Source organism: Variovorax gossypii, from assembly GCF_003965815.1.
GTDB classification, from domain to species: Bacteria; Pseudomonadota; Gammaproteobacteria; order Burkholderiales; family Burkholderiaceae_C; genus Variovorax; species Variovorax gossypii.
On the sequence record NZ_RXOE01000002.1, the window covers coordinates 279,696 to 393,108 of the forward strand.

Here is a 113,413-nt window from a genome sequence, read left to right on the forward strand (position 1 = left end):
GCCTTCTGCTCCGCCTGCACGTGCTTGCGCAGCGCGGCCACCTGTTCGCGCGAGAGGTTGCCGAACAGCGTGGTCACCAGTCCGGCCTCGACGATGCGGCGCGCGCGGTAGATGCCGCGCATGTCTTCGATGGAGGGGTTGGGCACGAAGGCGCCGCGGTTGTGCTCCAGCACCAGCCGCTTTTCCGACCCCAGCCGCGCCAGCACCTTGCGCACCGCGCCGCGCGTGCAGCCCAGCGCCTCGGCCAGCGCGCGTTCGCGCAGCGGGGTTCCGGGCCGCAGCTTGCCGCTGAGCAGTGCCTTCGACACGGCGGCGTAGACGCGTTCGTCCACGTTCGCGTCGTCGGCTTCCGTGAGTTCGGGGGAGGGGGCGGTCGCTGGGGTCTTGCGGGCGGCGGAGGGCATAGGCAGCCGGATTATTGCTTGCGCGATGTCTCCCCCGGGTAAGCCCTTGGATTGACTCGCCCGGTCGTGCTCCGTACCATTCGCGCCGTTTGGTTAACCAAAATAAATTGTATGGTTAACCAAAATTCGAGAAAATCCCAACCAGAGACATGAATCGAGGCTCTCCATGAAATCCGCCAAATGGCTTGCCGCACTGCCGGTCGCCGCCTTCTTCAGCGGGGGATGGCTGTCCTCCATCGCGCCCACCTTCGTGCTCGGCATGCCCTTCCTGATGGTGTGGAACGTCAGCTGGCTGGTGCTGACCTCGCTGATCATGGTGGTCATCGATCGCGCAGAGGGCGACATCGACGCGCCTTCGGCCAACGGAGACGCGCGATGAACGCCGCGCTCGGAGTCATTGCCCTGTTCGTCGTCGGCGCGCTGGGCCTCGCGGTGCTCGCGCGGCGCGGCCGCACCATGAACCTCGAGCAATGGGCGCTCGGCGGGCGCGGGCTGGGCGCCATCATGGTGTTCCTGCTGATGGCGGGCGAGTCGTTCTCCACCTTCACCTTCCTGGGCGCGAGCGGCTGGTCTTACAGCAAGGGCACGCCGGCCTTCTACATCCTGGCCTACGGCGGGCTGGCCTACCTCATGGCCTTCTGGATGCTGCCGGCCGTCTGGCGCTACGCCACCACGCACAAGCTGGTGTCGTTCTCGGACTTCTTCGCGCACAAGTACGACAGCCGCCCGCTCGGCGTGCTGGTGTCGGTGGTGGCGCTCATGGGCATGGTCGCGCTGCTGACCATCCAGTTGCGCGGGCTCGGCATCATCGTGTCGGAGGCCTCGTACGGCTCCATCGCGCCGCAGGTGGCGATCTGGATCGGCACGCTGGTGATGGTGAGCTACATCCTGTTCTCGGGCATCCACGGCTCGGCCAGCATCGCGATCGTGAAGGACATCCTGATCCTCGCGCTCGCCGTGTTCCTCGGCATCTACCTGCCGTGGCACTACTACGGCGGCGTCGCGCCCATGTTCACCGCCATCCACGCCGCCAACCCCGGCTTCTTCGAGTTTCCGAAGGAAGGCCTGAACCTCACCTGGTACAACTCGACCATCCTGCTGACGGCGCTGGGCTACTACCTCTACCCGTTCAACCTCACCTCGGTGTACGCGGCAAAGAGCGCGAGCGCAGTGCGGCGCAACACCATCCTGATGCCGCTGTACCAGGTGGTCATCGCCTTCCTGTTCCTGGTCGGCTTCGCGGCCATCCTGCAGGTGCCGGGGCTCAAGGGCTCCGACGTGGACCTGGCCCTCTTCGGCCTCGTCAAGCACACCTTCGACCCGTGGTTCGTCGGCGTGATCGGCGGCACGGGCGTGCTCACCGCGCTGGTGCCTGGCTCGATGTCCTGCTCACGGCCTCCACCGTGATCGGCAAGAACGTCTACAAGGAAGGCTTCGCGCCCCACGCCACCGACAAACAGGTCTCGCGCGTGGCGCGCGGCGTGCTGCCGGTGTTCGCGCTGGTGGCGGTGTACTTCGTGCTGCGCGGCGGCACCACCATCGTGGCCGTTGCCATCTTCGCATCGAGCCTGCTCACGCAGCTGCTGCCCTCGCTGCTCTTCAGCCTCAAGAAGAAGCCCTTCGGCAACAAGCACGCAGCCTTCGCGGGCATCCTGGCCGGCGGCGCCGTGCTGGCCTACATGATGACCACGAGCTCGAACCTCGGTACGCTGTTCCCGGCCGCGCCGGTGGTCTTCAAGTCGCTCAACACCGGGCTCGTGGCTCTGGCGACCAACGCGCTGGTGTTCGTGATCGTCGCGCTCGTCACCCCGCGCACGACGCCGCGCGCCGCCATCGCGCAGCCGGCCTGATGAAGATTTTTTCGAGAAACGGATTCCCACCATGTCATCGCTCCTGATCCGCAACGTGCGCCCCATGGGTGCTTCCCCGGTCGACGTGCGGGTGCAGGACGGACGCATCGCCGAGATCGGCACCGCGCTGGCAGCGCCCGCTGGCGCCGCCGTCGAGGAAGGCCACGGCGCCTTGCTGCTGCCCGGCCTCGTCGAAGGTCACACCCACCTCGACAAGACGATGTGGGGCATGGACTGGTACCGCAACGAAGTCGGCACGAACCTCACCGACAAGATCGAGAACGAGCGCGCCTTCCGCCATGCCAGCGGGCACGACGCGGCTGCGCAGTCGCTGGTGCTCGCCAAGGCATTCCTCGCGCTCGGCACCACGCGGCTACGCACGCACGTCGACGTCGACACGCAGGCCGGCCTGCGCCATCTCGAAGGCACCCTGCGCACGCGCGAGGTGCTGCGCGAAGTGCAGCAGATCCAGGTCGTCGCCTTTCCGCAATCGGGCCTGCTGGGCCGGCCCGGCACCGCCGAGCTGCTCGACCAGTCGCTGGCGATGGGCGCCGACGTGCTCGGCGGCCTCGACCCCTGCGCCATCGATGGCGACCCGGTGAAGTCGCTCGACGTGCTTTTCAACATCGCCCACAAGCATCAGCGCCCCGTCGACATCCACCTGCACGAGCCCGGCGCCATGGGTGCCTTCTCGCTCGACCTGATCCTGCAGCGCACCGAGGCGCTGGGCATGCAGGGCAAGGTCGCCATCAGCCACGGCTTCTGCCTCGGTGATGTAGGCGCTGGGGTGAGCGAACGCGAGCGCGATGCATTGCTCGCCCGCATGGCGAAGCTGGGCGTGGTGCTCATCACCAGCGCGCCGCCTTCGCGCACCGTGCCGCCGCTCATGGCGTGCCGGCAGGCCGGCGTGACCGTGCTCGGCGGCAACGACGGCATCCGCGACACCTGGTCGCCCTACGGCAACCCCGACATGCTCGAGCGCGCCATGATCATCGGCCTGCGCTACAACCTGCGCCGCGACGACGAGATCGAAGTGGCGCTCGACACCGTCACCCACTCCGGCGCGCGCGGCTGCGGCTTCGAGAACTACGGCCTCGTGCCCGGCAACCGCGCCGATCTCGTGCTGGTCGACGCGCAGACCGTCGCGCACGCCGTCGTCTCGCGGCCGGTGCGCAAGCTGGTGGTGGCGGGTGGGCGCGTCGTCGCGCGCAACGGCATGCTGAGCGCCGATCTGGCGGCCTTGTGAAGGCGGGGGGCAAGCACGACGGGGGCATCGCCTTCGCGATCGTCATCGTGCTGGTGGCGCTGAATCTGCGCGCCTTTCTCACGTCGAGCAGCCCGCTGCTCGAACCCATCCGCACGGCGACCGGCATCGGCTTCCACGCGGTGGCGTTGCTGACGGTGCTGCCGATGTTCGCGATGGGCGCCACCTCGCTCTTCGGCGCCGCCGTCGGCCAGCGCATCGGCGCACGCGGCGGCGTCGCGCTCGGGCTCGTGGCCATCGCCGTGGCCTGTGCCAGCCGCTACGTGGCCGGCGGCGCTGCGGCGCTGCTGTGGAGCGCCGCGCTCGCGGGCGCGGGCGTGGGCCTTGTGCAGGCGCTGATGCCCGGCGTGGTGAAGCAGGCCTACCCGGCGCGCATCGGCGTGATGACGGGGCTGTACTCCGCCGCCATCATGGGCGGCGGCGGACTTGGCGCCATGGCCAGCCCGTGGGTCGCGCATGCACTGGGCGGCGACAAGGGGTCCGACTGGCACGCAGGCCTCGCGATCTGGGCCCTGCTCGCGACCTTCGCGCTGCTTTACTGGCTCAACATGCGGCGCATCGAATCCACTTCCGCCGCCGAGGCGCCGGGCCTTCGCGGCCTCTCGTGGCTGCGCTGCTTCGCGAGCCGCCGCGCATGGCTGCTGGCCGCGTGCTTCGGCCTCATCAACGGCGGCTACACCAGCCTCGTCGCGTGGCTGCCGCACTTCTACGCGCAGCAGGGCTGGACCGCGCAGCAGGGCGGCTCCGTGCTCGCGCTAATGACCGCCGCGCAGGTGGTCGCCGCGCTCGCGATGCCCGCCATCGCGCGCAGCCGAGGGCGCGACCTGCGGCCCTGGCTGGTGCTCACGCTCGTCGCGCAACTCGCAGGCTTCTGTGCGCTGACCTTCGACGCGCCCGTGCCGGCAGTCGCCATCGCCGTCGTCCTGGGCTTCGGCCTCGGCGGTGCGTTCTCGCTGTGCATGGTGCTCGCGCTCGACCATCTGCCCGACCCCGCGCAGGCCGGTGCCCTCGCGGGCTTCATGCAGGGCGTCGGCTTCATGATCGCCGCGCTCGCGCCCTTCGTCACCGGCTGGGTGCGCGAGCAGACCGGCGGCTTCACGCTCGCGTGGGCCTATCTCGCGGCGGTCGTAGTGGTGCTGCTGCCGCTCATGCTGCGATTCGATCCGCGTCGCTATGCAGCCGCCACGGCGGGCCTCTTCGTTGCGCGCGGCACCCAAGCCGGCGCACCATCTATCACCGCGCTCGACAGCGCGGCCACCAGAAAGGTCTGAACACGATGTACCAGGAACAGTTCATGCAGCGGGCGATCGCTCTCTCCGCACAAGCGCTGAGCGAGCCCGGCACCGAGCCCTTCGGTGCCGTCGTCGTGAAAGACGGCGTGATCGTCGGCGAAGGCTTCAACCATTCCGTCGCGCACCACGACCCGACATCGCATGGCGAAGTCGAAGCGATCCGCGATGCATGCCGCAAGCTCGGCACTGTCAACCTGCAGGGCTGCGAGCTCTACACCTCGTGCGAGCCCTGCGCCATGTGCGTGGCGGCGATGCACATCGCGGGCATCGCGAAGCTGTACTACGCGGCCTCGCTCGCGCAGTCTGGCAAGGCCTTCGATGGCGTGACGGTGGCGGCTCGGCATCCGATCGATGTGGATGCGCTGCGCGCCGAGGCTGGTGCGACGCTTGTGCAGCGCAGTTTGCCTGCGGAGCAGAAGATGGATCGCGAGGCAGTGGAGATTCTTTCGGACTGGGCTGCGACGCGCAAGGCTTCCTGAGCACCTGCGACAGCCGCTGGAGCGGCTGAAATACCCGCCTCGTATGCTCTCGAAAAGAACAGGTTTCGAGAACAGAAAGGGGAGGGTTCATGACTATCGAAGGTAGGGGCGCGAGCTCGGTCGCGTATGACCGAGTGGGAGCGCAAGACGAGGCAATCCGATGAGAGTTGCATTGCGCCTTGTGCTGAACGTGCTGGCCTGGGCCGTGTCGATCCCGGTCCTCAACGTCTGCATGACGGCATTGGAGCGGCATCGGATCCTTCCTGTGTCCGGGTTCGTTGCCGCAGTCGTGGCGCTCGTGCTGCTTCTCTGGGCAGTCGCGATCTACTGGCGCTGCGTTCCAAGCGCGCCGAGCATCGTGGCGCGCGTGGCCTATCTCCTGATCTTCGTGGCGGCGATGGTGCTGGTGGGCCTGGGCGCGCTCTGGGCCGCGTTCTGGACTTCGGTCTCGACCTTCGGGCTCTAGCGTCCTGCAAGAGCCCGCGCGCCGCAGTTACTTGAGCGCCGAAACGACCGCATCGAAGAACGGAACCGTTGGAATGCCGGTCGCCGTCGGGTTGGTCTGCGCTCCCCAGATGACGATCACGACCTTTTCCTTGCGGTTGATGTAGATCTGCTGGCCCATGATCCCGACCGCGAAGAATGCGCCGTCCACCGCGGACTGGCTGCTCTTGTTGGTGGGGATCCACCACATGTAGCCGTAGTCCGATGCGGTGCCGGTGCTCAGTACCTTGGGAGAGCCCGCGTCCGTGACCCATCCCGTGGGCAGCAGTTGCTGCCCGCCGGCAAAGCCGTCGTTCATGACGAACATGCCGAAGCGACCATAGTCGCGCAAGGTCGCGCTGATGCCGCCAGCCGCGAACTCGATGCCGTCCGGTGAGTCCAGCCACCAGTTGGCCTGTGCTTCCATGCCGAGCTTGGACCAGACCTTCTCGGACAGGTACTGCGCCAGCGGCTTCTTGACCGCGTTGTAGACGATCTCGCCGGCCACCCGCGCCTCACCGGTGCTGTAGTTGTACACGGAGCCCGGCGCGGCCACGCGAGGCAGCTTGCTCATGAGGTCCATGGTCGAACCCGGCTTCTGGCTGAGCTGTGCTTCCAGCAACTGACGGCGATCGGATGTGGGGTCGGTGTAGGTCTCGTTCCATTTCACGCCAGAGGCCATCATCAGCACATTGCGCACCGTGACGCCGTCGTAGGCGGTCCCCGCCAACCGAGGCACGTACTTGACCACCTGGTCGTCGAGGCTGGCGATGTAGCCGTCCTTCACCGCCAGGCCGACCAGTGTCGACGTGATCGACTTGGCCACCGACATGGACATCCAGCGGGTCTTCTGCGTGTTGCCGTACTGGTAGGTTTCGTTGGCGATCTTGCCGTCCTTCAGGATCAGCAAACCGGCCACGCGGTTGGCGGCCATGAAGTCGGCCATGCTGTAGGTCGCGCCGCCAGTCGAGAAGCTCAGCTGGGTCAACTGGGAGGCGGCCGCGGGCAGCGCGTAGGGCGTGCCGCCGGGCTCGATCGTCCGTGTCGGGAACAGCCGGTCGGTGTTGCGGTACGTGTTGACGGCGAGATCCGGAGACAGGGCGCCGTCGTAGATCTGGCGGACCGTGCCGATGGGCTCCGAGGCATGCGGATAGCCGCTGCCGCTGCCCGGATTGCCGCCGCCACTGGCAGGGGGAGGTGCCGCGACGATGGGCAGGACCGCACCGCCTCCACCACCACCTCCGCCGCCTCCACCACCGCAGGCCGCCAGCAGCACTGCGGCTGCAATCAGCGAAACCGACAACGCGGCACGCACCGGGCGCACAACGACAAACACCCTCCGGACACCTTGATCCACGCGAATCTCCTCGTCTGTTTGTTGGTGATGGCACCTGCGCGCCATGGGCAAGGCATTGCACCTTGCCGCCGCGGATGATCGCACTCATGCGCTCCGGCACCAAACCTGCCGTCGGGATTCACGACGATGTTGTTACTCACCACTCCGCCAGCCTCTGAATAGAGTGACCTCACGGCGCCACTTGAAGTGCGCCAAGAGGAGCTGGCAATGTTCATCACCAGAAGCAGCGATAGCGGCAGCGGCAGCGCGACCAAGCCGTCTTCAGCTCGCGTCGCGCGTGCGCTCGAAATCCATCGAAGCGTGGCGGCGTGCAACGCGCACATCGCGCGCGGCGGCGACAGCACACACGCACTCACCGCAGCGCTGATGCTGCCTTGCTACAAGGCCGAATTCCGCAACCTCGCGCTCGCATTGACCTCGGACGAGGAGCGCGAACTTAGGTACGCGCTCGATGCGCTTTGCGATTGCGCCACATGAAGAAGAGAACCTTCGCGCCAATTTTCGGCGCTCGAGGTTTCATTCCGAATGCTTGCGCGGCTTGCGGAATTACAGAGTTGGATTGAACGGGATTCCACTCGTAGCGGCAAACATGCCGAGCGCCCAGACTCCGCTTCCCCGGCCGGGAAGTCATTTCATGGAAGTCATTTCTCTTGAAAGGAGTTGGCAATGGCGGAAAAGCAGAAATTCACCATCCTCTCGTTCGTTGGCGGTGGCATACGGGGCCTGATGTCGGTCACCATCCTGAACAAGCTGTACACGAAGTACCCGCAGATCATCGACAACACCGACCTCATCGCCGGATGCTCGACGGGCTCGATCATCACCAGCGAACTGCTCGCGGGAACGAAGCCGCAGGACCTCATCACCTTCTTCACCACGAAGGAGATCGACTTCTACAACAAGATGAACACGGATCCGAACGTGCCCGCGTACTCGATCGACGAGGTCTTCGCCTCGCAGCTCAAGTTGCACCCCACGGCGAAGGTGTCCGACCTCGGGCGCTGCGCGCTGTTCGTGTCGTTCAACGTCGGCGGTGCCGGGCTGAAGGACGGCGTGAAAACGCCGACGCCGTGGGAGCCGGTCATGTACACGAACATGATCGCGGACCACGGCGACGTGCTGGTCGCAAAGGCGGCCACGTCCAGCGGCGCGATGCCGGGGCAATTGGGCTCGTACGAAGGCAACATCGATGGCGCCTTCTTCAACCACGATCCGACGGTTGCCGCCATCGCGCTGGCCGTGAAGGCCGGGTACGCGCTGGAGGACATCACGGCCATCACCATCGGCACCGGCCTCATGTACGACTGGATCGTGAGCGACACCCACAACTGGGGCGCCAACCAGTGGATGACCGGTACGCCCAATCCGTTCAACGTCACGCCGCCCTTTCTCATGAACCAGTCCACGCCCGGGCCGGTGCTCGACGCGAGCCTCAGCGGCACGTCGGCCCAGATCATGCCCATGCTCGCCGGATTCCTGCTGGGCGACCGCTACGCGAACGTGAACCCGACGCTGCCCTTCTTCATTCCGGAGAACACCACCTACCCGCAGGCCATCGACCTGTTGCAGTCCAAGGGCAAGTCGGCCGACACCGCGAAGGCCGAGGCGCTGCTCCAGGCCTACTGGGTGAACCACTCGCTCGGTCCCGTCACGCCCCCCGCACACGCCTCCGCCAATCGCGCGTGAGCGGCACCCCCGAACGCATTCCCGAAACAGGAGGAACGATGTCGATCACTGAAGAGAACACTGCCGAAGCAGCCGCCGGCGTCCTGGACTCGCAGGACCTCGGCCCGCATGTCATCCAGCAATTGCTGCCCACCCGCTACGTGCTCGATGTGGACGGCGGCAGCACGAAAGAAGGCACCGCGGTCATCTCATGGACGCGCAAGTCGGACAAGGGCAGCACCAACCAGCAATGGATGTTCGTTCCCGCCGGAGGGAACAACCCGGGATGGTGGTATCTGCAGACGAACATGGGCACGGGCCTCGTGATGACCGTGGTACCCAAAGGCATTGTCCCGGTGCCTCCACCCACACCCATCGTGATGATGAGGAAGGGCGCTGTTGCCGACAGCAGCCTGCAGCTCTGGTGCCTGCTGCCCACCGAGAAACTCGGCTACTGGTACATCCAGAACAAGAGCGGTGCGAGCAACTCGGCGACGCCGATGATCCTCACGCTCGACGGCGACAAGACCGCTGCGCGTGCAGTGCTTGGCGCCATCAGCTTCACCGGGTTTGAGACTCAGGCCTGGGGGTTTGCACCGGCGTAGTCGCAGCAGCACGCAGAGCAGTCAGTCCCAGGCCGGCGATAGACCGGCCGGGTCTGTCAGGCGCTCATTGCGGTCGAGCGCCGCGATCTGCGCCATATCGGCGTCCGTCAGCTTCAGCTGCAGCGCCTTCAGGTTGCCCTCGAGGTTCGCGCGCTTGGTGGACGACGGAATCACCGCGTAGTCCAGCTGCATCGCCCATGCCAGCACCACCTGCGCGGTGGTTGCGCCGTGCGCCTTGGCAATCGCCTCGATCACCGGGTCGTTGATGACCTTGCCGTAGGCCAGCGTCATGTAAGAAGTGATGTGGATGCCGGCGCTCTTCGCGAAGTCAGCCACCTTGCGGTTCTGCAGGTAGGGGTGCAGCTCGATCTGGTTGGTGGCGATGTTCTGCGCGCCCACGGCCGCGATGGCTTCCTTCATCAGCGCGATGTTGAAGTTCGACACGCCGATGTGCTTGGTGAGCCCCTGCGCCCTGGCTTCGGCCAGCGCGCCCATGAACTCGGCCACCGGCACCGCGTTGCCGGGCGAGGGCCAGTGGATCAGCGTCAGGTCGACGTGGTCGGTGCGCAGCTTCGCGAGGCTGTCCTTCAGGCTGGGCACCAGCTTGCCCTTGGCGTAGTTGTCGGTCCAGATCTTCGTGGTGATGAAGAGGCTCTCGCGGGCCACGCCGCTTTCGGCAATCGCCTGGCCCACCTCGGCCTCGTTGCCGTAGATCTGCGCCGTGTCGATGGTGCGGTAGCCCACGTCGAGGCCGTTCTTCACCGAGTCGATGACCACCTGACCCTTCAGGCGGAAGGTGCCGAGGCCGAAGGCGGGAATGGGGTTCTTCGTGACGTTCGTGTTCATGGTGTTGTCCTTGTGCGTTGAAAAGAGAAGAAGAAAGAGAGAAGAGGAAAGGGACGCTCAGTGCCCGACCGGCACCGGCCCCGAAGCCCGCACCGGAATGCCGGCACGGCGGTCGAGCGTTCCGCTCCATTGCGTGAGGGCCAGCGACACCAGCACAACGAGTGCGCCAATCCACGGCGTGTGCATCAGCCCCAGGTGGGTCACGATCAGGCCCCCGGCCCAGGCCGCGCCGGCAATGCCCAGGTTGAAGGCCGCGATGTTCAGGCCCGAGGCCACGTCCACCGCCTGCGGCGTGAAGCGCTCGGCCTGCTTCACCACGTACACCTGCAGCCCCGGCACGTTGCCGAAAGCCACCGCGCCCCACATCAGCACGGCCAGCAGCGCCAGCCACTTGTGCGGCGCCGCGAAGTTGAAGAGCAGCAGCACCGCGGCCAGCAGCGCGAAGATGATCTTCAGCGCCGGAATCGGGCCCTTGCGGTCGGCCAGCTTGCCGCCCCAGATGTTGCCCACCGCCACCGACACGCCGTAAACCAGCATCACCCAGCCCACGGCGCCGGCGCTGAAGCCCGACACCTCCGTGAGGATCGGCGCGAGGAACGTGAACGGAATGAACGAGCCGCCATAGCCGATGGCCGTCTTCGCATACACCAGCAGCAGGCGCGGCTCGGCCAGCACCTTGGCCTGCTGCGCCAGCGAGGCCGGCGGCGTGTGGCGGATGTTGCCGGGCACGAAGACCCAGCTGCCGACGAACGCGACCACGCCCAGGGCAGACACGGCCAGGAAAGTCTCGCGCCAGCCGAAGTGCTGCCCGATGAACGTGCCCAGCGGCACGCCCGTGACCAGCGCCACCGTGAGGCCCGTGAACATGATCGCGATGGCGCTCGCCGCCTTTTCCTTCGGCACCAGGCCGGTGGCAATCGTCGAGCCGATGGAGAAGAACACCCCGTGCGCCAGCCCCGTGAGCACGCGGGCGGCAATCAGCGATTCATAGCTCGGCGCCTTCCACGCCAGCAGATTGCCGAGCGTGAACAGCGCCATCAGCCCGAGCAGCAGCGCCTTGCGCGGCAGCTTGCCCGTGAGCGCGGTGAGCACCGGCGCGCCGATGGCGACGCCCAGTGCATAGAGGCTGACCAGCAGGCCGGCGGAGGGGAGGCCGATGTTGAGGTCGGCAGCGACTGTGGGGATGAGGCCAACGATGACGAACTCTGTCGTTCCGATGGCGAAGGCGCTGAGGGTTAGCGCCAGTAGGGCGATGGGCATGAGGGCACTCCTTCTTGGATGGGAGGAGTGTCTTGCGACTATCCTTGCAGATAAATGGGAGATCTGGCAGAAGATAGTTGCGGTTAACTCAAGAGTAGATCGCTCGGGACGGGTGGCAAAGAGTCGGTCGACAAAGGTCGCGTGCGACTGGCAGGGTTACCCGGGAAACGAATGCGAAGCATCTGTTGCGTATCGTTTTACTGTGTTAATCTGCAGTGGTTCTGCCTCCACGGCATCACCGTGGTGGTTGCTGAACGGCGAACCTCGGCCAGAATGTGCCACGTGCCCTACGGTGGCGAGCACATCGAACAGCGCCTCGCCGTGGGATGTGCTTTACGAAGCCGCCCACGCCCGGTGCCTCTGCCAGGTACAACCCTCCGTCCCCGAATTCACTTGGGGGGTTGGTCGAAGCTGTGACGGCGATCGCCAAGACGGAGATGCGGAGTTCGGGATCGAGGTGCGCGTCGAAGCTAGTTTTCGGCGTGAGCCGCCAGCTAGTAAGCCGAAATCTTCGCCAATGACGTTGTTTATCAAGATCAAGGGCTATGGAGTGAAACTTATGTTGATGGCGGTATTGGTTGCCTCCACGGCATCACCGTGGTGGTTGCTGAACGGCGAACCTCGGCCACAATGTGCCACGTGCCCTACGGTGGCGAGCACATCGAACAGCGCCTCGCCGTGGGATGTGCTTTACTAAGCCGCCCACGCCCGGTGCCTCTGTCATGCAGCTGGAAGGGGACTTCGTAGTAGCCAGCATGCCGCGACTTCATGGCTAAACCTGCCATTGAAGTCATTGCTTCATCTACAGCGCTCAACGCTGCGTGGAAGCGTGTCTCTCGTGGAAAGCTTGCTGGGCCTTCGGCGTTCCGATTGGGCATAGACGGCGAGTCTCTGGAGTCATTCGCTCAAACTCTTGAGACGCACCTTATGCAACTATCTTCCCGGTTGCGTAGTGGGCAATTTAAGTTTGGTTCCCTCCAGCCCTTCCTCATACCGAAGAGCGATGGAAAGAACCGTCTGATCTGCGTCCCCAACGTTGGTGATCGCGTCGTACAGAGAGCCATTCTTGACTACCTTACTCCCAAGAATGGGGGATGGCTGGCCAATGGCGTTAGTTTTGGTTTTGTCCCTGATTTGGGTGTGCCAGACGCCGTCAAGCTGGCAGTCAAATATCGAGGGACGCGGCCGTGGGTATTTAAGACGGACATCACTGCATTCTTTGATCGCATCGACAGAAAGCAACTTCTAGATCGTGTGCGATCACAGTTGCGGCAGAGGAGCCTCCATCCACTGATCGAGTCGGCAATTGGCTGCGAAATCCTGGCTCAGAGCGAGAGGATGCGAAAGAGCCTAAAAGCAATGGATATCCGAGAGGGGCGAGGTGTTCGACAAGGAATGCCTTTGTCGCCATTCTTTGCTAACCTTGTGCTTGCACCATTCGATCGAGCGTGTACGGAAAGAGGGCTGGCCGCCATACGATATGCGGACGACTTAATCTTCTTCGCAGCATCCCAAGTGGAAGCTGTGGAGCTTCAAGAATTCTGTCTGAAGCAACTGGATGCTCTAAATCTCCAGATTCCTGCGCTTGGCACTGGCTCAAAAACTCAGATATATGGGCCTGATGAGCCCGCAGAGTTTCTCGGCGTTGAACTGCGCCTTGCCATTGCAGGGGGCTACGAGGTTGCAATCTCTCCGTCGCACATGCAGAAGATCAAGCAGCGCATCTATTCCTATGGAAATCTGCAGGAGCTTCGGATGAGAGGTCTCGATGTGACTAGGTTTGGAAATTCGTTGCGATCCTCCGTCGCAGCCTACGGCGCGACGTACTCCTATTGCAGCAACTCCCAAGACCTGCTCAATCACTTGGATTCTTGGCGAAAAGTAACGATGACCAGCATCGTCAAAGCCCTTGGATTGGACCCCGGAAAGCTAACTGCAGATCAACGCTGGTTTCTTGGAGTCGACTGAAAGCGAAGCGGCTTGACTAACCAGGGAGAGAGGTCGATGTGAGTGCTACACCTTTGCCAGAATGGAAGCAGTATCAAGAGGAGGTCGCATCTTTTTTTCGTAGCTTAGGTCTTGAAGCGGAGACTGACGTAACTGTTGAGGGAACACGCACGAAACACGCCATAGACGTACTTGTCAAAGCCCGTCGGGTTGGCTTTGACGTGGTATGGGTAGTTGAATGCAAATACTGGAAAGATCCAGTATCGAAGTTGCATGTTTTGGGTCTTCGGCAAATCGTCAATGACATTGGTGCCGATCGAGGGATTCTGTTGTGTGAGGTCGGTTTTCAGCGTGGCGCGGTGGAAGCTTCAGTTCTATCCAATGTTCATCTTTCATCGCTTGCTGACGTTAGAAATAGAACCCGCCAAGAGTTATGCGCTGCGCGAATCGGTGAGCTATACGAACGTTTCGCGACTGCACGCTACCAGTACTGGGAGATACCTAAGGGTGTTCGTATCGCAATGGGCCTGCGACAAGAAATTGCCTACTGGTACTCTGGATCCGCGGTGCTTCAGTTTGCAGATGACCTCCTCGCAAAATCGCTCCGAGGTATTTATCCAATATCGGACGTAATGATGCCGGGGCCTGATGGTCCAAGCGTGCCTACGTTCTCTTCAGCGGAAGAGGTGATTGAGATCCTAGATCCGATGATGTGTGACCTTGAGAAGAGGTTGCAAGCGTGCTTCGACATTCGAGACCGATGGAGAGAGATCGAACACCAACGGTCATAGTGGGTTTGTTGCAGTGTTTGTTGACGCGTAAGAGTCCGGTCGTTCCGCTTGGGAAACTAGATCCGGTGACAGCCTACTTGGATCTTGATTTCTGCACTTTAGGAGTTGACCGTCGTCGATATACTGCGCCGTCGCGCAAAAAAAAGCGCGATCGGGTTTGGAAGCCCGCCAAAACCCCTGCGACGAGAGCCGCAGGAACCGCACATGGTCTGCGGCTTTTTCGTTCGCGCTGCTTTTTTAGGCGGCTCGAACGGGAGGGCGCGAGCCCTGCCGGTTTCTCTTCAAGGGGTTTTCCGGTCTTCCAACCTGTTCGAGCTGCCGCCATCGTTTGGAAGCGGGGGCGGTGGCTGTAGCAAACCAAAATCCCTTGGGAGGCCTTTCATGGCTGCATCTGCTCACGCGTCAGCACAATCTCGTGCTCCAGACCCCGCATCCCCCAACCTCGACGACCTCGCCCTACAAGCCTGCGACGACGCCGAAAACCTCAACGACGTGATGCGCGCCTACGCCGCGCTCAGGAAGCTCGTCGACACCAGCGCCCTGAGCGACAGCGAGGAACTCACCCCCAGCCGCACCGAACTGAGCGCCTTGCTCGGTGTGCTCAACGACGCGCTGACGGCGCGCATCGATGCCATCAACCTCGCGGCCGGCGCGGTGCGCGAAGCGCTGCAAGTGCGCGAGCCAGGCCTCGCGTGAGGTAGCGGCGAAGAGGCGATCAATCGACGAGTCAGCCCCACCACGCTGCCTTCGAGACAGATTGACCTCAGCCGCAAGACCATGACGCATGATGGCGGGCCACCCCGGTAACCCCCAGTCATGCAACGAACCTTGATGCGCGCATTGGCGCTCTGCTGCGCTTGCGCCGCCTTGATGGTGGCGGGCGCATGCACCTCGACGCTCGAGAGGCCGCCCGCTGCCGCGGATGCGGCCACCTATCCGGCCGCTTCGTGGCAAGCTATTCCTGCATCGTCCCTGAGCGATGCGTGTCGGCGCGACCTCGATGCGGCGCGCGACTACCTGCATACGCTGGACTCCACCGCCCTCATGGCTGTGCAGGACGGCCGCGTGCTGTTCAGCTACGGCCCCGTGCAGACGGTCAGCATCGTGTTCTCCGCGCGCAAGAGCGTGTTGTCGATGATGTACGGCAAGTACGTGGCGAACGGCACGATCGATCTCGACCGCTCTCTTGCCGACCTGGGCATCGACGACATCGGCGGCCTGCTGCCGGTCGAGCGCCAGGCGCGCGTGCGCGACCTGCTTTCGGCGCGCTCCGGTGTCTATCACGCGGCAGCCAACGGTGGCGACGATGCGTCCGCCGCACCGGCACGCGGGTCACAGAAGCCCGGAAGCTACTTCCTCTACAACAACTGGGACTTCAACGCGGCCGGCACGGTGTTCGAGCAGCTGACCGGACGCAGCATCTACCGGACGTTCGCGGACGACCTCGCGACGCCCCTTGCGCTCGAAGACTTCGACCTGGCCCGCCACAAGCGAAGCGGCAATGCCAGGCTGTCGCAGCACCTGGCCTACCCCTTCTTCCTGTCCACCCGCGACATGGCGCGGCTGGGCTACCTGATGCTGAAAGAGGGCAACTGGCGTGGGCAGCAACTGATTCCGGCCGACTGGGTCAGGCAGATGACGCAGCAGCGAACGCCCTCCACGGACATGCATCCGCCGCACACGGCTCGCCGGGGCTTCGGGTATGGCTACCTTTGGTGGCTGCTGGAAGAGCCTCCAGGCTCGCCGCTGAGCGGCGCCTACATGGCCTGGGGCGTCCATGGCCAGTACATCCTCGTGATTCCGAAACGGCAGATGGTGGTTGCGCACAAGCGCGAGGTGCCGGTGGCGGGCAACTGGAATGTGAGCTGGGTCGCGCCGAAGGACTTTCTGCGCGCGGTCCGCATGATTGCGGCTGCTCCCTGTCACTGAGTGAAGGCTGAGTGAGGGCTGAGCGAGGGCTGAGCTGCGAGGGTGACGCTGAGGGGCCTTCAATTCCCTTGCAGCATGAAAGCGTCTTGGCGCACGTCTACCGCTTGAAACCGGGAATCGGGACTGGGTTGCAGTCCGGCAGTTTCAGGCCCTCGACGTCCGGGTAGAGCTGGAGCGAGGCGAAATCGTTACTGTCATCCAGGCCATTCACGGGTGACCTGTACCCACGAGCGACGGTGGTAATCGGAAGCTCGGTTTTCAACAGCATGCGCAGCGCTCTCGCTGCATTGGCTGCACGCTGCTCAGCCAACGCCTTTGCCTCGTGTGGCGCCGCACCGGATGCCCCGACCTCGATCGAGGCACGCGTGTACGTGGAGAAATTTGCATAGGAGCGATCCAGCCATTGGGAAAGCTTGATGACCTGCGATCGATCCAGTGCCGCTGAGTTTCCCTCGAAACTCAGTTGTGTCTGCACGATATAGCTGCATGCTGATGCTTGGCAGACAGTCAGCGCTACGGACAGCAAGGCGATGCATTTAGCCTTCATAAGGCTCACCCCATACACCAATCAGCGCGGGCCAATGGCCGAAGAAATCGACCATCGGGCCGTCGTAAGGCAGCACCCTTCCACCAGCGGCCGGTGGATCACCGACCAAGACAACTCTGCGCATATCCTGAAACCTCCCTTGCTGAGTCGGGGAGTTGTAGAAGGATGCGCGTGTTGACACTGTGGACCAATGTCAACCGGCTACAGATTTTTCACGCTGGCTGGAGTTTTTGAATTCGAAGATGCGCCGCGTGCTGACGCGGTTCAAATCTTCCCTTCGAGCAGGTCGTGTTCGAGCTGGTCAGGATCGTCAGGCGGCCGCCCCGTCTGGCGGGCCCTCGCCACGATCTTTCATCTCCCCCAGCATCCACTCCCGAAACGCCACGACCCGCGCATCCTCGCTGCTCCCCTGCGGACACACCAGGTAGTACGCATACGGCTGCGCCATGCGCACGCCGACGTCGAACAGCCGCACCAGCCGCCCCTGCGCCAGGTCGCCCGCGATCATGTCCAGGTCGGCCAGCCCCACGGCGCCGCTTTCGAGCACGGCCTGCACCACGAAGCTCGAATCGGTAAAGCCCACGAGCCGGCTGTCGTCGATGTCGTTGCTGTCCACGCCGGCCGCGGCCATCCACATGCGCCAGTCGGGCCAGGTCATGGTGTCGGTCTTCCAGTCGACAAAACAGAGCGTGAGGTTGTGGCGCAGCAGGTCGCGCGGCTCGTTCAGCGGCGGCCCGGTCTCGATGAGCCTGGGGCTGCACACGGGCACGATGAGGGTGTCGAACAGCCGGTCGGCGCGCGCGCCTTCGTAGCTACCGGTGCCGAAGCGGATGGCAATGTCGATGTCGTCGGCCTCGAAGTCGCGCAGCTCGTCGGCGATGTCGAAGCTCAGCTCCAGCCCTGGGTTGGCGGCCCTGAATTTCGGCAGCCTCGGCAGCAGCCAGTTGGTGGCAAAGCGCGCGCTCAGCGACACGCGCAGGTGCGCCGCGCTGCGCGTGAGCTTGCGCGCGCGGCCGGCGGCGCGGTGCAGGCTGTCGAGTGCGTCGGCGGTGGCCTCGAACATCACGGCGCCGGCGGGCGTGAGCTGGATGCTGCGGCTGGTGCGCGTGAAGAGCACCACGCCGAGCTGGTCTTCGATTTCCTTGATCTGGTAGCTCACGGCCGCGGGCGTGAGCCCCACTTCGTCGGCCGCGCGCGTGAAGTTCAGGTGCCGCGCGGCCGCCTCGAAGGTGCGCAGGGCGCGGGTGCCGGGGAGCATGCGGCTGTTGCCGTTGCTGCTATTGCTGCTGCTGTTGTTCGTCATCGGCGTGGATGCCATCGATCTTCAAGCTCCGTTTGACGGTTCGTTGAGAACTACTCGTTTCTCATCGCGGGGCGGGCGCGGGACGATCGGGCCAATCAAGAAACCATGGATTGATTGGAGCAATCGGATGTCTGCCAGCCTGAACCCGCGCGACGCGCGCCCTGACGATGAGGGCGCTGCTGTTGTTGTTGTTGATGTTGTCGGTGTCGCCGCGACGGAGAGAAACAAGGACCCCCTGCATTGGCCCGCGCGCATGTGGATCGCGCTGCTCATCTTCAGCGGCGTGATTCTGCTCGATGGGCTCGACATCTCGATGATCGCGGTGGCAATCCCCGAGATCCAGCATGCCTTCGGCATCGGCGCGGCCACGGCGCAGTGGCTGGTCAGCGCGTACATCCTGGCCTTCGGCGGTTTTCTGCTGCTGGGCGGGCGTTGTGCCGATTTGTTCGGCCGCAGGCGAGTGCTGGTGACGGGGCTGGCGGTGTTCGCGCTGGTGTCGGTGGGCGGCGCCTTCGCCACCGACGCGGGGTTGCTGATCGTCTCGCGTTTCGTCAAAGGCATGGCGGCGGGCTTCACCGGGCCGGCCGCGATGTCGCTGCTGACCACCACCTTTGCCGAAGGGCCGGCGCGCAACAAGGCCTTCGGCATCTTCAACCTGTTCGAGGCCTCGGGGTACTCGTCGGGCCTGCTCATCGGCGGGCTGCTGGCGGCGCTGAACTGGCGCTACATCTTCGTGCTGCCGATTCCGGTCGCGGTGCTGCTGTTGCTCGCCGCGCTGCGCTACCTGCCGCCCGATGCGCCGCGTGTGAAAGGAGCGCAGCGGCCGCGACTCGACATCGGCGGCGCCGTCACGCTGGTGGCGGGCATGCTGCTGATGGTGTTCACCGTGGTGTCGGTGGAAGAGGCGGGCTGGTCGTCGCCGCGCACCCTCATCGGCTTCGCGGTGGCCGCGGCGCTGCTGGCGGCTTTCGTCGTCATCGAACGCACGGTGAAAGAGCCGCTGGTGCGGCTGGGCATCTTCCGCAACCGCGCACTGGTGGCCGCCAACATCAGCGCCGCGCTGCTGTACGGCGGCGCGATGGGCTTCCAGTTTCTGATCGCGCTGTACCTGCAGAACATCCAGGGCTGGAAGCCGTGGCAGATGGCGCTGGTGCTGCTGCCGGCCGGGCTGATGGTGGTGGTGATCGGCCCGAAGATCGGCGCGCTCATCAGCCGCTTCGGCGTGACGCGCGTGCTGATGGTCGGCCTGCTGGCCTTCGTGCCGTGCTATCTGCTGATGCTGCGCATCGGGCCCGAGCCTGATCTGTGGGGCGTGCTGCTGCCGGCTTCGGTGCTGTGGGGGCTGGGGTTCGCGCTGAGCATCTCGGCGCTGATGGTGGCGGGGACGAACGGCGTGGCCGACGATGAGCAGGGGCTGGCGGCCGGGTTGCTGAACAGCTCGCTGCAGGTGGGTGGGGCTTGCGGGTTGGCGGTGCTGACTGCGGCGATTGGGCCTGGGACGGAGTTGGGGATGCTTTATGCGGGGGTGTGGGTGATTCTTGGGTTTGCCGTGTTGACGTTGGTGGCACAGGGGGTGGGCCTCAAGCGGAGTTAGTCGACCTGCAGGGCAGGTCGACCCGTCTTGCATCAGCGCTCCAAACCATCCGGTCGGCCGGGATTGCACCCTGGCAGCTTCGAGGTCTTGAGGTTCGGATAAAGCTGTATCGCCGCGAAGTCGTTGACCTCAGGGTCTGTACTCTTTCTCTCTCGGTAGCTATGCGAAAACTGCTCGACCTCGATGGGCACGGGAAAGAGGCCCGTCAACGCACGCGTCGTGTTGTCGGCTCGCATTCTTGCGAGCCGCATCGCGTCTTCCGATGTTCTGCTCGGCAACTTGACAGTCGCTCCAGCTTCTACGCCGGCACTTTCATAAATTGCGAACATCGCGTCGGCACGACTGACCCAACCCGTCAGCCGTTCGATCTGGGCCTGATCGAGTTCAGCAGAACCATCTGCAAACGTCAAAGTGATCTGAATGATTCGCTGACATGCCGCGACGTGGCTGCAAGCTGCGACCAGAGTCAGTATCAGAAGCCACTTAGCTCGCATAGAAGACCTCACCCCACACAACATAGCCGGCAATACTGTCCGCGTTTCTTTTCATTCCCGCTGGGTCGCGTCTTGCTGCCGCACGAGATTGGCTCAAGTGATAAATCGTATCGAGGCTGCTAAAAGTGTCGTCGAAGTGCGTTACTTCGTGGATGAGCGTCGAGAGCTGTGAATCATGAGTTGCGGAAAGGTCTCGCAGATCGCAAAACGGGATATTGATTGCGATGGTTCGCGTTGCAAGATCCGGCTTGCAAACCATTGCAATCGTCTCATCGTCATACTTGGGCACGATGCAGCTGAGCCCTTTCCCTTCAGGCGTAAGCCGAATGAAGTTCTTGCAGGTCATCCCTTTCAGCACGCTTTCGCACGATGCCAAGCCTTTCCGTAGGTATTCCCGCATTGAGTGGTCTGCGACACCAAACCACTCTTCTACCCTCGAAATGTCATCGGCATCCCAGCGTTCCAACTCGGGGAGGCGCTTCTGCGCAATGAGATAGATTGCCTTGTCTCGCAATTCCAGCATCTTGTCGCAGAACTGCTTGTTGGTCATGTTGGGGCAGATTTTTTCCGTCTGCTCGGCTTCGCGAGGATGCTTGACGACGGCATCAACCAGCTTCTTGCTTGCAGCAACCGTCTCGGGATCTCCAGAAAACCATCCTGGCGATGCGATCAGATTGCTGTTCAAACCCGCGTGCGCGGTGTGAGCGCCGTCGTCGTACTCTGCTGAATGCGGCTGCGCGGAGATGATCGGTTGGGGGGCCGGGCATTGGCACACGACTACGTCGCCCTCCAGTGCTATCTCCGCTATGAACTGCGGACGCCGTGGCCCTCCGGCCTTGGCGATGATGCCAATGCCGTTGCAGCCTTCGCAGTAGGCCCTGCCTCCGATCAAGGCGACTCGATGGCCGTGCATATCGATCATCGGGCCGTCGTAAGGCAACACTCGGCCGCCGGTAGTCGGCGGATCGCCGACTACGAGAAATTTGCGCATCATCCTGAAACCTCCCTGTTGTGTCCGGGAGTTGTAGAAGGATGTCAGTGTTGACACTGTGGACTAGTGTCAGCCGGCTAGAAATTTTTCACGGGCATCGGCGTTTTGATTGGAAGAACGCGTCTCTTTATGTGGCGCTTTTTCCTCATCGCGGCGAAGGCGGCTTGTAAAGCGGGTCGTCCCTTTGACAAGGGCATTCGTGGGGGCATGCCGGCAGGAATTCGACGTCCACGCCAAGCACACTTTGCTGCTTCTCTCCTCTTAGGTTCTTTGACGAAGAAGGCGCGACCACGTGGGACCGCTCAGGGAGCCGGACCTTCGCCTCTTCGAGTCCAAGGTTGTCCCTGAGAACACGGGCGACGTTGTGTGCACGTTCCATTCCCAGGCTATTGGATGGATGCTCCCCGGGCTCGGTCATCGCGTGGAGGGTGATGGACCCATGGTTCGGATACATCACCCGAAGATCCGCCATCCAGTGCGCCAGTTTCGACACCCGTGCGGCGGACACAGAGGCGGAGTTCTTTTCGAAGTACACGTAGGCGGCCTTGATCGGGCTGCATGCGTGAGCGAAGGAAGCGGCCGACATCGCTAGGGCGACAGGCAAAAGCCAGAAGCCGGATTTGCACGCTGCAGGACGGTGCCTGCGACTCATGCCGTGAAGTTCTCGATCCATTCAGTACCCCTGTTGAGTTGATGACCCGAGAGGTGTACGCGCCAACGCCGGAAATCACTGTTGTCTATCGTCAATCCTCCGCTCGTATTTCACGGCCCGACTCGCATTCGATTTGTGCGGGCCTTACCCCCACAACAAAAAGGTGAAATCCCCCCGCTGCATCCGAACCCCTCTCCAGTGCGTAAACGCCCCAGCAGCGAGGAGCTGCTGCCGTCCGTCTACCCATCTACAACCAGGAGAACCCTCATGCACACCACCCGTCTCATCGCCGCGCTCGGCGTCGTCCCGGCCGCTGCCGTGCTCGTCACCGCATGCGGCTCGATGTCTTCAGGCTCCATGGCCCCAGCATTCAACCAGTCGAGCCTGCCGCCGACGATCCAGGTGCCGGCCGGCAACAAGGTCGCCATGGAAACCGTGGGCAAGGGCGACATCACCTACGAGTGCCGCGACAAGGCCAATGCGCCCGGCCAGACCGAATGGGTGTTCGTCGGCCCCGACGCCAAGCTGTGGGACCGCGGCGGCAAGCAGGTCGGCAAGTACTACGGCCCGCCGGCCACCTGGGAGTCGAACGATGGCTCGAAGCTCACGGCCACGCAGTTGGCGGTGGCGCCTTCGGGGCCAACGAGCCTGCCGTTCCAGCTCGTCAAGGCGAATCCGGCCGTGGGCACCGGTGCGATGACGGGCGTGACCTATATCCAGCGCGTGGCATTGCAAGGCGGTGTGGCGCCGGCGAATGTGCCGTGCACGCCGGCCACCAAGGGCCAGAAACAGGTCGTGCAGTACCAGGCCGACTACATCTTCTGGAAGGCGTCCTGAGCGCAGGGGGCGGTCAGGCCTGCGTGGCGCCGGTCTTCCTGCGGGCGGCCACGGCCGAAGCAACACCGATCGCCCCCACCAGCAGGCACACCGCAAAGATCACCCCGCGCGTCTGCGTCGCATCCGCGAACGCGCCCACGATCAGCCCGGCCAGCGGTTGCGTCAGGTTGTTCAGCAGCACGATCACGCCGGTGGTCTTGCCGTAGTCCTGCGCCGGAATGATCCGCTGGCGGTGGATGCGGATGTAGATGCTGAACATCTTGTCGAAGCCGATCACCAGCAGGAAGCCGGCCGCATAGCCCCAGTGGCTGGTGCTCGCGGCGGTGAGCAGGCCGCCGGCCAGTATCAGTGCGTAGGCGGTGACGCCCATGCGCCTGAGCGGGATCGACCCGCGAATGATCGCCAGCAGGATCGCGATGGTGGCGACGGCCCCGAGCGTCTGCAGCCCGGCGTAGTAGGTGGCCGAGCGCTGGTGCAGGCCGGTGACCATCGCGGCGGCGGATGCCAGGGTGGTGCCGAGCATCAGGTTGACGCCGGATGTGAGCATGGTCAGGCGCAGCAGTCCCGGCAGGCGCAGCACGTGGCCGAGGGCCGTGATGATGGGCTGCAGGAAGTGGCCCGGCGCGCCCTGCGGCTCGTGCAGCCGCACGGAGTTGCCGCGGCGCCAGTACGAGGTGGCGACGTCGGCCAGCAGGAAGAAGCCTGCGGCCGCGCCGACCACCGCCTGCCACGGCCACAGCGCGAACAGCGCAGCGGCCACCAGCGGGCCGAGCACGGTGCCGGTCTGTTCGGCGGTCTGCGCATAGGCCAGCACCTTGTCGAAGCCGTGCTGCGTGGCGATCTGCGGCAGCATCACTTCGCGGGCCATCACGCCCTGGGTGGTGAGCACGCCGCACACCGCCGAGAGGCCGACCAGCCAGCCGATGCCGCCCATGGCCTCGTTGGCCAGCACGCCGAGCACGCAGACCAGCGCGCGAAGAATCTGGCTGCCGCGCAGCAGCTTGAGCGGCGACACGCGGTCGCACAGCGCGCCGCAGACGGGAAACGACAGAAAGCGCGGCAGCGTCTCGGCAGCGAAGGCGTAGCCGGACCACGCCACGTCCTGCGTCACCTGGAACACCACCAGCGGCACCAGGAACAGCAGGATCTGGTCGGCGAGCCTGGAAAGGAACAGCGAGAAAAGAAAGGCCGGGAACTTCATCGCGCCGTCATGTCCCGCGCAGACCCCGAGGGGAGAAGGGTGAGAGGCGCGGTGAGGGCGGGCATGCGCTGAAGATAATCGAAACATGATCGCGCTCGACTGCTACTACAGCCTCTCCTCTCCCTGGGCCTACCTCGGCGGCCCCCAGCTTCAAGACATCGTGCGCCGCCACCACGTGCGGCTCACGCTCAAGCCCTACGACTTCCAGGCCGTGGTGCCGCAGACCGGCGGCATTCCGCTGAAGACGCGCCCCGAGCCGCGCCGCACGTACCACGCGCTCGAGCTCGCGCGCTGGAGCGACTACCTCGGCATGCCGATGAACCTGGAGCCCGCGCACTACCCGAAGGGCGCGCCCACCGATCCGAACTGGAACAAGTACCCGGGCTGGATGGTGATCGCCGCCCAGCTGCGGGGCCTCGACGCGCAACCGCTGTCGCACGCGCTGCTTCGCGCGCTGTGGGCCGAGGAGCGCGACACCTCGAAGGCCGAGGTGCGCATCGCCGTGGCCGACGAGAACGGCTACGACGGCGCCTCGCTGCAGGCGATGGAGCAGTCGGCCGAGGTGCTGGCGGTGTACCGCGCGAACAGCGCGGAGGCGGTGGAAGCGGGCGTGTTCGGCGCGCCGACCTTCATCCTGAATGGTGAGCGCTTCTGGGGACAGGACCGGCTCGCGTTTCTCGACCGGGCGCTGGACAAGTTGCGCGCGGCGGGCTGAGCGCCCTGCAAAGGCCGAGTCGATGATCGACCGTATCGTGTCGAAGCACGGAGAGGTCTTTGCCGTCATCGACTACAGGGCCGATGAAGACGTCCCGTACTGTTTCTCCGCCCGAGTTCTCGAGAACCGGTTTCCGCAAGAGCTGGTCGCGCTCATCGATGAGTACAACAGCCTCGTCGACGACGGCGTGCTTTCGCTGCTCGACGACGTCGAAGAGCAGATCTACGCCTACGGGCTGAGGTTGATCGATCTCGACGAGAAGCTGTTCTGCATCCGTCTGGATGACGAGACTTCCATGTGGTTCTTTACGAGATATCCGACGGCTGGCGGTTTCGTGTCCGACTATCCGAGAGCATCCGGATAGGTCCAGAAGGCGTCGCCGCATCGACTCAGAAGGCCGAGCGCGGCAGCAGCGCCGGTATCAGCGTGCGGTTCATCCGCTCGCGCCACCAGCGCAGCGCCTGTCCCTGCGCCCCGGTCTTCCAGGCCAGCCAGAAGGCTTCGGGAGCGCGCGGTTCCTCGGTGGGCAGCTCGACCAGCGTGCCGCGCCTGAGCTCGTCGACGATGCAGGCGCGCGGCAGGAAGCCGTGGCCCAGTCCGGCCACCTGGCAGGCGATCTTCGCGGGCATCGAGGGCACGGTGATGCGCGGCTGGCCGGCCAGCAGGCCGACGGTGCGTTCCGAGAGCGTGCGTGCGCTGTCGCCCACCACGATGGCGTTGCACTCCAGCAGGTCGCCGCGCTGCAGCGGCCGGCCCAGGCGCGTGAGCGGGTGCGTGGGCGCCACGCAGAAGGCGAAGTCGAGGCTGCCCACGGTCACGGCCTGGTAGCCGCCGCCGGCCGGGCCGTCGCCGGCGGCGATGACGATGTCGGCGCGGCCCTCGCGCAAAGCCTCCCAGCTGCCGGTGAGCGCCTCGCAGCCGATGCGCAGCCGCGTGCCGCAGCGCAGGTCTTCGAAGGCGCGGATGTCGCCGATGAGGGCCTGCGTGGGAATGAGCGAGTCGTGCACCAGGCGGATTTCCGACTCGTAGCCGGTGGCGATCTGGCGCATGCGCGATTCGAGGTCGCTCGCGGCGCCGAGCAGCCAGCGGCCTTCCTTGAGCATTTCTTCCCCGGCGGCGGTGAGGCTCACGCGCGGACCGTTGCGCTCGAAGATCAGCATGCCGAGCTGCTCCTCCAGCTTGCCCACGGCATAGGAGATGGTGGAGGGCACCTTGTTCAGATGCGAGGCGGCTGCGGCGAAGGAGCCGTGGCGCGCGATGGCATCGACGATCTCGATGGCTTCCAGGCTGAGCTTGAGCATGCGATGGCCCGTGGAGGGTGGAAAATCTATGTTCGAAAAATTCGAACGTTGAATATGAAAAGTTTCGTCGATGACGGCCTCTTGGCCCACGATGATTCGTTCCATGCCAAGGAGATTTCTCTCCGGAAGCGATTGTGAATCAGATCGAACATTCAACCAACCCATAGGAGTTTTTCACATGTCCATCAAAGCCACCCCCACCGCCGGCGCCAAGCTGCTCACCCCCACCGACCACACGCTGGTGATGATCGACTTCCAGTCGCAGATGGCCTTCGCCACGCACTCCATCGACGCCGTGAACCTGCGCAACAACGCCGCGCTGGTGGCGCAGGCGGCGGCCGGTTTCGGCGTGTCGACCATCCTCACGACGGTGGCCGAGAAGAGCTTCTCGGGCCCGATGTTCAGCGAGATCACCGACGCCTTCCCGGGCCAGAAGATGCTGGACCGCACCTCGATGAACACCTGGGAAGACGCCGCCGTGATCGAGCGCGTGAACCAGATCGGCAAGCCGCGCATCGTGCTGGCTGGCCTGTGGACCAGCGTGTGCATCGTGGGCCCGGCGCTGTCGGCACTCGACCAGGGCTTCGAGGTGTACGTGATCGCCGATGCCTGCGGCGACGTGTCGACCGAGGCGCACAACCGCGCGATGGAGCGCATGGTGCAGGCCGGCGCGCAGCCGATGACCTCGCTGCAATACCTGCTCGAGCTGCAGCGCGACTGGGCCCGCGGCGAAACCTACGAGCTGACCACCGGCATCGCGAAGAAGGTGGGCGGCGCCTACGGCCTGGGCGTGACCTACGCCAAGACCATGTTCGGCGCGCACGAAGGCTGATCGACAACACCGAGGCCGACGAGATCATGAAGCCCTATGTCCTGTCGCTCGCGCTCGGCCTCCTGGTCGGCGTGATCTACGCACTCTTCCAGGTGCGCTCGCCGGCGCCGCCGGTCATCGCCCTGGTGGGGCTTCTCGGGATCCTGCTCGGCGAGCAGATCCCGCCGCTCATCAAGAGCGTGATCAAGCCCGACGCGGTGGCCACCTCGTGGCTGCACCACCAGGTCAAGCCGCACGTGTTCGGCGAACTGCCGAAGTGCGCGCAGCCGGCGGGCGCGAACACCGCCGAGGCCCCGTCCTCCGGAAGGCGTGACGCATGAACCCGTCCGCAGACCCCAGCCGCCGGCGCCTCCTCGGAGCGCTCGGCGCCACCCTCGCAGCCCCCGGCCTCGCGGTCGCCTCTTTCTCCGACACCATGACCACCAACACCGCAACCCCAGACCTGATCCTGCACAACGGCCGCTTCACCACGCTGGACCGCGCCAACCCGGTGGCCGACGCCGTGGCCATCAAGGACGGCCGCTTCACCCGCGTGGGCCGGGCCGAAGACGTGCTGCCGCTGGCCGGCGGCGCCACTCGCGTGATCGACCTGCAGGGCAAGCGCGTGCTGCCGGGGCTGATCGACAACCACCTGCACATCATCCGCGGCGGCCTGAACTTCAACATGGAGCTGCGCTGGGACGGTGTGCGCAGCCTGGCTGATGCGATGTCGATGCTCAAGCGTCAGGTGGCCATCACCCCCGCACCGCAATGGGTGCGCGTGGTGGGCGGCTTCACCGAGCACCAGTTCGTGGAAAAGCGCCTGCCGACCATCGAGGAGCTGAACGCGGTGGCGCCAGACACGCCGGTCTTCATCCTGCACCTGTACGACCGCGCGCTGCTCAACGGCGCCGCGATGCGCGCCGTGGGCTACACCAAGGACACGCCCGCGCCTCCCGGCGGCGAGATCGTGCGCGACAGCGCCGGCAACCCCACGGGCCTGCTGCTGGCCAAGCCCAACGCGGCCATCCTCTACGCCACGCTGGCCAAGGGCCCGAAACTACCCTTCGACTACCAGCTCAATTCCACGCGCCACTTCATGCGCGAACTCAACCGCCTGGGCGTGACCGGCGCCATCGACGCGGGCGGCGGCAACCAGAACTATCCCGACGACTACGAAGTGATCCAGAAGCTCGCCGACGACGGCCAGCTCACGATCCGCCTGGCCTACAACCTGTTCACGCAGAAGCCCAAGCAGGAGAAGGAAGACTTCCTCAACTGGACCGCCAACTCCAAGTACAAGCAGGGCGACGACTACTTCCGCCACAACGGCGCCGGCGAGATGCTGGTGTTCTCGGCCGCCGACTTCGAGGACTTCCGCCAGCCGCGCCCCGAGATGGCGCCCGAGATGGAAGGCGACCTCGAAGGCGTGGTGCGCATCCTGGCGCAGAACCGCTGGCCCTGGCGCATGCACGCCACCTACGACGAGACCATCAGCCGCTCGCTCGACGTGTTCGAGAAGGTCAACAAGGACACCCCGCTGGCCGGCCTGAATTGGTTCTTCGACCATGCCGAGACCATTTCCGAGAAGTCGATGGACCGCATCGCCGCGCTGGGCGGCGGCGTGGCCGTGCAGCACCGCATGGCCTACCAGGGTGAATACTTCGTGGAGCGCTACGGCGCCGCCGCGGCCGAGGCCACGCCGCCGGTCAAGCGCATGCTGGAGCGCGGCCTGAAGGTCTCGGCCGGCACCGACGCGACGCGGGTGGCCTCGTACAACCCGTGGGTGTCGCTGTCGTGGCTGGTCACGGGCAAGACGGTGGGCGGCCTGCAGATCACGCCGCAGCGCAACCTGCTCGACCGCGAACAGGCGCTGCGCATGTGGACCGAGAACGTCACCTGGTTCTCGAACGAGGAGGGCAAGAAGGGCCGCATCCAGGCCGGCCAGCTCGCCGACCTCGTGGTGCCCGACCGCGACTTCTTCGCCTGCCCCGAATCGGACATCGCCGACACGACCGCACTGCTGACGATGGTGGGCGGCAAGGTGGTCTACGGCGCCGGTGCTTTCGCCTCGCATGACGAAGGCTCGGTGCCGCCGGCCATGCCCGACTGGTCGCCCGCGCGCACCTTCGGCGGCTATGCCGGCTGGGCCGACAAGAAGGAAGGAGCGCCGCTGCAGAAGGTGATGCGCAATGCGGCCATGTCCTGCGGCTGCGCCAACAACTGCAACGTGCACGGCCACAGCCACGCCACGGCCTGGAGCAGCAAGCTGCCCGTTGGCGACCTGAAGAGCTTCTGGGGCGCACTCGGCTGCGCATGCTGGGCGGTGTGAGGAAGATGACGATGCGCTGGACAACCACACCCCTGCTGCGCTGGATCGCCCTGTTGCTGCTGTGCGCGGCCTACCTGCAGGGCGGCCTGCAGAAGGCCTTCGACTTCCCGGCGGCCATTGCCGAGATGAACCACTTCGGCCTCTCGCCCGCCGTCCCGATGGCGATCGCCGTGATCGTGCTGGAGCTCGGCGCCGCCGCGATGATCCTCACCGGTCGCTTGCGCTGGCTCGGCGCGCTGGCCCTGGCCGGCTTCACGCTGATGGCGACCTTCGTGGCACTGCGCTTCTGGCAGATGCCCGTCGGGCAGGAGCGCTTCATGGCGGCAAACTCCTTCTTCGAACACCTGGGGCTGGTCGGCGGCTTCCTGCTCGTCGCCTGGCTCGACCTGAAGGAGCGTGCACATGTCTGATACCTCGCACGGCGCAACAGCGCCGGCTCCGCAACCCGGAGCCTTCGCGCCTCTTCGCCAGCCGGTCTTCGCGGTGCTCTGGGCCGCCACGGTGCTCGGCAACATCGGCAGCTTCATGCGCGACGTGGCCAGCTCGTGGCTGGTGACCGACCTGTCGGCCAGCCCGACGGCGGTGGCGCTGATCCAGACGGCGGCCACGCTGCCGATCTTCCTGCTGGCCATTCCGGCGGGTGTGCTGTCGGACATCCTCGACCGGCGGCGCTTCCTGATCTTCGTTCAGCTGGTGCTGGCGGCGGTGAGCGGCACGCTGCTGGTTCTCTCGCACACCGGCGCGCTCACGGTGGAATACCTGATCGCGCTGACATTCGTGGGCGGCATCGGCGCGGCGCTGATGGGGCCCACTTGGCAGTCGATCGTGCCGGAGCTGGTGCCGCGCTCCGACCTGAAGGGCGCGGTGGCGCTCAATTCGCTGGGCATCAACATCGCGCGCTCCATCGGGCCGGCGGCGGGCGGGCTCATCCTCGCGAGCTTCGGCGCGGCGGCCACCTACGGCATCGACGTGCTGAGCTATGTGTTCGTGATCGCGGCGCTGCTGTGGTGGAAGCGTCCGCCGGCTGGAGACACCGCGCTTTCGGAGAACTTCCTGGGCGCCTTCCGTGCCGGCATGCGCTACACCCGCGCCAGCAAGGAGCTGCATGTGGTGCTGCTGCGCGCGGCGGTGTTCTTCCTGTTCGCCAGCTCGGTGTGGGCGCTGCTGCCGCTGGTGGCGCGCCAGATGCTCGGCGGCAGCGCCGGCTTCTACGGCGTACTGCTCGGCGCGGTGGGCGCCGGCGCCATCGGCGGTGCGCTGGTGATGCCGCGCCTTCGCGCCCGGCTCGATGCCGACGGAATGATGCTGCTGGCCTCGCTCCTCACCGCTGCGGTGATGGGTGCGCTGGTCTTCGCGCCGCCCAAGTGGCTGGCCGTGGCGCTGCTGCTGGTGCTGGGCCTGGGCTGGATCGTGGCGCTGACCACGCTCAACAGCGTGGCCCAGTCGATCCTGCCGAACTGGGTGCGCGGACGCGGCCTGGCCGTGTACCTGACGGTGTTCAACGGCGCGATGGCGGCCGGCAGCCTGGGCTGGGGCCTGGTGGCGCAGCAGGTCGGCGTGCCGATGACGCTGGTGGCCGGCGCCGTGGGGCTGGTGGTGGCGGGCCTGGTCTTCCACCGCGTGCGGCTGCCGGCCGGCGAGGCCGACCTGCAGGCATCGAACCACTGGCCGGAGCCGCTGCTGGCCGAGCCGGTGGCGCACGACCGCGGGCCGGTGATGATCCAGGTCGAGTACCGCGTCCGCAAGGAGGACCGCCCTGCGTTCCTGGATGCGATGAAGCGCCTGTCCCTGGAGCGCCGCCGCGATGGCGCCTACGCCTGGGGCGTGCACGAGCACACGGCCGACCCGGAGCGGGTGATGGAGTGGTTCCTGGTCGAGTCGTGGGCGGAGCATCTGCGCCAGCACCACCGGGTGTCGCATGCCGACGCCGACCTGCAGAGCGACGTGCTGCGCTTCCACATCGGGCCGGACAAGCCCGAGGTGCATCACTTTCTTGCGCTCTGACTTTCTCCGGCGGCTGCCGCCGGACTTCGAGGAAAGACTTTCTTTCCTCCCTTCTTTCCCTTCACCTGACTTCACTGAAAACCATGACAACTCTCACACTGCGCGACGGCACCGAGCTCTACTACAAGGACTGGGGCTCGGGCCAGCCCATTCTCTTCAGCCACGGTTGGCCGCTCAGCGCCGACATGTGGGATGCCCAGATGCTGTTCTTCGCGGAACGCGGCTACCGCGTGATCGCGTTCGACCGGCGCGGCTTCGGCCGCTCGAGCCAGCCGTGGACAGGCTATGACTACGACACCTTCGCCGACGACATCGCCGAGCTGATCGAGAAGCTCGACCTGAAGGACGTGATCCTCGCGGGCTTCTCGATGGGCGGCGGCGACGTGACGCGCTACATCGCGCGCAAGGGCAGCGCCCGCGTGGCCAGGCTCGCGCTCATCAGCGCCGTGACGCCGTTGTTCATGAAGACGGCCGACCACCCGGTGGGCCCCGACGCCTCGCTGTTCGCGGGCATTCGCGCCGGTCTGGCCGCCGATCGCCCGCAGTTCCTGGACGACTTCAGCACGCTCTTCTACGGCACCAATCGCCCCGGCGCCAAGGTGTCGCAGGGCGTCTTCAAGCAGACCCTGCAGATCGCGCTGCAGGCCTCGATCAAGGCCACCATCGACTGCGTGACCGCGTTCTCGGAAACCGACTTCCGCCCCGACATGGCTAGGATCGACGTGCCCACGCTCGTGATCCACGGCGACGACGACCAGGTCGTGCCCTTCGAGGCCACCGGCAAGCTCGCGGCCGAGATGATCAAGGGCAGCCAGCTCAAGGTCTATGCAGGCGCGCCGCACGCCACTTGCACCACCCACAAGGACCAGGTGAACGCCGACCTGCTGGCGTTCATCCAGGGCTGATCGTCCGTGGCGTCCGCGGCGCATGCGCGGACGCCTTCTTCCCCACTCGAGACCATCTTCATGACCACGCCTCCTTCCCCTGTCGTTCAGGACAATCCGTCGAAGCACCGTTTCGAGTTCGCATCGCAAGGCGAGCGCGCGGTCGCGATCTACACCCTTGCGGGCGACGTCATCACCTTCGTCCACACCCTGGTGCCCGAGGCGCTGCAAGGGCAGGGCGTCGCCAGGCAACTGGTACTCGCGGGCCTGGCCTCCGCGCGCGAGCGTGGCCTGCGCGTGGTTCCGCAGTGCCCCGTGTTCGCCGCCTACATGCGCGCGCACCCCGAAACGCACGACCTGCTGTCCGACGAAGGCCGCGCGCTGCTCGGTCTCTGAGACGCCCGGCTTCCCGGCGCTGCAGGGGAGGGCTTGGGCCCATGGTCGCCAGGGGCGATGGCCGTGGCGATAATCCCGGGATGCGAATCCGCTTTACCAAGATGCAGGGAGCCGGCAACGATTTCGTCGTGCTGGACGAAACGCGCGGCACGCTGGGCCTCAGCGCCGCGCAATACCGCTTTCTGGCCGACCGCCACTTCGGCGTCGGCGCAGACCAGATCCTCACGGTGCGCCCTTCGCCTGCCGAAGGCGTCGACTTCCAGTACGTGATCCACAACTCCGACGGCGGCGAGGTGGAGCAGTGCGGCAACGGCGCGCGCTGCTTCATGCGCTTCGTCAGCGAACACCACCTGACCGAGAAGAAGCAGGTGCGCGTGCAGACGCTTTCCGGCGTGATCGAACCCCGCATGGGCGGCGACGGCCGCGTGACGGTCGACATGGGCGCCCCCGTCTTCGAACCCGCGCGCGTGCCCTTCGACCCCGCCGGGCTCGACCCGCAGCCCGAAGGCGCCTGGCACAAGTGGCACCTGGCCCTTGGCACCCGCGCCGGCAGCGCTATCGTTTCAGTAGCTGTGCTCTCCATGGGCAACCCGCACGCCGTGCAGGTGGTCGACAACGTCGACACCGCCCCGGTGGCCGAGCAGGGCCCGCAGATCGAGCACCACCCGCGCTTTCCGCAGCGGGTGAATGCGGGGTTCATGCAGGTGGTCGACCGTTCCAACATCAGGCTGCGGGTGTTCGAGCGCGGCGCCGGCGAAACGCTGGCCTGCGGCACCGGCGCCTGTGCGGCGGTGGTGGCGGGCATCCGCCTCGGGCTGCTGGAGCGCCGCGTGGACGTGCAGACGCACGGCGGCGTGCTGACGATCGAGTGGCAGGGGGAGGGCCAGCCGGTGCTGATGACCGGGCCGGCCGTCACGGTCTTCGAGGGAGACATCGAGGTGCCGGAGCTGCCATGACCAACTTCACGAGCAACAACAACGACGCCAACGCCATGAACCCGATCACCGAAGACGACATCGCCAACTACCTGGCGAACACGCCCGACTTCTTCGAGCGCCATGCCCAGTTGCTGGCGCAGGTGCAGCTCACCAGCCCGCACGGCAACCGTGCCGTGAGCCTGCAGGAGCGTCAGGCCGAGATGCTGCGCGAGAAGATCAAGGCGCTGGAGCATCGCCTGATGGACATGATGCGCCACGGCACCGAGAACGTCGTGATCGCCGACCGCCTGCAGCGCTGGACCAGCGGCCTTCTCACCACCCGCGAGCCGCGCAGCCTGCCGTACCGCATCGCGGTCGACCTGCAGTCGCTCTTCCTGGTGCCGCAGACGGCCATCAAGGTGTGGGACTGCGGCAGCGAATACCTCAACGAGGCCTACGCCCAGTGGGTGAGCGACGACGTGAAGGCGCTGGCCACCTCGCTGACCTCGCCCTACTGCGGGCTCAATTCGGGCTTCGAGGCCGCCAACTGGCTGCCCGAGCCGCAGGCCGCGATGTCGATCGCGCTGATTCCGCTGCGCCCCGACGCCGAGTCGCCGGCCTTCGGCCTGCTGGTGCTGGCCTCGCCCGACGCGCAGCGCTTCAACGCCGAAATGGGCACCGATTTTCTCGAGCGCATCGCCGAGCTGGCCTCGGGCGCGCTTTCGCGGCTGCGTCCTTGAAACGTCCGCGCTGGTTGCGGCGGCCCTGGCAGGTCGCGCTGGCCTGTGGGTTGGCGGTCGTGGCGCTGGTGTACGCGGCCGTCGGCGCTTTCATCTGGCGTCATTCCGAAGAACTGCTGGCGCACCCGCCGCAGCGGCAGGCCGACGCCGCGCTGGTGCTCGGCAGCCGCGCCTACCTCGACGGCAAGCCCCATCCGTGCCTCACAGGGCGGGTTGATACCGCCCTGGCGCTGGCGCGCGCCGGGCTGGTCAGGCAGCTGGCTTTCTCGGGTGGCGTGGATCTGGAGGACAGCCGCATCGAGGCCATCACGATGCAGGAGCACGCCATCGCCTCGGGATTCACCGGGCCGATGGTGCTGGAGCCTGCGTCGACCTCCACCCGGCTGAACCTGTCGTTGTCGCGCCCGCTGCTGCTGGCGGCCGGCGTGCGCAGCGTGGTCATCGTGTCGGAGCCGTTCCACCTGTGGCGCGTCGAGCGGCTGGTGAAGATGAGCGGCTTCGACAAGAGCTTCGACGTGCAGTACGCGGCGGCGCCCACCTCCTGCTGGCAGGCGCTCGGGCCGTTCTCGAAGGGCGCATTGCGCGAGCCGGCGGCCATCATCAACAATGCCGGGCATGGGTATCTCTTCTGACCCGGCTGCATCCGCTCCGACGACTTCCCCGGACTGGATCGAAAAATACCTGGAGTACGTGCGCGTCGAGCGCCGGCTCGCGGCGCGCACGGTCGAGCTCTACGCCTTCCACCTGCAATCCCTGCGCGAGCACGCCGACGAGGCGAAGCTGCCGCTGGACCGTGTGCAGACCGCCCACGTCCGCCGCTGGATGGCGCAGCTGCACAGCGCCGGGCGCGAGCCGCGCGGCATTGCGCTGGTGCTGTCGTGCTGGCGCAGCTTCTACCGCTGGCTGGGGCATGAGGGGTTGGTCGGCTTCAACCCGGTGCAGGACGTGCACGCGCCCAAGGCCGGCCGGCCGCTGCCCAAGGCGCTGGGGGTGGATGACGCCGTGCGGCTCGCCGAGCTCTACGACCCCGAGGCCGACCCGTGGACCGAGGCGCGCGACGGCGCGATCGTCGAGGTGCTCTACGGCTGCGGCCTGCGCGTGAGCGAGCTCACGGGGCTCGACGTGCGGGCGAGCAACACGGCGCGCGGCTGGGTCGATCTCGATGCGATGGAGGCCAGCGTGCTCGGCAAGGGCAGCAAGCGCCGCATCGTGCCGATGGGCGGCAAGGCGGCCGAGGCGCTGCGCGACTGGCTCGCGGTGCGCGACGATTGCCCTGGCCTGACCACGGCCCGGCTGCGCGACCCGCAGGCCGCCGGCGCGCTCTTCATCAGTGCCAAGGGCATGCGGATGTCGTCGCAGGCGGTGTGGAAGCTGCTGCGCGAGCGCAGCCTCAAGGCCGGCCTTGCGGCACCGGTGCATCCGCACATGCTGCGCCATTCGTTCGCCAGCCACGTGCTGCAGTCGAGCAGCGACCTGCGCGCGGTGCAGGAGCTGCTGGGCCACGCCAACATCGCGACCACGCAGGTCTATACGCGGCTGGATTTCCAGCACCTGGCCAAGGTTTACGACGCGGCGCATCCGCGCGCCAAGGCCCGGGAAGACAAAGACAAGTAAGCAAACACAAAAAATGAAAACCCTTCGCCTCAAACCCGGCAAGGAGCGCTCGCTGCAGCGCCGCCATCCCTGGGTGTTCGAATCCGCCATCGCGCGCGGCGGCGCCGATTCCGGCGAGACGGTGCGCGTCGAGTCGCACGACGGCACCTTTCTCGCATGGGCCGCCTTCAGCCTGCTTTCCAAGATCCGTGCGCGGGCCTGGAGCTTCGTCGAGACGCAGCGCATCGACGCGGCCTTCCTCGCCTCGCTGTGTGCCCGCGCCGTGGGCGCGCGAGGCCTCTTCGACCTGCAGAGCGACGGCGTGCGGCTGGTGCATGGCGAGGCCGACGGGCTGCCGGGACTGATCGTCGACCGCTACGGCGACACGCTGGTCGCGCAGTTCCTCTCGGCCGGCGTGGAGCGCTGGAAGGGCGTGCTGGCCGATGCGCTGCTCAAGGCCACGGGCCTTTCGAAGCTCTACGAGCGCTCCGACGCCAGCGGCCGCGAGCGCGAGGGGCTGAAGCCTGTCACGGGCTGGCTGCGCGGGGAAGGGCCGACCGAGATCGTCATCCGCGAGCACGGTTGGAAGCTCTCGCTCGACATCGCCACCGGCCACAAGACCGGCTTCTACCTCGACCAGCGCGACAGCCGCCAGCGCTTCGCCGAGCTGGCGCAGCACCGGCGCTTCAGGCGCGTGCTCAACTGCTTCTGCTACACGGGCGGGTTCACCGTCGCGGCGCTGGCGGGGCTGAAGGCGGCGGGTGCGCTGCAGGGCGCGCAGCTGGTGTCGGTCGATTCCTCGCTGCCGGCGCTGGAGCGGGCGCGCGGGCATCTGGCGCTCAACGGCTTCGAGGGGCAGGGCATCGAGACCGAGTTCCTCGATGCCAACGTCAACACCGTGCTGCGCGAGTTCATCGACCAGGGGCGCACCTTCGATGCCATCGTGCTCGATCCGCCCAAGTTCGCGCCTACGGTGGCGCATGCCGAGCGCGCATCGCGGGCCTACAAGGACATCAACCGGCTGGCGCTCAAGATCCTGGAGCCGGGCGGCGTGCTGCTGACCTTCTCGTGCTCGGGCGGCATCAGCGCCGACCTGTTCCACAAGATCGTGGCCTCGGCGGGGCTCGACGCGGGCGTGGACGGCTACATCGCCGAACGGCTGGGCGCCGCGCCCGACCATCCGATGACCATCGAATTCCCGGAAGGCGAGTACCTGAAGGGCCTGGTGGTAGTCCGGAAGCCCGCCTGAAGCGGGGCTTGACCCTGCCGCCAACGCAACTCAGTGGCATTGGCTAAACTGCCGGGCCGCGCCTTCCACGGCCCCCATTTCCTGTTTTCCGCTTCCGGAGCACTTTCCCCATGGCCCTCATTCCCGCGACCATCCTCACCGGCTTTCTCGGCTCGGGCAAGACCACGCTGCTCAAACGCATCCTGACCGAGGCCCACGGCCAGAAGATCGCGGTCATCGAGAACGAGTTCGGCGAGGAGAACATCGACAGCGACATCCTCGTGACCGAATCGAAGGAGCAGATCGTGCAGATGAGCAACGGCTGCGTCTGCTGCACCATCCGCGAAGACCTGCGCGAGGCGCTGCAAGTGCTGGCCGCCAAGAAGCGCCAGGGCCTGCTCGATTTCGACCGCGTGGTGATCGAGACCACCGGCCTGGCCGACCCCGGTCCCGTGGCCCAGACTTTCTTCATGGACGACGAGATCGCCGAGAGCTACCTGCTCGACTCGATCCTCACGCTGGTCGACGCCAAGCATGCGCCGCAGCAGCTCAACGACCGCCAGGAAGCGCGCCGCCAGGTGGGCTTTGCCGACCAGATCTTCATCAGCAAGAGCGACCTGGTGTCGGCCGACGAGACCGACGCGCTGATCCACCGTCTGAAGCACATGAACCCGCGCGCGCCGCAGCAGAAGGTGCATTTCGGCGAGGTGCCGCTGAAGGACGTGTTCGACCTGCGCGGCTTCAACCTGAACGCCAAGCTCGACATCGACCCCGACTTCCTGACGGAAGACGACCACGATCATCACGACCATGACCACGTGCATGGCGAGCACTGCGACCACCCCTCGCACAAGCACGAGGGCCATGGCCACCATCACCACGTGGACGACGACGTCAAGAGCTTCGTCTACAAGGCCGACCGCGCCTTCGATCCGGCGAAGCTGGAAGACTTCCTGGGCGCGATCGTCAACATCTACGGCCCGCGCATGCTGCGCTACAAGGGCGTGCTGAACATGAAGGGCACCGAGCGCAAGGTGATCTTCCAGGGCGTGCACCAGCTCATGGGCAGCGACCTGGGCCCGGAATGGGGCAAGGACGAGGCGCGCCAGAGCCGCATGGTGTTCATCGGCATCGAGCTGCCGCGCGAGATCCTGGAGCAGGGGCTGGAGCAGTGCCTGGTCTGAGCCTGAACTGAAGGCTTCCTGAAAAAAACGGCGCTGGCCTCCTGGGGCCAGCGCCGTTTTTCATTGGGGCAGGGCGGCTTTACTTGCCCGCGCCACCCATTCCGCCCAGCGGCTTGCCGTTGACCTTCAGGGCGCCGTCGCTGAACTCGACCTGGGCGGTGACGTCGTCGCCGTCGCGCTTCACGAAGCCGCTTTCCTCGCCCTGTTCGACCAGGCCGGCCACCATTTCAGGCGGAGGCGTCTGGCCGCTCTCGGCGCCGGTCTCGGCCAGTTTCTCGAGCCACTTCATGGGCAGCCGCGCGTGGGCCTTGAGCACGCCGCGCTTCATCATCAGCGCCGTACCCGGCAGCTGCAGGTCTTCGTCGGTCACGCCGGCCATGCCGGCCGAGTAGCCGAGTTCGGCGCGCTTGCCGTCGATCTCGACCAGCAGCTTGTCGATGCCGGCTTCGGGGGAGTACTTGGCCATGGCCTTCAGGTCGGGCGTGAGCTGCTCGACCAGCGCCTGCATGGCCGCCTGGGAGGCCTTGCTGCCGCCCTTGCCGCAGCTGTTTGCGGCGCTGGACTGCATCCAGGCGTCGGCCAGCTTCTTGTAGCCGGCGCCGTGGATGCGGCGCGCGCCGCTGGTCAGCTCGAACTTGTCGATTTTGGTCTCGCCGATCTTGCCGGTGCCCTTGAGGGTGCCGGTGGACATGTAGAGGCCGTCCTTGATGCTCGCATCGCCCACCAGGTCGATGTTCTGCAGCACGACGGCCGGCAGCGCCTTCGGCGGTTCCGAGCCGTCCTCGGCCGCTTTCTTCTTGACCGTGAACTCCAGGGAATCGAGCCGGCCCTCGCTCTTGCCGGTGGCCAGGAACCAGCCGGAACTGCTGTCCATGTCGGCCTTGGCGACGAGCTTGCCCATCTTCATGGTCACGCCGCTCTTCACGTCGTTGAAGTCGAGGCCGGGCATGCTCAGGTCGTAGCGGGCCTGGGTGCGCGCGGCGTTCACGTTCACGCGGGCCTGCAGGCCCTGCCAGTCGAGGCGGCCCTTGCCGTCCTCGGCCAGCTTGGCGGGAGCGACCGTGAAGTCGGTCGTGAAGGCGCCGTCGAAGCCGACCTTGGTGCGGGCCGACAGGGGCTTGGCCTCGCCGAAGAGCTTCTTGACCTCGGCCTGCGCCTTGGCGTCGAGCACCAGTTCGCTGTCGATGGTGGCGGCCGCCAGCGTGCCGCCGGCCAGCGGGCCGTGGTGGATGGTGTCGCGGATGGTCAGGCGCAGCTGCTTCGGCGGCTTGATGGCGGGGGTGTCGTCTTCCTCGCCGTCTTCCTTTTCCTCTTCGTCCTGGCCGGCGGTGGGCTGGCTGGCAGCCGGGCTGGCGGCGGCATCGGCCGCGCAGCCGATTTCCAGCGTGACGGTGCTGACGGCGCCCAGGAAGCCGCGTTCGTACTTGCGCTCGGTCACGCGCACCAGCGCGGTCTGCTTCGGCAGCTCGTCAAGCGCGGTGTCGTAACGGGACTTGATCTGCGAACCGGCCCACCAGGTGCTGCCGCCGTAGGCGACCGCGATGGCCGCGGCCAGGACTCCCAAAACTGCTTTCTTGTTCAAGGCTTGTGCTTTCTTCTGTCTGTCTTGCGATTGATCGGAATGATCGGATAAGCCCCCTGCGCCATATGGACAAGGGCCGGGGCCCGCGCGCCGCCCCCTCCGGCGGCGCCGGGCGATGCTAACGGAGTCGGACGGCACGCCGGAACATGTCCCGCGCCGTCGAGTTCTCTATACAATCGCGCGCCTGTTTCGCAAGCCACGTCCTGCTCCCAAGGACAAGATGTGACTTCCGGCACGGGGCGCCATACGTTTCTGGCGGGCTTTCGGGGGTATAACCCCGGGGTTCGCCACTTGGCGGGCACCCCGACAACGGGGCCCGTGCGGTCTGAAAGCCGCAAGGGGCCTCATGGGAGGAGACACCCAGTGAAAGCGCGTTCCAGTTCGTCCAAGGAGCCAGTCACCGTGAAGAAACCCGCCGCCAAGGCTACGCCAGCAACCAAGCCCGCCGTCAAGAAGGCGACGGCTGCGAAGCAGGCTGTACCTGCGGCCAGGAAGGTTTCCGGTTCCGCGACCAAGGAGAAAAGCGCGCCATCCAAAAAGCCCGCAGCACCACCGGCCAAGGCCGCGACCGCTGCGACAAAGAAGTCCGCCAAGCCTGCAACTGCCGCCACCAAGACCGCGGGCGCGGGCTCATCGTCATCCAAACCCGTCGGCCGCCCTGCTGCCGTTCCTTCTGTCCCCCCGATCCCCATGAAAAAAACGGCTGCCGCCTCCACTTCCGCCCCGGCGACACCCTCGATGCCCGCTCAAACCGCCACGCCCGCACCCGCCGCGCGTGGTGGCCGCGTGTCCCGGCTGTCGCAACTGACCGTCCCCTCGATGCCGCAGTCGGTGGCATCGACGGCCGCCAAGTCCACTTTCTCGCAAAGCCACTCCAACGCGCTGGTGCCTCCGCCGCCCCTCGCCATCAAGAAAGATCCGAAACTGGCCAACAACTGGAAAACCAAGTCGCCCGCAGAACTGAGCGATGCCGAAGTCATCGCCATGCCGGACGACGAGTACATGAACGAAAAGCAGATGGCGTTCTTCCGCCTGAAGCTCGAGGAGCTCAAGCGCGGCATCCTGGAGAACGCCGGCGAGACCACCGAGCACCTGCGTGAAGACACGGTGGTCGTGCCCGATCCGGCCGACCGCGCCACCATCGAGGAAGAGCACGCCCTCGAGCTGCGTACCCGCGACCGCGAGCGCAAGCTGCTCAAGAAGATCGAGCAGTCGATCCAGCGCATCGACGCGGGCGACTACGGCTACTGCGACGAAACCGGCGAACCCATCGGCGTCGGCCGCCTGCTGGCCCGCCCGACCGCGACGCTGTCGCTCGAGGCGCAGCAGCGCCGCGAGCTCAAGCAGAAGATGTTCGGGGATTGAAACAAAGCAAGGTAGATAAAAGCCAGCCTCTTCGATAGCCTCCGCCGAATGCCAAAGGAAGAATCGGGCCGCCTTCTGTCCAAGGTGGCCAAGTTTGTCCGCAATCCCCTGAAGGATTGGTCGGAGCTGGATGCCCCTGCGTCCGCTTCGCCCTCGGATTCGTCGCTGCCCGCGCAGACCTACAGCCGGGAGATGCTCAAGGAGATGATCGAGCGGCGCCAGCGCAACGATTTCGTGCGCCGGCGCGAGTTCGACATGCTGCGCAAGCTGCGCCAGCGCGAAGCCGCGGCGCATGCCTTCGAGGCGACGGTCACGCCGTCCTCGTTCAATATCAACAGCTCCTCCGAAAGGTCGGAGGGCCGCGCGCTCACGCTCAAGAAGATCGACGAGATCGAGCAGCAGATGTCGCAGCAGTGGTGGAAGGGGCGGGGGCCGAACGGCGAAACGCTCGTCAATCCGCCGCCCGACGCCGGCGCGGAAACCCTGCCGCCGGTGCACACCGACGAATTGCTCTCCGAGCCCGCGGAGGCCCTGCCCGCCGCGGCGGTGACCCCGAGCGGCGGCGCCGCTCCGGCCGTGGCCGAAGGCGTGCCGCTGCTGTCGTCGCGCCTTGCGCACGACGGCGCGCTCGAGGAGGCGGTGATCCGCTTCGCGCACGGCGACGACACGGGCGCCGAGGCGATCCTGCTGCAGGCCCTGGCTTCCTCCGAAGGCGCGTCGATTCCCGATGGCGGGCACGATGCAGCCGCCGAGCGCGACGACAGCCGCTGGCGAGCCCTGTTCGACCTCTACCGCGCGACCGGCGATGCCGCCAAGTTCGCCGCCGCGCGCATGCGCTATGCGCAGCGCATGCGGCGCATGGGGCCCGACTGGGTTTCGCTCGAAGAGCTGGCCCGCAGCGTCAAGGCCGTCACTGCCAGCGAGGAGGCTGCCGGAGCCGCCGCCGATGGTGCCAGCGCTCATGCAGACTGGACCTGCCCCACGCGCCTGGGGCGCGAGGGCCTGATGGACCTGACGCGTGCGCTGTCGAAGGCCGGCTCGGTCTGGACGCTCGACTGGCGCGGCCTGCATGCCGTCGAGCCCGAGGCCGCCGCGCCGCTGCGCGTGCTGTTCACCCACTGGGCCGATTCGCCGGTGCAGCTTCGCTTCATGGGCTCGGCGCAGCTGCTGGCCGTGCTGTCCGAGGCCGCGCCCAACAACGAGCGCGGCACCGACGAGGTCTGGTGGCAGCTGCACCTGGCTGCGCTGCGCATGATGCACCTGCCGGACGACTTCGAGCTGGTGGCGCTCAACTACTGCATCACCTACGAGGTGTCGCCGCCCGCCTGGCAGGACCCGAAAGGCGAATGCACCTCGCTGGCCGCGCCGCCCGCGAGCCGGCCCAGCTCGGTGTGGTCGCTGCTGTCGGTCGGCGGCGATTCGGAGAGTTTTCCCTCCACCGACAGCGGCTTTGCCGCGCTGGCGGGCGACCTGCGGGGCGAGTCGCTTTCGAACTGGCAGCGGCTGGACCACGATCTGCGCCACACCACGGCGCCCGTCATCTCGTGCGCCGCGCTGCTGCGCATGGACCTCGCGGCGGCGGGCACGCTGCTGAGCTGGGTGCGCACGCGCGATGCCAACGGCGAGCGCGTGCAGTTCGTCGATGCGCACCGGCTCATCGCGGCGCTGTTCAACCTGGTAGGCATTGCCGATCACGCGACCGTGGCAGTTAGAAAAAACTAAGGGCCCGGCCGGCCCTTGCGCGGGTTGCATTGCTTTTGGCCACCCCCAGATGGCTGCGATGGAACAGTTTCACGGCACCACCATCGTGAGCGTGCGCCGCAAGACCCCCCAAGGCGACCAGGTCGCCATCGGCGGGGACGGGCAGGTCACTCTCGGCAACATCGTCATCAAAGGCACGGCGCGCAAGGTGCGCCGCCTCTATCACGGCAAGGTGCTTGCCGGCTTCGCGGGCGCCACGGCGGACGCCTTCACGCTCTTCGAGCGCTTCGAGGCCAAGCTCGAGAAGCACCAGGGGCACCTGACCCGCGCAGCGGTCGAGCTCACCAAGGACTGGCGCACCGACCGCGTGCTGCGCAAGCTCGAGGCCATGCTCGCCGTGGCCGACGCCACCACTTCCCTCATCATCACCGGCAACGGCGACGTTCTGGAGCCCGAGGACGGCGTGATCGCCATCGGCTCGGGCGGCGCCTATGCCCAGTCGGCGGCCAAGGCGCTGATCGAGAACACCGAGCTCTCGGCCGAGCAGATCGTGCGCAAATCGCTGGCGATCGCCGGAGAAATCTGCATTTACACGAACATGAACCACACGGTGGAAGCGCTCTGACCATGTCCATGACCCCCCAGGAGATCGTCTCCGAGCTCGACAACCACATCGTCGGCCAGCCGGCCGCCAAGCGCGCCGTGGCCATCGCCCTGCGCAACCGCTGGCGCCGCCAGCAGGTCGACGACAAGCTGCGCCACGAGATCACGCCGAAGAACATCCTCATGATCGGCCCCACGGGCGTGGGCAAGACCGAGATCGCCCGCCGCCTCGCGCGGCTGGCCGACGCGCCCTTCATCAAGGTCGAGGCCACCAAGTTCACCGAGGTGGGCTACGTGGGCAAGGACGTCGATTCGATCATCCGCGACCTGGCTGAAATCGCCGTCAAGCAGACCCGCGAGGCCGAGAGCGTGAAGGTGCGCGCGCGTGCCGAAGATGCCGCCGAGGAGCGCATCCTCGACGTGCTGCTGCCCGCGGCGCGCGGCGCCGACGGCACCGCTGCCGCGACCGACTCCAGCAACGCCACCCGCCAGGCCTTCCGCAAGAAGCTGCGCGAGCACCAGCTCGACGACAAGGAGATCGAGCTCGACCTCGCCGAGGCCCGTGCTCCGCTCGAGATCATGGGCCCCGCCGGCATGGAGGAAATGACCGAGCAGCTGCGCGGCATGTTCGGCCAGCTCGGCGGCGGCAAGCGCAAGACGCGCAAGCTCAAGATCGCCGAGGCGCTGCGCCTTCTGACAGACGAGGAGGCCGCCAAGCTGGTCAACGAGGACGAGATCCGTACGCAGGCGATCGCCAATGCCGAGCAGAACGGCATCGTCTTCATCGACGAGATCGACAAGGTCGCCACCCGCAGCGAAGCCCAGGGCTCCGACGTGTCGCGCCAGGGCGTGCAGCGCGACCTGCTGCCGCTGGTGGAGGGCACGGCCGTCAGCACCAAGTACGGCGTGGTGCGCACCGACCACATGCTGTTCATCGCGAGCGGCGCCTTCCACCTGAGCAAGCCGAGCGACCTGATTCCCGAGCTGCAGGGGCGCTTTCCGATCCGCGTGGAACTGCAGTCGCTTTCGGTGGCGGACTTCGAGAGCATCCTCACGCAGACCCGTGCTTCGCTCGTGAAGCAGTACCAGGCGCTGCTCGCCACCGAGGGCGTGACGCTCGAATTCACTCCAGAAGGCGTGAACCGGCTGGCCACCATCGCCTTCGAGGTGAACGAGCGCACCGAGAACATCGGCGCGCGCCGCCTGTCGACCGTGATGGAGCGCCTGCTGGATGAGGTAAGCTTCGACGCGACCCGCCTCGAAGGGCAATCGATCCGCATCGATGCCGCCTATGTCGACCAGCGCCTTGCGGCACTAAGTCACGACGAAGACCTTTCGCGCTTCATCCTCTGAAGCCGCTTCTCCTTCCCCCTGTAACGGGGGAATCCTTCACGCATCACTTTCACTGCGTGAGCTAAGTACTTCATTTTCAACGAAATTCGCCGATTCCAAGGATTTGGAATCGGCGCTAAGTCGTTGATTCCATTACAAAAAATAGCCCAAACGGCCAGTTGCTTCCGAAGTGTTTCCTGCTACAGTGCAAAAAAGTGCAGTTAAGTGGGAAAAAGTGCGAGTAGTGCCTCTTTCGGGTGCTGCAGCACTCCCAACACAGGGGTTTCGTGGTCGTGTTTCAAGGCGCTTCATCGCTCAGTCTGGATGCCAAGGGGCGGCTCTCCGTGCCGACCCGGCATCGTGACGTCCTGAGCGCGACGGCAGGCGGCCAGCTCACGATCACCAAGCATCCGCACGGATGCCTGATGGTGTTCCCCCGTCCCGAATGGGAGAAATTCCGCGAGCGCATCGCCGCGCTGCCGATGTCGGCGCAGTGGTGGAAGCGCGTCTTCCTGGGCAACGCCATGGACGTCGAGATGGACGGCACCGGCCGCATCCTGGTGTCGCCCGAGCTGCGCGCGGCCACCGGCATCACGCGAGAGACGCTGCTGCTGGGCATGGGCAACCACTTCGAACTCTGGGACAAGGCCACCTACGAGGCCAAGGAGGCCGAGGCCACCCAGGGCGAGATGCCGGACGTATTCCAGGACTTCGCGTTCTGAGGGGCACCGTGAACACGCCCTGGACCCACACGACCGTCTTGCTCGGCGAGGCGGTGGAAGCTCTTCTATCCGGCAGCACCGCGGCCACCGGCACCTACGTGGACGCCACCTTCGGACGGGGAGGGCACGCGCGCGCGATCCTCGCGCGGCTGGCGCCGGAAGGCAGGCTCATCGCATTCGACAAGGATGCGGAAGCAGTGGCCGAAGCAGCGCGCATCTCGGATGCGCGTTTTTCCATCCGCCACCAGGGATTCCGCTCGCTGGGCGAACTGCCCGACGCGAGCGTGGCCGGCCTGCTGATGGACCTGGGCGTGAGCTCGCCGCAGATCGACAACCCGGTGCGCGGTTTCAGTTTTCGTTTCGATGGCCCGCTCGACATGCGCATGGACACCACGCGCGGCGAGAGCGTGGCCGAGTGGCTGGCAACGGCCGAACTACAGCAGATTGCAGAGGTGATCCGTGACTATGGCGAAGAACGGTTTGCTGTTCAGATTGCAAAGGCGATTGTTGCTCGCCGACAAGAACGGGGCCCAGTTTCAACCACCGCCGAACTGGCCGAGCTCGTGGCTGGCACGGTCAAAACCCGCGAGCCGGGCCAGAACCCTGCAACGCGCACATTTCAGGCTTTTCGGATTTTCATCAACGCCGAGCTTGAAGAGCTGCAACAGGCGCTAGAAGCCAGCCTCTCGGTGCTGAAGCCCGGCGGGCGGCTCGCGGTGATCAGCTTCCACTCGCTCGAAGACCGCATCGTCAAGCAGTTCATCGCCAAGCACTCGAAGGAGGTCTACGACCGCCGCGCGCCGTTCGCCGCGCCCAAGGCCATGAAGCTGCGCGCCCTGGAGCGCATCAAGCCCTCGCAGGCCGAGGTAAGCGGCAATCCTCGAGCACGCAGCGCCATTCTTCGAGTGGCGGAACGCACGGAGGCCGACTGACATGGCCCGTGTGAATCTGCTCCTGCTGATGGCCGTCATTGCGACGGCTTTGTACCTTGTGCACACCCAGTACCTGTCGCGCCAGCTCTACACCGAGCTTGACCGCGTGCAGCAGGACGCCCGCCGCCTGGAAACCGAACGCGACCGCCTGCAGGTCGAGAAGCGCGCGCAGGCCACGCCGCTGCGCGTCGAGCGGCTCGCCAAGGAGCAGCTGCAGATGCGTACCACTTCCCCGGCGATCACGCAGTACGTACGGCCTGACGGCTCGGTGATCCCGGCCGTCGCGCCGGTTGCGCCGATGCCGGCTGCCACGACCGCCAAGCCGGCAGCCAAACCGGCGGCGAAGCCGGCCACCGCAGCGAGGGCCACGCGATGAACCGGGGCAACCGCAGCGTGCGCTACACCACCAGTCCCCTGCTCGCGAGCAAGACGCCGGTGTGGCGCAGCAAGCTCATCGTGGCCGGCATCGCCTTCGGCTTCCTGGTGCTGGCCGGCCGGGCTGCCTACGTGCAGGTCATCGGCAACAGCTTCTTCCAGCGGCAGGGCGAGGTGCGTTTCGCGCGCACGCTCGAGCTGCCGGCCAACCGCGGCCGCATCCTCGACCGCAACGGGCTCATCCTCGCTTCCAGCGTGGTCGCGCCCAGCATCTGGGCCATTCCGGAGGACATCGAGCGCGACGACCCCGATGTGCGCGCCAAGCTCAAGCAGGTGGCCAAGCTGCTGGAGATGTCGCAGAAGGACTTCGACAAGAAGCTGGAGGACGAGGACAAGACCTTCGTCTGGATCAAGCGCCAGGTCGACGAGCCCATCGCCAAGCAGATCGCGGCGATGAACCTCAAGGGCATCTACCAGCGCAAGGAATACAAGCGCCAGTACCCCGAGGGCGAGGCTGCCGCGCACGTGGTGGGCTTCACCAACGTGGAAGACAACGGCCAGGAAGGCATCGAGCTGGCCTTCAACAAGGACCTGGCCGGCAAGGCCGGTTCGCGCCGCGTCATCAAGGACCGCCTGGGCCGCGTGGTCGAGGGCGTGGGCGAGACCGTGCCGCCGCTCGACGGCAAGGACATCCAGCTCAGCGTCGACAGCAAGGTGCAGTTCTTCGCCTACCAGAAGCTGCGCGACGCCGTGACCGCGCGCAAGGCCAAGGCCGGCAGCGTGGTGGTGCTCGACTCCGTCACCGGCGAAGTGCTGGCGCTGGCCAACTACCCGAGCTACGTGCCCGACAAGCGCCAGAACCTCACCGGCGAGCAGCTGCGCAACCGCGCGCTCACCGACACCTTCGAGCCCGGCTCGACCATGAAGCCGATCACGGTCGGCATGGCGCTGGAGGCCGGCCGCGTGAAGCCCTCGACGCTCATCGAGACCGGCCCCGGCCGCTACCAGATCGGCGGCTTCACCATCAGCGACACGCACAACTACGGCACGCTGACGGTGGAGGGCGTGATCCAGAAGTCGAGCAACGTCGGCGCGCTCAAGATCGCCCAGAAGATGACCCCGCACGAGATGTGGGACACCTACACCGCGCTGGGCTACGGCCAGAAGCCGCAGATCCAGTTCCCCGGCGCCGTGACGGGCCGGCTGCGCCCCTGGAAGACCTGGAAGCCGGTCGAGCAGGCCACCATGGCCTACGGCTACGGCCTGTCGGCGTCGCTGTTCCAGATGGCGCATTCGTACACCGCGTTCGCGCACGACGGCTCGCTCATTCCGGTGACCATCCTGAAGAACTCCGAGCCGCCGGTGGGCGTGCGCGTGTTCTCGCCCTCGAACGCGCTGGCGGTGCGCAAGATGCTGCAGATGGCCGCGGGCCCAGGCGGTACCGGCACGCGCGCGCAGACGGTCGGCTACTCGGTCGGCGGCAAGTCGGGCACGGCCCACAAGCAGGTCGGCAAGGGCTACGCCAGCAACAAGTACCGCGCCTGGTTCACCGGCATGGCGCCCATCGAGAAGCCGCGCATCATCGTCGCGGTGATGATCGACGAGCCCAGCGACGGCCAGTATTTCGGCGGCCTGGCGGCCGCTCCCGTGTTCAGCGAGGTCGTGCAGCAGACGCTGCGCATGATGAACGTACCGCCCGACCTGGCGGTCAAACCGCTTGTGATGACGCAGGGCGTCGACGAGAGCTTCTGAACATGCTGACCTTCACTTCCCCCCAACTGGTCGCCGCCTGGCTGAAGGAGCGCGCGCCGCAGGCCGCGCTGCACGCCGACAGCCGCGCCGTGGGCGCGGGCGACGTCTTCATCGCCTGGCCGGGCGCCGCCACCGACGGCCGCAGGCACGTGGCCGCCGCGCTGGCGCAGGGTGCCGCCGTCTGCCTGGTGGAGCACGAGGGCGTCGAGCCCTTCGGCTTCGATGGTGACGAGCGCATCGTGAGCTACCCCGGCCTGAAGGCCGCCACCGGCCCGATCGCCTCGGCCTACTACGACAACCCCTCGGCCCTGCTCGAGCTGCTGGCCGTGACCGGCACCAACGGCAAGACCTCCACTGCCTGGTGGCTGGCCGAGTCGCTCTCCACGCTGCGCGCGGCGGGCGGCGTTCGCGTGATGAAGCCCGACGGCACCATGCAGCGCGACGCCCCGTCGCCCTGCGCGGTGATGGGCACGCTGGGCATCGGCGTGCCGCCCGAGCTGACCTACACCGGCCTCACCACGCCCGACCCGGTGATGATGCAGCGCGAGCTGCGCTCGCTGGTCGAGCGCGGATTCGGCGCCTGCGCCATCGAGGCCTCGTCCATCGGCATCGCCGAGCGCCGCCTCGACGGCGCCCAGATCGCCGTGGCCGTGTTCACCAATTTCACCCAGGACCACCTGGACTACCACGGCAGCATGGACGCCTACTGGCAGGCCAAGGCCGAGCTGTTCCGCTGGCCCGGCCTGCGCGCCGCGGTGATCAACATCGACGACACGCACGGCGCCAGCCTGTGCGCGAACCTGATCGACGCCGGCATCGGCGCGCTCGACGTCTGGACCGTCTCGGCCGGCGGCAAGCCGGCCCGGCTCGTGGCGCGCGACATCGGCTACGACGCGCAGGGCCTGCAGTTCTCGGTGGCCGAGCACGGCACGGCTGCCGTGGAGCGCCTGTCGACCGGGCTCATCGGCCAGTACAACGTGTCCAACCTGCTGGGCGTGCTCGGCACGCTGCGCGCACTGGGCCTCACGCTGCAGCAGGCCGTGGCCGCCTGCGCCAACCTCACCAGCGTGCCGGGCCGCATGGACCGCGCGGGCACCGGCGAAGGCGCCCCGCTGGCCGTGGTCGACTACGCCCACACGCCCGACGCGCTCGACAAGGCGCTGATCGGCCTGCGCCCGCTGGCCAGGCAGCGCGGCGGCGCGCTGTGGTGCCTGTTCGGCTGCGGCGGCGACCGCGACCCGATCAAGCGTCCGATGATGGCTGCCGTCGCCGAACGCCAGGCCGACCGCGTGATCGTCACCAGCGACAACCCGCGCAGCGAAAAGCCCGATGCGATCATCAGCCAGGTGCTGCGAGGCTTCTCGCGCCCTGATGCGGCGCAGGTGCAGCCTGACCGCGCGGCCGCCATCGCCGACGCTATCGCGCAGGCCGCGCCGCAAGACGTCGTGCTGATCGCCGGCAAGGGTCACGAGGCCTGGCAGGAAATCGCCGGCCAGCGCATCGAGTTCTCTGACAAGGCCCATGCGCTGCAGGCGCTGGCGAAGCGAGGAGCAGCGGCATGAGCGTTGCCACGACCACGCCCCTCGACATCACCCTGGCCCGGATCCAGCAATGGATTCCGGGTTCCCGTCTGGTGGGCGACGGCTCCATCGTCATCGCCCGCGTGCACACCGACACGCGCACGCTCGCGCCCGGCGACCTGTTCGTGGCGCTCAAGGGCGAGCGCTTCGACGCCAACGATTTCCTGGCCGATGCGAAGAAGCAGGGCGCGGTGGCCGCCATTGCGCACCATGGCCTGGAGGCCGCGGGCCTCGCCGGCCTCGAGGTGCCCGACTCGCTGGTCGCGCTCGGCGCGCTCGGCGCGGGCTGGCGCGCGCAGTTCGATCTGCCGCTGATCGCCGTGACCGGCAGCAACGGCAAGACCACGGTCACGCAGATGATCGCGGCCGTGCTGTTCGCCTTCCGTGCCGAACGTGCGCTCGCCACGGCCGGCAACTTCAACAACGAGATCGGCGTGCCGCTCACGCTGCTGCGCCTGCGAGCGCAGCACCAGCGTGCGGTGCTCGAGCTGGGCATGAACCATCCGGGCGAGATCGCGCGGCTGGCGGCCATCTCGCGCCCGACCATCGCGCTGGTCAACAACGCGCAGCGCGAGCACCAGGAGTTCATGGCCACCGTCGAGGCGGTGGCTGTCGAGAACGCTGCCGTGTTCGCGGTGCTGCCCGAGGACGGCACGGCCGTCTTCCCGCACGGCGACGAGTTCACCTCGCTGTGGACCGACATGGCGCACGACGGCGGCTCGCGCCGCTGCCTGACCTTCGGCGAGCACGAGGACGCCGACGTCTCTCTGCTGCGCGCCGAATGGAAGCAGGGCGCCTGGGCCGTAGGCATCCGCACGCCGGTGGGCGACTTCGATGCACGCCTGCACATCGCGGGCCGGCACAACGTCGTCAACGCGCTCGCCGCCACGGCGTGCGCGCTCGCGGCGGGCGTGTCGCTGGAGACCATCGGGGCCGGCCTGTCGGCCTTCGAGCCGGTGAAGGGGCGTTCGCGCGCCAGCGAGATCGCCCTGCCGGGCGGCCATGCGCTCACGCTGGTCGACGACAGCTACAACGCCAACCCCGATTCCGTGATCGCCGCCATCGACGTGCTCGCGGCCCTGCCGGGCCCGCGCCTGCTGGTGCTGGGCGACATGGGCGAGGTGGGCGACCGCTCGCCCGAGTTCCACGCCGAGGTCGGCGAGCATGCCCGCCTGCGCGGCATCGAGTCCGTCTACGCGCTGGGCGCCGCGACGGCGCACACCGTCGCTGCCTTCGGCGGTTCGGACGGACGCCATTTCGAAGAGTTCGACGCGCTGCGCGCGGCGGTGCTCGCGCGCCTGCCGCAGGTCGGCAGCGTGCTCGTGAAGGGATCGCGCTTCATGAAGATGGAGCGCGTGGTGCAGGTCGTCGAGCAGGCACAACAACAACCACAACAACAAGAGGAGGGCGGCCATGACGCATGAGCCGCGCGAAACCACATGCTGCTGACACTGGCCCAATGGCTGCAGACGCTGTCGCCCGAGTTCGGGTTCCTGCGCATCTTCCAGTACCTCACCTTCCGCGCGTTGATGGCCGCGCTGACGGCGCTCGTGGTCGGCCTGGTGGCCGGCCCCTACGTGATCCGGCGCCTCACGGCGCTCAAGATCGGCCAGCCGGTGCGCGGCTACGGCATGGAGACGCACCTCACCAAGAGCGGCACGCCCACCATGGGCGGCGTGCTGGTGCTGTTCGCCATCGCCTTCGCCACGCTGCTGTGGTTCGACATCTCCAACAGGTTCGTGTGGATCGTGCTGTGGGTCACCATGGGCTTCGGCGCCATCGGCTGGGTGGACGACTGGCGCAAGGTGGTGCGCAAGGACCCGGAGGGCATGCGCTCGCGCGAGAAGTATTTCTGGCAGTCGGTGGTGGGCCTGATCGCGGCCTTCTACCTGCTCTTCAGCATCTCGGAAAGCTCCAACTGGCGCGTGGTGCAGCTGTTCTTCGCGTGGGTGCAGTCGGGCTTCGACCTCGACTTCCCGCCCAAGATCAACCTGCTGGTGCCCTTCTTCAAGGAAGTGAGCTATCCGCTGGGCGGCATCGGCTTCGTGATCCTCACGTATCTCGTGATCGTGGGCGCGAGCAATGCCGTGAACCTGACCGACGGCCTCGACGGGCTGGCGATCATGCCGGTGGTGATGGTGGGCTCGGCGCTGGGCGTGTTCGCCTATGTCACGGGCAGCGCGGTGTATTCCAAGTACCTGCTGTTTCCCAACATCCCGGGCTCGGGCGAACTGCTGGTTTTCTGCTCGGCCATGGCCGGCGCGGGGCTCGCGTTCCTGTGGTTCAACACGCATCCGGCGCAGGTGTTCATGGGTGACGTGGGCGCGCTGGCGCTGGGCGGCGCGCTGGGCACCATCGCGGTCATCGTGCGCCAGGAGATCGTGTTCTTCATCATGGGCGGCATCTTCGTGGTCGAGGCGATCTCGGTGATGGCGCAGGTCACCTACTTCAAGTACACGAAGAAGCGCTTCGGCGAAGGCCGTCGCGTGCTCAAGATGGCGCCGCTGCACCATCACTTCGAGAAGAGCGGCTGGCGCGAGACGCAGGTCGTGGTGCGCTTCTGGATCATCACGATGCTGCTGTGCCTCGTGGGCCTTTCGACGCTGAAGCTGCGGTGAACGGAAGAAGAGAAGAAGCATGCGTCACCTGAAAGACCTCCCCGTCCTCATCCTCGGCCTCGGCGCGTCCGGGCTGGCGATGGCGCGCTGGTGCGCGCGGCACGGCGCGGTCGTGACGGTGGCCGACACGCGCGAGGCGCCGGCATTGCTCTCCAAGCTGCGCGAGGAACTGCCCGGCGTGACTTTCGTAGGTGGACCGTTCTCGGCCGCGCTGGTCGAAGGCACGCCGATCCGCGCCGTGTATCGCTCGCCGGGCCTGTCGCCCGAGACCATCGCGCCGGTGGCGGACGCGGCGCGTGCCGTCGGGCTGCCGGTCGGCGGCGAGCTGGACCTGTTCGCGCGTGCGCTGCTGGATCTGCGCACGGTGGAAGTGCCTGTGGTGGAGGTCGAGCCAGAACCCGAGACCGAGCCCGAAACGCAAGCTCCGGCCGAACCCGTGGCCGAAGCGCCCGTGGAAGCCGTCGAGCCGGAGCCCCAGGCGCAACTGCCGCTGGAAGAGCCTGCGGATGCCGATCAGGCAGCGGCCGAGGCTGAGCCGGCGCAGCAGCCTGCTGTCCCTGCCGAAGCCGAACCGCCTGTTGCTGAAGTCGTTGCCGAACCCGCCCCAGAGCCGACCGTGCCCGCGCAAGCCGAAGCCATGCCGCGCGATCCGTCGATGAGCGTTGCCGTGCCGCAGCCGCCGCAGGCCGAGGAATCGCCCGCGCCTGCCGAAGCCACGGAACCCGTCGCGCAGCCGGCGGCAGAAGCCGCGCCGGAATCGGCACCGGAAGCCGCCGACGCGACCACGGCCGAAACGCCGGAAGCTCCCGAAGCCACTACTCCCGAGGCTGCGCCGGCAGTGCCCGCTCCCGCGCCGGCCACCGTTTCCCGCCTGCCCACCACCGGCAAGCCCTACGTCCCGACGGCAGCCAAGGAGGCCGCGGAGTTCGTCGCGCGCATCGCCGAGCTTTCCGCCACCAACCCGGCCTCGGCCGCGGTCGAGGAAGAGCCCTCGCCGCAACTCGAACTGGCACCGCCCGTCGAGCCCGAGGCACCCAAGGGCTACACGCCCGCGGTGCTCGCCATCACCGGCACCAACGGCAAGACGACCGTCACCTCGCTCACCGGCCAGCTGGTCGAGCGCGCGGGCAAGACCGTGGCCGTGGCCGGCAACATCGGCCCGACGCTTCTCGACACGCTCACGGCGCACATGGATGCCGAGACGCTGCCCGACGTGTGGGTGCTGGAGCTGTCCAGCTTCCAGCTCGACGGCGTGCAGGGCTTCGAGCCCACCGCCGCCACGGTGCTCAACCTCACGCAGGACCACCTCGACTGGCACGGCGACATGGCCGCCTACGGCGCGGCCAAGGCGCGCATCTTCGGCGCGCACGGGCTCATGATCCTCAACCGCGACGATGCCGGCGTGATGGCCATGCTGCCCGCGCCCGTCAGGGTCAAGCTGCAGCGCCCGCAGATCCGCACGCATGTCACCTTCGGCTCCGCCATGCCGCTGCGCCCGGGTGACTACGGCATCGAGCGCGTCAACGGCATGGCCTGGCTGGTGCGCGCGCTGGAGGCCGACGAGACGCAGAAGCGCAAGCGCGGCGCCGTGGTCGAGGAAGAAATCTTCCTGCAGCGCCTGATGCCCGCCGATGCGCTGCGCATCCGCGGCCGTCACAACGCCATGAACGCCCTCGCGGCCCTGGCGCTGGCCAGCGCCGCCGGCTGCCCGCTGAACACCATGCTCTACGGCCTGCGCGAGTACCAGGGCGAGCCGCACCGCGTGGAGCCCGTCGCCATCATCGACGAGGTCGAGTACTTCGACGACAGCAAGGGCACCAACGTGGGCGCCACCGCCGCCGCCCTTACCGGGCTGGGCGAGGAGCGCCGCGTGGTCGTCATCCTTGGCGGCGAAGGCAAGGGGCAGGACTTCGAGCCGCTCGCCGCGCCCGTTCGCCAGTACGCGCGCGCCGTGGTGCTCATCGGCCGCGACGCGCCGATCATCGAAGCCGCGCTGGCATCGACCGGCGTCTCGCTGCTGCACGCAGCCTCGATGGACGAGGCCGTGAAGCTCGCGTCCGCGCGCGCCAACCCCGGCGATGCCGTGCTGCTGTCACCGGCCTGTGCGAGCTTCGACATGTTCAAGGACTACGCGCACCGCGCCGAGGTGTTCCGCGAGGCCGTGCAGGCCTACGAGGACAGCCCGCGCGGCCTGGGCGATTCGACGACGACGGAGGACCCGGTTTGAACTCTGCCGCCTCAGGCGCCACGCCCAACGCATCCACCAGCCGTTTCGGCGGCTGGTTCAGGCGTGCGCGCAGCGGGATCGACTCGCTGCCCGTGCACCTGCCCGTGCGGCTGGGCGGCGCCGGCATCGCGCAGACGAAAGCCACGCCGATGCGCGTGCTGGGCTTCGACCAGGCGCTGGTCTGGGTCACGGTCGCGCTGCTGACCTGGGGCCTGATCATGGTGTATTCGGCCTCCATCGCGCTGCCCGACAACCCGCGCTTCGCGCGCGCCGGCTACAGCGCCTCGTACTTCCTCACGCGGCACGCGGCCTCGGTGGTGTTCGCGTTCATCGCCGCGCTGCTGACCTTCCAGATCCCGATGAAGACCTGGGAGCGCGCCGCGCCCTGGCTCTTCGTGGCCTCGCTGCTGCTGCTGGTGGCGGTGCTCATTCCGCACATCGGCATCAACGTGAACGGCGCGCGCCGCTGGCTGCCGATGGGTTTCATGCGCTTCCAGCCCTCGGAGCTGGCCAAGCTCGCGATGGTGCTCTACGCCGCCAGCTACATGGTGCGCAAGATGGAGATCAAGGAGCGCTTCTTCCGCGCCGTGCTACCGATGGGCGTGGCGGTGGTGGTGGTCGGCATGCTCGTGATGGCCGAGCCCGACATGGGCGCCTTCATGGTGATCGCCGTGATCGCCATGGGCATCCTGTTCCTGGGCGGCGTGAACGCGCGCATGTTCTTCCTGATCGCCGCGCTGGTGGTGGTGGCCTTCGGCACCATCGTCGCGAGCAGCCCGTGGCGCCGCGAGCGCATCTTCGCGTACCTCGATCCGTGGAGCGAGGAGCACGCGCTGGGCAAGGGCTACCAGCTGTCGCACTCGCTGATCGCCATCGGGCGCGGCGAGATCTTCGGCGTGGGCCTGGGCGGCAGCGTCGAGAAGCTGCACTGGCTGCCCGAGGCGCACACCGACTTCCTGCTGGCCGTGATCGGCGAGGAGTTCGGCCTGGTCGGCGTGCTGCTGATCATCGGCCTGTTCCTCTGGCTCACGCGCCGCATCATGCACATCGGCCGCCAGGCCATCGCGCTCGACCGCGTGTTCTCTGGCCTCGTGGCCCAGGGCGTGGGCGTGTGGCTGGGTTTCCAGACCTTCATCAACATGGGGGTGAACCTGGGCGCCCTGCCGACCAAGGGGCTGACCTTGCCGCTGATGAGCTTCGGCGGCTCCGCGATCCTGATGAACCTCGTGGCGCTGGCGATCGTTCTGCGCATCGACTACGAGAACCGTGTGCTGATGCGGGGAGGCCGCGTATGACCGGCCGCACCGCACTCGTGATGGCCGGCGGCACCGGCGGCCACATCTTCCCCGGACTCGCGGTGGCCGAGGCCCTGCGCGAGCGCGGCTGGAAGGTGCACTGGCTGGGCGCGCCCGGCAGCATGGAAGAAAAGCTGGTTCCGCCGCGAGGCTTCGCCTTCGAGCCCGTGCAGTTCGGCGGCGTGCGCGGCAAGGGTCCGCTCACGCTGTTCCTGCTGCCGCTGAAGCTGCTGCGCGCCTTCTGGCAGAGCCTGGGCGTGGTGCGCCGCGTGAAGCCCGACGTGCTGGTGGGCCTGGGCGGCTACATCACCTTCCCGGGCGGAATGATGGGCGTGCTGGTCGGCAAGCCGCTGGTGCTGCACGAGCAGAACTCGGTCGCAGGCCTCGCCAACAAGGTGCTGGCGGGCGTGGCCGACCGCGTGTTCACCGCCTTCCCCAATGTGCTGAAGAAGGCGCAATGGGTGGGCAACCCGCTGCGCGCGGCCTTCACCTCCAAGGCCGAACCGGCCGAGCGTTTCGCGGGCCGTACCGGTCCGCTGAAATTGCTGGTGGTGGGCGGCAGCCTCGGCGCGCGCGGCCTCAACACCGTGGTGCCGCAGGCGCTGGCCCGCATCGAGCCGGCCGTGCGCCCGCAGGTGCTGCACCAGAGCGGCGCCAAGCAGATCGACGAACTGCGCGCCAACTACGAAGCCGCTGGCGTCGAGGGCGAGCTCACGCCCTTCATCGAAGACACCGCGCAGGCCTATGCGGACGCCGACATGATCGTCGCGCGCGCCGGCGCCAGCACCGTCACTGAAATCGCGGCCGTCGGCGCAGCAGCGCTGTTCGTGCCTTTCCCCTCGGCGGTCGACGACCACCAGACCACCAACGCACGCTTCCTCGTGGACGCGGGCGGCGGATGGCTGGTGCAACAGGCCGACCTCACTCCTGAATTGCTGGCTGACTTGCTACAGAAAACCGGGCGCGATGCGCTGATAGAGAAGGCCGCGAAGGCCAAGACCATGCAGAAGACCGAAGCCGTCGAGGCGGTCGTCCGCGCCTGCGAGGAGTTAACGAAATGAAGCTCCCGTCGATGTTCCATGGACTTTCGGGGAATGCCGCGGAACTGGCTTTGCCAGGCCGCAGGCATTGCCCCCTGCAAGGGGGTTGGCGAAGCGACACGAAGTGCGCGAAGCCTGGGGGTGTGCCGGTATGAAGCACGCGATTCGTCACATCCATTTCGTGGGCATCGGTGGGTCCGGCATGAGCGGCATCGCCGAGGTGCTGCTCAACCTGGGCTACAAGATCACCGGCTCCGACCTGGCCGACAGCGCCACGCTGCGCCGGCTCGCGGGCCTGGGCATCGGCACCTTCGTGGGCCACGCCGCCGCGCACATCGACGGCGCGGACGCGGTCGTCACCTCCACTGCAGTGCAGTCGGACAACCCCGAGGTGCTGGCCGCGCGCGAGAAGCGCATTCCGGTCGTGCCGCGCGCGCTGATGCTGGCCGAGCTGATGCGCCTGAAGCAGGGCATCGCCATCGCAGGCACGCACGGCAAGACCACCACCACCAGCCTGGTGGCGAGCGTGCTCGCCGCCGCGGGGCTCGACCCGACCTTCGTGATCGGCGGGCGCCTCAACAGCGCGGGCGCCAACGCGCAGCTCGGCAGCGGCGACTACATCGTGGTGGAGGCCGACGAGTCGGACGCCTCGTTCCTGAACCTGCTGCCGGTGATGGCGGTGGTCACGAACATCGACGCCGACCACATGGAAACCTACGGGCACGACTTCGCGAAGCTCAAGAAGGCTTTCGTCGACTTCCTGCACCGCATGCCGTTCTACGGCGTGGCCATTCTCTGCACCGACGATCCGGCGGTGCGCGAGATCGTGGCCGACGTGACCTGCCCGGTCACCAGCTACGGCTTCGGCGAGGACGCCCAGGTGCGCGCCATCGACGTGCGCGCCGTCGGCGGCCAGATGCACTTCACCGCGCAGCGCCGCAACGGCGTGACGCTGCCCGACCTGCCCATCGTGCTGAACCTGCCGGGCGAGCACAACGTGCGCAATGCGCTGTCGGTGATCGCGGTGGCCGTCGAACTCGGCATTTCCGACGAGGCGGTGCAACGCGGCCTGGCTGGCTTCAAGGGCGTGGGCCGCCGCTTCCAGAGCTACGGCGACGTCGCGGTGCAGGGCGAGGGCGCCACGGGCACCTTCACCGTGATCGACGACTACGGCCATCACCCCGTGGAGATGGCAGCCACCATCTCGGCCGCGCGCGGTGCGTTCCCGGGGCGCCGGCTGGTGCTGGCCTTCCAGCCGCATCGCTACACCCGCACGCGCGACTGCTTCGAGGACTTCGTGAAGGTCATCGGCACGGCCGACGCGGTGCTGCTTGGCGAGGTCTATGCCGCCGGTGAGGCGCCCATAGTGGCCGCCGACGGCCGCACGCTGGCGCGCGCGCTGCGCGTGGCGGGCAAGGTCGAGCCGGTGTTCGTCGACGACATCGCCGCCATGCCGCGCGCCATTCTCGACAACGCCCGTCCGGGCGACGTGGTGCTCTCGATGGGTGCGGGCTCCATCGGCGCGGTGCCGGCCAAGGTGGTCGAACTCGGCGCGGCGGCCGGTGCGGCCGCCGCCCCTTCAACATCCGAGCGCGCTTCGCGCAAAGGGAGGGCCTCATGAGCCTCCAGGACCCCAAGCTCTTCGGCAAGGTCGCCGTGCTGTTCGGCGGCAGCTCCGCCGAACGCGAAATTTCCCTGATGTCGGGCACCGGCGTGCTCGACGCGCTGCGTTCGCGCGGCGTGGACGCGCATGCCTTCGATCCGTCGCAGCGCGAGCTGTCGGAGCTCAAGCGCGAAGGCTTCGCGCGCTGCTTCGTCGCGCTGCACGGCCGCCACGGCGAGGACGGCACCGTGCAGGGCGCGCTCGAGCTGCTCGGCATTCCCTACACCGGCTCGGGCGTGATGGCCTCGAGCGTGGCGATGGACAAGGTCATGACCAAGCGCATCTGGCAGGCCGACGGCCTGCCCACGCCCAAGTACGTGCGCCTGGCCTTCGACCAGCAAAGCCGCGAGCAGATCATGGCCGTGCCCGACGTGCTCGGCCTGCCGGTGATCGTGAAGCCGCCGCGCGAGGGCTCGTCCATCGGCGTGACCAAGGTGCAGGGCTACTCGCAGATGCAGGACGCGGTCGCGCTGTCGGCGAAGTACGACGCCGACGTGTTGTGCGAGGAATTCATCGAGGGCGAGGAAGTGACCTGCGCCGTGCTCGGCCACGGGCTCGATGCGCGCGCGCTGCCGGTGGTGCGCATCGCCGCGCCCGAGGGTGCCTACGACTACCAGAACAAGTACTTCACCGACGACGTGAAGTACCAGTGCCCGAGCGGCCTGCCCGAGGCCGAGGAACGCGAGATCCAGCGCATCACGCTGGCCGCCTACCGCACGCTCGGCTGCCGCGGCTGGGGCCGCGCCGACGTGATGATCCGCGCCAGCGACCGCAAGCCCTTCCTGCTGGAGATGAACACCTCGCCCGGCATGACCAGCCATTCGCTGGTGCCGATGTCCGCCCGCGCCGCGGGCATCGCGTACGAGGAGCTGTGCCTGCGGGTGCTGGCTTCCGCCACGCTGGACGCAACGGGAGGCTCGCTATAGCCATGGCCGACAGCATTCCCGCGCCCTTCGACGTCAAGCTCATGAACATCGTCGCCAACCTTGCGTTCGCGGCGGTGGCGCTCATGCTGCTTGCGGCGGGCGCGTGGTGGGTGCTGCGCCAGCCTTTCTTCCCGATCGCCGGCATCAAGGTGGACGGCGAGGTCACGCACAACAACGCGGTCACGCTGCGCGCCAACGTGGCGCCGCAGCTCAAGGGCAACTTCTTCACCATCGACCTGGCACGCGCTCGCGCGGCCTTCGAGTCGGTGCCGTGGGTGCGCAGCGCGGTGGTGCGGCGCGAGTTCCCGAACAAGCTGCGCGTGACGCTGACCGAGCAGGTGCCGGTGGCCAACTGGGGCGACGAGGCGAGCTCGAAGCTCATCAACGGCTTCGGCGACGTGTTCGAGGCCAACGTGGCCGAGGTGGACGACAACCTGCCGCGCCTGGACGGCCCGATCGAGCAGGCCGGCCAGGTGCTGGGCATGTACCGCGTGCTGCAGCCGCAGTTCCAGCCCTACGACCTGAGCATCGACGAGCTCACGCTGTCGAGCCGCGGCAGCTGGAAGGTGGTGCTCGACAGCGGCGCCGAGATCGAGCTCGGCCGGGGCCAGGGCGAGGAGGTGACTGCCAGGTTGCAGCGCTTCCTTAAGACCGTGACCCAGGTCGCGGGCCAGTACCGCCGCACCATGGCCGACGTCGAGGGCGCCGACCTGCGCCACAACGACGCGTATGCATTGCGGCTGCGCGGCGTCACCACGGTCTCGCCCGAGGCCCCAAGAAAAATCAAGTAGCGAATACCGAGGAATCGAGGACATTTCAATGCCCAAAGAATATAAAGACCTGGTCGTAGGACTCGACATCGGCACCGCCAAGGTGATGGTGGTCGTGGCCGAGGTGCTGCCCGGTGGCGAGCTCAAGCTGGCCGGCCTCGGCATCGCGCCGAGCAACGGCCTCAAGCGCGGCGTGGTGGTGAACATCGACGCCACGGTGCAGAGCATCCAGCAGGCGCTGAAAGAGGCCGAGTTGATGGCCGACTGCAAGATCAGCCGCGTCTACACCGGCATCACCGGCAGCCACATCCGCGGCATCAACTCGAGCGGCATGGTGGCGGTGAAGGACAAGGAAGTGACGCCCGCCGACGTGGCCCGCGTGGTGGAGACGGCGCGCGCCATCAACATCTCGAGCGACCAGCGCCTCTTGCTGGTGGAGCCGCAGGAGTTCGTGATCGACGGCCAGGACGTGAAGGAGCCGATCGGCATGAGCGGCATGCGGCTCGAAGCCAAGGTGCACATCGTGACCGGCGCGCAGAGCGCGGCCGAGAACATCATCAAGTGCGTGCGTCGCTGCGGCCTCGAAGTCGACCAGCTCATGCTGAACCCGCTGGCCTCCAGCCAGGCGGTGCTGACGGAAGACGAGCGCGAGCTGGGCGTGGTGCTGGTGGACATCGGCGCGGGCACGACCGACGTGGCGATCTTCACCAACGGCGCGATCCGCCACACGGCGGTGATCCCGATCGCGGGCGACCTCATCACCAGCGACATCGCGATGGCGCTGCGCACGCCGACCAAGGACGCGGAAGACATCAAGGTCGAGAACGGTTTCGCCAAGCAGCTGCTGGCCGACCCCGAGACGCAGGTTGAAGTGCCGGGCCTGGGCGACCGCGGCCCGCGCATGCTGAGCAAGCAGGCGCTGGCCGGCGTGATCGAGCCGCGCATCGAGGAGATCTTCTCGCTGGTGCAGCAGGTGGTGCGCGAGTCGGGCTACGAAGAGGTGCTGTCGTCGGGCGTGGTGCTCACGGGCGGCAGCGCCGTGATGCCCGGCATGGTCGAGCTCGGCGAGGACATCTTCCTCAAGCCCGTGCGCCGCGGCATCCCGAAGTATTCGAGCGCGTTGTCGGACATGGTCGCGCAGCCTCGCGCCGCGACGGTGATGGGCCTGCTCGAGGAAGCACGCTTCGCACGCATGCGTGGCTTCAAGGTCGCGCAGAAGAATGGGTCGGTAAAGACTGCATTCGGACGTTTCAAGGACTTCATCGTGGGGAATTTCTAGCCATGATCAAGTCTCCACTCTGGCTCGCCCGTGGCAGCCCTCCCATGCATTTCAACGAGCGATGGCGACGAACAGGTCCACCATCGCGACGGGCTCTTCGTTGATCTCGTCAATACACAAGAAATATTCACAGACACATAACGGCAACTGCAAGATTCAAGGAGTTAAAAATGACCATCGAAATGATCGAAGTCGAAGAGTTCAATCAGGGCACGCAGATCAAGGTGATCGGTGTCGGCGGTGGCGGCGGCAATGCGGTCGCCCACATGATGGAGCGTGGCGTGCAGGGCGTTCAGTTCGTCTGCGCGAACACCGACGCACAGGCCCTGCAGCGCAGCAACGCGCACAAGATCATCCAGCTCGGCACCAGCGGCCTGGGCGCCGGCAGCAAGCCCGAAAGGGGCCGTGAAGCGGCCGAGCTCGCGGTGGACGACATCCGCACCGCCATCGACGGCGCACACATGCTGTTCATCACGGCCGGCATGGGCGGCGGCACCGGCACCGGTGCGGCTCCCGTGATCGCGCGCGTCGCGAAGGAAATGGGCATCCTGACCGTGGGCGTGGTCACCAAGCCCTTCGACTGGGAAGGCGGCCGCCGCATGACCAACGCCGACGCCGGCCTGGCCGAGCTCGAAGCGAACGTCGACTCGCTGATCGTGGTGCTCAACGAGAAGCTGCTCGACGTGCTGGGCGAGGACGTCACGCAGGAAGAAGCCTTCGCGCAGGCCAACGACGTGCTGAAGAACGCCGTGGGCGGCATCTCGGAAATCATCAACGAGTACGGCGGCGTGAACGTCGACTTCGAAGACGTGCGCACCGTGATGGGTGAACCCGGCAAGGCCATGATGGGCACGGCCGCGGCTGCAGGCCCGGACCGCGCGCGCATCGCCGCCGAACAGGCCGTGGCCTGCCCGCTGCTCGAAGGCATCGACCTTTCGGGCGCCAAGGGCGTGCTGGTGCTGGTGACGGCGTCGAAGAGCTCGCTGAAGCTGAACGAGTCGAAGCTGGCGATGAACACCATCCGCGCCTACGCCTCGCCGGACGCGCACGTGATCTACGGCGCCGCCTACGACGACAGTCTGGGCGACGAGATGCGCGTGACCGTGGTGGCCACCGGCCTGTCGCGTGCCGACGCACGCCGCCAGCAGCCGACGCTGGAAGTGATCCGTACCGGCACCGACAACATCCCCTTCACCGTGCCGACGCTCGGTGGCGTGGGTCATGCCGGCGGCACGGGCGGCAGCCAGCCCAACTACGACGGCATGGCCGTTCCCAGCGTGTGGCGCACCAACCGCACGATGGCCGCGGCGAAGGTGGACGCGCTGTCTTCGGGCGGCATGGACGACTTCGAGATCCCGGCCTTCCTGCGCCGTCAAGCCGATTGAGAGAACACCCCATCCGATGGCCTCGCTGGAGGCCATCGCGGGGGTGAACTCGGCCAGACGCAGAGGGCACGAGGGAGCGTAAGGGGCACAGGGACGACCCGAAAGGGACGTCCGCTGGCTCTAGGCGCTGCGCTCACCTCGTGCCCTTTGCGTCCATTTCAGGCCAATTCGAAGGAATTGCATAGAACCCATGTCTATCGGTGCCATAGCGAGGGGCATAGGCCGCCACGCCCGTCGCGCGCCTAAAATCCCGGCCGTGCTGCAACAACGTACCCTCAAGTCGATCAGCCGCGCCGTGGGCGTGGGGCTCCATAGCGGCCAGCGCGTGGAGCTGACACTGCGGCCGGCCCCGGCCGATACGGGCATCGTGTTCCGCCGCGTCGACCTGCCCGAGCCGGTCGAGATCCGCATGACCGCCGAGTCGGTCACCGACACGCGCCTGGCCTCCACCGTCTCCACCGGCGGCGCCAAGGTGCAGACCGTCGAACACATCATGTCCGCCTGCGCGGGCCTGGGCATCGACAACCTCTACATCGACATCACGGCCGACGAAGTGCCGATCCTCGACGGATCGGCTTCCTCCTTCGTGTTCCTGCTGCAGAGCGCGGGCATCGCGCTGCAGAAAGCGCCGCGCCGCTTCATCCGCGTGACCCGCAAGGTCGAGGTGCGCGAAGGCGAGGGCGCCAACGAGAAATGGGCGAGCCTGGAGCCGTACCACGGCTACAAGCTGAGCTTCGAGATCGACTTCGACCACCGCGTCGTCAACTCCACCGGCCAGCGCGTGGAATTCGACCTGGGCACCGACTCGTACAGCCGCGACATCGCACGCGCTCGCACCTTCGGCTTCACCAAGGAAGTCGAGTACATGCGCAGCAAGGGCCTCGCGCTCGGCGGTGGCCTGGACAACGCCATCGTGATGGACGACACCAAGGTGCTGAACGAGGGCGGCCTGCGCTACGACGACGAGTTCGTGAAGCACAAGATCCTCGACGCGATGGGCGACCTCTACATCATCGGCAAGCCGCTGCTGGCCGCCTACACCGCCTTCCGCTCGGGCCATGCGCTCAACAACAAGCTGCTGCGCGAACTGCTCTCGCACAGCGACGCCTACGAGGTCGTGACCTTCGAGGACGAGAAGCGCGCGCCGCGCGGTTTCGGCGAAGTCGCGCGGGCCTGGTAGCAGGCCCCCTTCGCCTTCCTCACATGCTCCTGTTCCGCTGGGCCATCCTGCTGCTTCTGCTGGTGGCCGGCGTGTGCTTTGCGTTCTACGCGGGCACGGGGCAGGTCAAGTACCGCCGCATCGGCTGGATCGTGCTGAAGTGGACGCTGCTGGCGGCCTTCGGCTTCTTCGCGGTCCTGATCGCCGAGCGGGTGGCTTGAGCTTTCTTCAGCCGGCGGTCTCCTGCCGGCAGATGAAGAGGCTCAGGTAGGACGGCGTGCGCTGCGAGACTTCGCGCAGCGTCACCTCGTCGAAGTCCTTCGGGACGTTCTCCACCACCATCTGCCGCAGCGCCTGGGCGGCCTCCGTCTCGTTGTCCCGCGGGTTGTAGCGAACCTGCACGCCGCGAATCAGGTAGCCGGGAACGGCGTTGCTCGCCTCGGGAAACTCGCGCAGCCGCCAGGTGACGTCGCCGCGCGCGGCCTTCAGCCTGGCGAGCAGGTCGCGCGCAGGCGCTTCATTGCGCTTGCGGACCTCCGGGTCGCGCTCGCTCGTGCAGTACAGGATGTCGACCCGGAAGCCGGCGAATTTCCCCGATGAGGAGCTGGCCGGCGGTTTCGCCACTGCCGCCGCGGCGCTGCGATTGACCTCGATGGCCTTCTGCTCCTGCGCGAACTCCCCGGCCTTGCCCGCTTCGGCGCGCAGCACCGGATCGGCGAAAGACAGCGCCACGAGCGGAAAGAGCCGGCCCGCCAGGTCTTCCGAAGCCACCGAATTGATGAGCGCGAAGGCCGCCTGCTCGCGGCGATGCCGGCCCGGCGCCTTCTCGTCCATCTGGAGCACTTCGACCACCTTCTCGTAGACGTACTGGTCGCGCTTGAAGCGCGTCTCCTCGAGCGAGTTGTCGACCCGCTTGCGCTCGAAGTCGATGCGCTGCGCCTCGTTCGCCTGCGCCGAAGCCGCTGCGCGATGCTGGGCATCCTCGGCGGCCTTCTTCGAATCTTCGGCCTTGTACTGCCAGTAGAGGCCCAGCGCCGCCGCGAGCACCGCGATCAGCGCCGACGCGCCGCTGGCCCATTTCGTGACCTTCTCCACCCGCGACGAAGGCGCGGGCGTTCCCCCACCGTGATCCTCTCCTGCCATGGTTCGCTCCCGATGTTGTTGATGCTGGCGCGAAGTCTGTCACTGCGCCTGCGCGGCGGCCTCCCTGCAAATGGGGAGGCTCGGCGCGGAAAGTGTCCGGCGCTTGTGTTTCAGTTTTCGGTCAGCGCCTGCAAGGCCTGCACCTGCCGAGCCAGCAGCGGCCCCTTGCGATGCGCGGGCACCAGCAGCACGACCGTGTCGCCCAGCGCCTTCGGCCGGCCCCAGGGCGCATGCAGCTTGCCCTGAGCAAGCAGGGGCGCGACGAGGCGCTCGCGGCCCATCAGCACGCCTTCGCCGTCGAGCGCGGCCTGCAGGGCGAGGCTGTAGAGCGAGAAGTCCGGCCCGGCCGCCAGCGCCTCGGCTTCGGCCGCCGTGGTGCCGGGCCGCACGGCCTGCAGCCAGCGCTGCCAGTCGTCGCGCCAGACGGTGTCGTGCAGTCCGCCGTTGCGCTCCAGCAGTTCGATCAGGTCCTCGGGCGGGCGCGGGCGGCCGCTGGGCAGGGGCTGCCGCAGGCGCGGGCTGCACACGGGCAGCAGCCGGTCGCGCACGAGCGGGATCGCCTGCGCGCCCGCGTCGGTCTCGATGCGCTCGCCGGCCCGCGCATAGAAGAGGCCCAGATCGAATGGCTCGCGACGAAAGTTCGGCGGCTGTTCCAGCGCGGTCACCGACACCTGCACGCCGGGCAGCTCCGCCTTCAGGCGCGAGAGCCGGGGCGACAGCCACAGCTGGGCCACGGCAGGCAGCGCGGCCACCTGCAGCGTGCTGCGGCGCGCGGCGATCTGGGTTTCGTGGCGCAACGCCTGCACGGCCAGCCCGAGCTGGTCGACGGCCGCGCTGAGGGCAGGCAGGGCGCGCCGCCCGTGCGCGCTGAGGCGGATGCCCTGGCTGTGCCGCTCGAACAGCGCGCCGCCGGCCCATGTTTCAAGCGCCTTGATCTGCTGCGCGACGGCGGCCGGTGTGACGAAGAGTTCCTCGGCCGCGCGCGCGAAGCTGCCGTGGCGGGCCGCGGCCTCGAAGGCGCGCACGGCCGTGTGCGGAGGCAGGCGGGGGCGAGGCGGCGCGAGCGGCATCTGGCAGGTCCTTCAGGCCAAGTTTTTCTATGGCCCGGGGCCAGATTATCCGGTTTGCCCGGCCGGCGGCGGCGCGCGACGATTCGTGCATCCATCACTTCCAGCGAGATCCGCCGCATGCCCGCCGCCCTGCAACGCCGCCCCTGGGTTCCCGCCGCCAGCGAAGACCACGTGCTTTCCATCGCCGCGGATGCCTCCGCGCGCGATGCGGCGGGCGTCGCCGCCGAGATCGAACGGCTGGTGGCCGACAACCACCGCATCCACGACGTGGAAGGCCTGAACCTCAACCCCGCCACCAACGTGATGAACCCGGCCGCCGAGGCGCTGCTGTCGCGCGGGCTGGGCTCGCGTCCGTCGCTGGGCTATCCGGGCGACAAGTACGAGATGGGCCTGGAGGCCATCGAGCGCATCGAAGTCGTCGCGGCCGAGCTGGCGGCCGAGGTGTTCGGCTCGAAGTTCGCCGAGGTGCGCGTGAGCTCGGGCGCGCTGTCGAATCTCTACGTGTTCATGGCGACCTGCAGGCCGGGCGACACCATCGTCGTGCCGCCGCCCAGCATCGGCGGCCACGTCACGCACCATGCGGCGGGCGCGGCGGGGCTCTACGGCCTGAAGCCGGTCTCCGCCCCGGTGGATGCCGACGGCTACACGGTCGACGTGACCGCGCTCGCGAAGCTGGTGCGCGAGGCGAAGCCGACGCTCATCACCATCGGCGGCAGCCTGAACCTGTTTCCGCACCCGGTGCCCGCGATCCGCGAGATCGCCGACAGCGTGGGCGCGAAGCTGCTCTTCGACGCCGCGCACCTCTCGGGCATGGTGGCCGGCAAGGCGTGGCCACAGCCGCTGGAGCAGGGCGCGCATGCCATCACGATGAGCACCTACAAGAGCCTGGGCGGCCCGGCGGGCGGCCTGATCGTGTCGAACGACGCCGCGCTGATGGAGCGCATCGACGCCATTGCGTACCCCGGCCTCACGGCCAATTCGGACGCGGGGCGCACCGCGGCGCTGGCCCGCGGGCTGCTCGACTGGAAGGTGCACGGCGTCGCCTATGCGGCGGCGATGCGCGAGACCGCGCAGGCGCTCGCACGCGCTCTCGATGCGCTGGGCCTGCCGGTGTTCGCGAAGGCGCGCGGCTTCACGCAGTCGCACCAGTTCGCACTCGAGGCGGCGCGCTGGGGCGGCGGGCAGCACGCGTCGAAGAAGCTCGCGCAGGGCGGCCTGCTGGCCTGCGGCATCGGATTGCCGATCGCGCCCGTGGAGGGCGACATCAACGGCCTGCGCCTGGGCGTGCCCGAGATCGTGCGACTGGGCTTCACGCCCGAAGACATGCCGCAGCTGGCCGGCTGGATCGCACGCGCGCTCGACGGCGAGGTGGTATCGGTGGCCGCCGAGGTGCGCGAGCGACGCAAGCGCCTTGGCGAGATGCGCTACATCGTGCGCTGAAAGCAGCTACGGGCTGATTCGGGAAACACCGCGGAACCGGCTTCGCCGGGCCGCAGGTGTTGCCCCCGATAGGGGGAAGGCGTGCGCGACACGAAGTGCGCGAAGCCTGGGGGCGAGCCTACCTCGAACGCCCCTGCCGGTAGGTGCCGGCATGGGTCTTCGACAGCTCGGCCGCTTCGGCGAGCCGCGCCATCGAGCGTCCCACCTGCGCATGCGTGATGGCGATGCCCAGTGCGTCCGCCGCGTCGGCGCCCGGCAGGCCCGGCAGGTCGAGCAGCCGCCGCACCATCTCCTGCACCTGCGCCTTGGCCGCCTGGCCGTGGCCGGCCACCGCCTTCTTCATCTGCAGCGCCGTGTACTCGGCCACCGAGAGGTTGTTGCTGACCAGCGCCGTCACGCACGCACCCCGCGCCTGCCCCAGCAGCAGCGTCGACTGCGGATTGACGTTGACGAAGATGATTTCCACCGCCGATGCATCGGGCTGGTAGCGCGCGGTGATTTCCGCGATGCCGTCGAACAGCACCTTCAGGCGGGCCGGCAGGTTGCCGGTGCCCAGGTGCCGCGTGCTGATGGTGCCGCTGGCCACGTAGCGCAGCCCGTGGCCGTCCGCATCGACCACGCCGAAGCCGGTGGTCTGCAAGCCGGGGTCGATGCCGAGAATGCGCATGAAAGGAAACGTAAAGGCCTAAGCCCGGATAAAGAGAGTCGAAAGAGCCGCGAGGAGAGGGCCGAAAGCGGGCTGATCGCGGGCAGAATCCGCCCGGTCCGTACAGTCCGCCCCCCGCCGCGCGCGGGGCGCGCCATCCAAGGAAGCGAATGTGAATGTAGTCGAGTCCTCCGCGCAGCAGCAACTGGACGAGGTGCAAGCCTTGATCGCGCGCCTGCAGATGCACCCCGCCGAACGCGCGGCCGCCAGTTTCCGCCGCATCGAGCTGCTCGACGACCTGGGCCGTCGCAAGGAAGCGCTGGCCGCGAGCGCCAGGCTGCTCGACGAATTCGCGGCGAAGCCCGAGGTCGGCGTGGTCGTGCCGTGCTGCCAGACGCTGCGCCTGCTGGCGCACATGCTGCGCCAGATGCACCGCCCGGCAGACGCGCTCGCCACGCTCGACCGCCTGATCGCGGCGCACGGCCAGCGCGCCGAGCCCGCGATCCGCGAGCACATCGCCCACGCGCTCTACCAGCGCACATGGTGGATCGACGAGCCCGCCGCGCGCTGCGAAGCTTGCGACGCCATGAGCGAACTGCTCGACAGCCAGCCCGATGCCGCCTTCGACACCTGGCGCGTGGAGGCGCGGTTGCTCAAGGCCGAGGTGGAGCATCACCGCGGCCTGCCGCAGGATGCGCTGGCCACGTTGGAGGCCGCGATCGAGCGCTTCGACGCCAGCACCGACCCCGGCGTGGTGCTGCGCGTGGCGCGTGCGCGCCTGGCGTCGGTGCTCAACCTGCGGGAGCTGGCGCAGCATGCCCAGGCGCAGGTGATGTGCCTCGCCGTGGCCGACCAGATCGAGGCCGGCCTTGCCGAAGCCGCGCCGGAGCTGCGCATCGAAGGCGTGCGGGCGCTGACGCTGTTCTTCGACGGCTTCGGCATCGACGAGCATGCGAACCGCGCCGAACTGGTCGGCTGGCTGCTCGACCGCTACGGCCACGACGCATCGCCGCAGGTGCGCCGCATGGCGGTGCGCCGCGCCTACGACTGGTCGGTGGGCCTGCGCGAGCAGGAAGACGGCGATGCCGCGCTGGCCGCATGCGACCGCCTGCTCGCCACCTTCGGCGCGGACACCGACGCGGTGGTGCATCGCACCGTCGCGAGCGCGCTGCTCAACAAGGGCTTCGTGCTGCTCGAACGGCTGGGCCGCGCCGAGGATGCGCTCGCTGTGTACCAGCAGCTCGCGCGCCAGCTACAGGGCGCGCCCGCTCCCGAATTGCAGGACACCCTGGCCAAGGCCCTCGCCGGCCGTGAAGCCTGCCTCAGGCGGCTGCGCAGGGCCGACGCCGAGGCCAACCTGCCGGAGCTGTCGCCCGAGACGCGCGACGAGGTGCGCGACAAGGTCAAGCAGGGGCGCAGGCACGGCGATGCGGGCGAGTCGCGCGAGGCCATTGCGCTGTTCGACGAGGTGCTGGCCGCGCATGCCCCGTCGCCGCATCCGGAGCTGCGCCGCCAGTGCGCGCGGGCGCTGGTCCACAAGGCCTTCTGCCTGGTCGCGCTGGAGCGCTTCGACGAAGTCGTGGCCGCCGCCGAGGCGATGGACGCGCGCTACGGTGCCGATTCCTCGACCGAGATGCAGGAGACGGTCGCGCTGTGCATGCAGTACAAGAGCACCGCGCTCGACCGCCTCGGCCGGCACGACGACGAGATGCGCGTGCACGACGAGATCGTCGCGCGCTGGGGCAACTCCGAGCTGCCCGACCTGCGCGGGCGCGTGGTCGGCGCGCTGTTCCGCAAGGGCGCCACGCTGCGCCAGACCGGCCGTCTCGAGGCGGCGGTGGCCTGCTACGACGAGGCCATCGCGCGCACCACCGGCGCGAGGGAAGGCACGCTGCAGCTCTGGGCCGCGAAGTCGATGATCAACAAGGCCAAGGCGCAGGACAAGCTCGGCGACCCGGCCGGCCAGATCAAGACCTATCGCGCTCTCATTGCACGCTTCGGCGATTCGGGCGATGCCGCGCTGCGCGAGCGCGTCGTCAATGCCTGCGAGTGGCTTGCCGAGGCCGAGGGCCGGCAGGGCCGGGTGGAAGCACAGCGCGCGGCGCTTGAGGCCGCGCTGGGCCGCTTCGGCACCGCGCTCTCGGCCGAGCAGCGCGCGCGCCTCGCCCGCGAACTGCAGGCACTGAAGGCCAGGGCCATCGGACGCAAGGCGAAGGAAGTCTTCGGCCGCGTGGTGCGCCGCAAGGCCTGAACGAATTCATCTGCCTCCCCGCGCAGAACCGCCCGCGAGGCTTTTCCAGGAATACCGCGGAACCGGCTTCGCCGGGCCGCAGGTATTGCCCCCTGCAAGGGGGTTGGCGAAGCGACACGAAGTGCGCGGAGCCTGGGGGTGTGCCAGGTTCAGGCGTTGAAGTACCAGCGGATCGAGTGGAAGAAGATGGGCGCGGCGAAGCAGAGTGCATCGACGCGGTCCAGCAGGCCGTTGGCACCGGTCACGCCCGTGCCTTTCTGGCCCCAGTTCGGAATGCCCCGGTCGCGTTTGAGCGCCTTCATCACCAGGTGTCCCATCGACCCCGAGATGCACGCGATGACCGACACCGCGAGCGCCTGGCCGAACTTGAACGGCGTGATGAACGAGAACAGCGCGCCCACCAGGCTCGCCACCGCGATGCCGATGGCCCAGCTGGTCCAGTTGAAGCTGCGGCTCACGTTGGGCGCGAAGGGCGCGCGCTGCATGCGCCGCGAGATCAGGTGCTGCACCAGCACCGAGGTCTGCACCACGAACACCAGGAAGAACACGAGGAAGGCGCTCTTGCCCTCGTAGCCCGGGAAGCTCAGCAGCAGCAGCGCCGGCACGTGGCTCATGCCGTAGACGCAGACCATGATGCCCCACTGCAGCTTGGCATTGCGCTCCAGGAACTGGCTCGGGTCGTTGGCCAGCGCGCTCGTCACCGGGATCGCGAGGAACACGTACACCGGGATGAACACGGTGAACAGGTCGAAGCGCGCGGTGGCCACCAGCCAGAACTGGATCGGCAGCACCACGAAGAAGGCGAGGATCAGGCTGCGATGGTCGCCGCGCCGCGTGGGCGAGAGCGTGATGAACTCGCGCAGCGCGAAGAAGGAGATCAGCGCGAACAGCACGGTGGCCACCGTTTCGCCGAGCGCCCAGCCGATCCAGAAGACCAGCACCATGAACCAGGTGGTGCCCAGCAGGGCGCGGAAGTGCGCCAGCTCGGCCTGCCAGGCGGCGTCGTGCACCGGGTTGCGCTTTTCCCTGAAGCTCAGGAAGAAGGCCGTGGCGCTCACGATCGCGAGCACGCCGAAGATGATGAGGAAGAGCGCCGCGACCTGCTGGGTCGGGCTGAGGCTGCGCAGGAACTGGTTCATGTCGTCGTCAGACGTCGCGCAAGGCGATCACGGCGGCGCGCGCCCGGTCGAGGAAGGGGCGGCGCTCCTCGCCTTCCTCGACGCGGACCGGCGCGCCGAAGGTGACGGAGCAGAGGATGGGCACCGGCACGATCTCGCCCTTGGGCATGACGCGCTGCACGTTGTCGATCCATGCGGGCACCAGCACCACCTCGGGGAACATCGTGGCGAGCGTGTAGAGGCCCGACTTGAACTTCTGCGGCTCGCCGGTGTGGCCGCGCGTGCCCTCGGGGAAGATGATGATCGAGTCGCCGCTGCGCAGGGCCTCGACCAGCGGGGTCAGCGGATCGACAGCGGGAGCGGCCGCTACGGGCGGGGCTTCGGGCTCCGCCGGCGGTGATGGTGGCGGCGGCTCGGGCGGCGGCGCAGGAGGTGGAGCAGGGGGCTCCGGCAGGTCGAGCCGACCTTGTGCGCCGGACGCGACGGTTTCCAGGGGAGGCTCGGGCGGAGTCAACGGCAGCAGCGGTTCCATCGAGGGCTCGATGCGCTCGGCCGGCGACGGAACCGGTGCACGTACGACGGGCGGCGGTGGCGGTGCTTCGGCCACCACCGGTGCTGTCGGTGCGGTTGCCGCTGCGCTTGCCGCAGCAGGCGTCGCCTGCCGCTCCACGTACACCGCGTTGAAGACCTCCGTCGTGATCCAGCGCTTGACCGGCGTGTTGGCCCAGTAGTCGCGCGCGGCGATCGGGCGCGTGATGCTGCGCAGCTCTTCCGGCAGCGCCGCCCAGATCATCACCAGGTCGGCATGGCTCTGGTGGTTGGCGAAGTAGATGCGCTGCTCGGCCTTGGGCGGACAGCCGTACCAGCGTGCCTGGGCACCCGTGAGCAAGCGGACGATCCCAAGAAGCAACCAACCCGTGAGCTTTGCCAGCATATGGGCGCGATGATACGGGCCATGCGATGGCGTTTCGATCCTCTTTCCCTTGCCTGGGCCGTGGCCCTGTTCCTCGTTCTCCTGCTGCTGGCCACCGTGGGGGCTCGCTGGGGCTGGCTGCGCAGCTTCTTCGGCGACGTGCTGGCCGTGGTGTGGGTGTACTTCGTGTTCAGGACGGTGATCGCCGCGCGTGTGCTGCCGCTGGCACTGGCCGCGCTGGGCGTGGGCCTCGCGGTCGAGCTCGGGCAGTACCTGGCGGCGACGTGGCACCTACACATTCCGAACCGCGCCCTGCGCATCGTGCTCGGCAGCACGGCCGACTGGTGGGACGTGCTGGCCTACACCATCGGCTTCGCCGCGGTGCTGGCCATCGAGGGCCTGCGCGGCGCGGCCGTCTTCAGGGCAGCTCGGCCGCAGGCATCCGCGCCATGACCGTGGAAGCACGCCCGCTCAGGTAGGGCGAGCCGGTCCGGCGCTCGAAGAACTTGGGGCTGGGCAGCATCACCGCGAGGCGTGCCGCCTCGCCGGTGCCCAGGCGCGAAGCCGGCTTGCGGAAGTAGTACTGCGAGGCCGCCTGGGCGCCGAACACGCCTTCGCCCCACTCCACGTTGTTGAGATAGATCTCCAGGATGCGCCGCTTGTCGAGCAGCACCTCTAGCAGCGTGGCCAGCACCAGCTCCTGCCCCTTGCGCAGCATGGTGCGCTCGCCCGACAGCAGCAGGTTCTTCGCGAGCTGCTGCGTGATGGTCGAGCCGCCGCGCAGCTGCACGGGCTTGACCGGCCTGCCACGTGCCGCCGCGCGTGCGGCCCGCTTGGCGGCCAGCTCTTCCGCCCTGGCGTTGCGCTGGCGCGCGCGTTCGATGGCCTCCCATTCCACGCCGTTGTGGTCGACGAAGCCGGAATCCTCGCTCGCGATGACCGCACGCTTGAGCGTGTCGTTGATCTGCGAGTAGGGCACCCATTCCTGGCGCCAGCCGCCGCCGCTTCCCTGGTGGATGGCGATCTGGTAGGCCTCGGAGCGCTGGAACGCGGTGCTCTGCGGATCGATCACGGCCATCGCCGCGATGCGCGCCACGAAGAAGAGCTGGAGTGCCAGGCCTGCCACCGCGATGCAGGCGATCAGGCGCAGCGCGGCCTTCATCTTCTTTCTTGCTTACTTCAGTTCGGCGCGGATCTCGGCCAGCACCTGCGCCGACGGCGGGCGCACGCCGCGCCAGATCTCGAAGGATTCCGCCGCCTGCTCGACCAGCATGCCGAGCCCGTCGCGCGGCACCGCGCCATGGGCCTGCGCCCAGGCCATGAAGCCCGCGGCCGCGGGGCCGTACATCATGTCGACCGCGAGCCCGCCTTCGCGCAGCACGCTGGCCTTCACGGGCACCGCGTCGCCCGAGAGGCTGGAGGCGGTGGCATTGACCACCACGTCGAAGGCGCCCGGCACCTCGTCGAGCGCCCAGGCTTCGAGCGAGGCGCCGTGGCGCAGCGCGACGGCCGCGTGGCGGCGCACCAACTCCACGGCCTTGTCCACGGTGCGGTTGGCGACCACGACGCGCGAGGCGCCAGCATCGAGCAGCGGACCCAGCACGCCGGCCGCGGCGCCGCCCGCGCCGATCAGCAGCAGCGCCTTGCCCTGCAGCGGTACGGCCGCGTTGCGCACGATGTCGTTGACAAGGCCGATGCCGTCGGTGTTGTCGGCGTGGATGCCGCCGTCGGCGTCGAAGCGCAGAGTGTTCACCGCCTGCGCGAGCAGGGCGCGCTCGCTGGTGTGCTGCGCCAGCGCGGCGGCCTCGAACTTGAAGGGCACCGTGATGTTGCAGCCGCGCGCGACGTCGCCGCGCTGCGCTGCCTCGCTGCGGAAGGCCGCGATGCCTTCGGCGAACGCGCCGAGCGGAATCAGCCGCCGGCCGTAGTCCATCTGCTGGCCGCAGAGCTCGGCGAAGCGTGCGTGGATGCGGGGCGAGCGGCTGTGCTCGACCGGGTTGCCCATGACGCAGTACAGGTCCATGGTGTCCGCCTCTTGTCTTGTGTTCTGCTTACTGCGATGAGAGTTCGACCGAGCCGTCGTGCGCGAAGCGGAAGTGCGGCCGGATCACGATCTGGTCGGCGTGCTCCTTGCGCATCGCGTCGGTGAAGGTGCCGAAGTTGCCCACGCTCGCGACGATGGCCTGGGCCCGCTTGTCGAGCACGGGCACGCCCGAGCTTTCGTCGATCACGGTCGACAGCAGCCGGCCGTCGAAGTTGACGGTGATGGTCATCGTGAGCTCGCCGTAGAGCTTCTTGCCGGCGAGCGTCGGGAAGTTGGCCGTGCCCTGCGCTTCCACGCGGCGGCGCAGCGAGTCGACGTAGGTGGCGAAGGCGGCCTCGCGCGTGAAGGGGCTCAGGTAGCGCTTCTTGGGACGCGCGTTCTCCTCGTTCACGCGGCGCTCGATCTCGGCCAGCAGGTTGATCATCTGGCGGCGCTTGTCTTCCTGCGCCTGGGCTTCGGCGGGGTCGCCCGCGTTGCGCGGGTCGGGCGCGGGCATCGCGGCCAGGTCGCGCTTGAGCTGGGTGAGCATCTGCATCTGCTCGGCCTGCATCGCGTCGACCTTGCGCTGCGCGTCCTCGAAGGAGTCGCCCACGGTGGTGAAGCTCGACGGCGGCAGCGGGCTGGTCGCGCGGCCCTTGTCGAGGTCGCCGCCGCCCGCGAGCGAGGTCTGCGCGCGCAGCCGGGCGGCGGGGTCGGGCCTGTCGTTGGTCTTGCTGTTGACCAGGATGACTTCGAGCGGCGTGTCGCTGAAGACCTTGTTGAACGACTCGGGGTCGACGAAGCGCACCGCGAGCAGCGCGGCGTGTACGACGACCGACACGCCCAGAGCGATCTGCAGCGTGCTGAGGTCCTTGAAGTTCATTCTCGAAACTCCTCCAGGGGCCGCATCATTTCTCCGGACGACGATCCGCCGGGTTTCATGCTGGCGTGTTTTCTTCTGGCGCGGCCTCGCTGTCGTTCAGGTCGACGGCAATGGCGATCGGGCCCGCAACCACTTCTTCTTCCTCTTCGTCGCCCTCCTGGCCGGCGGCCGCGTCGGCCTTCGGCGAGTCGAGGCGCTCGAGCACCGTGCCGTTCACGTCGAGGGCGATCTCGTCGATCTCGCCGAGCTTCACGCGCAGGCGCGCGCCGCGTTCCTGCTGGCCCGCCACCGGGAACACCAGCGGCAGCGTGTCGGCGCGCACCAGGGCGCCGTTGGGCATGTCCTTGATGACGGTGGCCTCCAGCTCGGAAATGCCCTGCTGCTGCAGGTACTTCAGCGTCCAGAAGCGCTCCATGCCGCCCTGGTAGGCGTTGTACGCGGCGTAGGCGGCGTCGAAGCCCGAGAGGATGGAGAACAGGTCGGCGTCCTTCGGCTTGAAGGGCGCGGCCAGCGCGGCGGTCTTGCCGTGGCGCGCGGCGGCGATGATCTGCCACTGGTTCACCAGGTCGGTGTAGCGGCGCAGCGGCGAGGTGCTCCAGGCGTAGCTCTTCACGCCCAGACCTGCGTGCGGCAGCGCGCGCGTGCCCATGCGCACCTTGATGCCGGGCGCGAGGCTGGCCTGGCTGCGGTAGAGGCCGGGCACGCCGAGCTCGCCGAGCCAGCCGCCCCAACTGCTGTTGGCCAGGATCATCGCCTCGGACACGATCAGGTCGAGCGGCGCGCCGCGCTGGCGCGTGCTGATCTGCACCTGCTCGCCGCCCGTGGGCTCGGCGCCGTCGTTGCCGACGAGGCGGAAGTTGTAGTCGGGCCGGTTGAAGTTCTCGGGCTTGCCACGCACCACCTCGCGCTGCGCCTTCAGCTGCTTCGCGAGGCGGAACAGGAAGGACAGCGGCGCGCGCAGGCGGGTGGCGGCTTCGGGCGTGCCCTCGCCCTGGAAGGAGGCGTCCTCGAGCCACTGCTGCGTGACGACGGTGTCGAGCTGGTCGTGGCGCAGGTTGGCCACGATGGGCACGCGCTCCAGCTTCGTCTCGGTGCCCTGCAGCTCCAGCGTGGCTTCGTCGAAGCGCGCGTAGAGCGACACGGCCGGGCGGTCGCCGCCCTCGAGCAGCGTGTAGGTGTCGACCACCTCGTCGGGCAGCATCGTGATCTTGTAGCCCGGCATGTAGACCGTCGACATGCGCGCGCGCGCCACGTTGTCGATGGCGCTGCCCGGCGTGAGCGCCAGGGCCGGCGCCGCGATGTGGATGCCGACCGTGACGGTGCCCGTGCCCAGGCCCTGCACGGAGAGCGCGTCGTCGATTTCGGTGGTCTGCGAATCGTCGATGGAGAAGGCCTGCACGCCGGTGGCCGGCGGAAGGTCGTCGGCGATGGCGGGCGCGGCGAGCGCGGGAAAGCCGGTGCCCTTGGGGAAGTTCTCGAACAGGAAGCGCCGCCAGTGGAACTGGTAGGGCGAGTCGATGGCGCCGGCGCGCTCCAGCAGGTCGAGCGGAGCGCGCTGCGTGGTGCGCGCGGCCTCGACCACGGCCTTGTACTCGGGGGCGTTCTTGTCGGGGCGAAAGAGGATCTTGTAGAGCTGCTCGCGCACGGGCGCCGGGCAGACGCCCTCGGCCAGCTGCGCGGCCCATTCGGCGATCTGCGCCTGGATGGCCTTCTTCTTTTCGATGGCGGCGAGCGCCTGCTGGACGATCTCGGCCGGCGCCTTCTTGAAGCGACCCTTGCCAGCGCGGCGGAAATAGTGCGGCGCCTCGAACAGCGCGAACAGGGCGGCGGCCTGCTGGGCGAGCGAGGGCTTCTCGCTGAAATATTCGGCGGCCAGCTCGGCGAAGCCGAATTCGCCCTCGGGCGCGAATTCCCAGGCAAGGTCGAGGTCCAGGGAGGCGGCGAGCGAGCGCCCTTCGGCGATCAGCTCGGCGGGGGCCGGTTTCTCGAAACGCAGGACGATGTTGGCGCCCTTGACCTTGACGCGCTTGCCGGTGTCGAGCTCGACCTGCGCCGATGCTTCGGCCTCCGACAGCACGCGGCCGCCGAGGTACTTGCCGGCTTCTTCAAACAATACAAACATGGCCCGGATTGTCCCATGCTGAACCCGCCGGAATTCCGGGGGCAGGCGCTCCGGACGAGCGCGGGGAGCCTAGATCGGGTTGATGAAGGCCATCACGTCGTCCAGGTGGGCCTTTTCGAAATCGGACAGCGCATGGTCGCCGCCCTCGAGCAGCTTGATGTTGCTGTCGGGGTAGCGCGCGGACATCTCGTGCCAGTCGAGCGCCTCGTCGCCCTTGGCGATGATGGCGAACACGCGCTCCGGCCGCGTGAGCGGGCCGACTTCCATCGCGCGCAGCTCGTGGATGTATTCGGGGCGGAAGTAGAAATGCTCGGCCGGGTCGTGCCAGACGGTCTGGTCGCCGATGTAGCGCATGAGGTCGCGTGCGGGATGCACTGCCGGGTTGAGCAGCACCGCGCGGCAGCGCGTCATGCCGGCCACGTAGGTGGCGTAGTAGCCGCCGAGCGACGAGCCCACCACCGCCATCGACTTGCGCGGCCAGTGGGCGATGCCCTTCATCACCATGTCGATGGCGTCGTGCGGCGACGGCGGCAGTTGCGGGCACCACCACTGCAGGTTCGGATGGCGTCGCGCGACGCGGTCCGCGACGACCCGGGCCTTGGTCGAGCGAGGCGAGGAGCGGAAACCGTGCAGGTAGAGCAGGTGGGTGGTTTGCGGATCCATGCGAGGAAGAGACGGGAGGTGCGGCGACCGCACCTCGCTTGCCGGGAACGGGTAATTCTGCATGAGGTCTGTTCTCGCGAGGCCGCCTCCAACATACAAAAAACCCGGCCGGGCGGGTTCTTCGGTAAAGCCCGGCCCGCGGGCTCCCCGGGGTCGCGCCGGCATCCCGCCCGTCCCGTTCCAGTGCATGTCGCGCATCTGGAATTCGAAAGTATTCAAGTTGCGTTCGCGTGCCGCGCGAACCGCCTACGTTCCGGTTACTTCGCCTGCGCGGAGCAGGGCGGAAGGCGCCCGGAAAAAAGCGGCCAGAGTTTCTGACAAGCCCATTGCCGCGCGTATCCCATGAACGAGGGATGTGCACATGGATTCCCGGTGCGCGCCGAGGCTTATGCTCGGAGGATGAACATCGAGGCTCAGGACGACGCGACGCTACGCCGCTGGGGCGTGCTCGTCGTCGAAGACGACAGCCGCGCGCGCGCCTTTTTCGAGGCGAGCGTGCAGCGCAGCCCGCGCCTTTTCTGGCTCGGCAGCGCCGGCACCGTGCAGGAAGCGCTGGGCTGGCTGTCGCGCACCACCACCATTCCCGACGTGCTCCTGGTCGACCTCGGCATGCCCGACGGCACCGGCCTCGACGTGATCCGCGACGCCGTGTCGCGCTTCCCTGGCTGCGAGCCGCTGGTCGTTTCGGTCTTCGGCGACGAGGAGAACGTGCTCGCCAGCATCGAGGCGGGCGCCGTGGGCTACATCCACAAGGACGCCGCGCCGGAGGACATCGCGCAGACCATCGTCGAGATGAAGGCCGGCGCCTCGCCGATCTCGCCCATGATCGCGCGGCGCGTGCTCGCCAAGTACCGCAGCCTGCAGACCGCGGCGCCCACCGGCTCGACGCCGGGCGCCACGCCCGAGGCGGCGGCTGAGGAGGCCGACCGCGGCCTGCTCTCGGCGCGCGAGCACGAGGTGCTGACGCTGATCGCGCGCGGTTTCTCCTATGCGGAGATCGCCCGGCTCAAGGGGCTGAGCGTGCATACGGTGCAGACCCACATCAAGAACCTCTACGGAAAGCTCGCGGTGCATTCCAAGAGCGAGGCGGTCTTCGAGGCGACGCGTCTCGGCTTGCTGTCTCATCCGGGCTGAGCGCAGATGCGACAGAACTGGGTGTCGCTGGTGATGCCGTGGCTGGCGATGCTCCTGATGGGCATCGTCGGTATTTCCGTCGCGGCCGCGTCCGAGGCGCCGATCGAGCTGCGCCAGGGCACCGTGACCACCACGGTCGACGGCGTCACCCGCACGGAGCCGGTCGAGCTTTCCTATCACTGGGACCGTCAGTTCAACGGGCGCCCAGGCACCGCCAGCTTCGACTTGCCGTTCACGCTCGAGGCCGAGCCGGAGACGCCGTGGGGCATCTTCATCCCGCGCGTGGGCAACGTCTTCGAGGTTCAGCTCAACGACGCGCTGCTGCAGACCTACGGCGACATGAAGCGCGGCAACGACGCCGACTACGCCAAGGCGCCCATCTACGTGCCCGTGCCCGGCAAGCTGCTGCGCAAGGGCGACAACCTGCTGCAGATCCGCCTGCATGCCGACACCGCCCGCCTCGCGGGGCTGTCGCAGGTGGTCGTCGGGCCGGCCGCGACCGTGCGCAACGAGCTCTTCGAGAGCGCCAACGCGTGGCGCTTCACTGGCTCGGTGCTGCTGATGGCCTTCAGCCTGATCGTGGGCGGCATCGCGCTGGCGCTGTGGCTCACGCAGCTCGACGTCGACGCCGGCGGGGTGCAGCGGCGCGTGGGCATCTATCTCTGGGCCGCGCTGGCGGAGATCTTCTGGGCGGCGCGCATGGTCGACGGCCTGATCGCCGAGCCGCCGCTGTCCTGGGGGCCGTGGGGCGTGCTGATGGCGGCCTGCTATGCCGGCTGGGCGGCCGCCTCCATGATGTTCGTCTACCACCTCGCGGGCTGGGCCAACGAGCGCGGCCATCGCTGGGTGCGCTGGCCGGTGGCGGGCATCGTGGTCGGAACGGTGATCTTCAGCGCGCTGTCGCTGCAGCGGGACGAGCCGGCGTGGTTCACCGGCTGGCTCGCCGTCGAGCTCGTGTTCGTCGCCGCCTTCGTCGGCGCCTTCGCCGTCGCCACGCTGCGCAACCCGAACGACGACCGCCTGCTGATGGCCGGCGCGGCGCTGGTCACGGTGGCCCTGGCCGCGCGCGACTGGCTGGTGATCCGCCTGAGCGACGCCTACGGCGAAACCACCTGGGTGCGCTATTCGTCGGTGTTCTTCGGCGCGGTGCTGCTGCTGATCGTGCTGCGGCGCTTCCGCGCGGCGACGCTGCAGGCGCGGGGCTCGGTCGCCGCCCTGGCCGAGCGGGTGGCGCAGCGCGAGCGCGAACTGGCGGCCACCTATGCCGAGCTCGAGGCCGCGGCGCAGGTACAGGCGCGCACCCACGAACGCGAGCGCATCCTGCGCGAGATGCACGACGGCGTGGGCTCGCACATCAGCTCGGCCATCCGGCAGCTGCAGTCGGGCCAGAGCAGCTCGGGCGACCTGCTGCGCACGCTGCGCGATTCGCTGGACCAGCTCAAGCTGCAGATCGATTCCATCCACCTGCCGCCGGGCGACGTGGGCGCGCTGCTCGCGGCCGCGCGCTACCGGCTGGAGCCGCGCCTGGCGTCGGCCGGCATCGAGTTCGAATGGGCGGTGGACGAGGTGGAGCCGGTGGCCGGGCTCGACGCGCACGGCATGCGGCAGCTGCAGTTCCTGCTGTTCGAGGCCATCTCCAACGTGCTGCAGCACGCCGAGGCCACCGTGCTTCGCTTCGAGGCCGGCATGCAGGGCAAGACGGTGCAGCTGCGGGTGATCGACAACGGCAAGGGCTTCGACGCGGCCAAGCACAGGCCGCGGTCGCTGGCGGAGCGCTCCGGGGCCATCGGGGCCCGGCTGACGATCGAAAGCCGACCGGGGCGCACGGTCGTTCAGCTCGAATTCGATTGAGGCGGCCGGCGGGGCGGAGATAATCCGCCTTCATGTCCGCCGTGTTCAATCAGCCCTCCCTGGCGCGTCGAATTGCGCCCATCTTCCAGGGCTTCGACGGCTTCCTGGCCTTTGCCGTCCTGCTGCTCGCCTTCGCCGGGCTGCTGACCATGTATTCCTCGGGTTACGACCACGGAACCCGTTTCGTCGACCATGGCCGCAACATGCTGCTGGCCGGTTTCATCATGTTCGTGGTGGCGCAGGTGCCGCCGCAGCGGCTGATGCTGGCGGCCGTGCCGCTCTACACCATGGGCGTGGGGCTGCTGGTGGCGGTGGCGCTCTTCGGCATCACCAAGAAGGGGGCCCAGCGCTGGATCAACGTGGGCGTGGTGATCCAGCCCAGCGAGATCCTGAAGATCGCCATGCCGCTGATGCTGGCCTGGTGGTTCCAGCGGCGCGAAGGCCAGCTGAGGCCGCTCGACTTCGTGGTGGCGACGGCGCTGCTGGCGGTGCCGGTCGGGCTCATCATGAAGCAGCCCGACCTGGGCACCTCGCTGCTGGTGCTGGCGGCGGGGCTGTCGGTGATCTTCTTCGCCGGGCTGCCCTGGAAGCTGATCGTGCCGCCGGTGGTGATCGGCGCGGTGGCCATCACGCTGATCGTCGGGTTCGAGTCGAGGCTTTGCGCCGACGGGGTCGACTGGCGCGTGCTGCACGACTACCAGAAGCAGCGCGTGTGCACGCTGCTCGACCCGAGCAAGGACCCGCTGGGCAAGGGCTTCCACATCATCCAGGGAATGATCGCCATCGGCTCGGGCGGCGTGGGCGGCAAGGGCTTCATGCAGGGCACGCAGACGCACCTCGAATTCATCCCCGAGCGCACCACCGACTTCATCTTCGCGGCCTATTCCGAGGAATTCGGGCTCATGGGCAACCTGGCGCTGATCTCGGCCTTCATCCTGCTGATCTTCCGGGGGCTGGTGATCGCGGCCAACGCCGGAACGCTGTTCTCGCGCCTGCTGGCGGGGGCGGTGACCATGATCTTCTTCACCTACGCCTTCGTGAACATGGGCATGGTCAGCGGCATCCTGCCGGTGGTGGGCGTGCCGCTGCCCTTCATCAGCTACGGCGGCACCGCGATGGTGACGCTGGGGCTGGGGCTGGGCATCCTGATGTCGATCGCCCGGGCCAGGAAGCTGGCGCAGAACTAGCGCCAGAGTGTCCTTCGGGGCAGCGCGGAAGAGGGTGGCTGCCTAGAATGGGGGGATGATCTCCCGCGAACCCACCATCGAGCGCCTCGCCACGGCGCAACAGCTCCTTCTCACGCCGTTCGGCCTCGACGAATCGCACCTGAGCAAGGCCCTGGCCGAGATCACCGCGCACCGGGTGGACGACGCCGACCTGTACTTCCAGTACACCCGCAGCGAGGGCTGGAGCCTCGAGGAAGGCATCGTCAAGACCGGCAGCTTCAGCATCGACCAGGGCGTCGGCGTGCGCGCGGTCAGCGGCGAGAAGACCGCTTTTGCCTATTCCGACGACATTTCCGAGGCCTCGCTGCTCGACGCGGCACGCACTGTTCGCTCGATTTCCTCCGCCGGCCGCACCGGCCGCGTGAAGACGGCGGCCCGCAAGATCGCCTCCAGCCGCTCGCTCTACCAGGGCATCGACCCCATTTCCACGCTCGACAGCACCGCCAAGGTGAAGCTTCTCGAGAAGGTCGAGAAGCTCGCCCGATCGCGCGATCCGCGCGTGGCGCAGGTGATGGCGGGGCTGGCCAGCGAGTACGACGTGGTGCTGGTGGCCCGCGCCGACGGCACCCTGGCCGCCGACGTGCGGCCGTTGGTGCGCCTGTCGGTCACCGTGATCGCCGAGCAGAACGGCCGCCGCGAGATCGGCTCCGGCGGCGGCGGCGGGCGTTTCGGCCTGGCCTATTTTTCCGACGAGCAGATCGCCGAGTACGTCGACCATGCCGTGAAGGCCGCCCTGACGAATCTCGACGCCCGGCCGGCTCCGGCCGGCGAAATGACCGTGGTGCTCGGCTCCGGCTGGCCCGGCATCCTGCTGCACGAAGCCATCGGCCACGGGCTGGAGGGCGACTTCAACCGCAAGGGTTCGAGCGCCTTCTCGGGCCGCATCGGCCAGCGCGTGGCGGCCAAGGGCGTGACCGTGCTCGACGACGGCACCATCGCCGACCGCCGCGGCTCGCTGAACGTGGACGACGAGGGCAACGCCAGCCAGCGCAACGTGCTGATCGAGGACGGCATCCTCAAGGGCTACATCCAGGACGCGCTCAACGCCCGCCTGATGAAGGTCAAGCCCACCGGCAACGGCCGCCGCGAAAGCTACGCCCACGTGCCGATGCCGCGCATGACCAACACCTACATGCTCGGCGGCGACAAGGAACCCGAGGAGATCGTCGCCAGCATCAAGAAGGGCCTGTACGCAACCAACTTCGGTGGCGGGCAGGTCGACATCACGAGCGGCAAGTTCGTGTTCTCGGCCAGCGAGGCCTACTGGGTCGAGAACGGCAAGATCCAGTACCCGGTGAAGGGCGCGACCATCGTGGGCAACGGCCCCGACGCGCTCACCCGCGTGACCATGATCGGCAACGACATGGCGCTCGACTCGGGCGTCGGCACCTGCGGCAAGGAAGGCCAGAGCGTGCCGGTCGGCGTCGGCCAGCCCACCCTGCGCATCGACGGCCTGACTGTAGGTGGAACGGCTTAGGACTTTCGGCACTTGCCGGCTGTTTCCTTCGGTTGCTAAGCTGCGCTCCTTTTTTTGCGAACGACGAATCAAGGAGCATTTCAATGGGGAACAGGATCAATTCGCCCGCCGTGCTGTGGGCCGCGACCGCCGTAGTGGCGCTGGCCACCGCCGGTTGCGCATCGCGCGGCAGTTCGGGCAGCCAGCCTGAGGCGGCCCCCGCGGCCGCTGCTCCGGCACCCGCCGCGCGTGGCGGTGCCAAGGCCGGCATGGATGCCCAGGGCAACGTGACCGATTCGTCCAAGGTCGAGGCCGGTAGCGGCCGCACCGTCAAGGGCCTGAACGGCTACGAAGGCGAGATCACCGGCAATCCGGCGCGCAACAGCAAGTTCGCGCGCCTGCAGATCGGCATGAGCGCCCGGCAGGTCACCGACATCGCCGGCCAGCCCACCGATCAGGGTGCATATGTAACCGGCAAGGCCTTCATTCCCTTCTATTTCGGCAGCGACCGTCATCGTTTCGAGATGACCTACAAGGGCCAGGGCCGCCTGATCTTCGCGGGTGGCGGCATGGGAGATTTCTCCTCCGGCAACCTGATCTGGATCATCCACAACGCCAACGAATCGGGCTACCGGTAAACAACAGCGAGCCCGGTCCCTTGACCGGGTTTTGCTTTTCCGTGCTACATTGCCAACCCATGTCCGCTCTCCGCGCTTACTTTTTTGCCTACTTTTGGTTCCCGGTTTCCGGCGGACGAGAGGCGAGCGCGTAAAAAGCACACACGAATACCCTCCCAAAACCGCCGGTGGCCTCAAGCCCCGGCGGTTTTTTCTTGGCCCCTCGATTCCAACTCCAGCACACAAGGAAGAAGCACCATGAGCACGAACAACTCCCCCACCAGCGACAGCTGGTATGCGCGCGTCGAAAAAACCAGCAAGACCGACGACGAACGCATCAAGGACATCAACGTGCTCCCCCCTCCAGAACACCTCATCCGCTTCTTCCCCATCCGCGGCACAGCGGTCGAGACGCTGATCGAGGACACCCGCCAGCGCATCCACAACATCATGGCCGGCAAGGACGACCGGCTGCTGGTGATCATGGGCCCGTGCTCGATCCACGACCCGGCCGCCGCGATCGAATACGCCCGCCGCCTCAAGATCGAGCGCGAGAAATACGCCGGCACGCTGGAAATCGTGATGCGCGTGTACTTCGAGAAGCCGCGCACCACGGTCGGCTGGAAGGGCCTCATCAACGACCCGTACCTGGACGAGAGCTTCCGCATCGACGAAGGCCTGCGCATCGCGCGCCAGCTGCTGATCGACATCAACCGCCTGGGCCTGCCGGCGGGCAGCGAGTTCCTCGACGTGATCTCGCCGCAGTACATCGGCGACCTGATCTCCTGGGGCGCCATCGGCGCGCGCACCACCGAAAGCCAGGTGCATCGCGAACTCGCTTCGGGCCTGTCGGCGCCCATCGGCTTCAAGAACGGCACCGACGGCAACATCCGCATCGCCACCGACGCCATCCAGGCTGCGGCGCGCGGCCATCACTTCCTCTCGGTGCACAAGAACGGCCAGGTCGCCATCGTGCAGACCAACGGCAACCGCGACTGCCACGTGATCCTGCGCGGCGGCAAGGCGCCCAACTACGACGCTGCCAGCGTCGAGGCGGCCTGCAAGGACCTCGAAGCCGCCAAGCTGCCGCCCACGCTGATGGTCGACTGCAGCCACGCCAACAGCTCCAAGCAGCACCAGAAGCAGATCGACGTGGCGAAGGACATCGCCGGACAGATCGCGGACGGCTCGAAGCGGGTCTTCGGCGTGATGGTCGAGAGCCACCTGCTGCCGGGCGCCCAGAAGTTCACGCCGGGCAAGGACCAGCTCTCGGGCCTCGAATACGGCAAGAGCATCACCGACGCCTGCCTGGGCTGGGACGATTCGGTGCAGGTGCTGGACACGCTCTCGCAAGCGGTCAAGCGTCGCAGGGGCTGAGCGGGAGCTAGAGCAGGTCGGCCAGGTCGGGCCAGTGGTGCCGCATCGACGCAGCCTCGTCGCTGTCGGGCGGCACCAGGGAAAAATCGGCGAAGTCGAAGCCCGGCCCGACCATGCAGGCGACCAGCGTGTAGTCGCCCGAGCTGTGACCCTGGATCGGCCGCGCCGCCTGCCACTGGCCGGCCGGCACCACGTGCTGGGGGCGGGTGCCATGCACGTCGACCGGGCCCAGCCGCACGTGGGCCGGCGCCGTGCGCATCGCGGCGTCGCAGGTCCACAGCGCGAGCGGCACGCCTTCCAGGTGAACCCAGACCTCGTCGGACAGCACGCGATGCCAGCGCGAATGCTGGCCCGCCTCGAGCAGGTAATAGATGCTGGTCAGCGCGCTGCGCGACGTGCGCCCATCGGCGGGCGTGACGCTCGACGCGGAGCGGAACACTTCGCTGTACCAGCCGCCCTCGGGGTGGGGCTGCAGCTTCAGGGTCTCGACCAGTTCGCGCGCGCGTGCGATGGGCATGGCGGTCATGATGCCGTCGGCGCCCGCAGCGCCGCAAGCAGTTTGTCGTGCACGCCGCCGAAGCCGCCGTTGCTCATGCAGACGATGTGATCGCCCGGCCGGGCGGCGGCAACGACCTGCTCGACCAGGGGTTCGATGGCTCCGGCGACCTTCGCGCGCTCGCCCATGGGCGCGAGCGCCGCGGCGGCGTCCCAGTCGAGTCCGGCCGTGTGGCAGAACGACAGGTCCGCCGATTCCAGGCTCCAGGGCAGCTGCGCCGCCATGACGCCCAGCTTCATCGTGTTGCTGCGCGGCTCGAAGGCGGCGAGGATGCGCTCACTTTTTCGGCCGGCGGCGTCCAGCTTCTTGCGCAGGCCGTCGAGCGTGGTGCGGATCGCGGTGGGGTGGTGGGCGAAATCGTCGTAGACCGTGATCGCGCCGCCTTCGCGCTCGACTGTGCCGCGCAGTTCCATGCGGCGGCGCACGTTGCGGAAGCTGCCGAGCGCACGGGCGGCATCGGTCGGCGCAACGCCCACATGCTCGGCCGCGGCGATGGCGGCCAGCGCGTTCATCTGGTTGTGCAGGCCGGAGAGTTCCCATTCGACCCGGCCGACTGTCTCGCCGCGCAGCAGCACGTCGAAGGCGTCGTGCGTGCCGCTGGCCTGCCATTCGCCCTTGGCGCCGAAGCGCGCGAGTTCGCTCCAGCAGCCCCGGGCCAGCACGCGCTGCAGGCTTTCCTCGGTGGCATTCACCACCAGCCGCCCCGTGCCCGGCACGGTGCGCACCAGGTGGTGGAACTGGCGCTCGATGGCGGCCAGATCGTCGAAGATGTCCGCGTGATCGAACTCGAGGTTGTTCAGCACGGCGGTGCGCGGCCGGTAGTGAACGAACTTGCTGCGTTTGTCGAAGAAGGCCGTGTCGTACTCGTCGGCCTCGATCACGAAGGCAGGGCCGTCGCCCAGCCGGGCCGAGACGCCGAAGTCCAGCGGCACGCCGCCCACCAGGAAGCCGGGGGCCTTGCCTCCTTTTTCGAGGATCCAGGCCAGCATCGAGGTGGTGGTCGTCTTGCCGTGCGTTCCGGCCACCGCCAGGACATGGCGGCCCAGCAGCACATGTTCGGCCAGCCACTGCGGGCCGCTGGTGTAGGGCTTGCCGGCGTCGAGGATGGCTTCCATCAGCGGGAACTTCGGGCTCCCGTCGGGCAGCCGGGCACGCGACACCACGTTGCCGACGACGAAGATGTCGGGGGCTAGCGAGAGCTGATCGGCGCCGAAGCCTTCGATCAGGTCGATGCCGAGGGCGCGCAGCTGGTCGCTCATCGGGGGGTACACGCCGGCGTCGCAGCCCGTGACCCGGTGGCCGGCTTCGCGCGCCAGGGCGGCCACGCCGCCCATGAAAGTGCCGCAGATACCGAGGATATGAATGTGCATCGGTCGATTCTAGGGAAGCGATGTGCGACACCCTTGGCCCGCTCGCGCGTTTGTCCCGGGCTTCGTACTGATGTTCATGTGAGGGGCGCCTACTGCGGGCAAAATGCCCCGATGGACACGTCCAAGCGCGAAATCGCCGCCGCAGCAGCCCGCCTCGTCGTCGAGGAGGGGCTCGAGTACGGGCCGGCCAAGCGCCGGGCACTGCGCGACCTGGGGCTTCCGACGCGTACCGCGCTGCCGAACAACGACGAGGTCGAGGCCGAGGTCCGCGAGTACATCGAGCTTTTCTGTGCCGACACCCAGCCGCAGGAATTGCATGCATTGCGCCTGCTCGCGCTCGAATGGATGGAGCGCATGGCGGCCTTCCGCCCTCATGTGGGTGGTGCCGTGTGGCACGGAACGGCCACCCGCCTGTCGGACATTTATATTCAGTTGTTCTGCGATGATTCCAAATCGGCCGAGATAGCGCTGATCGATCACCACGTGGACTACGAGCCGCGCATGGTGACCGGCTTTCACGGCGAGCAGGTCGAGGCCCTGAGCGTGCATGCATCGAGCCGCGCGCTCGGCGAGGAAATCGGCGTGCATCTGCTGGTGTACGACCTCGACGACCTTCGCGGGGCCCTGAAGCCCGACGCGCAGGGGCGCGTGCCGCGCGGCGACCTGCCCGCACTGCGCCGACTGATTGAACGAGAAAAGGACAAGTGAATGACTTCTTCGCCCACCCGACGCGGCATGCTCTATGCCGGCGTGGCGGCTGTGGCCGCGGCCGCCGGGGTCGGCGGCGCCTGGTGGAAGGAGCGCGGTGGCAGTGCGGGCGAGGGCGAGATGCTCGACACGGCCTTCTGGGCCCAGAGCTTCGAGCGTCCGGAAGGCGGTAGCCTCGTCCTGTCCAGCCTGCGCGGCAAGCCGCTGCTGCTGAACTTCTGGGCGACCTGGTGCCCGCCATGCGTCGAGGAAATGCCGATGATCGACGCCTTCTTTCGCCAAAATGGCGCGAATGGATGGCAAGTGGTTGGATTGGCCATCGATCAGCCCAGCGCTGTACGCAAATTCCTGCAGCGCACACCGGTCAGCTACCCGACCGGCCTGGCCGGCCTGCAGGGCACCGAGTTGGTCAAGAACCTGGGCAATACGGGCGGCGGATTGCCCTTCACGCTGGTCCTGAATGCGAACGGCTCCGTGGCCGCCCGTAAAATGGGCAAGCTCGAGACGACCGACCTGGACACTTGGCGGCGTGAACTGGTTCATGGTTAGAATCAGTCGCTTACGCTGGCGTTAGACGCCGAACGCCGAAAATCACCGATTTTCGAACAAGTTATGCCCTGAAGACCGGCACAGCCGGCACTGGAGTCTCATGGATCTGCGCAAACTCAAGACACTGATCGATCTGGTGTCCGAATCGAATATTTCCGAACTGGAAATCACGGAAACCGAAGGCAAGGTTCGCATCGTCAAGGGCGGCGGTGCTGCTCCGGTGCAGTATGTGCAGACCCTGGCCGCTCCCCAGGCCACCGCGGCGGCACCAGTCGCGACTGCCGGCGCTCCGGCGGCTGCAGCCGTGGCCAGCGCTCCGGCGGCCGAGGCCGCGCCGGCCGGCCATGCCGTGAAGTCGCCGATGGTCGGCACCTTCTACCGTTCGTCGAGCCCGGGCGCTCCGGCGTTCGTCGAGGTCGGCAGCAAGGTCAACGAGGGCGACACGCTCTGCATCATCGAGGCGATGAAGATCCTCAACGAAATCGAGGCCGACAAGTCCGGCACCATCACCCAGATCCTCGGCGAAAACGGCCAGGCGGTCGAATACGGACAGCCGCTGTTCATCATCGAGTAAGCATGTTCAAGAAGATCCTGGTTGCAAACCGGGGGGAAATCGCCCTCCGGATTCAGCGCGCCTGCAGCGAGCTCGGCATCAAGGCCGTGATGGTCTATTCCGAGGCTGACCGCGACGCCAAGTACATCAAGCTCGCCGAAGAGGCCGTGTGCATCGGCCCGGCCCCCTCGTCGCAGAGCTACCTCAACATGCCGGCGATCATCTCGGCGGCCGAGGTGACGGACGCCGAGGCGATCCACCCCGGTTACGGCTTCCTGAGCGAGAACGCCAACTTCGCCGAGCGCGTGGAGCAAAGCGGCTTCCAGTTCATCGGCCCGACGCCCGACAACATCCGCACGATGGGCGACAAGGTGTCGGCCAAGCAGGCCATGATCAAGGCCGGCGTGCCCTGCGTGCCCGGCTCGGAGGGTGAGCTCTCGGACGACGCCGCGACCAACAAGCGCATTGCGCGCGCCATCGGCTACCCGGTCATCATCAAGGCGGCGGGCGGCGGCGGTGGCCGCGGCATGCGCGTGGTGCACACCGAGGCGGCACTGGTCAATGCGATCCAGATGACCAAGGCGGAAGCCGGCGCGGCCTTCAACAATCCGGCCGTGTACATGGAGAAGTTCCTCCAGAACCCGCGCCACATCGAGATCCAGGTGCTTGCCGACAAGCACAAGAACGCCGTCTATCTCGGCGAGCGCGACTGCTCCATGCAGCGCCGCCACCAGAAGGTGATCGAGGAATCGCCCGCGCCCGGCATCCCGCGCAAGCTGATCGAGAAGATCGGCGAGCGTTGCGCCGCGGCCTGCAAGAAGATCGGCTACCGCGGTGCCGGCACCTTCGAGTTCCTCTACGAGAACGGCGAGTTCTACTTCATCGAGATGAACACGCGCGTGCAGGTGGAGCACCCGGTGACCGAGTTCACCACCGGCATCGACATCGTCAAGACGCAGATCATGGTCGCCGCCGGCGAGAAGCTGCCGTTCACGCAGCGCCAGATCCAGATGCACGGCCACGCCATCGAGTGCCGCATCAACGCGGAAGACGCCTGGAAGTTCACCCCCTCGCCGGGCCGCATCACCATGTGGCATCCGCCGGGCGGCCCGGGCGTTCGCGTCGACTCGCACGCGTACACCAACTACTTCGTGCCGCCGAACTACGACTCGATGATCGGCAAGATCATCGTGTACGGCGACACGCGCGAGCAGGCCATGGCCCGCATGCGCACGGCGCTGAACGAGACGGTGATCGAAGGCATCCAGACCAACATCCCGCTGCACCGCGAGCTGATGGTCGACGCCAAGTTCATGAGTGGCGGCACCAACATCCACTACCTCGAAGAGTGGCTGGCCGCACACAAGCGCTGAGCCTGGAATATCGCGATGTTTGAACTCCGCCTGATGGCGCCGGAAGACCGGGTCGATACGCTGTGCGAGGCGCTCGATGCACTCGATGCATTGAGCGTGTCGGTGGAAGACGCCGACGCGCAGACCGACGCCGAGCAGGCGCTGTTCGGCGAGCCGGGCATGCCGCCGCCGAAAGAGGGCTGGCAGCGTTCGCGCGTGATCGCTCTGTTTCCCGACGAAGCCCAGGCGAAGGAAGCCTCGTCCGTGCTCGCGCTGCAGGATTTCTTCGAAGGCTGCGAGGTGCTCGGCATCGCGCAGGTGCCCGAGCAGGACTGGGTGCGCCTGACGCAGTCGCAGTTCGCGCCCGTCGAAGTCACGCCCGAGTTCTGGATCGTGCCGACGTGGCATGAGCCGCCCGGGCAGGCGAAGCAGGTGATCCGGCTCGATCCGGGCCTGGCTTTCGGCACCGGCACGCATCCCACCACGCGCATGTGCCTGCGCTGGATCGCGACCCAGGGCGAGGGCGCGCTGGCCAGCCTGCGCGTGCTCGACTACGGCTGCGGCTCCGGCATCCTGGCGATCGGCGCGGCGAAGTTCGGTTCGACGGACATCGACGCCGTCGACATCGACGAGGCAGCGGTTTCCTCGACCGTGCTCAATGCCGAGGCCAACGGCGTGAAGCTGAAGGCCGGGCTGCCCGAAGCCGCCAAGGGCGAATACGACATCGTGCTCGCCAACATCCTGGCCACGCCGCTCAAGGTGCTCGCGCCCCTGCTGCGCAGCCACGTCAAGGCGGGCGGATCGCTCGTCATGGCCGGCATCCTCGAGCGCCAGGCCGAGGAGCTGAAAGAGGCCTACGCGCCGTACGCCACGCTCGAAGTCAGCGACGCCGAGGACGGCTGGATCCTCATGACCGCTCGCTGCTGAGCGGTCGCTGCGCGCGGCTGGCCGGCTTTTTGCGTCGCCTTGCAGCCCTCCCGCGGCGAGGGCGCAACCCTACAATCGCCCGGTCATGAGCCTTGTCACGCGCTGCCCCGCCTGCACCACCACCTTCAAGGTGGTGCGCGACCAGCTTCGCATCTCGGATGGCTGGGTGCGCTGCGGCCGCTGCAGCAACGTGTTCGACGCCACGCTCGACCTGCACGAGACGGCCGACGGTTCGCCGGCACCGGTGCAGGGCAGCGGCTACATGCCGGGACTGGTCGAGCAGCAGCCTGCCGCCGAGGCTTCGCCACCCGCGCCTGCGCCCGAGCCCCTGATTGAAGAAGAAGAGCCGGCACCCGCTGCATCGACGACCGAGGACGCGGATTTCTTCGACGACGAGCCCGAGCATCAGCATCGGTCCCGCGAGGAAGAGGATCTGCTGCCGCCGGATGCCCTGGTGCTCGCGCCGGCCCCGGCGGTCGTGTCGCCTCCGGCGCAAGACCGCTCGCCACCGCCACCGTCCGCGCCTCTGCCTGCGTTCTCGCTGACCCTGCCCGAGCACGGCATCGCCGCCGACGAGCCGTGGTCCGACCTCGACGTCAGCGAGCCTGCCTGGAGGCCGCCGCCGAGCACGCTGCCGCCGTTCCCGAACATCGACCTGAATCTCGCGGCGCCGCCTCCTGCGCCGCCACCCCCGGCTCCGCCGCTGCCTGTCGCTTCGCGCGCCAAGGCGACGACGATGCGCACGCTGATCGAGCGTGCCAGCGACGAAGGCGAAGATGCGGAGCGGGAGAGGGCACGCGAGCAGCAGGAGAAAGAGCACGACCAGGTGCAGATGCAGAAGGCGCTGCGCCGTGCACGCGCCAAGTCGGCCAAGATCGCGAGCGCCAAGGCGCGCGAGGAGCGTGTTGCTGCGCAGGCTCCGGCCATCGTGGTGCAGGCGGAGAGCGAGCCCGAGCTGAATGCGCGCGCTTCGGATTTCGAACTGCCGGTGGGGCATCCCTTTGCCGACGAAGACGATTCCGCGGAAAAGCAGGCGGGCTTCTGGCAACGCAAGGGCGTGCGCGTCGTGCTGATCCTGCTGGTGGTGCTTGCCGCGTTGCTGCTCGTCCTGCAGATCATCCGCCACGAGCGCGACGGCATCGTCGCGCGCCAGCCCAACCTGCGGCCCGCGCTGGCGGCGCTGTGCCAGTACACGGGCTGCGAGCTCGGCGCGCTGCGCCAGATCGGCGACATCGTGATCGAAGGCGCGGCCTTCGCGCGCGAGAAGAGCGGCGGCAACGACTACCGCCTGAGCTTCACCCTGCGCAACGGCGCCACCGTGCCGCTTGCGATGCCGGCCGTCGAGCTCTCGCTGCTCGACACGCAGGAGCGCGCCGTGGTGCGTCGCGTGCTGATGCCGGCGGACTACGGTGCCTCGGCGGTGCTGGCTGCGCGCGCCGATCGCGCTGCCTCGCTGCCTCTTACCCTGTCTGCTTCCGAAGCGGCGGCACTACCGCCTGTCGCGGGTTATCGCGTCGAGGCTTTCTATCCCTGAGCGGGGCGCGTGCACGCATGCGTCCCTCTCGTTTTCATCCACTCAACACAACCAACGGCTAACCATGGCAGCAGTGATTTGCGGTTCCCTCGCATTCGACACCATCATGACTTTCGAGGGCCGGTTCGCCGACCAGATCCTTCCGGACCAGCTGCACATCCTCAATGTGTCCTTCCTGGTGCCGACGCTACGCCGTGACTTCGGCGGCTGCGCGGGCAACATCGCATACAGCCTCAATGCGCTGGGCGGCGCCGCGCTACCCATGGCCACGCTCGGCAGCGACGGCGCCACGTACCTCGAGCGCATGCGCTCGCTGGGCATCAGCACGGAGTTCGTGCGCCAGCTCGACGACACCTTCACCGCGCAGGCGATGATCATGAGCGACGTCGACAACAACCAGATCACCGCCTTCCACCCCGGCGCGATGCAGCAGGCGCACATCACCAAGGTGGCGGCGCGCGACGACATCAAGCTCGGCATCATCGCGCCCGATGGCCGCGATGCCATGCTGCAGCACGCGGAGCAGTTCGCCGCCGCCGGCATTCCCTTCGTGTTCGATCCGGGCCAGGGCCTGCCGATGTTCGACGGCGAGGCGCTGCGCCATTTCGTCGAGCTCGCGAGCTGGGTGGTGGTGAACGACTACGAAGGCAAGATGCTGTCGCAGCGCACCGGCTGGAGTCTGGCCGAGATCTCGAAGCGCGTGCGTGGCCTGGTGGTCACGCTGGCGGCCGAGGGCTGCGAGGTATGGACGAACGGCGAGCGCGAGCACGTGCCGGGCGTGGTGGCTACCGAGGTCGTCGAGCCCACGGGCTGCGGCGACGCATGGCGCGGCGCGCTGCTGTTCGGGCTGGAAAAGGGCTGGTCGCTCGCGCAATGCGCTGCGCTGGGCAACAAGGTGGGTGCGATCAAGATCGCGCAGCGCGGCCCGCAGAACTACGAGATCGATCGCAAGGCGCTGGGTCTCTGATCCTTCTTTCCACAAGCGTCCCGGCGAGGCTGGGGCGATGGGGGAATAAAAAAAGCCCGGCACCGTGAGGTGCCGGGCTTTTTGCCTTCAAGGCCGCTGAGAAGCTCAGGGCTTGCTGGCCGTGGGGAACGGCCAGGCTGCCTGGGGATTCAGCGTCGTTTGCGCCGCAGGGGCAGGCGCTACGGCGGCAGCCTTGGCAGGGGCAGCGGCCTTGGGAGCCTTCTTCGCAGCAGGCTTCTTGGCAGCAGGCTTTTTCGCGGCTTTCTTGGCCGCAGCCTTTTTGGCAGGGGCCTTCTTGGCAGCAGCCTTCTTCGCAGGCGCCTTCTTGGCAGCGGCCTTCTTCGCCGGGGCCTTCTTGGCAGCAGCCTTCTTCGCAGGCGCCTTCTTCGCTACGGCCTTCTTCGCCGGAGCCTTCTTGGCAGCGGCCTTCTTGGCCGGTGCTGCCTTCTTCGCTGCTACCTTCTTGGCAGGAGCCTTCTTGGCAGCGACCTTCTTGGCCGGTGCCTTCTTGGCGGCTACCTTCTTGGCAGGAGCCTTCTTGGCGGCCACGGCCTTCTTTGCCGGAGCCTTCTTTGCAGCGGCTTTCTTAGCCGGAGCTTTCTTTGCAGTTGCCATTTCTATTTCTCCTTGATCAAGTTGAAAAAATCAACCTATTGAAGCACTCCACGCACGTTGGGTAACGTGAAGCGATTCATGGTGTTGGAATCTTTGCTCCAGCACCATGAACACCTGAGCCCTCGTCCATGCCGCGCTCTTCGGCGCGATCGGTGGCAAGGGCAATTCTTGAATTCATTAATTCTTGTCGAAAGATTCAATCCCAGGAGAGCGCGCCACCCGACTGGTATTCGATCACGCGGGTTTCGAAGAAATTGCGCTCTTTCTTCAGGTCAATCATTTCGCTCATCCACGGGAACGGATTTTCTTCGTTCGGGAAGAGCGTTTCGAGGCCGATCTGCTGTGCACGCCGGTTGGCGATGTAGCGCAGGTAGCCCTTGAACATGGAGGCGTTCATGCCGAGCACGCCACGGGGCATGGTGTCTTCGGCGTATTTGTATTCGAGCTCGACGGCGCGCAGGAAGAGCGCCTTGATCTCCGCCTTGAACTCCGCCGTCCAGAGGCCGGGGTTCTCGAGCTTGAGCTGGTTGATCAGGTCGATGCCGAAATTGCAGTGCATCGACTCGTCGCGCAGGATGTACTGGTACTGCTCGGCGGCGCCGGTCATCTTGTTCTGGCGGCCCAGCGCGAGGATCTGCGTGAAGCCGACGTAGAAGAAGAGGCCTTCCATCAGGCAGGCGAACACGATGAGCGACTTGAGCAGCTTCTGGTCGGCCTCGGGCGTGCCGGTCTTGAAGTTGGGGTCGCTGATGGCATCGATGAACGGGATCAGGAACTGGTCCTTCTCGCGGATCGACGGCACTTCGTTGTAGGCGTTGAAGATCTCGCTCTCGTCCAGGCCGAGCGATTCGACGATGTACTGGTACGCGTGCGTGTGGATCGCTTCCTCGAAGGCCTGGCGCAGCAGGAACTGGCGGCATTCGGGGGCCGTGATGTGGCGGTAGGTGCCCAGCACGATGTTGTTGGCGGCCAGCGAGTCGGCGGTCACGAAGAAGCCGAGGTTGCGCTTGACGATGCGGCGCTCGTCTTCGCTCAGGCCGTTCGGATCTTTCCACAGCGCGATGTCGCGCGTCATGTTCACTTCCTGCGGCATCCAGTGGTTGGCGCAGGTGGCGAGGTACTTCTCCCACGCCCACTTGTACTTGAACGGCACCAGCTGGTTGACGTCGGTCTGGCCGTTGATGATGCGCTTGTCGGAAGCCTTGACGCGCTGGGTGGATTGGGTGGTGGCGGCAGGCGTTGCTGCTGCCGCTGCAACCGGGCGCACTGCAGCGCTGTCATCGAGCGTGCTGAATGTGCGGAGGGCAGGTTGCGCGATCGACGAAGTCGGAGCGTCCACCGAACGGCCTGCGGGCAAGCCGCTGGTCGATGCGTTGTGGTGCTGCAAACCTTGTTGCATATCCTTTGGTAAGGAGGGCTTGACTTCTTCGTCCCAGGTCAACATAGAAAAATCCAATGCTCAAATTATCGGAGTAACGATGTGAGTTGCAAAGTGCCCGTTCACATCGCACGCCATTTATGTGGTTGTTATGTTGCTCGCATGCATCGCGCGATGTCAGTCAATGGCTTCATTGAATGAACGTCGCGCGATTTTTCGCATGCACCTCACTGACTGACTGTCGCGAGCATCGACGCGTTTATTGGCACGCTTCGCAGGTCGGATCGTCCACGCCGCAGAACGCGATGTCGGTAGCGGGAATCGCGCTCATCTGAGCCCTCGCTGCAGCCGCTGCTGCTTCGAGTGCGCTCATGCCCGAGGGGGCGTCGCCGCTGCCCGACGACACCGCGTTGAGGCGGCCCGACTGCACCGTCGACTTCTCGGCGTGCGTCGCGCTCTGCGTGCGCAGGTAGTAGGTGGTCTTCAGGCCGCGCAGCCATGCGAGCTTGTAGGTGTCGTCGAGCTTCTTGCCCGATGCGCCGGCCATGTAGATGTTCAGCGACTGCGCCTGGTCGATCCACTTCTGGCGACGCGCGGCGGCTTCCACCAGCCAGGTGGTCTCGATCTCGAACGCGGTGGCGTAGAGCGCCTTCACGTCCTGCGGCACGCGGTCGATGGGGCGCAGCGAGCCGTCGAAGTGCTTCAGGTCCATCACCATCACGTCGTCCCACAGGCCCAGGCGCTTCAGGTCGCGCACCAGGTAGTGGTTGATCACGGTGAATTCGCCCGACAGGTTCGACTTGACCGAGAGGTTGCCGAAGCAGGGCTCGATCGAGGCGTCCACGCCGATGATGTTCGAGATGGTCGCGGTCGGGGCGATGGCCACGCAGTTCGAATTGCGCATGCCGTCGGCCTTGATCTTCGAGCGCAGTGCGTCCCAGTCGAGGGTGGCCGAGCGGTCGACCTCGACGTAGCCGCCGCGTTCCTTTTCCAGCAGGTCGAGCGAGTCGATCGGCAGGATGCCCTTGTCCCACAGCGAGCCCTTGTAGCTCGAGTATTTGCCGCGTTCCTTGGCCAGCTCGGTCGACGCCCAGTAGGCGTGGTAGCAGATGGCTTCCATCGACTCGTCGGCGAACTGCACGGCTTCCTGCGAGGCGTAGGGAATGCGCAGCTCGTACAGCGCGTCCTGGAAGCCCATCAGGCCCAGGCCGACCGGACGGTGGCGCAGGTTCGAGTCGCGCGCCTTCTTCACGGCGTAGTAGTTGATGTCGATCACGTTGTCGAGCATGCGCATCGCGGTCGACACGGTCTTCTTCAGCTTCTCCTGGTCGACCTTGCCGTCCTTCAGGTGCTGCAGCAGGTTCACCGAGCCCAGGTTGCACACGGCGGTTTCGGTGTCGCTGGTGTTCAGCGTGATCTCGGTGCAGAGGTTCGACGAGTGCACCACGCCGGCGTGCTGCTGCGGCGAGCGCACGTTGCAGGCGTCCTTGAACGTGATCCAGGGGTGGCCGGTCTCGAACAGCATCGTGAGCATCTTGCGCCACAGGTCGGTCGCCTGGATGGTGCGGCTCGGCTTGATCTCGCCGCGGGCAGCCTTCTCTTCGTAGGCGACGTAGGCCTTCTCGAAGTCGGCGCCGAACAGGTCGTGCAGGTCGGGCACGTTCGACGGCGAGAACAGCGTCCAGGTGCCCTTTTCCATCACGCGGCGCATGAACAGGTCGGGGATCCAGTTGGCGGTGTTCATGTCGTGCGTGCGGCGGCGGTCGTCGCCGGTGTTCTTGCGCAGCTCCAGGAACTCCTCGATGTCGAGGTGCCAGGTTTCGAGGTACGTGCAGACGGCGCCCTTGCGCTTGCCGCCCTGGTTCACGGCCACGGCCGTGTCGTTCACCACCTTCAGGAACGGCACCACGCCCTGCGATTCGCCGTTCGTACCCTTGATGTGGCTGCCCAGCGCACGCACGCGGGTCCAGTCGTTGCCCAGGCCGCCGGCGAACTTCGACAGCAGCGCGTTTTCCTTGATCGACTCGTAGATGCCGTCCAGGTCGTCCGGCACGGTCGTCAGGTAGCAGCTCGACAGCTGCGAGCGCAGCGTGCCGGCGTTGAACAGCGTCGGCGTGCTCGACATGAAGTCGAACGACGACAGCACTTCGTAGAACTCGATGGCGCGGGCTTCGCGGTCGATTTCATTGAGCGACAGGCCCATGGCCACGCGCATGAAGAAGGCCTGCGGCAGCTCGATGCGGGTCTTGCGCACGTGCAGGAAGTAGCGGTCGTACAGGGTCTGCAGGCCGAGGTAGTCGAACTGGTTGTCGCGCTCGGGCTTCAGGGCCGCGCCCAGGCGGGCCAGGTCGTACTGCAGCAGCTTCTCGTCGAGCAGGTCGTTGTCCACGCCCTTCTTGATGAACTGCGGGAAGTAGTCGGCGTAGGCGGTGGCGCGGTCGGCGGGCAGCACTTCGCGGCCGATGATCTCCTTGAAGATCGTGTGCAGCAGCAGGCGCGCGGTGGCGAAGGTGTAGTCGGGATCCTTCTCGATCAGCGTGCGGGCAGCGAGGATGGAGGCCTTGTAGACCTCGTCGAGCGGCACGCCGTCGTACAGGTTGCGCATCGTCTCGGCGACGATGGGCGCGGCCGTGATGCTGTCGCCCAGGCCCGTGCAGGCGGATTCGATCAGGCCCTTGAGCTCGTTCAGGTCGAGAGCGACCAGCTCGCCGTTGTCCAGCACGTGCAGCGCGGGCGCGGCCGGCACTTCCTGCTCGCCCTGCTTCGAGCGCTCCTGCGTGCGGCGCTCGCGGTACAGCACGTAGGCGCGGGCGATCTCATGATGGCCGCCGCGCATCAGGCCGAGCTCGACCTGATCCTGCACGTCCTCGATGTGGAAGGTGCCGCCGCCCGGACGCGAACGCACCAGCGCGCGGATCACGCCCTGCGTGAGCGTGTCGACCGTCTCGCGCACGCTGGCCGAGGCCGCGCCCTGGGTGCCGTGCACGGCCAGGAAGGCCTTCATCATCGCGATGGCGATCTTGTTCGGCTCGAAGGGAACGACTGCGCCGTTGCGGCGGATGATCTGGTAGTGGGCCAGGTTCTGGCCGGAGGGAGAGCCAGCAGTGTCTCGCTGCTGTTGCGGTGGCGTCGAGGGAACGGCACGCGGGGTCGATTGGGGGTTCAGGGCTGTTTGCATTCGCTTCCTCTCGGTTGGCAATTCTTGTTGGATGGCGGCACCTGTTCCAGCGCCGCACCGGTGTACGGGACCGGACGGAGGACACTATATCTAGGGTGCAGGAGGCATACAACCCACTAGATGTAGCGTTTTCCAATGGATACACGGATTGCCGGTATTACTTCCGCAATAGGCCACGGGCGAAGATGCCGCGTGAATACTGGCCTATGGTCACGCAACCCGCATGGGGCGTGGCTTGCAGGCCGATTTGGGCCTGCAGGGCGCATGGTTGCTGCATCGCGCGTTTGCGATTTTCGCATTGTTGCGCCGCGGGAGCGGCGCATCGCGAGGCGTCGCGCGATTGAAAAAATTAGAGCTGCCTGACCTGCTCAGGAAACATCTGTGGATTCCAGCCCAGTTGTTCGCGCAGCAGACGCCAGTCGAAGCCCGCGCCCGGGTCCTGCTTGCGGCCCGGCGCGATGTGCTCGTGCCCGGCGACGTGGGCGACCGGAAATCGCTGTGCGATGGCGGCGCACAGGCTCGCGAGCGTCTCGTATTGCGGCTCCTCGAAGAGCTGGCCTTCGAGGCCCTCGAGCTCGATGCCGATGGAGTCGTCGTTGCAGTTGCCGCGACCGCGCCACGACGACACGCCGGCATGCCACGCGCGATCGTCGCAGCTCACGAACTGCCAGAGCTCGCCGTTGCGCCGCACGTAGAAATGCGACGAAACCTCCAGCCCGCGGATCGACTGGAAATAGGGATGCGCATCCCAGTCGAGCCGGTTGGTGAAGAGCCGCTGCACCGCGTCGCCGCCGTATTCGCCGGGCGGCAGGCTGATCGAGTGCAGCACGATGAGGTCGATCTGCGCGCCTTGCGGCCGGGGCCCGAAATTGGGCGAGGGCAGGGCTTTCGCGAAGCGGTACCAGCCGGCCTGCCAGAGTCCGTCTTCGGCCCGGGCTTCTTCAGTCGTCGGCATGGCTGCTGCTCGCGCCGTCGTCACCGTTGGGCGTGGTGATGCCCAGTCGCGCGATGCGGTAGCGGATCTGGCGCAGACTCATGCCGAGCCGTGCGGCGGCCGCGGTGCGGTTGAAGCCGCTCTCGTGCAGCGCGCGCACGAGGATCTCGCGCTCCTGCTGGTCGAGGTAGGCCTGCAGGTCGGAGGGCAGCGGCGGGGGCGCGACCTTCGCAGGTGCGACCGGTGCGGCGATCGGCAGCGCAGCCGCGGGGACGACGGGCGCGTCGGCAGCGGGCGAGAGCGGAGCCGGCGCGGATGCCGCGGCTTCGGCCGCGGCCGTGAAGCCGCCCATCAGGTCGAGGTGCAGCTCGTCGCCGTCGTTCAGCGCCACCGCGCGGTGCAGCAGGTTCTCGAGCTCGCGCACGTTGCCGTTCAGCGGATGCTGCGCGAGGCGGCGCAGCAGGTCGTCCGACAGATGCGGCACCGGCAGGCCGCCGTCCTGCGCGATGCGCGAGAGCAGCGCGTTGCACAGCGCGGGCAGGTCCTCGCGGCGGTCGCGCAGCGCGGGCACCGCGATCTCGATCACGTTGAGGCGGTAGAAAAGATCCTGGCGGAAGCGGCCGGCCTGCACTTCGGAGTGCAGGTCTTTATGAGTAGCGCTGACGATGCGCACGTCGACGGCGTCTTCCTGAGTCGAGCCGATCGAGCGCACGCTGCGCTCCTGGATCGCGCGCAGCAGCTTCGACTGCATGGCCAGCGGCAGGTCGCCGATCTCGTCGAGAAAGAGCGTGCCGCCGCGCGCGGCCTGGAAGTAGCCGTCGCGGTCCTGCGACGAGCCGGTGTAGGAGCCCTTCTTCGCGCCGAAGAATTCGGCCTCGAGCAGGTTCTCGGGAATCGCGCCGCAGTTCACCGCGACGAAGGGGCCTTCGCTGCGCTGGCTGCAGGCATGCACCGCGCGCGCGACCAGTTCCTTGCCGGTGCCGGATTCGCCGCGCACCAGCACCGGCGCCATGCCGCGCGCCACCTTGGCGATGCGCGACTTGACGAGCCGCATCGGTTCCGATTCGCCCACGAGGCGGTCGAGCGCGGCGATGCCGGTGCCGGAAGTGACCGGCGCTGCCTCTCCCGCTGCATTGCCGGTGCTCGCGGGGGCCGCCTGGGCGGGCTTGGCCACCGGCTGCGGCGCCGTCCGCGCCTGCACGGCGGAAGCCACGACTGCGCGGAACTGCTTCAGGTCGACCGGCTTCGTGAGGTAGTCGAAGGCGCCGGCCTTCAGCGCCTCGACCGCGTTCTCGGCCGAGCCGTAGGCCGTCATCACCACGCAGCGCTCGCTGCGCTGGTCCTTCTGGATGCGGTGGATGATCTCCATGCCCTGTCCGTCGGGCAGCCGCATGTCGGTGATCACCGCGTCGAAGCGGCCGGCCTCCAGGTGCTGCCAGGCTTCGGACACGCTGCCCGCCGCCTCGACGCGATAGCCCTCGCGCAGCAGCGTCAGCTCGTAGAGCGTGCGCAGGTCGGGCTCGTCGTCGATGACCAGGATCTGCGCCGGTCGCTGGGTGGAAGAGGAGGTCGGGGTGCTCACGGCGCTATTGTGTCAGCCGGTTTTCGCTGGCGGCGAAGCTGACGAAGAATTCGTTGCCCTCGGGCCCGCCCGGCACCAGCGCGCGCCGCTCGTAGCCGATGGTGGCGCCGTGCCGCCGGCACAGCTCGCGGCAAAGGAACAGGCCGAGCCCGCTGGAGCGGCTCTCGGAAGAAAAGAAGGGCTCGAACAGGTGCCGCTGCACCGCCGGCTCCAGCGGCGCGCCGTCGCTCCACACCATCAGGCTCGGGCGGCTGCTGCCGCTTCGCTGCTGCGCGGTCAGCACCTGGATCGCGCCCTCGCGCGTGCTGGCGTAGCGCGAGGCGTTGTCCAGCAGGTTCACGATCAGGCGGCGCAGGTGCTCGGCGTCGAAGCGCACGTCGCAGTTGGGCGCGTCGAGCGACACCAGCACGCCCTTGCGCTGGGTCTGGCGCACCCATTCCTCGGCCAGTACCTGCACGGCCGGGTCGAGCACCAGCTGCTCGCCCAGCGACAGCACGCGCTGCTGGCGCGCGCGGGAAACGTCGAGCACGTCGTCCACGATGCGCGCGAGGCGCTGGGCGTTGTGCTGCACCATGCTCGTGAGCTTGCGGTGCGCGGGGTCGGTCAGGTCCTCGTTGAGCAGCGCGCTGGCCTGCGTGATGGCGGCCAGAGGGTTGCGGATCTCGTGCGCCACGGCCGCCGACATGCGGCCCATCGCCGCCAGCTTCTCGGTGCGGATGCGGGCCTCGAGCTCGCGCAGGTCCTGCAGGAACATCACGCAAAGGCTGTCCGCGCGCTTCTCGCTGGTGGGTGTGAGCCGCGTGCGCACGCGCACCTCGCGCGCCGCGCCGCGCGCCTGCGCCACCGGGATTTCTTCCGACTGCGGTGCCCGCCGCGCGAAGGTCTGCCGCGCCAGCGCCGCGAGCGCATGCCAGGCGGGTTGGGCATGCAGCGGGAACGGCAGCGTCAGCTTCGCCAGCCCCTGGCCGAGGATGGCGTCGGCTGCCGGGTTGGCCGCATGCACCAGGCCCTCGGCATCGATCACCAGCACGCCTTCGCTCAGCGTCTCGATCACCAGGTCGTTGACCTGTGCCTGCATCTGCGCGCTGCTGCGGTTGCGCTGCGCCACGGCCTCCTCGCGGGCCAGCCGGCGCGCCATCTCGTGCGCGAGCAGCGCCACCACGAAGAAGCCGGTGCCGGTGAGCGCCGCCTGCACGAAACGCGGCGACGAGTCGCCCGACTGCTGCAGCCAGTGCCAGCCCGCGTCGGCGAGCAGCAGCAGCGTGACGGTGGCGGAGGTGCCAAGGCTCACGATCATGGTGCCCAGCACCGCGCTCATGAGCACCGGCAGCGCGAACAGCGGCGTGTAGTTGACGTTGCCGCCCTGCAGCACCTGCAAGGCGGTGAAGGCCGCCAGGTCGATGCCGATGGTCAGCAGCCAAAGGGTGGTGAAGCCGCGGATCGGCGGCTGGAAGCGCGTGTAGCGCATGCCGAGCCAGGCCGTGGCCAGGTACAGCGCCGAGGTGGCGATGGCCGCCGGCTGCATCGTCTGCCCGATCGCGAAGGCCACGCCCTGCAGCAGCATCAGCACCAGCGCGACGAAGCAGCGCGCGCCCATGAAGCCGCGCCAGAGCCGACCCAGCGCCGTGGTTTCGCCGGGGCCCTGGTCGAGCACGTCCCAGTCGGTGACCGGCTCGCCGCGCGACCAGATCGGGGAGCTCATTGCCTTGCTGCGGCTTCGCGGTGCGCGGTGCTGCAGTAGACCGCGCCTCCGGGGCCGGCGATGGCCTCGGTCGCGGGCAGGTGCAGCCCGCAGTGGGCGCAGCGCACCATGGCCTGCGGTGTGCCCGCCGTCGTGCGCTGCTGTTGCTCCTGCGCCTTGGCCGCGCGCTCGCGCATGGCGTCGCGCATCTCTTCGCGCCGGTTCTTGCGCCAGAGCCAGATCGCGACCCATAGCACCGCGAGGACGAGTAGGTATTTCATTTCAACTGGCCATTGCGCTTTCCGCTGCTTGCACGCCATGGAACCGGCATGGCCAGTTCAAGGGACAACGCGGAGCCGGCTTTGCCGGGCCGCAGGTGTCGCCCCCGGTGAGGGGGTTGGCGAAGCGGCACGAAGTGCGCGGAGCCTGGGGGAGTTTCATACAGGAGGGCGTGCCAGCACCACTTCGAGCACGAAGCGCGAGCCCACGTAAGCCAGCAGCAGCAGCGCCGAGCCGGCGTAGAGCACGCGGCGCGCGGTGCGGCCGCGCCAGCCGAAGCGGGCTCGGCCGATCAGCAGGATCGCGAAGGTGATCCAGGCGAGCACCGAGAAGATGGTCTTGTGGTCCCACTTCCAGGCGCGGCCGGCGGAGCCGTACAGCTGCTCGCTGAACAGCAGGCCCGCCAGCAGCGTGGCCGAGAGCAATACGAAGCCCGCGGTGACGAAGCGGAAGGTGAGCCGCTCGAGCGTGAGCAGCGGCACGCCGCCCTGCGGTTCGGCGGCTGCGGCCAGGCGGATCTGCTTTTCGGCGCGGGTGATCAGCCAGGCATGCACCACGGCGGCGCCGAAGAGACCATACGAGGCGATGCCCAGCGCCAGGTGCAGCGGCAGCCACGGCGAGGCCGTGACATGCAGCGGCGTGCCCGGAAACAGGATGGCCAGCAGCACGGCGGCCGCGCCCAGCCAGGCGAGCGCGCGCCGCACCTTCAATTGGGGATACATGCGGCTTTCGACCGCGTAGACAGTGAGCACCAGCCATGCCGTGACCGACAGCGCGGGGGCGAAACCGAAGCGCGGCTGGCTGCCGATGAGGCCGTGGCCCAGCGCGGCGGCATGCAGGAGCCATGCGATTCCCAGGGCCCACTGGGTCGATTGGCGGCTCAGTCGGGTGCCCGCGGCGGCTACGAATCCGTAGGCAACCGCAGTGGCGATGCCCAGTGCCACGCCGAGCGGGGAGGGGATCGCTAAAATCATCGGCCGGAGTTTAGCGTCTCGCTCTTGCGTTCCCGGCGCCCGGCTTCAAGTTCTTTCCCGTCTCCCAGGCTTCTCATCCGGCCCGCACCGCAGCGGGCAGCAAGGCATTCCCCTCATGGCCACCGCCCTCACAGAAAAGTTCTCCCGCCTCGTCAAGACGATGAGCGGCCAGGCCCGCATCACCGAAAGCAACGTGCAGGACATGCTGCGCGAGGTGCGCATGGCGCTGCTGGAAGCCGACGTGGCGCTGCCCGTGGTGCGCGACTTCGTCGCCCGCGTGAAGGAAAAGGCGCTCGGCCAGGAAGTGCTGGGCTCGCTCAAGCCGGGCCAGGCGCTGGTGGGCATCGTCAACCGCGAACTCGCCGCGACCATGGGCGAGGGCGTGTCCGACATCAACCTCGCGGCCCAGCCGCCGGCGGTGATCCTGATGGCCGGCCTGCAGGGCGCCGGCAAGACCACCACCACCGCCAAGCTCGCCAAGCACCTGATCGAGAAGCGCAAGAAGAAGGTGCTCACCGTATCGGGCGACGTGTACCGGCCCGCCGCCATCGAGCAGCTCAAGACCGTCACCAAGCAGGCCGGCGCCGAGTGGTTTCCGAGCACGCCCGACCAGAAGCCGCTGGACATCGCGCGCGCCGCGCTCGACCACGCCAAGCGCCATTACTTCGACGTGCTGCTGGTCGACACGGCCGGCCGCCTGGCCATCGACGAAGTGCTGATGGCCGAAATCAAGCAGCTGCACGCGGCGCTCGACCCGGTCGAAACGCTCTTCGTGGTCGATGCCATGCAGGGCCAGGACGCGGTCAACACCGCCAAGGCCTTCAAGGAAGCGCTGCCGCTGACCGGCATCATCCTGACCAAGACCGACGGCGATTCGCGCGGCGGCGCGGCGCTGTCGGTGCGCCAGGTGACGGGCGTGCCGATCAAGTTCGCCGGCGTGAGCGAGAAGATCGACGGCCTCGAAGTGTTCGACGCCGAGCGCCATGCAGGCCGCATCCTGGGCATGGGCGACATCGTCGCGCTGGTCGAGCAGGTCACGGCCGGCGTCGACGTGGCGGCGGCGCAGAAGCTCGCGGCCAAGGTCAAGAGCGGCGCGGGCTTCGACCTCAACGACTTCCTCGGCCAGCTGCAGCAGATGAAGCAGATGGGGGGCCTCTCCAGCCTGATGGACAAGCTGCCCACGCAGATGGCCGCCAAGGCCAGCGAGGCCGACCTGAGCCGCGCCGAGCGCGATATCCGCCGCAAGGAAGGCATCATCAACAGCATGACGCCGCTGGAGCGCCGCAAGCCCGAGCTGCTGAAGGCCACGCGCAAGCGCCGCATCGCCGCCGGTGCCGGCGTTCAGGTCCAGGAAGTGAACCGCCTGCTCAACGAGTTCGAGCAGATGCAGGGAATGATGAAGAAGATGAAGGGCGGCGGCCTCATGAAGATGATGAAGCGCATGGGCGGCATGAAGGGCATGGGCGGAATGGGTGGCCCCGGTGGGCCCAAGCTGCCGTTCTGAGCGGACGCCACACACATATATATAAGCAAAGCAAGAAGGCCCGCCGGGATGAACCGGCGGGCCTTCTGTCTTTCAGGTCTGCATTTCAGGTCGATACCTCGTAGACCGTCTCGTGCGCCTCGACCGGCGCCGGCAGCTCCCAGCGATGCAGCATGCGCTCGATGCCCGCGTTCGACAGCGTGGTGTCGCGCTCGCGGTTGCGACGCATCAGCTCCGCGTGCGGCACCTCGAGGTACACCAGCTCGATCCGCGTGTGGTAGGCCCACAGCAGGTCGAGCGTCTTGGTGCGCATCTGCTGGCTCAGGTGCGTGGCGTTCCAGACGAAGCGCTCCTGCCTGCGCAGCAACGCCTTCGCCTGGTCGACCGCGTGGTGTGCGGCGAGCCCGTCGTTCTCGCCGTGCTTCAGGCCCAGTTCGGCGCGCGCATCGTCGAAGGACACCACCGGCCAGCCCTTGCGGTGCTGTGCCACCCAGTGGTTCTTGCCGCTGGCGGGAAGGCCGCACATCACCGTCACCTGCGATCCTGCGTTCTGGAACAGCGGGTAGTCGGGGCTGGTGTCGGCGCCGCGGAAGTAGGCCAGGCGCGTGTGCGCGTCGGCCATCTTTCTGGGGCCCTCCCAGCAGCCTTCCTCCTGCGCCAACTGCTCGAAGAGCGCGATGTCGGCCATGCTGTCAGCACGCTTCTCGTAGTGGCGGCCCAGCATGTCGCAGCGCGCCACGCAGCACAGGTCGGGCAGGCTCAGCTCCCACGAGAGCTTGTGCACCAGCCATTCCGGCCGTACACCCTTGCGCGAGGCAAAGGCATGGAACGGCACCTGGTGCACGGCGATGATCCGGCAGATGGCCTCGCGCAGCGCGAAGGGCACGCGGGCCTTCCACATCAGCACGCGCACGTCGACTGCGCCACGGCGCGAATGGCCGGGCTGGCCGATGCGGCCGCTGGCCTCGTCGATCACGGTGGTGTCGGGCTTGGCGATGTCGTGCAGCAGGCAGGCCATGAACAGCACGAAGCGGCCGTCGGCATCGGCGCGCCGGTAGTGGTCGTCCCGCGTGAGCGCGTCGAGCACCATGCGCGTGTGGATGCCGACGTTGCCTTCGGCGTGGTAGTACGGGTCCTGCGGCGTCTCCTCGAGGCGCAGCAGGGCCGGCAGCAGGTCGCAGCATTGCGCCCAGTCGGTGTCCTTGCCGGGGGCTGGCACCAGGGAGCGCAGATCGTCGTATGTCATCGCGGCCTCCCTTGGGTTGCCAGTTCGGCGAGATCGCGCGAGGTGCGCAGGCCCAGGTCCTGCCATGTCAGCCGCGGCGTCGGCGCGTAGAGGTCCACGCCCGGCGCGAGCTGGTTCGGCAGCACCGGCCGGCGGCTGTGATGCGAGCCCGAATCGAGGATGGTCTGGACGAAATCCGGGCGCACCCACTTGTAGCGGCCCGTCACCCGGCCGTCCGATTCGGTCTTGAGGTACAGGCCCTCGGCGAGGTCCGACAGGTCGGTCTGCTGTCGCACGAGATCGAGCGGCTGGCCTTCCTGCGTCACGGCCTGCTCGAAGGCCGTCTTCCAGTCCGCGCTGCGCGCCAGCGAAGGTCGCACGAGCGAGCGCAGAGCCTTTGCATGGCGCGGCATCTCGCCTTCGTAGAGCACGGGCACCGGCAGCACCGGGCCGCCTTCGAGCAGCGCGTGCCGCGCCGGCGTCGAGAGAAAGCATTGCAACTGCCGGTCGTAGATGTCGAACTCGAGAAAGAAGGCCGGCAGCCGGTCGTACCAGCAGCTGTGCTTGGCGAAGCACCATTCGCCGTACATCACGTAGCGGTCTTCGAGCCGCTCCAGCAGCACGGCTTCATGGGTGGCAGCCCAGTGCTTGAACAGGTTGAACTGCCGCTCGCCGGCGCCGCCCGCGAGGTAATGGCCGCGCGATTGCAGCAGCAGTTCGCCCGCCGAGGTGAACGACACGGCTGCGTTGGCGCCATCGAGCTTTTCCTCGATGACGACGTGCATGCCGTGCAGTTCCGACAACGGCGTCTGGCCGTCGTCGCTGTCGCCGGCCTGCAGCCGCGAGCCTTCCAGGTGCGCAGTACGCGGGTACTTGAGCAGCGGAATCGATGAGAGAGAAGAGAGAGAAAACACGTTTGTTCTCCGGATGGAAACCAGGAAGAACCGACAACGTGCGGGAGCGAAGCTGGAAGCTGGGGAACGGATTGCGGTCAGCGGAAAGCGCAGCTTGGCGCCCGACATGACCGGCAATGAAGCGGTGTTGTCGGCGTCAGAGAGTGATGACGGCGAAACGGGGCACTTGGCGCTCCTGTGGATCGAAGGGATCCGTGGGTGGATGAAAAAAGAAGTCGGCGATTTTAGGGCCTGTTCGCACTATTTCCGGGGTCGCGAAGGGCAGCCAGGGCGGGCCAATCAAGGCGCGCGACGACGCGTGTGCATGCGCACACGCTAGGAGTGCAACGCCGAGTGGCCCGCCCTGGCTGCCCTTCCCGCAGGGTTGGTGCTCCAAGGGGCCGTCTGCGGCGTTGCCCGCGCTTGCAAGGCGAAAGCCTTGCTGCGCACGTGCGCCTTGCAACCAGCCCCTTGGAGCACCAACGCGACCCCGGAAATAGTGCGAACAGGCCCTAGCCACGCGCCATGAAAAAAGCCGGCCCAGGGGCCGGCTTTTCGAGGCGGTGTGTCTTCAGCGCATCAGGCGGTTGCCAGCGCTGCCGGGCGAGCCAGGCGCAGCGCGTGCATCCATGCGCGGCGCAGCACGGCCGGCGAGCGCGATTCCTCGGGAATCAGCAGGTAGCCGCGGTCGCGCAGCGTGGTGCCCAGCGCGATCTGGCTGGTCAGCACGGTCAGCGGAATCGCCAGCAGCAGCGGCAGGCCGACAGGCATGAGCCAGACCAGCGCGCTCGGATCGATCATCGCGACGCCGACGGCCAGCATGGCGATCACCAGCGTCATGGGAGCCAGCTGCGAGGCAGCGACCTTCCACGGCACGGCGGCGGCTTCGCGGGGAGGCGACTTCCAGTCGAGCTTGATGCCGGTGAGGGCAACCAGCACGAAGAGCGAATGAGCCAGCATGCGGACCGGAGCCTGCACGATGGCCAGGCCGGCTTCCATCGCCGAGCTCTTCACCAGGCCCCACAGGCCACCGTACTGGCGCTGCTCGCCGCGCATCAGCACGGCGGCGATGCCCAGCACGCGCGGCAGGAACAGCAGGCACAGGGTCCAGACCCACAGGCCGGCCAGTTCGGCGGGCAGCACGTTCCAGCTCGAGACCAGGCTCGAACCGCTCAGCCACAGGGCCGTGCCCAGCGTCAGGAACGCGAGCCACAGAGGGGCCGAGACGTAGGCCATGGTGCCGGTCACGAACATCGCGCGGTGCACCGGGTGGATGCCGGGCTCGGCCATCAGGCGGGCGTTCTGCAGGTTGCCCTGGCACCAGCGACGGTCGCGCTGCAGCTCGGCCAGCAGGTCCGGCGGTTGCTGTTCGTAGCTGCCGACCAGGTCGGAGACCAGCCACACGTTGTAGCCGGCACGGCGCATCAGCGCGGCTTCGACGAAGTCGTGCGACATGATGCCGCCCGACATGCCGCCGGTGCCCTTGATCGGGGCCAGCGCGCAGTGCTTCATGAAGGGCTCGACGCGGATGATCGCGTTGTGGCCCCAGTAGTGCGACTCGCCCAGTTGCCAGTACTGCATGCCCAGCGTGAACAGGCGGCCGGTGACGCGCGAGGCGAACTGCTGTGCGCGGGCGTGCAGCGTGACGTGGCCGATGGCCTGCGTCGCGGTCTGGATGATGCCGGCGGTCGGGTTGGCTTCCATCAGCTTGACCATCGAGGTCAGGCAGTCGCCGCTCATCACCGAGTCGGCGTCGAGCACGACCATGTAGCGGTAGTCCTTGCCCCAGCGGCGGCAGAAGTCGGCCACGTTGCCGGCCTTGCGGTGCGTGCGGCGGGTGCGCAGGCGGTAGTACACCTCGACCTGCGGCTGGTTCGGGCTCTCGGCCAGCGCGGCACGCAGGTCTTCCCAGGCGGCGCGCTCGGCGGCGGCGGTCTCGGGGTTGTAGCTGTCGGACAGCACGAACACGTCGAACTGCTTCGCGTGGCCGGTGGCCGCGACCGATTCGCAGGTGGCGCGCAGGCCGGCGAACACGGTGGCCACGTCCTCGTTGCAGATCGGCATGATGATCGCGGTGCGTGCCTCGGGGTTCATCGGGTGGTGTGCCACCTGCTTCGCCGAGAGGGAGTACTTGTCACCGCGCACGGAAACGTAGAAGCCCATGAGCGCGGTCACGAAACCGGTCACGACCCAGCCCGACAACAGGCCGTACAGGCCGATCTGGCCGTATTCGAGCCAGAGGTTGTCGTAGTCGGGTTGCACGCTGGCGAAGAGCGAGGACGCGATCACGGTGCTCAGCAGCGTGAGCATCATGAAGGCGAAGCGGCGGCGCGCGGCGGCGCGCTGCCAGGGCTGCTTGGCTTCGGTGGTGGGGTGAGCGCCGGCTTCGGCGTCACGGCCCGCGCCGAGCTTGACCAGCGCGGCGGTGCCGAGGCTGTTCCAGAAACCGCGCCAGGGGCGGGGCGTCATGGAGCCGCGGTTGACCGGGGGGGCGGTGACGGAGTTGGGATGGCGTTCTTCGCGAACCTGGCTGCGGCGCGAGAAATCGGTGTCGGCCAGCACGTTCAGTTGGGAGAAGTCGTTCGGCTTCATGCGGTTTACCAACGTTGCTTGTCGAGGGAGGGGGTGTCGCCAATGGCCGGAAGGCGCTTGAAGACGCAATCCGTTGCGGCGCCGCCAGCGCTTGCGAGCGCGGCCAGCGAATGGCCCGCGGCGCGGGGCCGCGAGGGGGAAAACTGCTTTTGACGCAGGCCGTCGCGCTGCTGGCGCAGTGCGAAAGATGGGCTGGTAAGTGCTGTCATGCCAGTACAGGGGCAAACCCTGTGCCAGGCTGGAAAAACGCTTTCAGATCAACAACTTAGGGCGATCCGAAGGCATTTTTCGGGGGCTGGGCCCGCCAGAGGGCCTCAAAACCCCTGTTTTTGTCGCCGAATCCCGACAAGCCGCCAGGGCAGGTGGGCATAGGCCATACAAATCAACGACTTAGAGGCGTCGCTACTCGGCGACAGCGTCGTTGCCCCCAGCGACAGCGTCGGCCTTGAAGTGCCCCGGGGTGAGTTCGTGCTTCTGCAGCAGCCGGTAGAACTCCGTGCGATTGCGGTCGGCCAGGCGGGCGGCGTCGGCCACGTTGCCGTCCGTCAGTTTCAGCAGGCCGACAAGGTAATCGCGCTCGAAACGCTGCTTGGCTTCGGCATAGGTCTGCACCTCCACTGTCGGCACGCGCAGTGCCCGCTGCACCAGCGCCAGCGGGATCAGCGGCGAGCTCGACAGCGCGCAGACCTGCTCCACCACGTTGTAGAGCTGGCGCACGTTGCCCGGCCAGGCGGCCATGGTCAGCGCCTTCAGCGCCTCGGGCGCGAAGCCCGACAGCCGCTTGCCATACTTGGTCGACAGGCGCTGCAGGAAGTGGTTGGCCAGCAGCGGAATGTCTTCGCGGCGTGCCGACAGCGGCGGCAGCGTGAGCGTCACCACGTTCAGCCGGTAATACAGGTCCTCGCGGAACTGGCCGGCCTCCATTGCGGCGTCGAGGTCGCGGTGCGTGGCCGAGACGATGCGCACGTCGACCTGGATCGACTGGCTCGCCCCCAGCGGCCGCACGGCGCGCTCCTGCAGCACGCGCAGCAGCTTGACCTGCAGCGCGGGCGGCATGTCCCCGATTTCGTCCAGCAGCAGCGTGCCGCCGTCGGCCTGCTGGAACAGGCCCTTGTGATTGGCGTGAGCGTCGGTGAAGGCGCCCTTCATGTGGCCGAAGAGCTCCGACTCGAGCAGCGCCTCCGGAATGGCGCCGCAGTTGACCGCCACGAAGGGCTTGTCGGCGCGCGCGCTGGCCTTGTGGATGGCGCGCGCAAGCATTTCCTTGCCGGCGCCGGAGTCGCCGCGCAGCAGCACAGATGCGTCCGACTTGGCGACCATGCGCGCCTCGGCCAGCAGCTCGGCCATGCGGTTGCTGCGACTCACGATCTCGGAGCGCCAGCTGTCGTCGCCGGCCTTGCTCGGCGTGGCGGCGGGGGCGCCGAGTGCCAGCGCCTGCGCGATCTTGTCGAGCAGCTCGCGGCCGTCGTAGGGCTTGGTGAGGTAGGTGAAGACGCCGCGCGCGGTGGCCTCGACCGCGTCGGGAATGGTGCCGTGCGCGGTCAGCAGGATCACCGGCAGCGAGGGATGGCGCTTGCGGATCTCGTCGAAGAGCTGGAGGCCGTCGCGCCCCGGCAGGCGGACGTCGCTCAGCACGAGCTGCGGATGTTCGATCTCGAGCTGGGTGAGCGCTGTCTCGGCCGAAGTGACGGCCGTGACCTGGTAGCCCGCCGAACTCAGCCGCATCGACAGCAGCCGCAGCATGTCCGGGTCGTCGTCGACCACGAGGAGGCGGGCGCCGGTGGTACTCATCGAAAAACCTCCGTGCTTCGCACTGCGGTGCGAGCTTGCTTGGGGCGGCCCGGCGCTGCGCTCATTGATTCGGTTTGCCTGTGTTGGGCGGCGCGGCAGGCATGGCCGGCGCCGGGTTGGTGTTGGGCCGCGCGAAGCTGCGCTCGATGGCGCGCAG

At 67.3% G+C, this 113,413-nt stretch carries 103 protein-coding genes and 1 pseudogene (2 of these 104 only partly in view); 68 read left to right on the forward strand and 36 right to left on the reverse strand.

The window, feature by feature from the left end:
- Window positions 1-404, reverse strand: partial view of a GntR family transcriptional regulator gene (locus EJP69_RS09015; protein WP_093197057.1) — the 5' portion only. 364 nt of this gene lie to the left of the window's left edge; 404 of the gene's 768 nt are visible here — the first part of the coding sequence; its start codon is at window positions 402-404; its stop codon lies beyond the left edge, outside the window.
- Window positions 405-570: 166 nt separating this feature from the next.
- Here EJP69_RS09015 and EJP69_RS09020 point away from each other — a divergent pair, with 166 nt between their 5' ends.
- The 6 genes and pseudogenes from EJP69_RS09020 to EJP69_RS09045 all read left to right on the forward strand — a co-directional run bounded on the left by EJP69_RS09020 (window position 571) and on the right by EJP69_RS09045 (window position 5,755).
- Entirely contained in the window at window positions 571-783 is a 213-nt protein-coding gene (locus EJP69_RS09020; RefSeq protein ID WP_093197054.1) for a DUF3311 domain-containing protein, read from the forward strand.
- Window positions 780-2,254, forward strand: a pseudogene (locus EJP69_RS09025) (sodium:solute symporter family protein). Before EJP69_RS09020 ends, EJP69_RS09025 begins: the two are co-directional and overlap by 4 nt.
- A gap of 31 nt (window positions 2,255-2,285) precedes the next feature.
- Window positions 2,286-3,500 carry an amidohydrolase family protein gene (locus tag EJP69_RS09030; protein WP_126469548.1) on the forward strand — a complete coding sequence of 405 codons (1,215 nt, stop codon included), beginning with the start codon at window positions 2,286-2,288 and terminating at the stop codon, window positions 3,498-3,500.
- Complete coding sequence (locus tag EJP69_RS09035; protein ID WP_126469550.1) at window positions 3,497-4,789, forward strand: cyanate transporter; 1,293 nt, start codon at window positions 3,497-3,499, stop codon at window positions 4,787-4,789. Before EJP69_RS09030 ends, EJP69_RS09035 begins: the two co-directional genes overlap by 4 nt.
- Before the next feature lie 5 nt (window positions 4,790-4,794).
- Window positions 4,795-5,289 carry a nucleoside deaminase gene (locus EJP69_RS09040; RefSeq protein WP_126469552.1) on the forward strand — a complete coding sequence of 165 codons (495 nt, stop codon included), beginning with the start codon at window positions 4,795-4,797 and terminating at the stop codon, window positions 5,287-5,289.
- A 160-nt stretch (window positions 5,290-5,449) separates the two neighbouring features.
- Complete coding sequence (locus tag EJP69_RS09045; protein ID WP_126469554.1) at window positions 5,450-5,755, forward strand: hypothetical protein; 306 nt, start codon at window positions 5,450-5,452, stop codon at window positions 5,753-5,755.
- A 27-nt stretch (window positions 5,756-5,782) separates the two neighbouring features.
- Here the strand turns inward: EJP69_RS09045 and EJP69_RS09050 are convergent, their stop codons facing one another.
- Window positions 5,783-7,108 (reverse strand): serine hydrolase domain-containing protein, encoded by a 1,326-nt coding sequence (locus EJP69_RS09050; RefSeq protein ID WP_240652095.1) that lies wholly within the window; start codon window positions 7,106-7,108, stop codon window positions 5,783-5,785.
- Window positions 7,109-7,336: 228 nt separating this feature from the next.
- Between EJP69_RS09050 and EJP69_RS09055 the strand changes: the two genes are divergently transcribed.
- The 3 genes from EJP69_RS09055 (at window position 7,337) to EJP69_RS09065 (ending at window position 9,399) form a co-directional block, all read left to right on the forward strand.
- Window positions 7,337-7,606, forward strand: a complete 270-nt coding sequence (locus EJP69_RS09055) for a hypothetical protein (protein WP_126469558.1) — start codon at window positions 7,337-7,339, stop codon at window positions 7,604-7,606.
- 189 nt (window positions 7,607-7,795) lie between these two features.
- Window positions 7,796-8,815 (forward strand): patatin-like phospholipase family protein, encoded by a 1,020-nt coding sequence (locus tag EJP69_RS09060; protein WP_126469560.1) that lies wholly within the window; start codon window positions 7,796-7,798, stop codon window positions 8,813-8,815.
- Window positions 8,816-8,853: 38 nt separating this feature from the next.
- The gene (locus tag EJP69_RS09065; RefSeq protein ID WP_093197033.1) at window positions 8,854-9,399 is read left to right on the forward strand and encodes an RICIN domain-containing protein; all 546 of its coding nucleotides are present in this window, start codon (window positions 8,854-8,856) and stop codon (window positions 9,397-9,399) included.
- Window positions 9,400-9,420: 21 nt separating this feature from the next.
- On the opposite strand, the gene dkgB is transcribed toward EJP69_RS09065, so the two are convergent.
- Window positions 9,421-10,245, reverse strand: coding sequence for a 2,5-didehydrogluconate reductase DkgB (dkgB, locus tag EJP69_RS09070; protein ID WP_126469564.1), 825 nt, complete (start codon window positions 10,243-10,245; stop codon window positions 9,421-9,423).
- A gap of 57 nt (window positions 10,246-10,302) precedes the next feature.
- On the reverse strand, window positions 10,303-11,505 hold the full coding sequence (locus EJP69_RS09075) for an MFS transporter (RefSeq protein WP_126469566.1): 1,203 nt from the start codon (window positions 11,503-11,505) through the stop codon (window positions 10,303-10,305).
- A gap of 768 nt (window positions 11,506-12,273) precedes the next feature.
- On the opposite strand from EJP69_RS09075, the gene EJP69_RS09080 reads away from it, so the two are divergent.
- From EJP69_RS09080 to EJP69_RS09095, 4 genes are all read left to right on the forward strand, one after another.
- Complete coding sequence (locus EJP69_RS09080; protein ID WP_126469568.1) at window positions 12,274-13,473, forward strand: reverse transcriptase domain-containing protein; 1,200 nt, start codon at window positions 12,274-12,276, stop codon at window positions 13,471-13,473.
- Window positions 13,474-13,511: 38 nt separating this feature from the next.
- Complete coding sequence (locus tag EJP69_RS09085) at window positions 13,512-14,243, forward strand: restriction endonuclease (RefSeq protein ID WP_206169306.1); 732 nt, start codon at window positions 13,512-13,514, stop codon at window positions 14,241-14,243.
- 381 nt (window positions 14,244-14,624) lie between these two features.
- Window positions 14,625-14,939: a hypothetical protein gene (locus tag EJP69_RS09090; RefSeq protein WP_126469570.1), complete on the forward strand. Its 315-nt coding sequence runs from the start codon at window positions 14,625-14,627 to the stop codon at window positions 14,937-14,939.
- 120 nt (window positions 14,940-15,059) lie between these two features.
- Complete coding sequence (locus tag EJP69_RS09095) at window positions 15,060-16,172, forward strand: serine hydrolase domain-containing protein (protein WP_126469571.1); 1,113 nt, start codon at window positions 15,060-15,062, stop codon at window positions 16,170-16,172.
- 97 nt (window positions 16,173-16,269) lie between these two features.
- Here the strand turns inward: EJP69_RS09095 and EJP69_RS09100 are convergent, their stop codons facing one another.
- Both EJP69_RS09100 and EJP69_RS09105 read right to left on the reverse strand, forming a co-directional pair.
- On the reverse strand, window positions 16,270-16,647 hold the full coding sequence (locus tag EJP69_RS09100) for a hypothetical protein (RefSeq protein WP_126469573.1): 378 nt from the start codon (window positions 16,645-16,647) through the stop codon (window positions 16,270-16,272).
- Window positions 16,648-17,029: 382 nt separating this feature from the next.
- A complete protein-coding gene (locus tag EJP69_RS09105) occupies window positions 17,030-18,022 on the reverse strand; it encodes a LysR substrate-binding domain-containing protein (RefSeq protein ID WP_126469575.1) in 993 nt (330 codons plus the stop codon).
- On the opposite strand from EJP69_RS09105, the gene EJP69_RS09110 reads away from it, so the two are divergent.
- The gene (locus EJP69_RS09110) at window positions 17,976-19,616 is read left to right on the forward strand and encodes an MFS transporter (RefSeq protein WP_240652096.1); all 1,641 of its coding nucleotides are present in this window, start codon (window positions 17,976-17,978) and stop codon (window positions 19,614-19,616) included. The genes EJP69_RS09105 and EJP69_RS09110 overlap by 47 nt on opposite strands.
- Window positions 19,617-19,648: 32 nt before the next feature.
- Here EJP69_RS09110 and EJP69_RS09115 read toward each other — a convergent pair whose 3' ends face one another.
- Complete coding sequence (locus EJP69_RS09115; RefSeq protein WP_126469577.1) at window positions 19,649-20,026, reverse strand: hypothetical protein; 378 nt, start codon at window positions 20,024-20,026, stop codon at window positions 19,649-19,651.
- Window positions 20,027-20,099: 73 nt separating this feature from the next.
- Window positions 20,100-21,104 carry a M35 family metalloendopeptidase gene (locus EJP69_RS09120; protein ID WP_126469579.1) on the reverse strand — a complete coding sequence of 335 codons (1,005 nt, stop codon included), beginning with the start codon at window positions 21,102-21,104 and terminating at the stop codon, window positions 20,100-20,102.
- Window positions 21,105-22,020: 916 nt separating this feature from the next.
- Here EJP69_RS09120 and EJP69_RS09125 point away from each other — a divergent pair.
- Entirely contained in the window at window positions 22,021-22,590 is a 570-nt protein-coding gene (locus EJP69_RS09125) for a DUF3455 domain-containing protein (RefSeq protein ID WP_093197004.1), read from the forward strand.
- A 13-nt stretch (window positions 22,591-22,603) separates the two neighbouring features.
- Here the strand turns inward: EJP69_RS09125 and EJP69_RS09130 are convergent, their stop codons facing one another.
- On the reverse strand, window positions 22,604-23,791 hold the full coding sequence (locus EJP69_RS09130; RefSeq protein WP_126469581.1) for an MFS transporter: 1,188 nt from the start codon (window positions 23,789-23,791) through the stop codon (window positions 22,604-22,606).
- A gap of 85 nt (window positions 23,792-23,876) precedes the next feature.
- Between EJP69_RS09130 and EJP69_RS09135 the strand changes: the two genes are divergently transcribed.
- Both EJP69_RS09135 and EJP69_RS09140 read left to right on the forward strand, forming a co-directional pair.
- Entirely contained in the window at window positions 23,877-24,506 is a 630-nt protein-coding gene (locus EJP69_RS09135; protein ID WP_126469583.1) for a 2-hydroxychromene-2-carboxylate isomerase, read from the forward strand.
- 22 nt (window positions 24,507-24,528) lie between these two features.
- Window positions 24,529-24,870 (forward strand): hypothetical protein, encoded by a 342-nt coding sequence (locus EJP69_RS09140; protein ID WP_126469585.1) that lies wholly within the window; start codon window positions 24,529-24,531, stop codon window positions 24,868-24,870.
- A gap of 25 nt (window positions 24,871-24,895) precedes the next feature.
- Here EJP69_RS09140 and EJP69_RS09145 read toward each other — a convergent pair whose 3' ends face one another.
- A complete protein-coding gene (locus tag EJP69_RS09145; protein WP_093299703.1) occupies window positions 24,896-25,807 on the reverse strand; it encodes a LysR family transcriptional regulator in 912 nt (303 codons plus the stop codon).
- A gap of 178 nt (window positions 25,808-25,985) precedes the next feature.
- On the opposite strand from EJP69_RS09145, the gene EJP69_RS09150 reads away from it, so the two are divergent.
- The 13 genes from EJP69_RS09150 (at window position 25,986) to EJP69_RS09210 (ending at window position 37,896) form a co-directional block, all read left to right on the forward strand.
- Complete coding sequence (locus EJP69_RS09150; RefSeq protein ID WP_126469587.1) at window positions 25,986-26,639, forward strand: hydrolase; 654 nt, start codon at window positions 25,986-25,988, stop codon at window positions 26,637-26,639.
- A 26-nt stretch (window positions 26,640-26,665) separates the two neighbouring features.
- Window positions 26,666-26,959 (forward strand): DUF1427 family protein, encoded by a 294-nt coding sequence (locus EJP69_RS09155; RefSeq protein WP_126469589.1) that lies wholly within the window; start codon window positions 26,666-26,668, stop codon window positions 26,957-26,959.
- 95 nt (window positions 26,960-27,054) lie between these two features.
- Window positions 27,055-28,950, forward strand: coding sequence for an amidohydrolase (locus EJP69_RS09160; protein ID WP_170217122.1), 1,896 nt, complete (start codon window positions 27,055-27,057; stop codon window positions 28,948-28,950).
- A gap of 11 nt (window positions 28,951-28,961) precedes the next feature.
- Window positions 28,962-29,360, forward strand: coding sequence for a DoxX family protein (locus EJP69_RS09165; RefSeq protein ID WP_093197255.1), 399 nt, complete (start codon window positions 28,962-28,964; stop codon window positions 29,358-29,360).
- On the forward strand, window positions 29,353-30,954 hold the full coding sequence (locus tag EJP69_RS09170) for an MFS transporter (RefSeq protein WP_093196988.1): 1,602 nt from the start codon (window positions 29,353-29,355) through the stop codon (window positions 30,952-30,954). Before EJP69_RS09165 ends, EJP69_RS09170 begins: the two co-directional genes overlap by 8 nt.
- Window positions 30,955-31,037: 83 nt before the next feature.
- Window positions 31,038-31,859 (forward strand): alpha/beta fold hydrolase, encoded by an 822-nt coding sequence (locus EJP69_RS09175; protein ID WP_126469593.1) that lies wholly within the window; start codon window positions 31,038-31,040, stop codon window positions 31,857-31,859.
- A 60-nt stretch (window positions 31,860-31,919) separates the two neighbouring features.
- On the forward strand, window positions 31,920-32,234 hold the full coding sequence (locus tag EJP69_RS09180; protein WP_126469595.1) for a GNAT family N-acetyltransferase: 315 nt from the start codon (window positions 31,920-31,922) through the stop codon (window positions 32,232-32,234).
- 80 nt (window positions 32,235-32,314) lie between these two features.
- Window positions 32,315-33,190, forward strand: coding sequence for a diaminopimelate epimerase (dapF, locus tag EJP69_RS09185; protein ID WP_126469597.1), 876 nt, complete (start codon window positions 32,315-32,317; stop codon window positions 33,188-33,190).
- Window positions 33,187-33,891 carry a DUF484 family protein gene (locus EJP69_RS09190; RefSeq protein ID WP_093196977.1) on the forward strand — a complete coding sequence of 235 codons (705 nt, stop codon included), beginning with the start codon at window positions 33,187-33,189 and terminating at the stop codon, window positions 33,889-33,891. Before dapF ends, EJP69_RS09190 begins: the two co-directional genes overlap by 4 nt.
- The gene (locus EJP69_RS09195; RefSeq protein WP_206169307.1) at window positions 33,888-34,523 is read left to right on the forward strand and encodes a YdcF family protein; all 636 of its coding nucleotides are present in this window, start codon (window positions 33,888-33,890) and stop codon (window positions 34,521-34,523) included. The genes EJP69_RS09190 and EJP69_RS09195 overlap by 4 nt, the downstream gene beginning before the upstream one ends.
- Window positions 34,507-35,505 carry a tyrosine recombinase XerC gene (locus EJP69_RS09200; RefSeq protein ID WP_126469599.1) on the forward strand — a complete coding sequence of 333 codons (999 nt, stop codon included), beginning with the start codon at window positions 34,507-34,509 and terminating at the stop codon, window positions 35,503-35,505. Before EJP69_RS09195 ends, EJP69_RS09200 begins: the two co-directional genes overlap by 17 nt.
- A gap of 13 nt (window positions 35,506-35,518) precedes the next feature.
- The gene (locus EJP69_RS09205; protein ID WP_126469601.1) at window positions 35,519-36,733 is read left to right on the forward strand and encodes a class I SAM-dependent rRNA methyltransferase; all 1,215 of its coding nucleotides are present in this window, start codon (window positions 35,519-35,521) and stop codon (window positions 36,731-36,733) included.
- A 110-nt stretch (window positions 36,734-36,843) separates the two neighbouring features.
- On the forward strand, window positions 36,844-37,896 hold the full coding sequence (locus EJP69_RS09210) for a CobW family GTP-binding protein (RefSeq protein ID WP_126469603.1): 1,053 nt from the start codon (window positions 36,844-36,846) through the stop codon (window positions 37,894-37,896).
- 79 nt (window positions 37,897-37,975) lie between these two features.
- Here the strand turns inward: EJP69_RS09210 and EJP69_RS09215 are convergent, their stop codons facing one another.
- Window positions 37,976-39,478: a YdgA family protein gene (locus EJP69_RS09215; protein WP_126469605.1), complete on the reverse strand. Its 1,503-nt coding sequence runs from the start codon at window positions 39,476-39,478 to the stop codon at window positions 37,976-37,978.
- 402 nt (window positions 39,479-39,880) lie between these two features.
- Between EJP69_RS09215 and dksA the strand changes: the two genes are divergently transcribed.
- The 21 genes from dksA to EJP69_RS29440 all read left to right on the forward strand — a co-directional run bounded on the left by dksA (window position 39,881) and on the right by EJP69_RS29440 (window position 64,423).
- Complete coding sequence (dksA, locus tag EJP69_RS09220) at window positions 39,881-40,843, forward strand: RNA polymerase-binding protein DksA (RefSeq protein WP_240652156.1); 963 nt, start codon at window positions 39,881-39,883, stop codon at window positions 40,841-40,843.
- Between the two features lie 84 nt (window positions 40,844-40,927).
- Window positions 40,928-42,565 carry an STAS domain-containing protein gene (locus tag EJP69_RS09225; RefSeq protein WP_240652097.1) on the forward strand — a complete coding sequence of 546 codons (1,638 nt, stop codon included), beginning with the start codon at window positions 40,928-40,930 and terminating at the stop codon, window positions 42,563-42,565.
- A 58-nt stretch (window positions 42,566-42,623) separates the two neighbouring features.
- Window positions 42,624-43,169: an ATP-dependent protease subunit HslV gene (gene hslV, locus EJP69_RS09230; RefSeq protein ID WP_007832466.1), complete on the forward strand. Its 546-nt coding sequence runs from the start codon at window positions 42,624-42,626 to the stop codon at window positions 43,167-43,169.
- Between the two features lie 2 nt (window positions 43,170-43,171).
- Window positions 43,172-44,500, forward strand: coding sequence for an ATP-dependent protease ATPase subunit HslU (gene hslU, locus EJP69_RS09235; protein ID WP_093196961.1), 1,329 nt, complete (start codon window positions 43,172-43,174; stop codon window positions 44,498-44,500).
- Window positions 44,501-44,772: 272 nt separating this feature from the next.
- On the forward strand, window positions 44,773-45,201 hold the full coding sequence (mraZ, locus tag EJP69_RS09240) for a division/cell wall cluster transcriptional repressor MraZ (RefSeq protein ID WP_081270207.1): 429 nt from the start codon (window positions 44,773-44,775) through the stop codon (window positions 45,199-45,201).
- A gap of 8 nt (window positions 45,202-45,209) precedes the next feature.
- On the forward strand, window positions 45,210-46,133 hold the full coding sequence (gene rsmH / locus EJP69_RS09245; RefSeq protein WP_093196960.1) for a 16S rRNA (cytosine(1402)-N(4))-methyltransferase RsmH: 924 nt from the start codon (window positions 45,210-45,212) through the stop codon (window positions 46,131-46,133).
- Between the two features lies 1 nt (window position 46,134).
- Window positions 46,135-46,509: a cell division protein FtsL gene (ftsL, locus tag EJP69_RS09250; protein ID WP_093196957.1), complete on the forward strand. Its 375-nt coding sequence runs from the start codon at window positions 46,135-46,137 to the stop codon at window positions 46,507-46,509.
- Entirely contained in the window at window positions 46,506-48,260 is a 1,755-nt protein-coding gene (locus EJP69_RS09255; protein WP_126469609.1) for a peptidoglycan D,D-transpeptidase FtsI family protein, read from the forward strand. Before ftsL ends, EJP69_RS09255 begins: the two co-directional genes overlap by 4 nt.
- Window positions 48,261-48,262: 2 nt before the next feature.
- The gene (locus tag EJP69_RS09260; RefSeq protein ID WP_126469611.1) at window positions 48,263-49,822 is read left to right on the forward strand and encodes a UDP-N-acetylmuramoyl-L-alanyl-D-glutamate--2,6-diaminopimelate ligase; all 1,560 of its coding nucleotides are present in this window, start codon (window positions 48,263-48,265) and stop codon (window positions 49,820-49,822) included.
- Window positions 49,819-51,264: a UDP-N-acetylmuramoyl-tripeptide--D-alanyl-D-alanine ligase gene (locus EJP69_RS09265; protein WP_126469613.1), complete on the forward strand. Its 1,446-nt coding sequence runs from the start codon at window positions 49,819-49,821 to the stop codon at window positions 51,262-51,264. Before EJP69_RS09260 ends, EJP69_RS09265 begins: the two co-directional genes overlap by 4 nt.
- A 15-nt stretch (window positions 51,265-51,279) precedes the next feature.
- Entirely contained in the window at window positions 51,280-52,458 is a 1,179-nt protein-coding gene (gene mraY, locus EJP69_RS09270; RefSeq protein ID WP_093299737.1) for a phospho-N-acetylmuramoyl-pentapeptide-transferase, read from the forward strand.
- Between the two features lie 19 nt (window positions 52,459-52,477).
- Window positions 52,478-54,685, forward strand: coding sequence for a UDP-N-acetylmuramoyl-L-alanine--D-glutamate ligase (gene murD / locus EJP69_RS09275; protein ID WP_126469615.1), 2,208 nt, complete (start codon window positions 52,478-52,480; stop codon window positions 54,683-54,685).
- A complete protein-coding gene (gene ftsW, locus EJP69_RS09280) occupies window positions 54,682-55,980 on the forward strand; it encodes a putative lipid II flippase FtsW (RefSeq protein ID WP_093196948.1) in 1,299 nt (432 codons plus the stop codon). Before murD ends, ftsW begins: the two co-directional genes overlap by 4 nt.
- Window positions 55,977-57,041: an undecaprenyldiphospho-muramoylpentapeptide beta-N-acetylglucosaminyltransferase gene (gene murG, locus EJP69_RS09285; protein ID WP_126469617.1), complete on the forward strand. Its 1,065-nt coding sequence runs from the start codon at window positions 55,977-55,979 to the stop codon at window positions 57,039-57,041. Before ftsW ends, murG begins: the two co-directional genes overlap by 4 nt.
- 130 nt (window positions 57,042-57,171) lie before the next feature.
- Window positions 57,172-58,641 carry a UDP-N-acetylmuramate--L-alanine ligase gene (gene murC / locus EJP69_RS09290; RefSeq protein ID WP_093299745.1) on the forward strand — a complete coding sequence of 490 codons (1,470 nt, stop codon included), beginning with the start codon at window positions 57,172-57,174 and terminating at the stop codon, window positions 58,639-58,641.
- On the forward strand, window positions 58,638-59,609 hold the full coding sequence (locus tag EJP69_RS09295; protein ID WP_093196942.1) for a D-alanine--D-alanine ligase: 972 nt from the start codon (window positions 58,638-58,640) through the stop codon (window positions 59,607-59,609). The genes murC and EJP69_RS09295 overlap by 4 nt, the downstream gene beginning before the upstream one ends.
- 2 nt (window positions 59,610-59,611) lie before the next feature.
- Window positions 59,612-60,400, forward strand: a complete 789-nt coding sequence (locus EJP69_RS09300) for a cell division protein FtsQ/DivIB (RefSeq protein WP_093196940.1) — start codon at window positions 59,612-59,614, stop codon at window positions 60,398-60,400.
- Window positions 60,401-60,428: 28 nt separating this feature from the next.
- The gene (gene ftsA / locus EJP69_RS09305) at window positions 60,429-61,658 is read left to right on the forward strand and encodes a cell division protein FtsA (protein WP_093196937.1); all 1,230 of its coding nucleotides are present in this window, start codon (window positions 60,429-60,431) and stop codon (window positions 61,656-61,658) included.
- Window positions 61,659-61,828: 170 nt separating this feature from the next.
- On the forward strand, window positions 61,829-63,043 hold the full coding sequence (gene ftsZ, locus EJP69_RS09310; RefSeq protein WP_093196934.1) for a cell division protein FtsZ: 1,215 nt from the start codon (window positions 61,829-61,831) through the stop codon (window positions 63,041-63,043).
- A 256-nt stretch (window positions 63,044-63,299) separates the two neighbouring features.
- Window positions 63,300-64,223: a UDP-3-O-acyl-N-acetylglucosamine deacetylase gene (lpxC, locus tag EJP69_RS09315; protein ID WP_171022508.1), complete on the forward strand. Its 924-nt coding sequence runs from the start codon at window positions 63,300-63,302 to the stop codon at window positions 64,221-64,223.
- A gap of 23 nt (window positions 64,224-64,246) precedes the next feature.
- On the forward strand, window positions 64,247-64,423 hold the full coding sequence (locus EJP69_RS29440; protein WP_019656766.1) for a hypothetical protein: 177 nt from the start codon (window positions 64,247-64,249) through the stop codon (window positions 64,421-64,423).
- Window positions 64,424-64,430: 7 nt separating this feature from the next.
- On the opposite strand, the gene EJP69_RS09320 is transcribed toward EJP69_RS29440, so the two are convergent.
- Window positions 64,431-65,345: a hypothetical protein gene (locus tag EJP69_RS09320; RefSeq protein WP_126469621.1), complete on the reverse strand. Its 915-nt coding sequence runs from the start codon at window positions 65,343-65,345 to the stop codon at window positions 64,431-64,433.
- A gap of 110 nt (window positions 65,346-65,455) precedes the next feature.
- The gene (locus EJP69_RS09325) at window positions 65,456-66,415 is read right to left on the reverse strand and encodes a LysR family transcriptional regulator (RefSeq protein WP_093196927.1); all 960 of its coding nucleotides are present in this window, start codon (window positions 66,413-66,415) and stop codon (window positions 65,456-65,458) included.
- A 117-nt stretch (window positions 66,416-66,532) separates the two neighbouring features.
- Here EJP69_RS09325 and EJP69_RS09330 point away from each other — a divergent pair, with 117 nt between their 5' ends.
- Entirely contained in the window at window positions 66,533-67,855 is a 1,323-nt protein-coding gene (locus tag EJP69_RS09330; RefSeq protein WP_126469623.1) for a serine hydroxymethyltransferase, read from the forward strand.
- A 118-nt stretch (window positions 67,856-67,973) separates the two neighbouring features.
- On the opposite strand, the gene ruvC is transcribed toward EJP69_RS09330, so the two are convergent.
- Window positions 67,974-68,522 carry a crossover junction endodeoxyribonuclease RuvC gene (ruvC, locus tag EJP69_RS09335; protein ID WP_093196921.1) on the reverse strand — a complete coding sequence of 183 codons (549 nt, stop codon included), beginning with the start codon at window positions 68,520-68,522 and terminating at the stop codon, window positions 67,974-67,976.
- Window positions 68,523-68,673: 151 nt separating this feature from the next.
- Between ruvC and EJP69_RS09340 the strand changes: the two genes are divergently transcribed.
- A complete protein-coding gene (locus EJP69_RS09340) occupies window positions 68,674-70,752 on the forward strand; it encodes a tetratricopeptide repeat protein (protein WP_126469625.1) in 2,079 nt (692 codons plus the stop codon).
- 149 nt (window positions 70,753-70,901) lie between these two features.
- Here EJP69_RS09340 and EJP69_RS09345 read toward each other — a convergent pair whose 3' ends face one another.
- Together EJP69_RS09345 and EJP69_RS09350 are read right to left on the reverse strand one after the other, a co-directional pair.
- Window positions 70,902-71,891: a phosphatidate cytidylyltransferase gene (locus EJP69_RS09345; RefSeq protein ID WP_126469627.1), complete on the reverse strand. Its 990-nt coding sequence runs from the start codon at window positions 71,889-71,891 to the stop codon at window positions 70,902-70,904.
- Between the two features lie 7 nt (window positions 71,892-71,898).
- Entirely contained in the window at window positions 71,899-72,804 is a 906-nt protein-coding gene (locus EJP69_RS09350) for a 1-acyl-sn-glycerol-3-phosphate acyltransferase (RefSeq protein ID WP_206169308.1), read from the reverse strand.
- A 9-nt stretch (window positions 72,805-72,813) separates the two neighbouring features.
- Here EJP69_RS09350 and EJP69_RS09355 point away from each other — a divergent pair, with 9 nt between their 5' ends.
- Entirely contained in the window at window positions 72,814-73,236 is a 423-nt protein-coding gene (locus EJP69_RS09355; protein WP_093197245.1) for a ribosomal maturation YjgA family protein, read from the forward strand.
- On the opposite strand, the gene mtgA is transcribed toward EJP69_RS09355, so the two are convergent.
- The 5 genes from mtgA to EJP69_RS09380 form a co-directional block, all read right to left on the reverse strand.
- Window positions 73,202-73,945, reverse strand: coding sequence for a monofunctional biosynthetic peptidoglycan transglycosylase (gene mtgA, locus EJP69_RS09360; RefSeq protein WP_093196912.1), 744 nt, complete (start codon window positions 73,943-73,945; stop codon window positions 73,202-73,204). The two genes, EJP69_RS09355 and mtgA, sit on opposite strands and share 35 nt — an antisense overlap.
- A 12-nt stretch (window positions 73,946-73,957) precedes the next feature.
- Entirely contained in the window at window positions 73,958-74,806 is an 849-nt protein-coding gene (gene aroE, locus EJP69_RS09365) for a shikimate dehydrogenase (protein ID WP_126469631.1), read from the reverse strand.
- A 28-nt stretch (window positions 74,807-74,834) separates the two neighbouring features.
- Window positions 74,835-75,689 (reverse strand): energy transducer TonB, encoded by an 855-nt coding sequence (locus tag EJP69_RS09370; RefSeq protein ID WP_093196908.1) that lies wholly within the window; start codon window positions 75,687-75,689, stop codon window positions 74,835-74,837.
- A gap of 55 nt (window positions 75,690-75,744) precedes the next feature.
- Window positions 75,745-77,811, reverse strand: coding sequence for a ribonuclease catalytic domain-containing protein (locus EJP69_RS09375; protein WP_126469633.1), 2,067 nt, complete (start codon window positions 77,809-77,811; stop codon window positions 75,745-75,747).
- A 69-nt stretch (window positions 77,812-77,880) separates the two neighbouring features.
- Window positions 77,881-78,474 carry a YqiA/YcfP family alpha/beta fold hydrolase gene (locus EJP69_RS09380; RefSeq protein WP_093196904.1) on the reverse strand — a complete coding sequence of 198 codons (594 nt, stop codon included), beginning with the start codon at window positions 78,472-78,474 and terminating at the stop codon, window positions 77,881-77,883.
- Window positions 78,475-78,873: 399 nt separating this feature from the next.
- On the opposite strand from EJP69_RS09380, the gene EJP69_RS09385 reads away from it, so the two are divergent.
- The 6 genes from EJP69_RS09385 to EJP69_RS09410 all read left to right on the forward strand — a co-directional run bounded on the left by EJP69_RS09385 (window position 78,874) and on the right by EJP69_RS09410 (window position 86,135).
- Window positions 78,874-79,608, forward strand: a complete 735-nt coding sequence (locus EJP69_RS09385) for a response regulator transcription factor (protein ID WP_170217082.1) — start codon at window positions 78,874-78,876, stop codon at window positions 79,606-79,608.
- 6 nt (window positions 79,609-79,614) lie between these two features.
- On the forward strand, window positions 79,615-81,459 hold the full coding sequence (locus EJP69_RS09390) for a sensor histidine kinase (RefSeq protein ID WP_126469635.1): 1,845 nt from the start codon (window positions 79,615-79,617) through the stop codon (window positions 81,457-81,459).
- 32 nt (window positions 81,460-81,491) lie between these two features.
- Entirely contained in the window at window positions 81,492-82,646 is a 1,155-nt protein-coding gene (gene rodA / locus EJP69_RS09395; protein ID WP_126469637.1) for a rod shape-determining protein RodA, read from the forward strand.
- A gap of 55 nt (window positions 82,647-82,701) precedes the next feature.
- Window positions 82,702-84,162 (forward strand): metalloprotease TldD, encoded by a 1,461-nt coding sequence (gene tldD / locus EJP69_RS09400; RefSeq protein ID WP_126469639.1) that lies wholly within the window; start codon window positions 82,702-82,704, stop codon window positions 84,160-84,162.
- Window positions 84,163-84,245: 83 nt separating this feature from the next.
- Complete coding sequence (locus EJP69_RS09405) at window positions 84,246-84,779, forward strand: hypothetical protein (RefSeq protein WP_126469641.1); 534 nt, start codon at window positions 84,246-84,248, stop codon at window positions 84,777-84,779.
- 237 nt (window positions 84,780-85,016) lie between these two features.
- Window positions 85,017-86,135, forward strand: a complete 1,119-nt coding sequence (locus EJP69_RS09410; protein ID WP_126469644.1) for a 3-deoxy-7-phosphoheptulonate synthase — start codon at window positions 85,017-85,019, stop codon at window positions 86,133-86,135.
- A gap of 7 nt (window positions 86,136-86,142) precedes the next feature.
- Here the strand turns inward: EJP69_RS09410 and EJP69_RS09415 are convergent, their stop codons facing one another.
- Together EJP69_RS09415 and mpl are read right to left on the reverse strand one after the other, a co-directional pair.
- Window positions 86,143-86,661: a cupin domain-containing protein gene (locus EJP69_RS09415; RefSeq protein ID WP_126469646.1), complete on the reverse strand. Its 519-nt coding sequence runs from the start codon at window positions 86,659-86,661 to the stop codon at window positions 86,143-86,145.
- Window positions 86,658-88,061: a UDP-N-acetylmuramate:L-alanyl-gamma-D-glutamyl-meso-diaminopimelate ligase gene (gene mpl, locus EJP69_RS09420; protein WP_126469648.1), complete on the reverse strand. Its 1,404-nt coding sequence runs from the start codon at window positions 88,059-88,061 to the stop codon at window positions 86,658-86,660. The genes EJP69_RS09415 and mpl overlap by 4 nt, the downstream gene beginning before the upstream one ends.
- A 111-nt stretch (window positions 88,062-88,172) precedes the next feature.
- Here mpl and EJP69_RS09425 point away from each other — a divergent pair, with 111 nt between their 5' ends.
- From EJP69_RS09425 to EJP69_RS09455, 7 genes are all read left to right on the forward strand, one after another.
- Window positions 88,173-88,769 (forward strand): hypothetical protein, encoded by a 597-nt coding sequence (locus EJP69_RS09425; protein ID WP_093196887.1) that lies wholly within the window; start codon window positions 88,173-88,175, stop codon window positions 88,767-88,769.
- Window positions 88,770-89,318, forward strand: a complete 549-nt coding sequence (locus tag EJP69_RS09430; protein WP_126469650.1) for a TlpA family protein disulfide reductase — start codon at window positions 88,770-88,772, stop codon at window positions 89,316-89,318.
- Window positions 89,319-89,418: 100 nt separating this feature from the next.
- Window positions 89,419-89,892, forward strand: coding sequence for an acetyl-CoA carboxylase biotin carboxyl carrier protein (gene accB / locus EJP69_RS09435; RefSeq protein ID WP_093196883.1), 474 nt, complete (start codon window positions 89,419-89,421; stop codon window positions 89,890-89,892).
- A 2-nt stretch (window positions 89,893-89,894) separates the two neighbouring features.
- On the forward strand, window positions 89,895-91,244 hold the full coding sequence (gene accC / locus EJP69_RS09440) for an acetyl-CoA carboxylase biotin carboxylase subunit (protein WP_126469652.1): 1,350 nt from the start codon (window positions 89,895-89,897) through the stop codon (window positions 91,242-91,244).
- 15 nt (window positions 91,245-91,259) lie between these two features.
- The gene (gene prmA / locus EJP69_RS09445) at window positions 91,260-92,150 is read left to right on the forward strand and encodes a 50S ribosomal protein L11 methyltransferase (RefSeq protein ID WP_126469654.1); all 891 of its coding nucleotides are present in this window, start codon (window positions 91,260-91,262) and stop codon (window positions 92,148-92,150) included.
- An 85-nt stretch (window positions 92,151-92,235) separates the two neighbouring features.
- Window positions 92,236-93,684 (forward strand): zinc-ribbon and DUF3426 domain-containing protein, encoded by a 1,449-nt coding sequence (locus EJP69_RS09450; protein WP_126469656.1) that lies wholly within the window; start codon window positions 92,236-92,238, stop codon window positions 93,682-93,684.
- A gap of 64 nt (window positions 93,685-93,748) precedes the next feature.
- Window positions 93,749-94,651 carry a carbohydrate kinase family protein gene (locus tag EJP69_RS09455; protein ID WP_126469658.1) on the forward strand — a complete coding sequence of 301 codons (903 nt, stop codon included), beginning with the start codon at window positions 93,749-93,751 and terminating at the stop codon, window positions 94,649-94,651.
- A 105-nt stretch (window positions 94,652-94,756) separates the two neighbouring features.
- On the opposite strand, the gene EJP69_RS09460 is transcribed toward EJP69_RS09455, so the two are convergent.
- The 8 genes from EJP69_RS09460 to EJP69_RS09500 form a co-directional block, all read right to left on the reverse strand.
- Complete coding sequence (locus tag EJP69_RS09460; RefSeq protein WP_019656794.1) at window positions 94,757-95,266, reverse strand: histone H1-like DNA-binding protein; 510 nt, start codon at window positions 95,264-95,266, stop codon at window positions 94,757-94,759.
- Between the two features lie 196 nt (window positions 95,267-95,462).
- Window positions 95,463-96,710: a ribonucleotide-diphosphate reductase subunit beta gene (locus EJP69_RS09465; RefSeq protein WP_126469659.1), complete on the reverse strand. Its 1,248-nt coding sequence runs from the start codon at window positions 96,708-96,710 to the stop codon at window positions 95,463-95,465.
- 193 nt (window positions 96,711-96,903) lie between these two features.
- Window positions 96,904-99,822 carry a ribonucleoside-diphosphate reductase subunit alpha gene (locus tag EJP69_RS09470; protein ID WP_126469661.1) on the reverse strand — a complete coding sequence of 973 codons (2,919 nt, stop codon included), beginning with the start codon at window positions 99,820-99,822 and terminating at the stop codon, window positions 96,904-96,906.
- Between the two features lie 349 nt (window positions 99,823-100,171).
- Entirely contained in the window at window positions 100,172-100,777 is a 606-nt protein-coding gene (ampD, locus tag EJP69_RS09475) for a 1,6-anhydro-N-acetylmuramyl-L-alanine amidase AmpD (RefSeq protein ID WP_093196869.1), read from the reverse strand.
- Window positions 100,764-102,338 (reverse strand): sigma-54-dependent transcriptional regulator, encoded by a 1,575-nt coding sequence (locus tag EJP69_RS09480; protein ID WP_126469663.1) that lies wholly within the window; start codon window positions 102,336-102,338, stop codon window positions 100,764-100,766. The genes ampD and EJP69_RS09480 overlap by 14 nt, the downstream gene beginning before the upstream one ends.
- A 4-nt stretch (window positions 102,339-102,342) precedes the next feature.
- On the reverse strand, window positions 102,343-104,040 hold the full coding sequence (locus tag EJP69_RS09485; RefSeq protein ID WP_093196865.1) for a two-component system sensor histidine kinase NtrB: 1,698 nt from the start codon (window positions 104,038-104,040) through the stop codon (window positions 102,343-102,345).
- Window positions 104,037-104,300 (reverse strand): PP0621 family protein, encoded by a 264-nt coding sequence (locus EJP69_RS09490; RefSeq protein ID WP_126469665.1) that lies wholly within the window; start codon window positions 104,298-104,300, stop codon window positions 104,037-104,039. Before EJP69_RS09490 ends, EJP69_RS09485 begins: the two co-directional genes overlap by 4 nt.
- Before the next feature lie 156 nt (window positions 104,301-104,456).
- A complete protein-coding gene (locus tag EJP69_RS09500; RefSeq protein ID WP_093196861.1) occupies window positions 104,457-105,272 on the reverse strand; it encodes a cytochrome C assembly family protein in 816 nt (271 codons plus the stop codon).
- Window positions 105,273-105,387: 115 nt separating this feature from the next.
- Between EJP69_RS09500 and ffh the strand changes: the two genes are divergently transcribed.
- Window positions 105,388-106,776 carry a signal recognition particle protein gene (gene ffh / locus EJP69_RS09505; RefSeq protein WP_093196859.1) on the forward strand — a complete coding sequence of 463 codons (1,389 nt, stop codon included), beginning with the start codon at window positions 105,388-105,390 and terminating at the stop codon, window positions 106,774-106,776.
- Between the two features lie 85 nt (window positions 106,777-106,861).
- Here the strand turns inward: ffh and EJP69_RS09510 are convergent, their stop codons facing one another.
- The 5 genes from EJP69_RS09510 to EJP69_RS09535 form a co-directional block, all read right to left on the reverse strand.
- Window positions 106,862-108,001, reverse strand: a complete 1,140-nt coding sequence (locus EJP69_RS09510) for an AAA family ATPase (RefSeq protein WP_126469667.1) — start codon at window positions 107,999-108,001, stop codon at window positions 106,862-106,864.
- Complete coding sequence (locus tag EJP69_RS09515) at window positions 107,998-108,894, reverse strand: RNA ligase family protein (RefSeq protein ID WP_126469669.1); 897 nt, start codon at window positions 108,892-108,894, stop codon at window positions 107,998-108,000. Before EJP69_RS09515 ends, EJP69_RS09510 begins: the two co-directional genes overlap by 4 nt.
- Window positions 108,895-109,452: 558 nt before the next feature.
- A complete protein-coding gene (gene mdoH, locus EJP69_RS09520; RefSeq protein WP_093196854.1) occupies window positions 109,453-111,465 on the reverse strand; it encodes a glucans biosynthesis glucosyltransferase MdoH in 2,013 nt (670 codons plus the stop codon).
- Between the two features lie 402 nt (window positions 111,466-111,867).
- Window positions 111,868-113,256, reverse strand: coding sequence for a sigma 54-interacting transcriptional regulator (locus EJP69_RS09530; protein ID WP_093196852.1), 1,389 nt, complete (start codon window positions 113,254-113,256; stop codon window positions 111,868-111,870).
- Window positions 113,257-113,317: 61 nt separating this feature from the next.
- Window positions 113,318-113,413, reverse strand: partial view of a hypothetical protein gene (locus EJP69_RS09535; protein WP_126469671.1) — the 3' portion only. The gene runs 573 nt beyond the window's last position; the window shows 96 of its 669 coding nt (coding positions 574-669); its start codon lies off the right edge, out of view; the stop codon is at window positions 113,318-113,320.

Bases quoted from the DNA above. Each gene is read 5' to 3' on its own strand.
- EJP69_RS09260 (WP_126469611.1), top strand. From the start codon at position 48,263: ATGCTGACCTTCACTTCCCCCCAACTGGTCGCCGCCTGGCTGAAGGAG.
- EJP69_RS09105 (WP_126469575.1), bottom strand. From the start codon at position 18,022: ATGACGAACAACAGCAGCAGCAATAGCAGCAACGGCAACAGCCGCATG.
- EJP69_RS09350 (WP_206169308.1), bottom strand. From the start codon at position 72,804: ATGCTGGCAAAGCTCACGGGTTGGTTGCTTCTTGGGATCGTCCGCTTG.
- ampD (WP_093196869.1), bottom strand. From the start codon at position 100,777: ATGCCGACGACTGAAGAAGCCCGGGCCGAAGACGGACTCTGGCAGGCC.
- rodA (WP_126469637.1), top strand. From the start codon at position 81,492: ATGTCCGCCGTGTTCAATCAGCCCTCCCTGGCGCGTCGAATTGCGCCC.
- mdoH (WP_093196854.1), bottom strand. From the start codon at position 111,465: ATGAAGCCGAACGACTTCTCCCAACTGAACGTGCTGGCCGACACCGAT.
- EJP69_RS09325 (WP_093196927.1), bottom strand. From the start codon at position 66,415: ATGCCGCTCGCGCCGCCTCGCCCCCGCCTGCCTCCGCACACGGCCGTG.
- EJP69_RS09055 (WP_126469558.1), top strand. From the start codon at position 7,337: ATGTTCATCACCAGAAGCAGCGATAGCGGCAGCGGCAGCGCGACCAAG.
- ruvC (WP_093196921.1), bottom strand. From the start codon at position 68,522: ATGCGCATTCTCGGCATCGACCCCGGCTTGCAGACCACCGGCTTCGGC.
- mraY (WP_093299737.1), top strand. From the start codon at position 51,280: ATGCTGCTGACACTGGCCCAATGGCTGCAGACGCTGTCGCCCGAGTTC.
- EJP69_RS09425 (WP_093196887.1), top strand. From the start codon at position 88,173: ATGGACACGTCCAAGCGCGAAATCGCCGCCGCAGCAGCCCGCCTCGTC.
- EJP69_RS09510 (WP_126469667.1), bottom strand. From the start codon at position 108,001: ATGACATACGACGATCTGCGCTCCCTGGTGCCAGCCCCCGGCAAGGAC.
- EJP69_RS09460 (WP_019656794.1), bottom strand. From the start codon at position 95,266: ATGGCAACTGCAAAGAAAGCTCCGGCTAAGAAAGCCGCTGCAAAGAAG.
- EJP69_RS09045 (WP_126469554.1), top strand. From the start codon at position 5,450: ATGAGAGTTGCATTGCGCCTTGTGCTGAACGTGCTGGCCTGGGCCGTG.
- EJP69_RS09155 (WP_126469589.1), top strand. From the start codon at position 26,666: ATGAAGCCCTATGTCCTGTCGCTCGCGCTCGGCCTCCTGGTCGGCGTG.
- EJP69_RS09125 (WP_093197004.1), top strand. From the start codon at position 22,021: ATGCACACCACCCGTCTCATCGCCGCGCTCGGCGTCGTCCCGGCCGCT.
- dapF (WP_126469597.1), top strand. From the start codon at position 32,315: ATGCGAATCCGCTTTACCAAGATGCAGGGAGCCGGCAACGATTTCGTC.
- EJP69_RS09065 (WP_093197033.1), top strand. From the start codon at position 8,854: ATGTCGATCACTGAAGAGAACACTGCCGAAGCAGCCGCCGGCGTCCTG.
- EJP69_RS09255 (WP_126469609.1), top strand. From the start codon at position 46,506: ATGAACCGGGGCAACCGCAGCGTGCGCTACACCACCAGTCCCCTGCTC.
- EJP69_RS09090 (WP_126469570.1), top strand. From the start codon at position 14,625: ATGGCTGCATCTGCTCACGCGTCAGCACAATCTCGTGCTCCAGACCCC.
- EJP69_RS09330 (WP_126469623.1), top strand. From the start codon at position 66,533: ATGCCCGCCGCCCTGCAACGCCGCCCCTGGGTTCCCGCCGCCAGCGAA.
- EJP69_RS09060 (WP_126469560.1), top strand. From the start codon at position 7,796: ATGGCGGAAAAGCAGAAATTCACCATCCTCTCGTTCGTTGGCGGTGGC.
- EJP69_RS09380 (WP_093196904.1), bottom strand. From the start codon at position 78,474: ATGGATCCGCAAACCACCCACCTGCTCTACCTGCACGGTTTCCGCTCC.
- EJP69_RS09375 (WP_126469633.1), bottom strand. From the start codon at position 77,811: ATGTTTGTATTGTTTGAAGAAGCCGGCAAGTACCTCGGCGGCCGCGTG.
- mtgA (WP_093196912.1), bottom strand. From the start codon at position 73,945: ATGAAGGCCGCGCTGCGCCTGATCGCCTGCATCGCGGTGGCAGGCCTG.
- EJP69_RS09165 (WP_093197255.1), top strand. From the start codon at position 28,962: ATGCGCTGGACAACCACACCCCTGCTGCGCTGGATCGCCCTGTTGCTG.
- EJP69_RS09410 (WP_126469644.1), top strand. From the start codon at position 85,017: ATGAGCACGAACAACTCCCCCACCAGCGACAGCTGGTATGCGCGCGTC.
- EJP69_RS09345 (WP_126469627.1), bottom strand. From the start codon at position 71,891: ATGAACCAGTTCCTGCGCAGCCTCAGCCCGACCCAGCAGGTCGCGGCG.
- EJP69_RS09390 (WP_126469635.1), top strand. From the start codon at position 79,615: ATGCGACAGAACTGGGTGTCGCTGGTGATGCCGTGGCTGGCGATGCTC.
- EJP69_RS09120 (WP_126469579.1), bottom strand. From the start codon at position 21,104: ATGATGCGCAAATTTCTCGTAGTCGGCGATCCGCCGACTACCGGCGGC.
- EJP69_RS09175 (WP_126469593.1), top strand. From the start codon at position 31,038: ATGACAACTCTCACACTGCGCGACGGCACCGAGCTCTACTACAAGGAC.
- hslV (WP_007832466.1), top strand. From the start codon at position 42,624: ATGGAACAGTTTCACGGCACCACCATCGTGAGCGTGCGCCGCAAGACC.
- EJP69_RS09470 (WP_126469661.1), bottom strand. From the start codon at position 99,822: ATGCAAACAGCCCTGAACCCCCAATCGACCCCGCGTGCCGTTCCCTCG.
- EJP69_RS09450 (WP_126469656.1), top strand. From the start codon at position 92,236: ATGAGCCTTGTCACGCGCTGCCCCGCCTGCACCACCACCTTCAAGGTG.
- EJP69_RS09205 (WP_126469601.1), top strand. From the start codon at position 35,519: ATGAAAACCCTTCGCCTCAAACCCGGCAAGGAGCGCTCGCTGCAGCGC.
- EJP69_RS09190 (WP_093196977.1), top strand. From the start codon at position 33,187: ATGACCAACTTCACGAGCAACAACAACGACGCCAACGCCATGAACCCG.
- EJP69_RS09210 (WP_126469603.1), top strand. From the start codon at position 36,844: ATGGCCCTCATTCCCGCGACCATCCTCACCGGCTTTCTCGGCTCGGGC.
- EJP69_RS09465 (WP_126469659.1), bottom strand. From the start codon at position 96,710: ATGTTGACCTGGGACGAAGAAGTCAAGCCCTCCTTACCAAAGGATATG.
- ftsA (WP_093196937.1), top strand. From the start codon at position 60,429: ATGCCCAAAGAATATAAAGACCTGGTCGTAGGACTCGACATCGGCACC.
- EJP69_RS09040 (WP_126469552.1), top strand. From the start codon at position 4,795: ATGTACCAGGAACAGTTCATGCAGCGGGCGATCGCTCTCTCCGCACAA.
- accC (WP_126469652.1), top strand. From the start codon at position 89,895: ATGTTCAAGAAGATCCTGGTTGCAAACCGGGGGGAAATCGCCCTCCGG.
- prmA (WP_126469654.1), top strand. From the start codon at position 91,260: ATGTTTGAACTCCGCCTGATGGCGCCGGAAGACCGGGTCGATACGCTG.
- EJP69_RS09355 (WP_093197245.1), top strand. From the start codon at position 72,814: ATGATACGGGCCATGCGATGGCGTTTCGATCCTCTTTCCCTTGCCTGG.
- EJP69_RS09405 (WP_126469641.1), top strand. From the start codon at position 84,246: ATGGGGAACAGGATCAATTCGCCCGCCGTGCTGTGGGCCGCGACCGCC.
- EJP69_RS09265 (WP_126469613.1), top strand. From the start codon at position 49,819: ATGAGCGTTGCCACGACCACGCCCCTCGACATCACCCTGGCCCGGATC.
- dkgB (WP_126469564.1), bottom strand. From the start codon at position 10,245: ATGAACACGAACGTCACGAAGAACCCCATTCCCGCCTTCGGCCTCGGC.
- tldD (WP_126469639.1), top strand. From the start codon at position 82,702: ATGATCTCCCGCGAACCCACCATCGAGCGCCTCGCCACGGCGCAACAG.
- ftsZ (WP_093196934.1), top strand. From the start codon at position 61,829: ATGACCATCGAAATGATCGAAGTCGAAGAGTTCAATCAGGGCACGCAG.
- murD (WP_126469615.1), top strand. From the start codon at position 52,478: ATGCGTCACCTGAAAGACCTCCCCGTCCTCATCCTCGGCCTCGGCGCG.
- EJP69_RS09180 (WP_126469595.1), top strand. From the start codon at position 31,920: ATGACCACGCCTCCTTCCCCTGTCGTTCAGGACAATCCGTCGAAGCAC.
- EJP69_RS09030 (WP_126469548.1), top strand. From the start codon at position 2,286: ATGTCATCGCTCCTGATCCGCAACGTGCGCCCCATGGGTGCTTCCCCG.
- EJP69_RS09320 (WP_126469621.1), bottom strand. From the start codon at position 65,345: ATGGCAGGAGAGGATCACGGTGGGGGAACGCCCGCGCCTTCGTCGCGG.
- EJP69_RS09140 (WP_126469585.1), top strand. From the start codon at position 24,529: ATGATCGACCGTATCGTGTCGAAGCACGGAGAGGTCTTTGCCGTCATC.
- hslU (WP_093196961.1), top strand. From the start codon at position 43,172: ATGTCCATGACCCCCCAGGAGATCGTCTCCGAGCTCGACAACCACATC.
- EJP69_RS09430 (WP_126469650.1), top strand. From the start codon at position 88,770: ATGACTTCTTCGCCCACCCGACGCGGCATGCTCTATGCCGGCGTGGCG.
- aroE (WP_126469631.1), bottom strand. From the start codon at position 74,806: ATGGACCTGTACTGCGTCATGGGCAACCCGGTCGAGCACAGCCGCTCG.
- mpl (WP_126469648.1), bottom strand. From the start codon at position 88,061: ATGCACATTCATATCCTCGGTATCTGCGGCACTTTCATGGGCGGCGTG.
- murG (WP_126469617.1), top strand. From the start codon at position 55,977: ATGACCGGCCGCACCGCACTCGTGATGGCCGGCGGCACCGGCGGCCAC.
- ftsL (WP_093196957.1), top strand. From the start codon at position 46,135: ATGGCCCGTGTGAATCTGCTCCTGCTGATGGCCGTCATTGCGACGGCT.
- EJP69_RS09295 (WP_093196942.1), top strand. From the start codon at position 58,638: ATGAGCCTCCAGGACCCCAAGCTCTTCGGCAAGGTCGCCGTGCTGTTC.
- EJP69_RS09095 (WP_126469571.1), top strand. From the start codon at position 15,060: ATGCAACGAACCTTGATGCGCGCATTGGCGCTCTGCTGCGCTTGCGCC.
- EJP69_RS09020 (WP_093197054.1), top strand. From the start codon at position 571: ATGAAATCCGCCAAATGGCTTGCCGCACTGCCGGTCGCCGCCTTCTTC.
- EJP69_RS09300 (WP_093196940.1), top strand. From the start codon at position 59,612: ATGGCCGACAGCATTCCCGCGCCCTTCGACGTCAAGCTCATGAACATC.
- EJP69_RS09415 (WP_126469646.1), bottom strand. From the start codon at position 86,661: ATGACCGCCATGCCCATCGCACGCGCGCGCGAACTGGTCGAGACCCTG.
- EJP69_RS09485 (WP_093196865.1), bottom strand. From the start codon at position 104,040: ATGAGCTCCCCGATCTGGTCGCGCGGCGAGCCGGTCACCGACTGGGAC.
- EJP69_RS09530 (WP_093196852.1), bottom strand. From the start codon at position 113,256: ATGAGTACCACCGGCGCCCGCCTCCTCGTGGTCGACGACGACCCGGAC.
- EJP69_RS09200 (WP_126469599.1), top strand. From the start codon at position 34,507: ATGGGTATCTCTTCTGACCCGGCTGCATCCGCTCCGACGACTTCCCCG.
- EJP69_RS09490 (WP_126469665.1), bottom strand. From the start codon at position 104,300: ATGAAATACCTACTCGTCCTCGCGGTGCTATGGGTCGCGATCTGGCTC.
- accB (WP_093196883.1), top strand. From the start codon at position 89,419: ATGGATCTGCGCAAACTCAAGACACTGATCGATCTGGTGTCCGAATCG.
- EJP69_RS09385 (WP_170217082.1), top strand. From the start codon at position 78,874: ATGAACATCGAGGCTCAGGACGACGCGACGCTACGCCGCTGGGGCGTG.
- EJP69_RS09455 (WP_126469658.1), top strand. From the start codon at position 93,749: ATGGCAGCAGTGATTTGCGGTTCCCTCGCATTCGACACCATCATGACT.
- EJP69_RS09170 (WP_093196988.1), top strand. From the start codon at position 29,353: ATGTCTGATACCTCGCACGGCGCAACAGCGCCGGCTCCGCAACCCGGA.
- EJP69_RS09080 (WP_126469568.1), top strand. From the start codon at position 12,274: ATGGCTAAACCTGCCATTGAAGTCATTGCTTCATCTACAGCGCTCAAC.
- EJP69_RS29440 (WP_019656766.1), top strand. From the start codon at position 64,247: ATGCTCCTGTTCCGCTGGGCCATCCTGCTGCTTCTGCTGGTGGCCGGC.
- EJP69_RS09160 (WP_170217122.1), top strand. From the start codon at position 27,055: ATGACCACCAACACCGCAACCCCAGACCTGATCCTGCACAACGGCCGC.
- EJP69_RS09150 (WP_126469587.1), top strand. From the start codon at position 25,986: ATGTCCATCAAAGCCACCCCCACCGCCGGCGCCAAGCTGCTCACCCCC.
- EJP69_RS09500 (WP_093196861.1), bottom strand. From the start codon at position 105,272: ATGATTTTAGCGATCCCCTCCCCGCTCGGCGTGGCACTGGGCATCGCC.
- murC (WP_093299745.1), top strand. From the start codon at position 57,172: ATGAAGCACGCGATTCGTCACATCCATTTCGTGGGCATCGGTGGGTCC.
- EJP69_RS09135 (WP_126469583.1), top strand. From the start codon at position 23,877: ATGATCGCGCTCGACTGCTACTACAGCCTCTCCTCTCCCTGGGCCTAC.
- ffh (WP_093196859.1), top strand. From the start codon at position 105,388: ATGGCCACCGCCCTCACAGAAAAGTTCTCCCGCCTCGTCAAGACGATG.
- EJP69_RS09130 (WP_126469581.1), bottom strand. From the start codon at position 23,791: ATGAAGTTCCCGGCCTTTCTTTTCTCGCTGTTCCTTTCCAGGCTCGCC.
- EJP69_RS09075 (WP_126469566.1), bottom strand. From the start codon at position 11,505: ATGCCCATCGCCCTACTGGCGCTAACCCTCAGCGCCTTCGCCATCGGA.
- EJP69_RS09145 (WP_093299703.1), bottom strand. From the start codon at position 25,807: ATGCTCAAGCTCAGCCTGGAAGCCATCGAGATCGTCGATGCCATCGCG.
- EJP69_RS09110 (WP_240652096.1), top strand. From the start codon at position 17,976: ATGCGGCTGTTGCCGTTGCTGCTATTGCTGCTGCTGTTGTTCGTCATC.
- EJP69_RS09370 (WP_093196908.1), bottom strand. From the start codon at position 75,689: ATGAACTTCAAGGACCTCAGCACGCTGCAGATCGCTCTGGGCGTGTCG.